Source organism: Tropicibacter naphthalenivorans (assembly GCF_900176475.1).
In the GTDB taxonomy this organism is placed as follows: domain Bacteria; phylum Pseudomonadota; class Alphaproteobacteria; order Rhodobacterales; family Rhodobacteraceae; genus Tropicibacter; species Tropicibacter naphthalenivorans.
Map to the genome: position 1 here is coordinate 391598 of NZ_FWXX01000001.1, position 110953 is coordinate 502550.

A 110953-nucleotide genomic window follows, 5' to 3' on the forward strand; every position below is an offset into this window, starting at 1 on the left:
GCACGGCGCAGGTCGGCGCGGGCATCGCGCACCTCAAGGGATTCATCAACGCGGCCAAGGCCTTTGACTGGGAAAAACCGCTGGGGGACCACGCGCCGGATACGATCATTCGCCATGAGGCGGTGGGCGTTTGCGCGCTGATCACGCCTTGGAACTGGCCGATGAACCAGATCACGCTCAAGGTCGGCGCGGCGCTTGTGGCGGGCAACACCATGGTGCTGAAACCGTCCGAAGAGTCGGCGCTGGACGGCATCGTCTTTGCCGAGATCATGGACGCGGCGGGCCTGCCCAAGGGTGTGTTCAACCTTGTGAACGGCGATGGCGCGGGCGTGGGTTCGCGTCTGTCGTCGCACCCGGATGTGGACATGGTGAGCTTTACCGGCTCGACCCGCGCCGGGATCGCCATTTCCAAGGCGGCGGCGGAGACTTTGAAGCGCGTGCACCTCGAGCTTGGCGGCAAGGGCGCGAACCTCGTGTTTGCCGATGCGGACGACAAGGCGATCAAGCGCGGCGTGCTGCACATGATGAACAACACCGGCCAATCGTGCAACGCGCCCAGCCGGATGATCGTCGAAGCCTCGCGCTATGACGCCGCCGTCGAAGAGGCCGCCGCGACCGCGAACAAGGTCACCGTCGGCCCCGCCGATGAGGAAGGCCGCCACATCGGCCCGGTGGTCAACGAATCCCAGTGGAACAAGATCCAGGACCTGATCCAGAAGGGCATCGACGAGGGCGCGCGCCTTGTTGCCGGTGGTCTGGGGCGGCCTGAGGGCTTGAACAAGGGCTTTTACGTGCGGCCCACGGTTTTTGCCGATGTGACCAACGATATGACCATCGCGCGCGAAGAGATTTTCGGCCCGGTGCTGTCGATCCTCAAGTTCGAGACAGAGGAAGAGGCGGTGCAGATCGCCAATGACACGCCCTACGGTCTGACGAACTATGTGCAGTCCACGGATGTGGAGCGCCGCCACCGTCTGGCGCGTCAGCTGCGCTCGGGCATGGTCGAAATGAACGGCAAGCCGCGCGGGCCCGGTGCGCCCTTTGGCGGGGTCAAGGCGTCGGGCAATGGCCGCGAGGCGGGCAGCTGGGGCATCCACGACTTTGTGGAAGTGAAGGCGATTTCCGGCTGGCTGGATGAGTGATTGATCGGGGGGGCGCACCAGAGGTGCGCATTTAGAGCAAAGTGGGGGCTCTGCCCCCCGGCCTGCGGCCTCCCCCCGGGATATTTGCAAAGAGAAGAAGATGCGCCGTGGGTTTGGGCCTGCGGCGCATCGCGTTTTAAAAGTCGGGTTTGGCGCGGAATTTCATGCCTTTGCCGCTTTCGGGGTGGTTCACGCGCAGCTCCTCGGCGTGGAGCATCATGCGCGGGTAGTTGGAGGCGGTTTCGGGCGCGTAAAATGGATCGCCAAGGATCGGGTGGCCGAGCGCCAGCATGTGCACGCGCAGTTGGTGGCTGCGGCCCGTGAGGGGGAAGAGGCGCACGCGGCTTTCGTCCGCGTCGGAGCGCAGGACTTTGTAGTCGGTGACAGAGGGTTTGCCGGTCTCGTGGCAGACCATCTGGCGCGGGCGGTTTGGCCAGTCGACGATCAGCGGCAGGTCGACCTGGCCTTCTTTCGGCTCAAGCTGGCCAGCGACGCGGGCGATGTAGGTTTTCTTGACCTTGCGGGTTTCGAACTGTTGCCCGAGGTGCTTTTGCGCGTGGGCCGTCATGGCAAAGACCATCACCCCCGAGGTGTCGCGGTCGAGCCTGTGGACGAGGCGGGCCGTTGGGAAGGCCGCTTCGATCCGGGTCAGCAGGCAATCGGCCAGGTGGTCGCCCTTGCCCGGCACGGACAAGAGCCCCGCCGGTTTGTTGACGATCAAGAGGTCGCTGTCTTCGTGCAGGACGGGGATGTCGCCGGTCGGGGGATTGTATGCGTCGCTCATGGCCCCCTATTGGCAAGCATCCTGAGCCAGCGCAAGCCTAAGCGCGTGTGCGCGCCCCGGTGGGATCGTATGCGGGGCGCAGGTGGGCGCGGGCCGCGATGCGCTGGCCTGCCACGTCGATGTGGTAATCGGCGGATGTCAGCTCTGCGGCAGAGCGCCCGTCGGTTGGCACATAGCCAAGGCCCACGGCGGCGCCCAAGCTGTGGCCGTAGGCGCCTGAGGTCAGGTGCCCGACGATCTGGCCGTCGCGCAGGATCGGCTCGTTGTGGTAGAGCATCGGGCCGGGATCGCTCAGGACGAATTGCAGCAGGCGGCGGGTGATCCCTGCGTCCTGCGCCCTCAGCACCGCGTCGCGGCCGATGAAGGCCGGTTTGCCCGTGTTGACCGCAAAGCCAAGACCCGCCTCGAGGACGTGGTCCTGGCAGGTGATGTCATGGCCGAAATGGCGAAAGGCTTTTTCGATGCGACAGCTGTCCATGGCGTGCATCCCGCACAGGCGCAGGCCGTGGTCCGCGCCCGCCTGAGCCAGCGTGTCGAACAGATGGGCGGCGAATTCGGTGGGGACGTACAGCTCCCACCCCAGCTCGCCCACGTAGGACACCCGGTGCGCGCGCGCATAAGCCATGCCGATCTCGATCCGGCGCGCGGTGCCAAAGGGAAACGCGGCGGAGGACAGATCGTCCGGCGAGACCGCTTGCAGCAGCGCGCGGGCGTTTGGCCCCATGACCGCAAGGACCGCCTCGGCGGAGGTGACATCGGTGACGACGACCCGGCGCTGCCCCAAGTGGCGGGTCAGCCACGTCTGATCGGCGCGGCGGGTGGCGGCGGGGGTGACCACCAGGTAGGCGGTTTCGGACAGGCGGGTGACGGTGACGTCGGCCTCTATCCCCGCAGTTTCATTCAGGAACTGCGTGTAGACGATGCGCCCCACCGGGACCGACAGATCGCCGCCGCAGACGTGGTTGAGAAAGCTTTCGGCGTCCGACCCCTCGACGCGCAGCTTGCCAAAGGACGACATGTCATATGCCCCGACGGCGGTGCGCAGGGCGGTGTGCTCGGCGGCGCTGTTCTTGAACCAGTTTTGGCGGCCCCAGCTGTAGCGGTAGGCGCGCGGCTGGCCGGGGGCGGCGAACCAGCCCGGTCTTTCCCATCCGGCCAGCTCGGAAAAGACCGCGCCCGCGCTGTCCATCTGCGCATGAAAGGGCGAGCGGCGCAGCCCGCGCGCGGTGGCCTTTTGCCGGTAGGGAAAGTGGTCGGCATAGAGCAGGCCCAGCGTTTCCGTCACCCGTGCGGCCAGATAGCCGCGGTTGGTCTGGAACGGCTCGGCGCGGGCGATGTCCACATCCCCAAGGTCAAAGGGCCGCGCGCCCGCGTCCATCCACTGCGCCAGCGCCATCCCGGCCCCGCCCGCCGACTGGATCCCGATCGAGTTGAACCCGGCGGCGACCCAGACGTTGTCCATCCCCGGACACAGGCCCAGATGATAGGCATTGTCGGGGGTAAAGCTTTCGGGGCCATTGAAGAACGTGTGGATGCCCGCCTGCCCCAGCATCGGCATACGCGCGATGGCCTGTTCCAGGAGCGGCTCAAAGTGGTCCACGTCCTCTGGCAGTTGGTCGAATTCAAAGCCCTCCGGGATGCCGTCCACGGCCCAAGGCTTGGCACGCGGCTCGAACGCGCCCAGCATCAGCTTGCCCGCGTCCTCTTTGTAGTAGGCGCATTCGTCCGGCACCCGCAGGACCGGCAGGCGGGACAGCCCTTCGATGGGTTCAGAGACGATGTAGAAATGCTCGCAGGCTTGCAGCGGCACATCGGTGTTCAGCATCCGGCCCACCTCGCGGCCCCACATGCCCGCGCAGTTGACCACGTGGTCGCAGGCGATCTGGCCTTGGGTGCCGTCCTCGGCCTGCCACGCCACATGGGTGATGCGGGCGCCGGTGCGGGTGACGCCGGTGGCCTTGGTGCGCTCGGCGATCCGTGCGCCGCGACCCCGCGCGCCCTTGGCCAGCGCCAGCGCAATATTGCCGGGATCGCCCTGCCCGTCCTTGGGCAGGTAGACGCCGCCCACCACGCCATCGGTGTTCAGATGCGGGTAAAGCCGGGTGATGTCCCCCAGCCCGATCTCGTCGACCTCGACACCAAAGGCGCGGGCCATGGCGGCGGTGCGGCGCAGTTCCTCGTGGCGCTCGGCGGTCAGGGCGACGGTGATCGACCCCGTCCGGCGAAAGCCCGTGGCCACGCCGGTTTCCTCCTCCAGCGCGCCGTACAGCTCTTGCGAGTATTTCGCGAGGCGGGTCATGTTGGCCGAGGACCGCAGCTGCGCGATCAGCCCCGCCGCGTGCCACGTGGTGCCAGAGGTCAGCGCCTTGCGTTCCAGCAGCACCACGTCGCGCCACCCCAGCCGCGTCAGGTGATAGGCCAGCGAGCAGCCGATAATGCCGCCTCCGATGATGACAACGCGGGCGGAGGTCGGCAGGTCGGTCATCGGCTGGCTCCTTAGGCGTTAGCTTTGCGGCACATCGTCGGTGATAGCGTAGTAGTCGCCCTTGTCCTTGGTAAAGATGTGTTTCTCAAGCGTGATGCCGGTCGGGTTGTCCAACGCGCCAAGGGCAAAGCTGATCGTGTCCTCGGCGTGGGCGTGCCAGAACAGAAAGCTGCCGCAGGTGGGGCAAAAGCCGCGCTGCGCCTGTTCAGAGCTGTCGTACCAACGGACGTCGCCAGTAATGCGCAGCGCCGCACGTGGCACATAGGCCGAGCCCCAAAGGTGCCCCGATTGGCGGCGGCATTGGGAACAGTGGCACAGGCTTGGCCCTTGGGGCTGTGCGCTGGTTTCGAACTGGATCGCGCCGCAGAGGCAGTGGCCCTTGGTCATGTCATGTCCTTTCGGGGAAAGAGGCCGCGCCAAGCGCCAGCCCATACAGGATAAAGCAACCCGCCAGCACCCGGCGGATGGTGGTGTTGGCCACGGCGGACAGCGCGCGGCGGCCAAGCCACGCGCCAAGCGCGGTGTAGCTGGCGTAGCTGGCGGCGGTGATGGTCAAAGCGGTGGGCACGATCACCCACATCTGCTGGGCGATGGGCACATCCGTTTGCACGAACTGCGAAAAGGCGGCGAGGTAGCCCGCCACGGATTTCGGGTTCAGCGTCGCGATGGCAAAGGCACGGCTGTAGATGTGGCTGGAGGCGGCGATCGGGGCGATGGGCTGATGCGCGCGCATCCAAGCCCGCAGGCCGAACCAGATCAGCAGCGTCGCGCCTGCGAATTTCGCCACGGTGAAGGCGGTGGGAGAGGTGGCGATCAGCGCCGTCACGCCCAGCGCCGAGAGGGTCAGGAACAGCAGCGCCTGGGTCAGGATGCCCGCCACGCCCCACAGCGCGCGGGCAAAGCCATAGGTCATGCCGTTCTGGATGCAGTTGGCCGCGTTCGGCCCCGGAGAGGTCACGAACACCACCCAAAAGCCTGCAAAGATCAGCCAGCCGTCCAGACTCATGCCGGGCAGTCGGCGAAGGCGTCGTCGAGCAGCGCTTGCAGCGCCTCAGCGTCCTCTTGCGTGAACGCCTCGGGCCAGTCGCTGTCGATGTCGAACACCCCCAGCAGGATGCCCGCGCCGTTGCGCACCGGCAAGACCAGCTCGGAGCGCGTGGTCGAGGAACAGGCGATGTGGCCCGGGAAGGCCTCGACATCGGCCACCAGCTGCACCTGTCCCGTGCGCGCGCAGGCCCCGCAGACCCCGCGCGAGAACGGGATCACAAGGCAGCCGTGGCCGCCTTGGTACGGGCCGATTTTCAAGAGTTCAGGCGCCACTACGCGGTAGAACCCCGTCCAGTGAAAGCGCTCGTCCGCGTGGTGCACCTCGCAGGCGATGGTCGCCATGAGGGCCACGCTGTCAGTCTCTCCCTCGGTCAGGGCGCGCAGCCCCTTGGAGAATTCGGTGTAGTCGATGCGCATGGCGGTCACAGCCGTTCGATGGCGATGGCGGTGCCTTCGCCGCCGCCGATGCAGATCGCCGCCACGCCGCGTTTGAGCCCGCGCGTCTCCAGAGCGTTCAGCAAGGTCACGATGATCCGCGTGCCCGACGCGCCGATGGGGTGACCCAGCGCGCAGGCCCCGCCGTTCACGTTCACGATGTCGCGCGGCAAGCCCATCTCGTGCATGAAGGCCATGGGGACCACGGCGAAGGCCTCGTTGACCTCCCACAGGTCCACGTCAGAGACGCTCCAGCCGATGCGCTCCAGCAGCTTTTGCGCGGCGGGGACCGGGGCCGTGGGGAACAAGGCCGGGGCCTGCGCGTGGCTGGCGTGACCAAGGATGCGGGCGCGCGGCACTTGGCCTGCCGCCACCGCCGCATCCAGCGTCGTCATCACGAGGGCCGCCGCCCCGTCCGAGATCGAAGAGGAATTCGCCGCCGTCACCGTGCCGTCCTTGCGAAAGGCCGGTTTGAGCATCGGGATCTTTTCGGGGCGCGCCTTGCCGGGTTGCTCGTCGCGGGTGATGACCTCTTCGCCGTGGCGGCTGTGCAGGGTCACCGGGGTGATTTCCCCGCCAAACGCGCCCGAGCGTTCGGCGTCCAAAGCGTTGGACAGCGACGCCAGCGCGTATTGGTCCTGCGCCTCGCGGGTGAACTGAAAGGCCTCGGCGCAATCCTCGGCAAAGGTGCCCATGAGGCGGCCCTTGTCATAGGCGTCTTCCAGCCCATCAAGGAACATGTGGTCGATCACCTGCTGGTGGCCAATCCGCGCCCCGCCGCGCATTTTCTCTAGCAAATAGGGCGCGTTGGTCATGCTTTCCATGCCGCCCGCGATCATCGTGGTCGCCCCGCCCAGCGCCAGCCGGTCAAAGGCCATCATGGCGGTTTTCATCCCCGAGCCACACATCTTGTTGAGCGTGGTGGCCGGGACCTCTTGGCCAAGACCCGCGGCAAAGCCCGCCTGCCGCGCCGGGGCCTGCCCCTGCCCCGCGGGCAGAACGCAGCCCATCAGCAGCTCATCGACCGCAGGATTGCCCGCAGCGCCCCAAGCGGCCTTGATCGCAGCGCCCCCCAGCTCGGCGGCGGTCACATCCGAGAAAATCCCCTGAAACCCGCCCATCGGCGTGCGCGCGGCACCCGTAATAACGACATCTTTCATCAACTTACTCCCTCTCCTGAGAACATTGATACCGAATGGTAAGGAATTGCGTCTAGGGTCTGGATCAAACGCAATAGCGAGGCAGGCATGAACTTTACGTCACGTTCTCTCGATGGGATCGAGGTTATCACCGTGGATGCAGACCGCATCGACGCGGCGGTCGCGATTCAATTCAAGGACCGGATGCGCGAGGAAATGGCCAGCGCGTCGGGCCGGATGGTGCTGGACTTGCAACATGTGGATTTCATTGATTCCAGTGGCTTGGGCGCCATCGTCGCGGTGATGAAACTGATGCCGCAGGGCGCGAAACTGGAACTGGCCGGGCTGACGCCGTCGGTCGACAAGGTGTTTCGCATGACCCGTATGGATTCGATCTTTAGCATCCATGACAGCGCCGAAAGCGCCTCGGCCCACCCCGCCTGACCCCCAGACAGGAACCCTGCAATGAAAGCGGAGCAGCATGGCGACGGCAGCATCACCATCCGTTGCGTCCTAAGCAGCACCGCCGAGGACGTGCGCGCTGCGCTGGCCGGGATCAATGATCTGCTGATCAAACATGGGCGCCCGCCGGGGCTGGGCGACATGTGGGAACTGGCCTTGGCCGAGGTTCTGAACAATGTCGTCGAACACGCCTACCGGGATCGCAGCGACGGTGAAATCCGGGTCGATCTGAAATTCGCCGACAGCTGCCTGCGGGCGCGGATCGTCGATTTTGGCGCGCCGATGCCGGGGGGCGTGCCCCCCTGCGGCAAGATGGCCGATCTGGATGTCCCGACCGAAGACCTGCCCGAAGGGGGCTTTGGCTGGTTCCTGATCCGCAGTCTGGCAAATCGGCTCACCTATCATCAATGCGACGGCGCAAACCACCTGACCCTCGAAATCCCCCTTCAGTGCGAGGACAATTCCGCCTAAGCGCGCCGTTCATCCACAGGCTTCGCAAAATGACCGCGCCGCCGCCACATTCCCGCCGCATAGGACCGTCATACCTGTTCTTGTAGCTGCATATGGCTTCCCTCGGTGCCGGGCGTTTTCAGCCCCCACCCAGTGTCCGGCACCGAGGTACTACCCAAGCAAACAGTCGCGCCCCTTGGCCGGCTGTTTTTTCGTTTTTAATCAAAGCCAAAGCACTCCGCCACGCGGCCACAAAACAATCAAACCAGCTCCACATTTTCGCCCTGTTTCGCGGGCATACTTGGTTCTGTAGCTGCATATGGCTTCCCTCGGTGTCGGGCGTTATCAGCCCCCACCCAGTGTCCGACACCGAGGCTCTAACCCGCTGATACTCCCCCAACAATTGACGCGCCCCGGATGACGGGTATGGTGCCCCCAAAGGGGAGGATCCAAATCCATGCGTGATTTCCAACATCCGGGCCGCTCGGCGGTCTTTGCCACCAACGGCATCTGCGCCACGTCGACCCCGTTGGCCAGCCAAGTCGCCATCGACGTTCTGCGCCGGGGCGGCAACGCGGTAGATGCGGCCATTGCGGGCGCGGTCCTGCTGGGGCTGGCAGAGCCGCAGATGACCGGGATCGGCGGCGATTGCTTTGCGCTGATTTCGCCCGCCGGGGGCGAAGATGTGATCGCGGTCAACGGCTCGGGCCGCGCGCCCGCCGCCGCCAGCGCCGCGGCTTTGCGCGACCAAGGCCTGAAGACCGTGCCCACCGACAGCGCCCATGCGGTGACGATCCCCGGCGCGATTGACGCCTTTTGCACCATGTCCGAAAACTGGGGCAAGCTGGGGCTGGCCGACAGTCTCGCCCCCGCGATCCACTACATGCGCGACGGCGTGCCCATCGCGCCGCGCACCGTGTTCGACTGGCGCATTGCCGAAAACGCCCTGCAAGGGGCTGCGCGCGATCACTACCTTCTGGGCGGTAAGACCCCGAATGTCGGCGACATTTTCCGCCTGCCGGGCCAAGCCGACGTGCTGGAACGCATCGCCAAAGACGGCCGCAAAGCCTTTTACGAAGGCGAAGTCGCAGAAGACATGGTCGCCGCGCTGACCGCCGCCGGGGGTGTCCACACGCTGGACGATTTCGCCGCCACAAAGTGCACCATCGGTGAGCCTTTGGCAGGCCACTACAAGGGCCGCGAGCTGCTCGAGCATCCGCCCAACGGCCAAGGCGTCACCGCGCATCTGATGCTGAACATCCTGTCGCAATTCGATCTGGCCAGCATGGACCCCTTTGGCGCCGAGCGCGCGCATATCGAGGCCGAGACCGCCAAGCTGGCCTACGACGCCCGCAATCGCTTTCTCGCCGATCCGGCGCATATGACCCGGCTGGACCATCTGACCAGCATGGAAACCGCGCAGAAACTGGCCGCGTTGATCGACCCGAACCGGGCCATGGCCTCGGCCACTTCGATCAGCGAATCGGTGCACAAAGAGACGATCTACATCACCGTGGTCGACAAGGACCGAATGTCCGTGTCGCTGATTTACTCGGTGTTTCATAGCTTTGGCTCGGGGATCGCCTCGGACAAGTTCGGCATCCTGTTCCAGAACCGCGGGGCGGGTTTCTCGCTGGAACAGGGCCACGCCAACGAGATGGCCGGGGGCAAGCGCCCGATGCACACGATCATCCCGGCGATGGTGCGCGACGCGGGCCGTGTGACCATGCCGTTCGGCGTGATGGGCGGGCAGTACCAGCCCAACGGCCACGCGCGGGTGATGACGAACCTCACCGACTATGGCCTTGATCCGCAGGCAGCCTTGGACGCGCCGCGCAGCTTCCCGCAGGATGGCAAGTTGCAGGTGGAACGCGGCTATTCCGACAAAGTGCGCGCCGAGCTGGCGGCCAAAGGCCACGACGTGGAAATCCCGGAAACGGCGATCGGCGGCGCGCAGGCGATCCTGATCCACGACAATGGCGTGCTCGAAGGGGCCTCGGACCCGCGCAAAGACGGCTGCGCGATCGGCTATTAAAGACAAAGGGCGGGGATCAGACCCCGCCCTTTTCTCATCGCGATACCAAAGCGTTAGTAGCTATAGGCCGCGTAGATTTTCGACAGATCGCCGCCCCAGTCGCCGCTATAATGCTCTAGCAGTTCGTCGGCCAGAACCTGCCCGCTTTCGACGCTTTCCTTGAGCGCGTTCAGGAAATGCGTCTCGTCGGGCACAAGGCCGCCCGCGCCGGGCATGGCGCGCGCCTTGAGGCCCGCGTCGCAGATGTCCAGCACCTCGCGCGCCAGATCGTGCATCGAAATCGAGCCGACCTTGGCCTGCAAGCCTTGCTCCGACGCGCCGACGCGCAGCGCTTCGCGGGTTTCCGCGTCCCAGCCCTTGACCAGATCCCAAGCGGCATCCAGCGCGGTCTGGTCGTAAGTCAGCCCCACCCAGAACGCGGGCAGCGCGCACAACCGCCGCCAAGGGCCGCCATCCGCGCCGCGCATCTCGATGAACTTCTTGGCGCGCGCCTCTGGGAAGAGCGTGGTCAGGTGGTCGGCCCAATCGGACAGCGTCGGCTTTTCGCCGGGCAGCGCGGGCAGCTCGCCTTTCAGGAAATCGCGGAAGGATTGCCCCAAGGCGTCGATATACTTGCCATCGCGGTAGACGAAATACATCGGCACATCGAGCGCGTACTCGGCATAGGCCTCGAAGCCGAACCCCTCGTCAAAGACAAAGGGCAGCATCCCGGTGCGCGCATCGTCCAAGTTGCGCCAGATCCAAGAGCGATAGGATTTCATCCCGTTGGGCTTGCCCTCAAAGAACGGCGAGTTGGCGAACAAGGCGGTGGCCAACGGTTGCAGCGCCAGCGCCACGCGCAGCTTTTGCACCATATCCGCCTCGGACCCGAAATCGAGGTTCACCTGAACCGTGGTCGTGCGGCGCATCATGGCGGTGCCAGCGGTGCCGACGGTGCCCATATAGCTGTCCATCAGCTTGTAGCGGCCTTTCGGCATCAAGGGCATCTCGTCGTGCGACCATTCGGGCGCGGCCCCCAGACCGATAAAGCCCACGCCGATCTCGTCCGAGATGCTTTTGACCTCGGCGAGGTGCTCGTTCACCTCATCGCAGGTCTGGTGGATCGTCTCTAGAGGCGCACCCGACAGTTCCAACGCGCCGCCCGGTTCCAAGGACACATTCGCGCCGTTGCGCTCCAGCCCGATCAGCTTGTCGCCTTCGCGCACTTCGGACCAGTTGTAGCGGTCGCGCAGGCCGGTCAAGACCGCGAGGATGGACCGCTCGCCCTCGTAGGGCAGCGGCTTGTGTGTATCCTTGCAGTAGCCGAACTTTTCATGCTCGGTGCCGATGCGCCAATCGGCCTTGGGTTTGCAGCCCGCGGCCATGTACTCGGCCAGTTGTTCGTGACGTTCGATGGGACCGCCACCGGATTGGGGGATGGACATGGGGACTCCGGGTCTGCTTACGCTTTGAAGGTCTAGGGATGCGGGGAATGCGCGCCCGTGTCAATGCAGCCGAGGGGCGGTATTGCGCACATCCTGCCTGCGCCAGATGACAACCGGGTGATCCGGGGTGCTTTGCATCTGCCGCAGCATGTGTTCGGTGCGGATGCCGGGCAGGCTGGCAAAGGCGTCGAACAGCGTGTCGGCCCCTTCGGCGGTCAGCGGGATCGCAAGCGGCAGTTGCCCCGGCTGGGCCAGCAGCCAGTGTGGCGGCTCGGACGTGGGGTCGAGCGTCAGGGTGGTGATGTCGTCAAGGTCGATGACCCCGCCGGACAGCGGCCCGAAATAGGTGATGCGCTTTTCGATGACGTTAACGACGCCGGGGCCGTCGCGCCCCATGCGAAAGCGCGCGCGTTGGATGCCTGCGAACCCCAGCAGAGCGCCCACCGCAATCAGCAAATAGCCGATGTAATGCAGGATACCGCCGCCGGTGAAGAACCCCCAATAGGCCCCAAGCGCGGCGATGCCAGCGCCGGTCAGCGTTTCTTTCCAACGGTTTATGGCTTCGGCGGCCTCGGGGCGGATCATGCCCAATCCCCCAAGGCCTTTTGCCACAGGGTCAGCGCCGCCACCGCTGCCGTGTCGGCGCGCAGGATACGCGGGCCAAGCGCCACCGGATGCGCGTGAGTAAGCCCATGCAGGCGGGCGCGTTCAGGCTCCGAAAAGCCCCCTTCGGGGCCGATGAAGATCGCCCAAGGGCCGCGCTCTGCCGCCCCGAGGTCAAAGGCCTCGCCCACCTTGGCCTCATCGCAGAACATGATGCGGCGCGTCGCGTCCCACCCGTCGAGCAGGGCAGACATCCGCTGCAAATCATCCACCTCGGGGACAAAGGTGCCGCCGCATTGCTCGGCGGCCTCGACCGCGTGCGCCTGCAAGCGATCCTGCCGGATGCGCTCGGCATTGGTAAACTCGGTTTGCATGGGGATGATGCGCCGCGCGCCCATCTCGGCGGCTTTTTCGACGATAAAATCGGTGCGCGCCTTCTTGATCGGGGCAAAGCACAGCCACAGGTCGGGCGGCACCATCAGGGGCGCGGTCTGCTCCAGACACAGCAACTCCCCGCCGCGTTTGCCCGCGCTGGTGATCTGCGCACGCCACTCGCCGTCGCGGCCATTGAACAGGGCCACCTCGCCGCCGACCGCCTGCCGCATCACCCCGAACAGGTAATGCGCCTGCGGTTTCGTCAGCTCGACCGGTTGCTCCTCGCCCAGAGGGTGCTCTACATACAGGCGTATCTTGGGTTTCATGAGGCACACCATATGACCGGCACCAACCATATGCCAGAGCCAGAAGGCCAGGTTTCCGACGCGGTCAAGGGCAACTGGGTCGACCACCTCGCGCCCGCCTTTACCCGGCCCTACCTGCGCCTCAGCCGCGCCGACCGGCCCATCGGGACGTGGCTGTTGCTGTTGCCGTGTTGGTGGGGGTTGCTGCTGGCCATGGTGCATGACGGGCAGGCGTCTTGGTTCGATCTGTGGATTTTCCTGTCCTGCGGCGTGGGCGCGGTGCTGATGCGCGGCGCGGGCTGTACGTGGAACGACATCACCGACCGGCACATCGACGGCAGCGTGGCGCGCACGGCTTCGCGGCCCATCCCCTCGGGTCAGGTTACGACGAAACAGGCGCTGGCCTGGGCGGTGGCGCAATGCCTTGTGGCCTTTGCGATCTTGCTGACCTACCCGCCCATGGCCATCGCTCTGGGGGTGCTGTCGCTGGGGCCGGTGGCGATCTATCCGTTTGCCAAGCGGTTCACCTGGTGGCCGCAGGTCTTTCTGGGGATCGCCTTTAACTGGGGCGCCTTGCTGGCGTGGACGGCCCATTCCGGAGAGCTGAAACTGCCCGCCGTGCTGCTGTATATCGCGGGCATGGCGTGGACGCTGTTCTATGACACGATCTACGCCCACCAAGACAAAGAGGACGACGCGCTGATCGGGGTGAAATCCACCGCGCGGCTGTTTGCCGAGGACACGCCGCAATGGCTGTCGCGGTTCCTTGTGGCGACGGTGGCCTTGATGGGGATGGCGGTGATTGCCGCTGCGCCCGATGGCAACATCCTGCAAATGGTGATTCTGCTGGTGGGGCCGTGGGCCATGGGCTGGCACCTGCTGTGGCAGATGCGACAGCTGAAACTGGATGATAACGACCGTCTGCTTATGCTGTTTCGCGCGAATCGCGACGCGGGGCTGATTCCCGTGCTGATTTTCGCCGGTGCGCTGTTCGTCTGATTGCTTAACCTTTCGCAACTCCGTATCAGGACGTGAACAATACAGGATTTTCAGCGCTGATGCGGCTTTCCTCGATATTTACCACGGCGGCGATTTTCGCAGGGGCCGGTGCGGTCAGCCTGATCGCCGCGAATTTCTCGGTTCAGGCCATCGAGGCCGCCTCCAAGACCGATGTGTTGACCGAACTGGACAACGACGGGCTGACATGGGCCGAGGTGGACACCAACGGCTTGCAAGTCTTCCTGATCGGCACCGCCCCCGATGAGGCGGCTCGCTTCCGCGCGCTGTCCACGGCGGGGCGCGTGGTGGACGCCGCCCGCGTCATCGACCAGATGCTGATCGAGGAACCCGAAGAGCTGAAACCGCCGCATTTCTCGGCGGAAATCCTGCGCAATGACGCCGGGATCTCGATCATCGGGCTGGTGCCCGCCACCACCGACCGCGCTTTGCTGATCGAAGAATTTCAGGCCATGGTGGGCGACGCAGAGGTCACCGACCTGCTCGAAAGCGCTGACTTCCCCGCCCCCGATGGCTGGGACGACGCGATGCTCTATGCCACCCGCGCGCTCAAGGATTTGCCCCGCTCCAAGATTTCGGTGACCGCCGACAGCGTGGCGATCAAGGCCATGACCGAAAGCGAACAGGTGCGCGTGCGGCTGGAAAGCGCGCTGATGCGCCGCAAGCCCGAGGACATGGACCTGACGCTGGACATTTCCGCCCCGCGCCCGGTGATCTCGCCCTTTACGCTGCGCTTTATCATCGACGAGACCGGCCCGCATTTCGACGCCTGCTCTGCCGACACCCCCGAGGGGCGCGAGCGTATCCTCAAGGCCGCCGCCGACGCTGGCATGACGGGCAAAGGGTCGTGCACGCTGGGCCTTGGGACACCATCGCGGCGCTGGCCCGACGCGGTGTCTCTGGCGATTTCCAAGCTGGCGGAACTGGGCGGTGGGTCCGTGACCTTTAGCAACGCCGACATCGCGCTGGTCGCCGCCGAGGGCACCAATCAGGCCGTGTTCGACCGTGTCGTGGGCGAGCTGGAAACCACGCTGCCCGATATTTTCGCCCTGAACGCGTCCTTGCCCAAGACTCAGGTAGAGACCGTCGAAGGCCCGCCCGAATTCGTCGCGACCCTGTCGCCCGAGGGCGCGGTGCAGCTGCGTGGCCGCCTGTCCTCCGAGGTGGCGCGCCAGACCGCCGACAGCTATGCCCGCGCGCGCTTTGGCTCTGAGGATGTGTTCACCGCTGCCCGCGTGGCCGAGAACCTGCCGATGGACTGGCCGGTGCGCACGCTGGCCGCGCTCGAGGTGCTCTCGCAGTTGGTTAACGGCGCGGTCACCGTCACCCCCGACAATATCGCCATCACCGGCAAGACCGGCAACGCCGACGCCAACGCGCAGATCGCCGCTTTGCTGGCCTCGAAACTGGGCGATGACGTGAATTTCGAGATCAAGGTCGAGTACGAAGAGCGCTTTGACCCCTCGCTGGGCATCCCCACCCCGGAAGAGTGCGAGGCCCGCATCACCGAGGTCATCGGCGCGCGTAAGATCACCTTTGAGCCCGGCTCCAGCCGGCTGGATGCCTCGGCCAAGGACATCATGGACGAGCTGGCCGAGATGCTCAAACAATGCGGCGACATCCCGATCGAGATCGGCGGCCACACCGACAGCCAAGGCCGCGAGACCATGAACGCCGAGCTTAGCCGCGAACGCGCGCAGGCGGTTCTGGATGCTTTGCGCGCCCGCCAGGTGCCGGTGCGTGATTATTCTGTCAAAGGCTATGGCGAAACCCAGCCGATTGCCGATAATGGCACCGAGGAAGGCCGCGAAGCCAACCGCCGCATCGAGTTCAAACTGCTGAAGGCCGAGGCAGAGGCCGCCGAGCAGGATGAACCCGAGCAAGAGCAGGCAGACCCGGACGCCGAGGCAGGCGAGCCGGTCGCAACCACCAACGACGGGGACGCAGCCCCCGCTGACAACTGACAGGGCGGTCAACGCTCGGGACAAAGGGACCTTGGATGAACAGATCCGAATTCATCATCGTCACGGCCATTATCTTGTTCGTGGCATTCGGCCTTGGGTGGTTTGCCCACTGGCTCATCCACCGCTTCAAGCGCGTCAGCCAAGCCGACATGGATCAGCTTGAACGCATGAGCCAAGAGCTGCACGAGGCCGAGGAAACCCGCGATCAGGCGATCACCTACCTGCAACAGCGCGAGGCCGAGCTGACCAACCAGTTGGCCCAGACAGAGGCCGAACTGCGCGCCGCCATGGACGGGTTGCGCGAAGCCCGCCAAGAGGCCGAGGAAATGCGCGTCTACGTCGAGCGGCTCAATCAGGGCTAGCCTTTCCCTTGGGCGCGCTATGTGGAACAAGGACGGTAACTTTTTCCACGCGCGAACAGGCCCATGACCCAGATTATCGAACAGCTCTCTGACATTTCCGCCAATTACGACGCGCTTTTCGTCGATCTGTGGGGCTGCGTGCACAACGGCGTCAAAGCCTTTCCGGAGGCGGTCGCCGCACTGCAAGCTTTTCGCGCCGGTGGCGGCACCGTGATCCTGGTGACCAACGCCCCGCGCTCGCGCCACGAGGTCGCCAAGCAGCTGGTCAAATTCGGCGTCCCCGAGGATGCCTATGACGACATCGCCACCTCTGGCGACAGCGCCCGCGCCGCCATGTTCCAAGGCGCGGTGGGCCAAAAGGTCTGGTTCATGGGGCACGACTTTGACCTGTCGTTCTTTGAGCCGCTGAACCTGATCGACAACCCGGTCGCCGTGGAGCGCGTCGACCTTGAGGACGCCGAAGGCATCGTCTGCTGCGGTCCCTTCGACCCCCACGCCGAACCAGAGGTCAACCGCCCCGAGTTCCTCTATGCCAAGCAAAAGGGGCTCAAGCTGCTCTGCGCCAACCCCGACATCGTCGTCGACCGGGGCGAGCGGCGCGAATATTGCGCCGGGGCGCTGGCCAAGCTCTATACCGAGATGGGCGGCGAGAGCCTCTATTTCGGCAAGCCCTACCCGCCGATCTATGACCTCGCGCGCCGCCGCCTGTTCGCGCATCGCCCGAACGTGTCCGACAGCGCCATTCTGGCCATCGGCGACGGCCCCGCGACGGATATCCAGGGCGCCATGGGCGAGGACATTGATTCCCTCTTTATCACCGGCGGCCTTGCCAAAGAGGAAACCAAAACCGACCGCCAGCCGGAAAAATCCGCGCTGGAAGACTACCTTGGCACGGCGCAGATCGCCCCGCGCTTTTCGATCGGTTACCTGCGTTAACCTCACTATTCCAACAGCTTACACCGCCCCGCCCGCCCATCCGGCGCGCGGGGCTTTTTGTGCCACATGCGACCATTTGTGGAGCCTGCCGCGCGAATTTCCCCTTGTTTTTGCTGCATCTGCAAAGTAATAAAATTTCACAGAGCGCCGAAGGAGTGCGCGTTTATTACCGAAGGCCTGATCTTGGAGGGTGAGATGTTGGACAATTTGCCACGCGGAACCATCTGCATCGAAGACATCGAAATGGGCATGTCCCGCTACCTGCGCAAGGTGGTCACCGATGAAGACATCGAGATGTTCGCTCAGGTCTCGACCGACCGGAACCCAGTGCACCTCGATGACGAATACGCGCAGGACACCATCTTTGAAGGGCGCATCGCCCACGGGATGCTGACCGCGGGCCTGATTTCGGCGGTGATCGGCGAACAGCTGCCCGGCCACGGCACGGTCTACATGGGCCAGACGCTGAAATTCCTCGGCCCCGTGCGCCCCGGCGACACTGTCTACGCCGAGGTCACCGTGACCGACATCGACCATGCCAAGCGCCGCGTGACGCTGGATTGCCAGTGCACCGTCGACGGCAAAAAGGTGCTGATCGGCGAGGCAAAGGTGCTCGCGCCCTCGCGCAAGTTCGACTAACCACCGCCATCTCGGCAACCATAAGGGCAGGCTCCCGACCTGCCCTTTTTTGTTTGCCGCAACGCAGGCTGCGGGACGGTGGGCGGGGCGATGTTCCGCAGGAACGAGCGCCGGACAGCGGCCTACAAACACGCCTCCACCCGGAACCCCTCGGGGATCGCATCGCGCCCCTCCAGCACCAGATCGGCCATCACCGCGCTGACCTTGGGCGCCATCCCAAAGCCGATCTTAAAGCCCCCGTTGGCGATGAAATGCCCCGCCCGGTCCGGGTATGCCCCCAGCATCGGCGCCCGGCTCCGCGCCCGTGGCCGCACCCCGGCCCAGCGCTCCAAAACCTCCGCGCCTTCCAGCACCGGCAAAGCCGCCCGCGCCCGCGCGATCAGATCCTCGCACTGCTCATCCACCCCAGTAGGGTCGTCAAACTCCCGCTCAGAGGTCGATCCAATGGCCAGCGTCCCATCCGCGTGCGGCACCAGATGCAAGCCCCCGACGAACAACTGCGGGGCCTCCGGCGCGGCATACTTCATCAGCACCGCCTGTCCCTTGATCCCATCGCCGACCTTGCGCGACCGCCCCTCGGACAGCGCCCTCAGCCCCTGCCAACCCGTCGCCCAGACCACCGCGCCTGCGTCCTCTGCCTCAGACACGACGGCAACCCCCGACGCCTGCAACGCCGCCACCAAGGCCGCACAGGCGCGCCGCGGGTGCATCCGCGCGGTCAACGTATCGCGGATCAAGAACCCCGAAGGAGAGACTGGCGCAAATTCCCCCGCCTCGCCCGCCTCGACGACCTCCCACACCGCATGATCCTGCCAAAGCGGCTTTGCAGAAATCGCACGCGCCTGCGCCAGCTCCAGCCCATGCGCATCGGCAATTGGCTGCAAGCGCCCGGTCCGGCCATAGCCCGCCGACACGCCGCCCACCGCCTCGACCCCGGCCCAGAACCCTGCTGCCATCAACAGGCTGTCCAACTGAAACGCCTTCTTTTCATTCCAGTTTTCCGGCACATGTGGGGCCAATGCCCCCACCAGACCGCCCGAAGACCCGGCCCCAGCGCCATATGGGTCCACCACCCGCACACGGGCGCCGCGCTGCACGCAGGCCCAGGCAATGCTCAGACCAAAGATCCCGCCCCCCCGCACGGTCACGTCCACTCTTGCCATTGCCCTCTCCTGCCTGCAAACCTGTGCCAAAGGGGGCCACGCCCCCGCCTCAAACCCTGCATATTCACCCGCTGCGCAAAGGGCCAGCCGATGACGACCTCCTCGCTTGATTGGCGCGGCGATATCCCCGTGTCGACCCGGTTCGACGACCCCTACTACTCGCTCGAACATGGCCTGAACGAGACGAAACACGTCTTTCTGACCGGCAACGCCCTGCCCGAGCGCTTTTCCGATGGCTTCCACATTGCCGAGCTGGGCTTTGGCACCGGCCTCAATCTGCTCGCTGCTTTACAGCTGTGGCGCACATCAGGCCAACAGGGTCGCCTGCATTTCACCACCTTCGAGGCCTTCCCCCTGCAAGGCCCGGAAATGATCCGCGCGCAGGCCGCCTTTGCGGAAATCACCGACATCGCCGCCGAGCTCGCCCCCTTCTGGCAGCAAGGCGCGCGGCAATTCACCCTGCCCGACCTGCACTTCGAAATGATCCAAGGCGACGCGCGCGAGACCCTGCCCGAATGGCAAGGCAAGGCCGACGCGTGGTTCCTCGACGGCTTCTCCCCCGCCAAGAACCCCGAACTGTGGTCGCCCGAGCTGCTGCACGCCGTCGGCCAGCACACCACACCGAACGGCACCGCCGCCACCTACACCGCCGCCGGCCACGTGCGCCGCGCGCTGGCGGACGCGGGCTTTGACGTCACGCGCATCCCCGGCTTTGGCCGCAAACGCCACATGACCACCGCAAGGAAAGCCTGACATGGCCCAGCAAAACACCGGCCTCGGCATCTGGCTCATGGTCCTCACCACCTTTGTCTTCGCCATGCAGGACGGGCTCAGCCGCCACCTCGCGGGGGAATACAACACCATGATGGTGGTGATGATCCGCTACTGGTTCTTCGCCGCCTTTGTCATGGCCATCGCCAAACGCAAAGCCGGCGGCCTGCGCGCCGCTGCCCAAAGCCACACCCCATGGCTTCAGGCGTTCCGAGGCGCGCTGCTGGTGGTCGAGATCAACACAATGGTCATCGGCTTTGTCTACCTCGGCCTCGTCGAAAGCCACGCGGTCTTTGCCGCCTACCCGCTGCTGATCGCGGCGCTCTCGGGCCCCGTCTTGGGCGAGCACGTCGGCTGGCGTCGCTGGGCCGCCATCGGCGTCGGCTTCGTCGGCGTCATCATCATCCTGCAACCCTCGGGCGGCGTCTTCTCGCCCTACGCGGCCATCCCGCTGGGCGCGGCCCTGATGTTCGCGCTTTACGGCCTGCTCACACGCTACGTCGCCAGACACGACACGGCGGCCACGTCGTTCTTCTACACCGGCACCGTCGGCGCGGTCACCGCGACGCTTATCGGCATGTGGTTCTGGCAACCCATGACCGCGCCCGATTGGGGCTGGATGGCGCTGCTCTGCGTCACAGGCGCGCTTGGCCATTACACCCTGATCCGCTGCTACGAAGTCGCCGAGGCCAGCGCCGTTCAACCCTTCGCCTACCTGCAACTGGTCTTCGCCAGCGCCCTCGGCATCGCAGTCTTCGGCGAATCCATTCGCGCAAACGTCGCCCTCGGCGCTGGCCTGATCGTCGCCGCAGGCCTCTTTACCCTCTGGCGCGCCCGCCAAACCGAATAAGCCCGCAGCTTCTTCTCTTTCAAAATATCCCGGGGGAGCCGCAGGCGGGGCAGCGCCCCCTCCACATAAAAATGCTCACCTCCGGTGAGACGGGGCAGCGCCCCCTCCCCGTCCTCAAAACTACTCCGTCACCACCGGGATCGCAGGCATCGTTGCCCCGATCAGCTCCTGCGAAAACGGCACCGGATGCGGCTCCAACCCCAACCGCGCGCGATACACCGGCAAGCTCTCAGTCACCCGCATCACGTAGTTGCGCGTCTCGTCAAAAGGGATCGTTTCGATCCAGTCGATCACATCAACCTCACCCTTGCGCGGATCGCCATAGGCCTCCATCCACCGAATGGGCCGCGACGGCCCGGCGTTATACCCCGCCGCCATCATCACCGCATTGGCGCCAAACCGCTCGGACAGCTCCGCCAGATAGGTGGACCCAAGCCGCGCATTATAAGACGGATCGCTCAGCAGACGCTCGCGGCTGTACTCCAGGCCGAGACCCCGCGCCACCTCCTGCGCCGTGCCCGGCATCAGCTGCATGTACCCGCGCGCGCCCGCGCCGGACACAACCACCGGATCGAACTCGGACTCGCGCCGCGCAATGGCCAGGACCAGCTCCTTTGGCACGGGAAACTCGGTCTGGGCAATGCGCCGGGGCACCGCGTAATATGGCCCCGGCAGCTCTATCCCGTATTGCGCCGCGCGCTTGCCCAGCATCACCTGCACATGCGGGCGCTGCATATCGGCCAGCATGGCCCCCATCAGCCCCATCCCCTGCCGGTCCAGCCCTTCGGCCAGATGGGTCAGGAACCGCTCACCCAGCGACGTCTCCCCCGCCGCCAGCAACAGGATCGCCGCCTGAAAAACCGAAGACTTGGTAAACGCCGCCTGCCGCCAGTCGCCGAAATCCTCAAGACCGTTCAAGCGCGGATCAGGCGCAATGCCGCCCCGCTCTGCCGCCAGCAACCCGTAGAACGAGGTCTGGAATTGCGCGCCCATCTTGTAAGCCTCTTGCGCCGCCTCGGCATTGCCCGCCGCCTCATGCGCGCGGCCCAGCCAATAGCCCGCCCGGCCCACGGAAATCGGCGTCCAGACCGCCTCTCGGAAGCGGTCAAAATGCGCCACCGCCCGCGCCGGATCGTTCAGATGCCGCAACGCGATAAAGCCCGCCAGCCACTCGAGATCGGCAAAATCGCTGCCGTCATACAGCCAATTCTGCGCGGCGATCTGGTAAGCCTCGGCATAGGCGCCGTCCCGCATCCGCTCGCGCGCCAGATCGCGCCGCTCTCGCGCCCAAGCCCAGGGCGCGCCCAAATCCTCGACGCTGCCGGAATGCGCCAAGAGCAGCTCGATCGCATCCGCCGAGCGCCCTTTGCGTGCCCGCCACAAGAACCGCTCGAACGCCAGTCCGGGATGATCCTGCAACGCCTCTGGCACCTTGGCGATCAGGGTATCCACCCCGCCCGCATTGTTGCGCAAGGCCATGCGCGCCTCGGCCAAAGCCTGCCAACCTTCGTCCACCAAGGGGACCATCGCACCGGCGTTCTGGCTCCAGCCCTTCCACAGGGCCATGTCCAACCGCGCGGTGTGATGCTCTTTCAGGACATCGCCCCATGCGTCCAGAAACGCCCGCCGCTCGCTGCTGGACAGCGCCAAGGTCCGCCACGCAAGGACCACCTCGGCCTGCGCGGCCCCGTCGTCGCCTGCCTCTGCATAGGCCCGCGCCAGCGCCAAAGCCCCGGTCCCGGTCTGCGGACGCACATCCGCGAAAAAGGCCCGGATCTCCTCGGCAGAAGCCTGCGACATGGCCGCCTCGGACTTCTCCCGCAAATAGGGCAGCCCCGGCCAATCTGGATTACGCGCCAGGAAATCCTGCACCTCGCGCGCATCCCCCAGCCCCGCCCGCAGGTTGTGCCACAAGATCACGTCCAGCGCCGCGCGCCCGTCGATGCGCGCCTCGATCTGCGCCCCGCCCCAGTCGCCGCGCCGCATATCCGCCATCGCGCGCCCCAGCGCCGCCCCCGCATCCTGCGCCACGGCAACCGTGGCGCTACACAGCAGGACCAACAGGGCAAAGACACGAGACATAAGCTTGCAATTTCCGTGGCGACGATGAATAGACACGACTCGGGAGGATACCGGCAGAGTCGTGATCATCAACTCACATCTGCGACAGAATAGATACCCCCTCCCGCAGTTAGAAAGAAAAGGAGCGCGTCATGTTCAAAGGGTCTATGCCTGCACTGGTCACGCCGTTTAAAAACGGTGCGGTGGATTTCGACGCGCTTAAACGTCTGGTGGATTGGCAGATCGACCAAGGCTCGCACGGGCTGGTCCCCGTCGGCACCACCGGCGAAAGCCCCACCCTGACCCACGAAGAACACGAAGCGGTCATCGACTGCGTCGTGCAGGCCACCAAGGGCCGCGTGCCGGTCATCGCGGGCGCGGGCAGCAACAACACCGCCGAGGCGGTGCGCTTTACCCAGTTCGCCGCCAAGGTCGGGGCGCAGGGCGCGCTTGTCGTGACACCCTACTACAACAAGCCGACCCAAGCGGGCCTGATCGCGCATTTCACCGCCGTCCATGACAGCGCGGATATTCCGATCGTGATCTACAACATTCCCGGCCGCTCGGCTGTGGACATGACCCCCGCCACCATGGGCGAACTGGCCAAACTGCCGCGCATCGTCGGGGTCAAGGACGCAACGGGCGATCTCGCACGGATCTGCGCCCAGCGGATCACCTGCGGGCCGGACTTCATTCAGGTCTCCGGCGAAGACGCCACCGCCCACGGCTTCAACGCCCAGGGCGGCACCGGCATGATCTCGGTCACCGCCAACGTGGCCCCGGCGCTTTGCGCGCAAATGCAGAACGCCTGCCTGGCAAACGACTACGCCAAGGCGCTGGAACTTCAGGATCGCCTGATGCCCCTGCACGCTGCGATCTTCACCGAACCGGGCGTCTCGGGCGCGAAATACGCCATGGCCAAGCTGGGCCTGTGCGACGGCGAAGTCCGCCTGCCCCTGCTGCCGGTGACCGATGCCACCGCCGCCAAGCTGGACGCAGCCCTCGCCCACGCCGGCTTGCTCTAAACGGGCCGCTCTAAACGAACACACCCAAAACAAAACGGGCGCAGCCATCCCAGCCGCGCCCGTTTTCTTTTACCCAGCCCCGCGGCAACCCACGCCTCTGTGACGCGCGCCGCCCCGGTCTTCTTCTCTTTATAAATATCCAAATCCCAGACAGCGGCAGGCGCAAACGCCGCTCACTGCACCGGCACCTCCAGCCCCTCGGGCCGACCGACCACAACGAAATGCAGCGCCTCGGGCCGAAGCAGTTCGCCCGCCACGCGCTTCACATCCTCCAGCGTCACCGCCTCGATCTGTGCGTTGCGCGTGGTCACGTACTCGGGCGTCAGATCATCCATCTGCATCCCCACCAGAATACGCGCAATCGGCCCGTTGCCATCAAACCGCAAGGGATAGGCGCCCGTCATATAGGTCTTGGCCTCGTCCAGCTCTTGCTGCGTCACGCCTTCGGCGGCCATCTTGGCCCATTCGGCGCGGATCACCTCGATCGCCTCGGCAATCCGGTCATTGGCCGAGGCCACGCGCCCCAGATACAGTTCGGCGTGGTCCTTGGGCACGAGGTAAGAGTACACCCCATAGGTCAGCCCGCGCTTTTCGCGCACTTCGTCCATCAGCCGCGCCTCAAAGCCGCCGCCCCCAAGGATCTGGTTCATCACATAGGCGACAAAGAAATCGGGATCGTCGCGCTTCATGCCGCGATGCCCGAACAAGGCCACCGACTGCGGCGTGTCAAACGGGACCACGGTCACGCCCGCTTCGGTCTGGACCTCCACGTCCGCAGGCAAGGGCAGCCCCTCTTCGGGCAGGTCCGACAGCAAGGCATCCATCAGCGCCGCCAGCTCCTCGGCGGTGATGTCCCCGGCCGCCGACACATAGACGCGATCCTTGGCCAAAGCGCCCCGGTGCGCCGCCAGCAGATCGTCGCGGGTCAGCGCCGTGACGCTGTCCACCGTGCCGCTGCTGGACGAGCCATAGGGGTGATCGCCAAAGACCTTGGCGTAGAAGGTGTCGCCGACAATCTCGTCCGGGTCTTTCGAATCCGACAGGATTCCCGACAGCACCTGCTGGCGCACCCGTTCAATCGCCACCTCGTCAAAGCGCGGCTCGATCAACGCCGCGCGCAACAGCGCCATCGCCTCACTTCGCGTTTCCGTCAGGAACTTGGCCGACACGCTGACGGTGTCATCGCCGCTATCGAACCGCAAAGACGCGGCAATCGCCTCTCGCGCGGCGGCAAAATCGCGCGCATCCATGTCGCCGGTGCCCTCTTCGAGCAAGCCCACCATCAGGTTCGTCGCCCCGCGCTTGCCGGGCAGATCAAGCGAGGCGCCGCCCTTGAACCGCAGTTCCAACGCCACAAACGGGATCGAGTGATCCTCGACCAGCCACGCGTTGAAGCCGCCGGGGCTGGTGACCTCTTGGATCTCGATCTCGGCCCGCGCGGTCGCGCCAAAGACGATCAGCACAAAGCCCAAAACAAAGCGCATCATTGCGTCACCTCCTGCGAAGCCTTGAGATAGCCGGTCACCGATTTCTTGCGGTCAAAGACCTCGCGGGCGGCGTTCATCACGTCCTCGGCGGTCACCGCCTGCAGCACTTCGGGCCACTCTTGCACGTCCTCAATCGTCAAGCCGGACGTCAGCGCATCACCGTACCGCCGCGCCAACCGGCCCACATCGTCCTGCGCATAAATCTGCGAGGCTTTCATCTGGAACTTGATCCGCTCCAGCTGCTCGGGGTCAACGCCCGTCTCCATGAACTCGGCCACGGTGGCGTCCATCGCGGCCTCTGCCTCTTCCAAGGTCACACCGGGCGCGGGCACGATCACAAGGCTGAACGTCCCGTCATCCAAGGTCGTCCCGTCATAAAACGCCGAGGCATAGACCGCTGTCTGCGCCTCAAACTGCAACTTTTGCGTAAAAACAGAGGTCTGCCCACCGCCCAAGACCTCGGCAAGGATCGACAGCGCGGCGGCCTTTTCCTGCGCGCCGGGGTCGCGTTCGGGGGCGAGATAGCTGCGCATCACATAGGGCTGCGCCACGCGCGGATCGGTAAAGACCATGCGCCGCTCGGCCATGTGGCGCGGCTCTGATGCGCGCACCCGCTCGCCCAGATCGGGGTTGGGCGCAAGCGGCTCGTAATACTGCTTGGCCAAGGCTTCGACCTCGGACGGGGTCACATCCCCCGCCACGATCAGGATCGCGTTGTTGGGCGCGTAATACTTGCGGTAGTACCCCAGCGCGTCGTCCAGATCGAGCTGCTCCATCTCGTGACGCCAGCCGATCACCGGCGTGCCGTAGGGGTGGTTCATATAAAGCGCCGCGCGCTGCTGTTCGCGAAACAGCGCACCGGGGTCACTTTCCGTGCGCTGGTTGCGTTCCTCGATGATCACGTCGCGCTCTGTCAGGATTTCCTCGGGGCCAAGCTGGATGTTGAGCATCCGGTCGCTTTCCATCTTCATCATCAGGTCCAGACGGTCCGCCGCGATGCGCTGGTGATAGGCGGTCTGGTCATAGCTGGTAAAGGCGTTGTCCGTCCCGCCGTTCGCCGCCACCGTGGCGCTGAATTCGCCGGGCTCCAGCGTCCGGGTCCCCTTGAACAGCAGATGTTCGAGGAAATGCGCGACACCGGACGCGCCGCGCGGCTCATCGGCAGAGCCCGCCTTGTACCAGACCATATGCACAACGACCGGGGCGCGGTGATCCTCGATCACCACGACATCCATGCCGTTATCCAGCGAAAAGGTGGTGACAGGCGCGCCATCCGTGGCCGCAAGGGCGGCGTTTGCCCCAAAGACAAAGGCAAACAAAGCCGTCAATTTGCGCATCGCGTACTCTCCTCCGAAAGTGGTTAAGGAAAACCTACGCGATGAAAAGTTAACTTCAAGCTACCGTGACGGGTTTGTGAACGCGGGTTTATTCCGGCGGGGCCGAAGGCGTGCCCGCGCCTGCCGCGCGGTAGCGTTCAAGCCACGTATAGCCGTCCAGCGTTTCGCGGCGGTAGGCGCGGGTGTATTCGTCGCGCGGCACGATCGACCACGTGAACAGCGACCGGCGCTTGCGGAATTCCAGATCGGTGGCGGCCAGTTCCTCGCGGATTTGCCCGTCGCGGCCAAAGCGGCTGGCCGAGCGCACCAGCGCCACATCGCCCGACGGCACGCCCTGCCCCGTCGCTTGCACCCGCGCGGGATTGCCGCCCAGCACCGCCACGGCATCGGCCAGCGGCGTTGCATCGGTGCGGTTCGCGCCCCCCGGCGTGGGGGTCGGCAGATCGGCATAGGTTTCGGGCTGCGTCAGCGGCTTGTGCGGCACGATCGCGAACTCTTCCGGCTGACCGGAGTTGGTGCGCAGATCATGCAGCGTGATGTCCCGCTCGTAGCCGCTACAGGCGGTCAGGGCGCCAAGCGCCAGAAATGCAACAAGGTGCGATGCCCGCATCGTCCCCCTCCGGTTCCGTTTCCCACAGCCTTAACGCATTAAAAACCCGGCGTCACGGGGCCTTTTTGCCCGATGGGAACAGAACAAGCCCGAATGCGCCGACAAAGATCGCGATATCCGCCACGTTAAAGGCAAAGGGATTGTTGATCCCGCAGCACGACATATTGAGAAAGTCCGCCACCGCGCCATAGACAATGCGGTCAATGACGTTGCCCAGCGCCCCGCCGATCAGCAAACCGGCCGAGATCAGCCCCCATTTCCCCGGCGGATCGCGGCGCATCCACACCGCGACAAACAGCACGATCCCCAGCGCCACGGCGATCAGGATCCAGCGTGTGCTGTCGCCTTCGCCGCCGAACAGGCCAAAGTTGATGCCATCGTTCCACGCCATGCGCAGGTTCAACAGCGGCGGCAGCACCGGGATGAACAGCTTGTTCCCAAGGCCCATGACATGGACCACCAGCACCTTGGTGATCTGGTCGATCACAAAGATCGCCAGCGCGGTTTTCCACACCAAAGCCATGGGGCGTGTGATCGGTTTCTGGGTCAACTCGGCCTCTTTTGGTCTTTTGTCCGCTTGGCGCGGGGTCATATAGCGTTAACAGAAGATACCGAAACACGGGCGCTGATCCATGCGGCATTTGCCCAAGATGTGACCCGTTTACCGCAACCATCCTTGCGTTTTTCCGCCGATGGTCGCCCATGGCGGGCGCAAAATCGCGCACCATCCGTCAAACATGTGTATCAGATACAACAACGGGGCCAAGGCGTCTGCCCGGCCCCGCTGCCTGTTCAAACGCCCTTAGTGTCGGAAGTGACGCATCCCGGTGAACACCATCGCCAGACCGGCCTCGTCGGCGGCGGCAATGACTTCGTCGTCACGCATCGAGCCACCCGGCTGGATCACGCAGGACGCGCCCGCAGCAGCGGCTTCAAGCAGACCATCGGCAAAGGGGAAGAACGCGTCGGACGCCACGGCAGAGCCCTTGGTCAGCGGCTCGGGCAGGCCCAGCGCCTCGGCCATACGCTCGGCCTTTTTGGCGGCGATAAGCGCGCTGTCCACGCGGCTCATCTGGCCCGCGCCGACACCCACGGTGGCCCCGTCACGCACGTAGACGATGGCGTTGGATTTGACGTGCTTGGCGACTTTCCACGCGAACAGCAGGTCAGCCATCTGTTCAGCGGTCGGCTGCACCTTGGTCACAACCTTGAGGTCTTCCAGCTCGCGGCGGCCAATGTCCTTGTCCTGCACCAGCATCCCGCCAGAGACCTGACGGTAGGTCAGACCCGGCTCAACCGCGTTGGCCAGACCGGGGGTGATCAGCAGACGCAGGTTCTTTTTCTTGGCAAAAATGTCGCGTGCGCCCTGATCGGCACCGGGGGCGATGACCACTTCGGTAAAAATCTCGGCGATCTTTTCGGCGGTGGCGGTGTCCAGCGTTTGGTTCAGCGCCACGATGCCGCCAAAGGCCGAGGTACGGTCGCAGTCGAACGCCTTTTGGTAGGCCTCAAGGATGGTCGACCCGGTCGCCACGCCGCAGGGGTTGGCGTGCTTGATGATCGCGCAGGCCGCGCCATCGCGGGGCAGGAATTCCGACACCAGCTCATAGGCGGCATCGGTGTCGTTGATGTTGTTGTAGGACAGCTCTTTGCCCTGAAGCTGCTCGGCGGTGGCGATCCCCGGACGCGCAGAGCCATCCACATAGAACGCCGCATCCTGATGCGGGTTCTCGCCGTAGCGCAGCGACTGTTTCAGTTCGCCAGCAAAGACGCGGCGGCGCGGGGTTTGCTCGCCAATCGCCGACGCCATCCAGGTCGACACGGCGGCGTCATAAGCGCCGGTGCGCGCATAGGCGATCTGGGCGTGGCGCTGGCGGAAGGCGTAAGAAGTCTGGCCGTCGTTGGCGTCCAGCTCGGCCAGCAGCGCGTCATAGTCCTGCACGTCCACCAGCGTGGTCACAAAGGCGTGGTTCTTGGCCGCGGCGCGGATCATCGCCGGACCGCCGATGTCGATGTTCTCGATCATCTCGTCATACTCGGCCCCGCGCGCCAGAGCGGCCTCGAACGGGTAGAGGTTCACCACCAGCAGGTCGATGGCACCGATGCCGTGCTCTTCCATCGAAGCCACGTGCGAATCGTTGTCGCGCAGCGCCAGCAGGCCGCCGTGGACCATCGGGTGCAGCGTCTTGACCCGGCCATCCATCATCTCGGGGAAATTCGTCACCTCGGACACATCGCGCACGGCAATGCCCGCCTCGCGGATCGCCTTGGCGGTGCCGCCGGTCGACAACAGCTCGATGCCGCGCGCGTCCAGCGCCTTGGCCAGGTCGATCAGACCGGTCTTGTCGGAAACAGAAAGAAGGGCGCGGCGGAGAGGCGCGAGATCGGGCATGTGGGTTCCCCCAAGGGCGGGCATGTCGCGGTCAGGGGCGGTGGCCCCAAGACATGCAAGGTTAGCGTCAGACGTTCACGTCCACCTCATCCCTTGCAAAGTCGCGCACGGCAATGGCCGTGTCCTGCGCCTTGGCCAAAGACCAGCGGACGCGCGTCGCATACTGCATTGCGCGCCCGGATAAAACGATTTGCTGTGTCGCACGTGGCCGCAAACGACCTTTTTCCAGATAAACCGACGGCATCAGGGCCATTTCGACCGCTCCGTCGAACCTCAGCACCCAGATTTCGCCCGATCGCAGCGCCAGAGAGGCCGCCGTGCCGCCCATATCCACCGCCACATCGACCTCTGGGTGCAGATGGAATCGAATCTCATAGGCGATTCCCCCCAGTTTGGCGCGGTCCATGGCCTTGTCGAACCGCTTTTTGCCCGCGTCGTCCAGCGCCACGAGGTAATCCTCGCCGGACAGGCTGCGGCCATCGAGGCTGAGTTCCAGCGACCGCGCGTGGGTCAGCCCTTGGTGGCGGGCATAGCCGTCCTGGCCGCCTTCGAACCGGTGCGCCTGCGCGCCCGCGTTCATCTGCACCGGCACGTGGGTCGGCGCGTCCTCGAGGTATTCGCGGTTGGCGGTGCCGTCCCAGCGGGGGTTGGCCAGCCGCGCGCTGGAATAGCCCTGAAGGCAGAGCGTCGAATGCGACAGCGTGGCCCGGCCCGCGCGCCGCCAATCCTCGCCAAAGCCGCTGCCAGAGCCACAGTTGACGATCACCTGCCGCCGGCCTGACGTCAGTTCGAACCCAAGGGTCGAGGCATGCGCATTGCTGGACGCGAGCCCCGAGGGCGGCTTTGCTGCATCGACAATCACCGAAGTGCGCCCCGCCGAGAGCCGCGCAAAGCCCATGGCCAGCCCGTCCGGCTGCCGTTTCTTGATGCCCGAGGCGGCCAGCGCCTGATCGAGCCGCCCGTCCAGCCCCTTGCCGCCGCCGTGAAAGCGCGCCAGCCCGCCGTCCGCGTGGCGCAGGGTGCGCAAGGTGGGCGCGATGCGGCGGATGGCGGACAGGTGATCCGGGTCGGGGTCGTGCCCCGCCTCTTCCAAGGCCGCTTGCGCCCATGTGAGCAGGGTGAAAACTTCCAGCAATTCCTCGGGGTTGCGGGTGGGAATGCCGCCCGCTTCGTCCACCTGCCGCGCGCATTCACGGCCAAGGGCTTGGCGCGCGGGGTCGATATGCGTCTCCATCCCTTCGAGCGAGAGACCAGCATAAAGCAGCCCCGTCATCGCCTCGATCCGCGCAAGGCCCGGCGCGGCGGACCCACCGCGCTTGGCCAAGAATTGCGTTTGCGCCGCAAGGGCTTGGTAGTATTTACGGGCTTTGTCCGCGTCCTGCCCGCGCAGCAGGAACAGCGCGTGATGCACCCAGCGGATCACCCGCCGCCCCGCCAGTTCCGGCGTCCAGCCGGGGCCGCGCCCGTGGCCGTAGGCGTCGATCCACCCCCACAGCCAGTCCTGCGCCAGCCCGCGGGCCTTTGCATCGCCAACAGCGGCCAGATCATCAAGCCACGCAAACCCTTGAAGTTCCTCGGCAAAGGCCGCATCAGGCGCGTCAATCTGCCACGGGATGCGCCCGTCCGCCTCGACCAAATGGCCCGCGAACATCAGGTTCCCCGCCATCATCTGCCGCCCGCGCGCGAAATACCCGATCGTGCGCGGTTCGGGCTGCGAGACAAAGCCGTTCGCAGGTTTGGCGCGCGCCGCAAGACGTGCGTGCACACGGTTCAAGAGCCGCGCATGCGCGGCCTGCCATTTGCGTGTGATGGCCATGGGTACTGCTGCCTCTTGCCGCCCCTTTGGGGGCTTGTTGCGCCGCAGTCTAGCCCGAGGGCCGCGCGAAGTCACCTTTCAAACGCGCCACATTTTAAGGAACCGTTAACTGTTGCTTTACAGCTTATGCAGCGCCGCCATGTAGAATCCGTCCATGCCGCCCCTGGCCGCCCAGTAGTCGGGGCGCAGACGCAGGCCGCCCTCTTCAGACCGCCAATTTTCCTCGATCCAATCGAAGCTTAGCGGAACGGTCTCGATGCCAGGATGGCGCGCGAGGATCTCGTCGATGTGGCATTCGCCCTCATCCGGGATCAGGCTACAGGTGGCAAAGACCAGCCGCCCGCCGGGGCGCAGCAGGTGCAAGGCGTGCTCCAGCATGGCCTCTTGCAGGCCGATCAGCTCAGAGATTTTCTCGCCCTCATGGGCGTGCGGCAGGTCGGGGTGACGGCGGATCGTGCCCGTCGCGGAACAGGGCGCGTCCAGCAGGATGGCGTCATACTCGCCTTGGTGTTCCAACGCGTCGCCCTCGACCAAAGTCGCCTTCAGCCCCGTGCGGTCAAGGTTTTCCTGCACCCGCGCCAGACGCGCGCCGGACAGGTCGAGCGCGGTCACATTGGCCCCCGCCGCCGCCAGTTGCAGGGTCTTGCCCCCGGGCGCGGCGCACATGTCCAGCACGTTCAACCCCTTGACGTCGCCCAAGAGTTTCGCGGGCAAGGCGGCGGCCACGTCCTGCACCCACCACTCGCCCGTGTCGAAACCCGCCAAGGCGCTGACCTGCCCCGCATCGCGCAGGCGCACGGACCCGGTGGGCAGCAGTTCTCCGCCCAGACGTTCAGCCAAAACCGCCCCGTCCCCCTTGGGGGTCAGGTCCAGCGGCGCGCCTTCGAAATGGACACGCTCCATATTGGCGACGGCCTGCGGGCCCCATGCCTCGACCAGCGGGTCACGCAGCCAGCGCGGCAGGCGGGGAAAGCGCTGTTTCGACCACGCCTCTGGCCCTTCATCGGCGATCTTGCGCAGCACGGCGTTGATCAGCCCCTTGGAGCTTTGGGTGTCCTTGCGGGCGCTGGCGATCTCGACGCAGTCGCTGACCACACCATGGGCCGCGCCCCCGGCGCAGAGCTCATACGTCCCAAGCCGCAGGATGTTCATCACCCGCGGCACCGCCTTTTTCCGCATGTGCTTGGACAGCAGGCGGTCGGCGCGCTCCATCCCGCGCAGGGTTTCCGTCGCCAAGCGCTGCGCCGCTGCGCGATCCGCCGGGGCCAGCGCCTCTAGGACGCGGCTTTCGGACAGGGGGCGGCCCATCTCGATCACTTGATCCAGCATGTCGACGGCGGCTTTGCGGGCGGGGCTTGGGGTGTTGGTCATGCGGTCTCTCCGGGGCGGGGACTTGCCCCGTTGCTGCGCGCCCGTATATCAACGGTGCAGATACGAGGAAACCCGCCATGTCCGACACGCCCGAATCCGAAAAGCGCGACCTGCCCCCCGCCGCCCAGCGCGCCCTTGCCGAAGCGGCCGAGCGCCGCGCCAAGGCCGACGCCGAGGCCGCCGCCCGCCCGACCGAGCTTGGCGGGCGCGATGGCCCCGATCCCGCGCGCTATGGCGACTGGGAGAAAAAGGGCATCGCCATCGATTTTTGACGGTGGGCGCGGCGGCCCTTGCGTCAAAAGACGAACAGCTCCGCCGTTACATCCGCCGCAACCGTCCCGCCCAGCTCGACGGTGAAATAGGCCGACGACACCACAGCATTGCCCCAAGCGTTGTCGGCGATGGTCAGGCTGGCAAAGCTGAGCCCGCCGATTTCGCTGAGGTCGACCACATCGTCCGCCGCGTCGAAATCTGTGATGAAATCGGCGCCGGGGTCGCCGTCGGTCTCATCCTGGAAAAAGAACACATCCGCGCCGCCAAAGCCCACCAGCAGGTCGTTGCCAAGGCCGCCATAGATCTCGTCGTCGCCGGTGGTGCCCAGCACGATGTCTTCGCCGCCCGCGTCGCCGCCGTTGTGCTGCGAGTAGATGAAGGCATCCCCCTTGAGCAGGCTCAGGTGATAGGACGGCGCGCCATCATAGGCCGCGATCCCGCCCGCTTTGCCAAAGGAGACAAGCTCGATCTCGGTCAACTGACCGGTAAACTGGCCTTGGATATAGACGCTGCCGCTGTCGCCGGGGTCCATGTCCGGGCCGGTATAGGTCAGGATCAGGTCGTCGCCCGCGCGCGCAAAGGTGACGTTGTGGATCGCCTCTTGGGTCGAGGCAAAGCCCAGCAGCTCGATCACGTCGCGGTCAAAGTTCGACCATTTCGGCGAGGTTGCGCCGCGCCCGTTGTCCAACACCCGGTCGTGGTCGGCGGTGGTCACGTCAACGCTGTAGATGTCCCGGCCCCGATTGCCATACAGCCGGTCGTTGCCCAAGCCCCCGGTCAGGCTGTCGACGCCCCAGACGCCGAACAGGATGTCATTGCCCGCGCCGCCGAACAGCGCGTCGTTGCCATCTTCGCCGCGCAGAATGTCCACCGCATCGCCGCCATACAGGGTGTCACCCCCCGTCCCGGCCCAGATCCGGTCGACGCCTGCTGCGCCGTGGATCAGGTCACCGTCCGCGCCGCCGTACAAGTAGTCGCCGCCGTCTTCGCCAAGGATCGTGTCGGCCCCATCCCCACCCCGGATCGTATCGCGCCCGGCCCCGCCAGAGACATAGTCATCGCCCGCCAGCCCGTTCAGCAAATCGGCAAAGCGCCAGCCGGTGATGATGTCCCGCCCGGCGGTGCCCGTATCCCCCGGCGCAAAGCTGTAGAGCGTGGTGCTGATGACCGCGTCGCTGACCTTGAGCTCTTCGATCCGGGCGTTGGGAAGCGCCGCGCTATACTGGTTGAGGATGCGGATCGTGCCGCCGATGAACCCGTCATCATAGACGGTGCGGCCTTTGTCCGGCGTGGTGATGACCAAGTGCTGCCCGTCCGCACCAACGCGCACAAAGCGCGTCAGGCCGGTTTGGAACGTGGATTGAAACGCCAGCGGGGGCAGCCCCTGAATGCGGTCGATGCTGTCATCCGCGGCGCTGGATTCGCTGATGTCATACTGTGGCACGGCCCCCAGCGCGGCGCTGAAATTCAGCGCGTAGGTATCGGCGCCCGCGCGCCCCAGCAGCCGCCAATGCCCGCCCGATACCCCCAGCAGATCATCCCCTGCGGAGCCAAGCCGCGTTCCCGTCAAAGCCATGGATATGCCCCATCCTGCCCCGACGGCGCGATATCGCGCCCCAGATTCGGTAGCATATTACCCCATTCAGGCCATTTCCCCAAATCCCTGTCAAACAGGGGGCTTAGAAGGGATCAGGGCGCAGATCAGTCCTTGAGGCCCAGCACGTCCAGCATGTCGTATTCGCCGGGGGCCTTGTCCTGCCCCCAGAGCGCTGCCTTCAAAGCGCCGCGCGCGAAGAGCGAGCGGTCCGAGGCCACGTGCTTCAAGGTGATCCGCTCCCCGGCGGTGGCGAACAGCACCTCGTGTTCGCCCACGATGTCGCCGCCGCGCACCGCGTGAAAGCCGATGTCGCCCTGCTTGCGTGCGCCGGTGATGCCGTCGCGGCCCCGGTCCGAGACCTCGTCCAGCTTGACCCCGCGCCCTTCGGCGGCGGCTTCACCCAGCATCAGGGCGGTGCCCGACGGCGCGTCGACCTTTTTATTGTGGTGGGATTCGATGATCTCGATGTCCCAGTCGATGTCCAGCGCGGCGGCGACCTTTTTCGTCACGGTGGTCAGCAGGTTCACCCCCAGCGACATGTTGCCCGCCCGCACGATCACCGCGTGATGCGCCGCCTTGTGGATGCGCGCCAGATCGTCCTCGGACAGGCCGGTGGTGCCGATCACATGCACCGCCCGCGCCTGCGCCGCCAGATCGGCGAATTCCACCGTCGCGGCGGGCGCGGTAAAGTCGATCACCGCTTGGGCGCGGGCAAAGGCTTCGAGCGGGTCATCGCTGACCACAACGCCCAAGGGCGCGCCGCCCATGGCCTCACCCAGATCGCGCCCGACCCAATCGTGGCCCGACCGTTCCAGCGCCCCGGCGAGTTTCAGCTTGTCCGAGGCCAGCACCTCGCGCACCAGCATCTGGCCCATCCGACCCGAAACACCCGTAATGACCACACCGGGACACTCTGTCATCGCTCTCTCCTGCGTCACGCGTAATTTGTGCCCTCTTACCCTGCGCAGACCCGCTTGGCAAAGCCCGTCAATGGGCCTACATCAGGGGCATGGCACATAAAAACTCTCCTGACGGTCCCGGACAAAGCCAACGCCAGCTGCGCGTGGGTGAAATGTTGCGCCGCCGTCTGTCCGAAGTCCTGCAACGCGGCGAGATTCACGATCCCGAATTGAACCGCATGGTCATCACCGTCGGCGAAGTGCGCGTGTCCCCGGACCTGCGCATCGCGACCTGCTACGTGGTGCCTTTGGGCGGTCAGGGGCAGGACGAAATGTTCGAGCTTTTGCACCGCAACCGGGGCGAATTGCGCCGCGCGGTGGCGAACGGACAAAAGCTGAAATTCGCGCCAGAGCTGAAGTTCCGTCTGGACGAGACCTTTGACCGGCTCGACGACACGCGCCGCATGTTCGCCGACGAAAAAGTCCGCCGCGACATCGAAAGCTGATGCGCGAAGCGGCGGCTTTCCTTGTTTGTCTGGCCCTGATGGCCATGGGCTCGGGCGCTTCGGCGGTCGAGTGTCGCAACGTGGAGTTCGACGGCAGCCGTTACGCGGTCTGCGAGGTGAATGCCGCGGACGAAGAGCTGCACCTGTTCCGCGCCGATCCTAGTGGGCAGCCCTACGGCCATTTCGCGCCCTTGGCCGAGGACCTGTCGCGCGGCGGCGAAGAGCTGGTCTTTGCCATGAACGCGGGCATGTACCACGAGGACCGCAGCGCCGTGGGCCATTACGTGGAAAACGGCGTCGAGCAGATGCGCGTCATCTCGAACCCCGGTCCCGGCAACTTTGGCCTGCTGCCCAACGGCATCTTTTGCATCCGCCCGCAGCGCGCCGACGTGATCGAAACCCGCGATTTCCTCGAACAAAAGCCCGACTGCCGCGACGCCACCCAATCGGGGCCGATGCTTGTGATCGACGGCGAGTTGCACCCGCGGTTCCTGCCGGACAGCACCTCGCGCTATATCCGCAACGGCGTGGGCACCTCTCAGGATGGCACCCGCGTGGTCTTTGCCATTTCGAACAACACCGTGACCTTTCACGAATTTGCCCGGCTGTTCCGCGACGCCCTTGGCCTGCCGAACGCGCTGTTTCTGGATGGCAATGTCTCGCGGCTGTTTGCCCGCGATCTGAACCGCGCCGATCTGGGGCGGCGCATGGGGCCGATCGTGGCGGTCACCGAAGGCCGTCCTTAGCCCCGTTTCCCTTGCACTTGGGCGCGTTGCGGCCTACCTCGGGGGGACCCCAACACCGAGGCTTGCATGCGACCTTCCCCCAGTGACCTGACCCTTGCCCTTCTTGATGCCGCCAAAAAGGCGGGCGCGGACACTGCCGACGCCATCGCCGTGACCGGCACCGCCCTGTCCATCGACGTGCGTGACGGCAAGCTGGAACAGGCCGAACGCGCCGAGGGCAGCGACATCGGCCTGCGGGTCTTTGTCGGGCAGCGCAGCGCGGTGGTCTCTGCCAGCGACACCCGGCCCGAGACGATGCAGGCCATGGCCGAGCGCGCGGTTGCCATGGCCAAAGAAGCCCCCGAGGACCCCTACGCCGGGATCGCCGATCCGTCGCTGCTGGCGACCGACTGGGACGTGGCCGCCTTGGAACTGATGGACCCGAGCGCCGAGCCCGCCCCCGCAGAGTTGCAAGACGACGCCCGCCGCGCCGAAGCCGCCGCGCAGGCCAATCCCGGCGTGACGCAGGTACAGTCCGCATCCGCCAGCTACTCGCTGCAAGACGTGGCTTTGGCGGCGTCCAACGGCTTTGCGGGCGGCTATCAGCGCAGCTCGCGCAGCCTGTCCTGCGTGGCGATTGCCGGCGAAGGTCTGGGAATGGAGCGGGACTACGACGGCGACAGCCGCACCTTTCAGGCCGACCTTCGCAGCGCCGAAGAGATCGGCCAAAGCGCCGCCGAACGCGCCGTCGCGCGTCTGAACCCCAAGCGCCCCAAGACCGGCAGCTATCCGGTGTTGTTCGATGAACGCATCTCGTCCTCGCTGGTGGGCCACCTGATGGCGGCGATCAACGGCGGGCAGATCGCGCGCGGAGCGTCTTGGCTGCGGGACGCCATGGGCGAGCAAGTCCTGCCGGACCACATGTCCCTGATCGAAGACCCCCACCGCCCGCGCGCCGGGGCCTCGCGCCCCTTTGACGCCGAAGGCTTGCCCACCCGCAAACGCCGCGTCATCGACAATGGCACCCTAACCGGTTGGACCCTTGACCTTGCGAACGCGCGCAAGCTGGGGCTGGACAGCTCTGGCAATGCCGCGCGCTCTGTCACCGGCGGGGTGTCGCCGGTGGCGTGGAACCTCGAGCTGACCCAAGGGGATGCCAGCCGCGACGAGCTGATCGCGCAGATGGGCACCGGCCTGCTGGTGACCTCGATGATCGGCTCGACCATCAACCCCAACACCGGCGATTACTCGCGCGGGGCGGCGGGTCTGTGGATCGAGAACGGCGAAATCGCCTACCCGGTGTCCGGCGTGACCATCGCGGGCAACCTGCGCGAGATGCTGCGCCGCATCATCCCCGCCAATGACGCCCGCCCCTACCTGTCGCGCGTGGTGCCGTCGCTGCTGGTCGAAGGGTTGACCCTTGCCGGCGAGTGACCTGACCCTCTTGATCGACGCGGCCCACAAGGCCGGAGCCGTCGCCCGCAGCTTTGTCGGCGGCGATCTGGGCGTGGAATATAAGGACCACGACAACTCCCCGGTGACCAAGGCCGACCTGACCGTGAACGAAACGCTGGCGCAGCACCTGCGCGCCGCCCGCCCGGGCTATGGCTGGCTGTCCGAGGAAAGCGCCGATGACGAGGCCCGCCAACAGGCGGGACGAGTATTCATCGTCGACCCCATCGACGGCACCCGCAGCTTTATCGAAGGCTCGCGCGCCTGGGCCCATGCCCTCGCCGTGGTCGAACAGGGCCGCGTCACCGCCGCCGTCGTCTACCTGCCGATGATGGACAAACTCTATACCGCCGCCGAAGGGGCAGGCGCGCGCCTGAACGGCAAGCCCATCCGCGTCGGCCAGCGTCAGGACGTGACCAACGCCGAAGTCCTCGCGGTCAAGCACAGCCTCGATCCACAGTTTTGGCCCGGCGGTGTGCCGGACCTGCGCCGCGCGCACCGGCCTTCGCTGGCCTATCGGCTGAGCCTCGTGGCCGAAGGGCGCTTTGACGCCATGTTCACCTTTCGCCCAAGCTGGGAATGGGACATCGCCGCCGGAGCCTTGATCCTCTCCGAGGCCGGCGCGCGGGTGACCAACAAACGCGGTGCGGCGCTGCGCTTCAACAACCCCATCCCGCAGAACGACGGCGTGCTGGCGGCGAACCCGGTGATCCACGCAGGCCTGCTGGACCGGCTGATCTAAACAACCACCGGGCAGGCAAACAAACAGAAATCCTTTATCTTTCGGGGCTATGCCTTTGGGGCGCGCCCACCTTGCAACTTTGTGGTTAACAGGTAGGGTCGCACTAACCGGACCATTGGGAGACCCCTCATGCAACGTCTTCACCTTGTCTTCGGCGGCGAGCTTGTCGATCCGTCGAAAACCAAGTTCCGCAATGTCGATGACATTCATATCGTTGGGATTTTCCCCGACTACCAGACCGCCTACGACGCCTGGAAAGCCGAAGCGCAAAAGACCGTGGACAACGCCCACATGCGCTATTTCATCGCGCATCTGCACCGCCTGCGCGACGAAGAACAAGAAGTCTCGACCACCGAAGAACTGGGATAAGCCTTGGCGCCGCGCACTCTGAGCCTGACGGCCTACATGGCCTTTGCGCGCGGCACGCCCGGATCGGGGAACGCGGCGCCCCTGCCGGACCGCCCCGGCGGGCCGCTGGTGTGGGCGCACGCGGCGGGCGTGGAACAGGGCCGGTCGCTCGCCAGCCTCTGCGCGCGCATGGGGCAGATGCGCCCCGAGCTGAATTTTGCCCTGTCCGGCGACACCCCGGCGCAGCCCGGCGCGCTCAGCGTGACCTTGCCACCCGAATCGCCCGCCGAGTGCGAGCGCTGGCTTGCGGCGCTGCGCCCGGATGTCCTGCTGTGGAACGCTCATGACCTGCGCCCGGCCCTGCTGGCGGCGGCGCATAAGGCGGGCGTGCGGCTGATCGCCATCGACGTCACCGACAGCGGCTGGACCAGCCCCGCGCCGCGCTGGCTGCCTGACCCGGCGGCGGCAACCTTGGCGCTGTTCGACAGCCTCTATGCCACCGGCACAACCGTGGTGGGGCGCTTGCGGCGCATGGGCCTTGACCCGGATCGTATCCACAAGGGCGCGCCGCTCTTGGACATCGCCCAGCCGCTGCCCTGCGACGACGCCACCCACGAAGAACTGGTGACGCTGCTGTCGGGCCGCCCCGTCTGGTTGGCCGCGCGTCTGCACGCCGCCGAGGTCGAGGACATCCTGCGCGCCCACCGCCGCGCCGTCCGCCTTGCGCATCGCCTGCTGCTGGTGATCGTCCCGCAGGACGAGGACGAGGCAGGCGCAATCATCGAGGCCGCCGGTGCCGCCCAGATGCGCGTGTGCAACTGGGACCAAGGCGATACGCCGGACGAGAACACCCAGATCGTGCTGGTCGAAGGCCCCGAAGAGCTGGGCCTGTGGTATCGCATCGCCCCGCTTGTCTTCATCGGCGGCTCGCTGGTCACAGGCACCGGCGGGCACGACCCGTATGAGGCCGCCGCGCTTGGCTCGGCGATCCTGTATGGGCCGAACGTGGGCCGCTATCTGGGAGCCTATTCCCGGCTGGTCGAGGCAGGCGCGGCCCGCATCGTGCGCGACGCCGATTCGCTGGCGGGGGCGGTGTCCAACCTCGTGGCCCCGGACCAAGCGGCCAGCATGGCGCACGCCGGATGGGATGTGATTTCCTCTGGCGCGAAAACGGTGGATAAGGTCATCACCGACGTGTTCGAGACCCTAGACGAGAAAGCCACCGCCTGATGCGCCCACCCCTGTTCTGGACTACCCCGCCAGAGACCCCCTCTTGGCAGGCGCGCCTTTTGGCCCCGTTGGGCGCATTGACGGCGCGGGCAACGGCGCGGCGGGTGGCGCGCGCGCCCAAGTTCACCGCCAAGGTGCCGGTGATCTGCGTCGGCAACATCAACGCCGGCGGCACGGGCAAGACCCCCACGACCATCGCGCTGGTCCAGCATCTGGCGGCGCGCGGCATCACCGCCCATGTGGTGACAAGGGGCTACGGCGGCAACCTGCCCGGCCCCGTCGAGGTCGATCCGCGCAGTCACAGCGCCGCTGAAACCGGGGATGAGCCGCTGCTGCTGGCCGCCTTTACCCGCACCTGGGTCGCCAAGGACCGCGCCGCCGGGGCGCGCGCCGCACAGGACGCAGGCGCGCAGGCCATCGTGCTGGATGACGGCTTTCAAAACCCCGACGTGGCCAAGGACCTGAACCTGATTTGCGTCGACGCCGTGGCGGGCTTTGGCAACGGGCGCTGCCTGCCTGCGGGGCCGTTGCGTGAACCTGTCGCCACCGGCATGGCCCGCGCCGATCTGCTGCTGTCCATCGGGGCGGACGCCGCGCAAAGCCGCTTTGCCGACCAATGGCGCTCGCACATTTCAGTGCCCCATATGACCGGCCACCTTGCACCGCTGCAAACCGGGATGGACTGGGACGGGCTGCCGACGCTGGCCTTTGCCGGGATCGGCCACCCGGAAAAGTTCTTTGCCACGCTGCGCGCGCTGGGGGCCGACGTCAAACGCGGCGAAGCGCTGGAGGATCACCAACCGCTGACCCCTGCGCTGATGAAGCGTCTCGAAACCGAAGCCGCGATGATCGGCGCGCAGATGGTCACCACCGAAAAGGACGCCGTGCGCCTGCCCAGCGATTTCCGCCTCAAGGTGTTGACCCTGCCGGTACGTCTGGAGATTGCCGACACCGCCCCGCTGGATGCGGCGCTGGACGCGCTATTCAGCCGCTAACCGCTGCTCGCCGTCCAGCCCCAGCCGCGCCACATCCGCCACGATCCCGCGCAGCAGTTTGCGCACCTCTGGGAAGTCGGCATTGGGCCGGATCGCGGCCTCATCCATGTAAATCGACCTGTCGATCTCGATCTGGATGGCGTGCTGCCCGCGCGAGGGGCGACCATAGTGCTGCGTCGTATAGGCCCCGGCAAAGGGCGCATTGCGCGCCACCCGCAGACCGGCCGAGGCGAACGCCTCTTCGACCTGCGCCACGTACTCTGGCGCCGCCGACGCGCCAAATCGGTCGCCGATCACGATCTCGGGGCGCGGGCCGCTGTTGCGCAGGGTGCTGTCCAGCGCCTCTCGGGGCATGGAATGGCAATCAATCAGAATCGCTTCGCCAAAAATCCCGTGGGTTTGAGTCAAAAGCTCTGAAAGTTTTTCGTGATAGGGCTTCCAGATTCGCGCGATTCGTCCATCTGCCTCGGATTTAGGCAGCTTACCACGATAAATCGCCCGCCCATTTGCAACCACACGGGGAATCACCCCCAGCCCCGACGCCACGCGCGGGTTATGGCCCACGCGCCGCACCCCCTCGATCAAGGCCGGGTCCAGCTCATCCGCCGAGCGATTCAGATCAAGGTAGGCGCGCGGGGCATTCGCCCGCAAAAACGGCGCACCAAACTGCGGCGCACAGTCATAAAGCCTGTCTACAAAGGCATCTTCGCTGCTTCGGATGGTGGTTTCGTCCAGAATCGTCTGGCTCAGAAAGCTCCACGGATAGTCCCGACCAGAGTGCGGAGAGGCAAAAACCACCCGTGAAAGCTGGTTTTCGGGCATTTCCAAATGGTACGAGACACGCGGCATTCAGGGCTCCTTTGGAAAAAAATCATAGACTGAAAACATTGCGCGTCAAAAGCCCTTGATCCCCCCAAAGAACCCTTTTATAGACCCCGTCACCGGCGCAGACATCTGAGCCACTTGGCAACAAGAGGCACGGACACAAGCGCAGGCCATAGGCGTGATTAGCTCAGCGGTAGAGCACTTCGTTGACATCGAAGGGGTCACTGGTTCAATCCCAGTATCGCGCACCATGAATTCACTGCCCTGCACGGTTTGGGTTAAACCTAAACCGATTGCAGGGTATTGGCCGCAACATTGGCGCTCGCGCGCCGCGAACGACAGGAGATGACCATGAAGGTTGCAAACTCGCTCCGCTCGCTCAAGAAGCGCCACCGCGACTGCCGCGTTGTGCGCCGCAAGGGCCGCGTCTACGTGATCAACAAGACGCAGCGTCGGTTCAAAGCTCGTCAGGGCTAAACCACGCATCCGAACGGATATGAAGAGACCGCGTGCCACATGGGCCGCGGTCTTTTTGTTTTGCCTGTAGCTTGGTTTGCCCAACGGCTGGGTGGCGCGGCGGGCCATCAGGCCCATGTTGCGCGGCGGGCCATCAGGCCCGACAAGCTACCGCCCGCCCAGCACACCATCGGCCAGCAACCGCACCACCGTCTGCTCGTCAAGGAACCCCGACACCCGCAGCCCGCGCGTTTCCTGGTACTTGCGAATCGCGCGCCGGGTGTCTTGGTCAAAGCTCCCGTCCACCTGCCCCGGCTCCAGCCCCAGCTGCCCCAGCCGCGCCTCGGCCAAGCGCCGCGCCACCACGTTCAGGTTCAGGCTCTGCTCTTCGGCGCGCGCCTGCACCGCCTCTCGGTCCTGCGCCTCTTCGCGGTCCAGCTGGTTGATGCGCATCCGCGCCTCGTTGGCAAACGCCCCCTGCGGCCAGGCCGACAGGTAGCTGCGATAGCCCGCCACGCTGTTCAGCGTGTCCGCCCGCGTCCAATCGCGTCGGTCCTGCGCGGCGGCGCGATCCGCGCGGCGCTCGTCGATGGCCCGCAAATAGCCCTTGGCCTCTTCGGCAAAGATCCCCTCGGGGTAGCGTTCCAGATAGGCGCGTAGCCCCGCCTCATCGCCCACCCCTTCGACCTCGGACCAAAAGACCCGCTCGGCCCGATCCGCTTCGGCCTGCTTGCGGCGCGCCTCTTCTTCGAGCTCGGCAGCACGGCGGGCGGCTTGGGCATCCAGACGGGTGATCTGCGCGCGGGTCAGGTAGCCGCTGGCCACCTCGCCCGATTTGGTCTGCCACTGGGTGACAGCGGCGCGGGTGCCCCGGCCAAATATCCCGTCGATCCCGCGCGTGTTGTACCCGAGGATCGACAGGTCGCGCTGGATTTCGCGGCGCGCATCGCGCGTCAGGTCCAACGCCTCTTCGGCGCGGCGCTCGGCGTAGAACGGCTCTGCCTCGATGGCCTTGACGCGCTGGCTGGCGGCAGAGGCATGCAGCCCCTCGGGGTAATTGCGCAGGTAGGCGCGGTAGCTGTCCGCCGTGTCGCTGCGCTGCGCCAGCACCCAAGCCGCCTCGTCGGCGCTGGTATCTACCGGCGCGGGTGGCGTCTCGGGGCGACCCCCAACGTCACCCGCGCGCAGCAGCACCAGCGCGGCGGGGGCAAAGCCCTGCACGTCCAGCTCATAGCGCTTGGCCGCAGGCACCAAGGGCGCATCCACCCGCATCAGATCGCGCGCGGCAAAGCGCGCCACATCCGCCGCCGGCCCCCGCACCACCGTCACACCTTGAGGGATGTCCAGCGGGCCGATCCCGGCGCTCAGATAGGGGCCAACCTGCGGCTCTGCCGGGGTTTCGCCCAGCACCAGCAGCGCCCGCCCCGGATAGCGCGCAAGGATCGCCATCACCGTATCCAGCGCAAAGCCCTGGGACAGCGCGGTCGCCTCGTCCACGTCTTGCGCCTGCGAGGTCGGCAGCAGATACGTCCCCCCCGGCGCGTGCACAAAGGCCCCCGCGAGGATCACCACCACCGGGCCGTCGTCCCCCTCGAGCGCGCGCACGAAATCGGCAAAGCCCGCGCGCATTGCCTGCCCGTCCGCGTCCTGCACCGATGCCACGTCAAAGCCGCGCTCGGTCATGGCCTCGGCGGCAACGCCCACGCGGGTCGCGCCCAAAAAGGTCTGCACGGCGTTGAATTGGCTGTTGCCGATCACCAGCGCGTCGCCCGCGGCCAACGCGGTGGACGCCCACAGGCCTAGGACAGGGCCAAGGACCGGACCCAGAACTGGACCAAGAACAAAGGGGGCAAGTTTACGCATGACGGTTCCTCCTGCCCCAAAAGGTACGCCACGCGCGCCTTGGAGCAAGGGGAATGTCAGTCGTAGCTGCGCATGTCCTCGATCACCAAGCCATCGCGCGGCAATCCGCCGATCGGGACCAGCTCGACCCGGCCCTTGAGCTTGAGCACGTCGACGATGGTGGCCTCATAGGCCGCAGGATCGCTGGCCTCGGTTTCGATTCGCACGGTCATCACGTCCATCTCGCCGTCGCGGTCGGCAATCACACGGGCGCGGGCGATCTCGGCGTGTTTGGCGACCAGCTGCGCCACCTGCTCGGGGCGCACGAACATGCCCTTGATCTTGGTGGTCTGGTCGGCGCGGCCCATCCAGCCCTTGATGCGGGTGTTCGTCCGCCCGCAGGGGCTTTCACCCGGCAGCACGGCGGACAGGTCGCCCGTGGCAAAGCGGATCAGCGGATAATCGGGGTTGAGCGTCGTCACCACGACCTCGCCCACCTCGCCGGGGGCCACAGGATCGCCGGTGCCGGGGGTGACAATCTCGACGATGACTCCCTCGTCAAGGATCATCCCCTCTTGCGCGGGGCTCTCATAGGCGATGTTGCCCAGATCGGCGGTGGCGTAACACTGCAAGCACGCGATCCCCCGGTCGGCATAGTACTGGCGCAAGGACGGGAACAAAGCCCCGCCGCCCACCGCCGCACGGGTGATTTTGAGCTCAAAGCCCATCTCGTCGGCCTTCTCAAGGATCACCTTGAGGTAATCGGGCGTGCCCGCATAGGCGGTGACCCCCACGTCGCGCGCCGCCCGCGCCTGTAGCTCGGTCTGGCCCGTCCCGGCAGGCAGCACGGCGGCGCCAACCGCCCGCGCACCACTCTCAAAGATCATACCCGCCGGCGTCAGGTGATAGCCAAAGCAGTTCTGCACAATATCGCCCTGCCCAATGCCGCAAGCGTGCAAAAAGCGCCCCATGCGCCACCAGTCGTGGCTGACCCCGCCCGGCTCATAGATCGGCCCCGGCGACTGGAACACATGCGCCAGGTTCGACACGGGCAAGCCCCCAAAGGGCGGGTTTTCCGCCTGCCGCGCCGACAGCTCGGCCTTGCGCAGCACCGGCAGCCCCGCCAGCGCCGCCAGACTGTCCGCCGCGTCCATGCCGTTCTTGGCCAGTTGCGCGTTCAGCGCCTGTAGCTGGGCGGCCTCGCGTTCGTCGCGCGAACGCGTTTCAAGCGAATCGAAATAGGTGCTCATGCCACCCTCCGTTTGTGAAGTCCGTTGTGCGCCGCCCGGCCCCCGGCACGCGGCGCAACGCGCGTTGATCTGGAGCAAGGCACGACGCGAGATACCCCTTTAGGTTGTCGCACCACAGGGAAGGAGGAGCCCACCACATGCCCCATGAATTCGACCCCCGCATTCGGTTCGACCCGGACAGGCAAATCATGGAGGCGGACTTTTCCGACTTTCATTTCGACAGCTCCGCCACGGTGAACCGCTTTTACGACCGGATCGAAGACCGCATCCGTGGCAGCGGCGAAGACCTGTGGTTCTTTCTGGTCAACCTGAACGGCACGCGCATCGACCCGCCCGCCTAGGTGACCTATTCGATCCGGGGGCGCGCCCTGAACAAGGCGCATTCCATGGGCTCGGTGCGCTTTGACGCCTCGCCCGAGACGGCGGCCCAGATTGAACGCGCGGCCCGCACCGACGCCTTTGACCCGAACCTCTTCACCAACCGCGACGACGCGGTGGCGCGGCTGGACCGGATGCCGACAAAGCGTACCCAAAAGGTGCTGCACGCGCCCAATTACACCACCGCCGAATTCACCCGCCGCCTGCGCTTTGACCCCGACGCGCAGGTGCTGAACTTTGATTTCTCGGGCTTCATCTTTCACCACTCGCGCGATGTGAACGACTTTTACGACCACATCGAAGAGCGCATCAAAGCCAGCGGACAGGACAAGTGGTTCTTTTTGATCGACAACACCGACTGCCAGATCATGCCCGGCGCGTGGGTGCAGTACGCCTTTCGCGGCAAGCGGTTGAACCTGCGTTACAGCCTTGGGTCGGTGCGCTACGCGCCGGGGTCCGAAACCGCCGCCGAAATCCGCAGACGGTCCGAGAGTCAGGACTTTAGCCCCAACATCCGCAACACCCGCGCCGAAGCGCTGGCCCGCATCGAAGAGATGCGCCGGGAAACCACAAGCTAAGGTCAGGGGCTGTGCGGTCATCATGGGCGGCCCCCGTCCTCCCTCAGGGACCGCCCACGGACGGCCTGCGCCGTCTTGCCCCTTGGGGCGTTCGTTGCGCGCGCGGCCCTCTGCCGGACCGCCCTTGCGCGATATGTCCCTGCGACGCCCATCGACTTATTCAGCCAATGTCTCGAACGGTTCTAGCGCATTCACGACATGGGTCGTCAAAATCACCATATCCGCGTCGCCGTGGTTGGTGACGCCGCCATGCACATCGCCCGCCGAAAAGAACAGCGCCATGTCAGACGAGAACTCTACCTCTTTTCCGTTGGGCATCAAGGCCGTTCCGCCCTGCACCACCACCGCGTGTTCATCACCCGGATGGGTGTGCAACGGGATGCGCCCGCCGGGCTTCAGCGTCAGTTTGGACACGATCACCACCATGTCCTGCGCATCGCTCAGCGGCTGGGCGCTGAGTTGCTCGCGCACGAACAGGTCTTCGGCCCACAGGGGCGCGGCCAGACAGGCCATCACGGCGGCGGTCAAAACGGCTTTCATGGTCACTCTTCTCCATCGTAAATAAACAAGGTCACATCCACGTCGAACCCCTGCGCCCAGGCCACGGCCTCGGCCAAGGTCAGGCCTTTGCGCTCTTCGCACAGCACGAGGCCCGGATGCCCTTCGGCCTGATCGGCATCCGCCGCGCCATTGTCCTGATAGGTCGCCTCCACAAGGCCGACGACGTTGCGCCAACGGTGGCGGCGCTTGCGGTGGTCGATGATGTTGCACAGCATCTTACGCGAGCCACCGCTTGCGGCGCCGATAAGACCGCACGTCGCGGAACGACTTGCGCCCCTCGTCCGACACCCCGAGGTAGAATTCCTTGACGTCCGGGTTCTCGCGCAGCTCTTGCGCCGTGCCTTCCATCACCACGCGCCCGTTCTCAAGGATATAGCCCTGATGCGCATACCGCAGCGCCACGTTGGTGTTCTGCTCGGCCAAAAGGAAAGACACCCCCTCGCCCTCGTTCACCGCCTTCACGATCTCGAAAATCTGCTCCACCAGCTGCGGGGCCAAGCCCATGCTCGGCTCGTCCAGCAAAATCGTCTCGGGGCGGGACATCAGCGCCCGTCCAATGGCAACCATCTGCTGCTCGCCGCCAGAGGTATACCCGGCCTGCGACTTCCGCCGCTCCTTCAAACGCGGGAAATAGTCATAAACCATCTCCAGATCCGCCGCGACCGCCGCCTTGCCATCGCGCCGCGTATAGGCCCCGGTCAAGAGGTTCTCCTCGACGGTCAAATGCTCAAAGCAATGCCGCCCCTCCATCACCTGGATGACGCCTTTCTTGACCAAGGCCGCCGGGTCCAGATCCTGCACCCGCTCGCCCTTGTAGACGATCGACCCCTTGGTCACCTCGCCGCGCTCGGAATGCAACAGGTTCGAAATCGCCTTGAGCGTGGTGGTCTTGCCCGCGCCATTGCCGCCGAGCAGCGCCGTAATCCCCCCCTGCCGCACGGTCAGGCTCACCCCCTTGAGCACAAGGATCACGTGATTATAGATCACCTCGATATTGTTGACCTCCAGCAAGGTCTCATCGCTCTTCACGCCATCCAGCATCTCGCGCTCCCATCGGTCAAAGGGCACCGCCCCCTGCTTCTTCTCTTTAAAAATATCCAAAATTCCGACGGCGACCCGCGCGCCGCCGCCGGACAGGTCAGCCCTTAGCCGCCGCAGTCCTCATTGACCGGCCACGGCGCGTTGGCCTCGGCGTATTCCGCCGCCTTGGCATTGGCCAGTTCGGCATAGCTGTCGACGTTCGGCATCAGGTGGTCAGAGACCTTGACGAACTTGGCGCCATCCCACTCCAGCATCCAGCCGCCCGAGTGCCCGGTGTGGTTGCCACAAGAGGTCGAGAACGGCGCGACCATGCCATTCAGGCCCAGCTCGTTGATCCGCTCTTCGGTCATGTTGATGTTCTCCAGCCCCCAGCGCAGCTGCTCTGCGTTGATCTCGCCGGTGCCGAAATGCGCCTGCGCCGAAGCGATGCCTTCGGCCAAGATCGCCGAGATGATGATCCCGCGGCCATAGAACACGCCCGACATCTCGGCGTCATTGGTCTGCGACTTGCCCGCGTCGATCACGTGCTTTTGGATGTCCGCCATGACCGGCGCATCAGCATTCGGGAAGGACCAAGAGATGGACTTGTAGCCCTTGCCCTTGTCACCCACGATCGCAAGGTCCGCATCGTGGCCGGACCACCACACGCCGATCATGTTCTCCATCGGGAACTTGGTCTTGACCGCTTCGGTGATCGCACCGGCGTTCATCGCGCCCCAGCCCCACATGACCACGTAATCAGGACGCTCGCGGCGGATTTGCAACCACTGCGCCGACTGGTTCTGCATCTCTTTCAGACCGACCGGGATCGGCACCAGCTCAAAGCCCTTGGCCTCGGCGGCGGCTTCCAGCACCGGCAGAGGCTCTTTGCCGAACGGGTGGTCAAGGTGCAAGAACGCCACCTTCTTGCCGTTCAGATCGCCCTGCCCTTCGATGAACTGGATGATCATGTCGGCGGCGTCCCAATAGCCCGCAGGCGCGTTGAAGGCCCACTGGAACGTCTTGCCGTCCATCATCGGGCTAAAGCCATAGCCCGGCGCAAGGATAGGGATCATGTCGATGTTGGTCTTGGGCAGCACCTGCAGCGTGATGCCGGTGGACCACGGCTGGGTCACGATGGACCGGTCCTTGGTCTTTTCATAGCACTCCACGCCTTTTTCGGTGGAATAGCCGGTCTCGCATTCCTCGGCGTTGACCGGCACGCCGCCCACACCGCCATCGCGCGCGTTCAGCATCGCGAGGTAGTCGGCCTGACCGTTCATCAGCGGAATGCCCGTCGCCGCAAACGGCCCGGTGCGATACGCAAGGTTCGGCGCGTACAGCTCTTGCGCGATGGCGCTGCCCGCGGTGATGCCCGCGACAACCGCCGCAATGGCCAGCTTGGTGAAGTGTTTCATGGTATCTCCTCCCTGAGAATAAGTGTCACTTCTGTTGAGCAAGGGCGCGTGCGCCCCGGCGGTCGGGTGGGTTTGACCCCACCTCTGGTAAATCAATGCGGGAACGGCCAGATGATCAGCTTTTCGCGGATCAGCCGCCAAAGCTGCGCCAGCCCGTGCGGCTCGACGATCAGGAAAAACACGATCAGGCTGCCGACGATCATGATGTTCAGATGCTCGACCGTGGCGCTGTCAATCGGAATGCCAAGCGCGTTCGGCAAGAGGTTCAGCACCACCGGCAGACCGACGATCAGGATCGCGCCCAGGTAGTTGCCCATGATCGAGCCGAGCCCGCCGATGATCGCGATGAACAGGATGCGAAAGCTCAGCGGAATGTCGAAGAGGTTCGGCTCTGCCGCCCCGCGCCACATGAACACGAACAGCGCGCCCGACACGCCGACGATATAGGACGACACGGCAAAGGCGGTCAGCTTGGATTTCATCAGGTTGATGCCGATCAGCTCTGCGGCGATGTCCATGTCACGCGTCGCCTTCCACGTCCGGCCCAGCGTGCCGCGCGTCAGGTTGATGCAGACCATGGTCAACAGGCAGACGATGAACAACACCACGTAGTATTGCACCACCGAAGACGCCTGCGGCCCCGCCACGTAAACCCCAAACATCTCGAGGTTCGGCACCTGGATCGCACCAGAGGCGTTGTAGTTGTACAGCCACGCCCATTTCTCGAACAGCCACACGAGGAAGAACTGCGCCGCCAGTGTCGCAATCGCCAGGTAAAACCCCTTGATCCGCAAGCTCGGGATGCCAAAGGCCACGCCCACCCCGGCGCTGAACACCCCCGACAGCAGGATCGCCACGATGGGGTTCATCCACGGCATGATGGTGATCATCTTGTAGCAGGCATAGGCGCCGACGCCCATGAACGCCGCCGTCCCCAGCGACAGCTGCCCGGCATAGCCCGTCAGGATGTTCAGCCCCATCGCCGTCAGCGAATAGATCAAGATCGGGATCAGCAGCGTCTGAAAGGTGAACTCGCTCGCGGTCAGCGGAAAGATCACCCAAGCAAAGACCAAGATCACCCCCAGCAGGAACGCATCCTGCTTGATCGGGAACAGGGCCTGATCCTTGGCGTAGCTCGTCTTGAATTGTCCGGCGGTTCTATACAGCATCCGTCATTCTTCCTTTTGGCAGGCGTGTGGCCCGCTCTCCTCCCCTGACTGGCTGGGTTCAGCCGGTCAGCCCATCGTCGTCTTCATAGCGCGCGCGGCTGGCGCTGGGTTTGGCATAGCCGGTCTGCTCGCTGTGCCGGACCACCCAGAGGTAAGCCCAGATGCCCACCGCCGCGCCCCCTGCCGCCAGCAGCAAGGCCACCGTCATGCGGCTGCCCTCCTCGGGCGGGGTGGTCAGCGCCAGATAGCCAAAGGCCCAAAAGCCGGCCCACGCCACAACGTTCAAAACTGCGATAATCTTTGCCATCTACCCAACCTCTGGCTTTCCTCGTTCCTTGAAACCTCTCGCCCGGCCTCGTCCTTTGACAGACCGGGCGAGAGTCTAGACCCGTTCGATAATGCGTTCCCCGAACAGCCCCTGGGGCCGGAACAGCAGCACGATCAGCGCCAGCACAAAGGCAAACCACGTCTCGGTGTTGCCCCCCAGCAAGGGCTGGCCCCAGTAAATCTCGAACAGCTTTTCAAGGATGCCGATCAGCAGCCCGCCAATGATCGCGCCGGTGATGGACTCAAGCCCCCCCAGCATCAGCACCGGCAGCGCCTTGTAGGCGATCACCTCCAGGGCAAAGCTGACGCCCGCCCGCGCGCCCCATGCGATCCCGGTCACCAAGGCGATGATCCCGGCAATGAACCACACCAGAACCCAGACGGTTTGCAGCGAAATCCCCACGGACAAGGCCGCCTGATGGTCATCGCCCAAGGCGCGGATCGCCCGCCCCATCTGGGTGTAGTTCAGGAAGGCCAGCAATCCGCCCACCAGCGCCACCGCCACCACAACCACCGTCATGTCGAGATGCTGCAAGATCAGCAGCCCGCCCCACGGCTCCAGCACCGTGTCGCCGGTGGGAATGCCCAGCTCTTCGCTGATCATCACCTTGTTTTCACCGCCGAAAATGATCTCGCCAAAGCCGATCAGGAACAGCGTGATGCCGATGGTCGCCATGAACAGGATAATGTCCGGCTGCCCCACCAGGGGGCGCAAAACCACCCGTTCAATGCTGACCGCCAAGACGAACATCACCCCCAGCGTCAAGACCACGCTGATCCACGCCGGGATGCCGAACGAGTGCAAACCCACGAGCGTCAGCGCCGCGAACACCACCATAATCCCTTGGGCAAAGTTGAAAATCCGGCTTGAGCGGAAAATCAACACGAACCCCAGCGCGATCAGCGCATAAAGCACCCCCGATACGAGCCCTTCCCACAGCACCTGCAACAAAAAGTCCGGCGCAGAAAACATGTCCGCGAAGGGCGTTACGAAAATATCCTTCAGCATCCCTGCTCCTCCTCAAAAGCCCTTTGCCCGGTCAATGTGCCACCCCCAGATAGGCGTCGATGACGTCTTGGTTGTTGCGCACCTCGTCGGGGGTGCCGTCGCCGATCTTGCGCCCGTAATCCATCACGACCACGCGGTCGGACAGGTCCATGACCACCCCCATGTCATGTTCGATCAAGGCAATGGTCGTCCCGAATTCATCGTTCACATCCAGGATAAAGCGGCTCATGTCCTCTTTTTCCTCAACGTTCATCCCCGCCATCGGCTCATCCAGCAGCAGCAGCGACGGCTCTGCGGCCAACGCCCGTGCCAGCTCGACCCGCTTTTTCAAACCATAGGGCAAGCGCCCAACCGGCGTTTTGCGGATGTTCTGAATCTCAAGGAAATCAATGACCTTCTCGACGATCTCGCGGTTTTCGATCTCTTCGCGCTGCGCCTTGCCCCACCACAGGGCCTGCGCGCCGATCCCCGCCTTCATATGGGTCAAGCGTCCCGTCATCACGTTGTCCAACACGGTCATCCCCTCGAACAAGGCAATGTTCTGGAACGTCCGGGCGACCCCCATCCGCGCCACCTCATAGGGCTTCATCGCAGGCCGCTGCGCCCCCTTGTACCAAACCTCGCCAATCGTCGGCGTATAAAACCCCGATATCACGTTCAGCATCGATGACTTGCCCGCGCCGTTCGGACCAATGATGGCCCGGATTTCCCCCTCGTGAATATCAAACGAGATATCCGAAATCGCCGTCACCCCACCGAACTTGAGGGTGATGTTCTTCATCTCCATCAGCACGCCGCCAATCTGGCGCCCGTCGGCGGTGACGTATCCTTCGCTCTGATCCAGCATCACGCCCCCTGCTTCTTCTCTTTACAAATATCCATTGCCCGCTCTCGCCGCGCGCCGCGCCTCCGGGCCGTCATTCCGCCGCCACCGCACGCGGGGACACAGGCGCCACCTTCGCGTCACACAGCGTCAAGGTCGCCTTGATCTTGCCCTTGCGGCCATCCTCGTAGGTGACCTCCGTCTCGGTGTAGACCGTGTCCGACCCGTCATAGAGCGCCGTCAAAAGATCGGCGTATTTCTCGGCAATCACCTTGCGCTTGACCTTACGGGTGCGGGTCATCTCGCCATCGTCAGCGTCCAGTTCCTTGTGCAAGATCAAGAACCTGTGGACCTGACAACCGGACAGCATCTCGTCCTCGGCCACCGAGGCGTTCACCTCTTCGACGTGGGCGCGCACGGTCTCGATCACCTGCGGGTGCTGCGCCAGTTCCTGATAGGACGCATAGGCGATGTTGTTGCGCTCGGCCCAGTTGCCCACCGCCGTCAGGTCGATATTGATAAACGCCGTGCAGCGATCCTTGCCATTCCCAAAGACCACGGCCTCGAGGATGTTGGGGAAAAACTTCAGCTTGTTCTCGACGTATTTCGGCGCAAACAGCGATCCGTCCGCCATCTGGCCCACATCCTTGGCGCGGTCGATGATCCGCAGATGCCCGCTGCTCTCCTCGATAAAGCCCGCATCCCCAGTCGCCACCCAGCCCTCGGCATCCTTGGTGCCCGCCGTGCTCTCGGGGTTATTGTAATACTCGACAAAAACACCGGGCGAGCGATAGAACACCTCGCCATTCTCGGCGATGCGCAGCTCGACCCCCGGCGCGGGCACGCCCACCGTGTCGCTGCGGACTTCGCCATCGGGCTGAACAGTGATGAACACCGACGCCTCGGTCTGGCCGTACAGCTGTTTCAGGTTGATCCCCAGCGAGCGGTAAAAGTCGAAAATCTCCGGGCCAATCGCCTCACCGGCCGTGTAACCGACGCGCACCTTGCTGAACCCCATGGCGTTCTTCAGCGGCCCATAGACAAGGAACTCGCCCAACGCGTATTTCATCCGGTCGCCAAAGCTGACCTCTTTGCCGTCCAAGATCGCCGGGCCAACTTTGCGCGCGTGGTCCATGAAATATTTGAACATGCGCTGCTTGGTGGGGCTGGCGTCCTCCATGCGGATCATGATCTGCGTCAGCTGTGTCTCGAAAATCCGCGGCGGCGCAAAGTAATAGCTCGGCGCGATCTCGCGCAGGTCGGTCAGCAGGGTCTCGGCGCTTTCGGGGCAGTTCACGCAGAACCCCGTCCAATACGCCTGCCCGATGGAAAAGATGAAATCCCCGACCCAAGCCATCGGCAGATAGGCCAAGACCTCATCCCCGCGTTTCAGGTTATCGAACTCCGCCGAAGCCTTGCCGCTCTCGATGATATTGCGGTTGGACAAGACCACGCCCTTGGGCTTGCCCGTCGTCCCCGAGGTGTACAGCATCACGCAAGTGCTGTCGTAATCAAGCGCCGCCTTGCGCCGCTCCAGCTCCTTGATGAACTCGTCATAGGCGGCGCGCCCCTGCGCCTGCACATGGCTGTATTCGTGCAAGCGCGTGTGGTCGTATTTGCGCATCCCGCGCGGGTCGACATAGATCATATGCTCGAACTGGTGCAGATCCTCTTGGATCTCGATCACCTTGTCGACCTGTTCCTGATCCGCCGCGATGACAAAGCGCGCGCCGCAGTGGCCCAGTACGTACTCCATCTCTTCGGCCACGGCGTCCTGGTACAAGGGCACCGGCACCGCCCCGCACATCTGCGCCGCCACCATCGACCAGTACAGCGTCGGACGATTACGGCCAATGATCGCCACGTGATCGCCGGGGTTCACACCAAGGTTGAGCAAGCCCAAGGCCAGCGCCTCGATCTCATCCTTCGCCTCGGCCCAGGTCCAGCTTTGCCAAATGCCGAATTCCTTTTCGCGATAGGCCGGCGCGTCGCCAAACTCTTTCGCGTTGCGATCCAATAGCGCAGGGACAGAGCGCAGCCCAGCCACGCCCTCAGCCAAATATGCCAAAATTCTTCCTCCCAATGCCAGACGGGCCGGCACTCTCCTTTGGGCCTCAGGGGGCCCGACCGCTTTTGCGATTCTGTTGCCCACCAAGGTTGAGACCCAGCGTTACGGTCAACTTTTTCCGGATGATTTCCCAAATCTAACGAATTGTAACAAAGCGCCGAAACGCGTGCCCTAGCCCACCGCTGGCATCCCCAGATAGCGCCGCGCATTGCCGTGAAAAAACGCCGGAGCGCGCGCCGCCAAAGCGGGCGAGCGGTCAAAAAAAGCAAGGAAAGCATCCAGATAGGCGCGCGTCTCGCCGATCATGTGCGGCATGGACCAATCGGTGCCAAACACCACCTTGTCGCTGAATTTATACGGGTGCTCCGCCGTTGTCTCGGTATCCAGAAGCAGCGCCTCGAGCCGCTCCAACATCCGGTCCCGCCGGATTTGCGCCGCCTCTGACTTGCCCAGAATATCGGTCAGATAGCCAAAATCGCAGTACACGTTGGGATAGCGGCGGCACATATCCACGACCTTATAGGCAAAGGTATTGGGCCAATCCGCCTCTTGCGCGGTCCAGCCGCCCCAATCCCACCGCGTGTGCCCGCCGCCATGGCCAAGGCACAACCACAGGTCCGTCGCCTCGTACTGGATCATCGCCATGTCCCAAAAGGCCGGGTCGGCGTTGACGCCAAGACCAGTCCTCGCCTCAAAGCCTTCGGGCGTGCAATGCGTGAACAGCCGCAACTGGTTGTCCGAGAAATAGCGCAGGATCTCTTCCATCACCTCGTTGATGCGGCTGAAGTTCTGAAAGGTCTGCGCGGTTTGGTAATAGTCGCTGTGCTGCGGGTCGATCGGCGTGATGTAATCGGGGCCATAGCGCCCCCCCGCGGGCAGCAGGGCGGGGTCGATGGCGCGAAAGCCACTGGGCGGATAGATCTTAAAGCCCGTGATCCCCATCTCGCGCCCGAATTCCACCTTTTCGCGCCAGTACGACCGATGCGCATCGCGCGAGAACGGCTCGACCGACCCAAAAGGCACGATCTGCCCGCCGCTTTCCCCCGCCAGCGCCACCGTGCGGCGCATCTGCTGGATGGCATCGACGCGCGGCGGCAACAGCTTGCCGTGTTGCTCTTCGTAGGCAGAGCCAAGATCGGGCAGCAGGCTGATCAGATGCTCGGGGTCGTAACCGTCCGCGGGCTTGCCCTTGGCATAGTCCGACCGGATCAGGCGCAGCCGCGTGCGTTCGGAACACAGCATGGAAATGACGAACAACAACAGCTGCTTGGTGCTGCCCAACTGCCCCACCGGCAGTCCCTTTTGGATCAGGGCAGAGCCTTCGGGCGATGGCGGGTAGTCGTCGTGGGGGGATCTGGCGGCGTGACTGGCGTGGTGGTCCATGAGGCTGCTATGCTCTGCGGCCTCGGCGATCTCTGGCAAGGCGTGGAACAAGACCTCGGCCAAATCCTGCGCCAGTTGGTCCCGGTCCATCTGGGCGCCGTGCAAGGATTTCCGAATGGTCGTCCCCGGCACGACACCATGACGATCCAGCTCGAAGTAGCGCGACATATCGCGGATCGCGTCGCTGATCTGCCGCAAATGGTCGAACACGCTGGGATCGTCCAAGCTGCCTTCGCTGAGATCCTCGATCACCTTCAACGCGCGCCGCACGGCGCTGTTCATCAACAGGTCGGGATCGCCGCTCTGGATGGCGTCGACCAGCTCCTGCTCGTCGGGGCGCAGGTCGCCCACCAAAGACGCCTCGCGAAAACGGCTCAGGAATACAAGCGATTGCAAAAGGCGGGCTGCGGGCTTGGCCAACAACGCTTTGACGTCCCAACTCAGCAAGATGCCATGCAGCGGTAGATACGCCCCGTTAAAGAAATGCGCGTGCATGTCGATGAATGGATATTGCTTGGTCATGAAAGAACTCCCGTAAAACGTGTTCAGGGTGAGCCTTGGTCACGCCTTCGGTCAAGCCCGAACTGGACCTCCCCCAATCCGCGGTCTACCCTGCCCATGGATGCGCAGCGCCCAAGGGACGGTGGGTGGGGCGTGGTCCGCAGGACGAGCGTCCGTCCGTCAGGACGGCCCACACACCGGACAGTATACCAAAAACCAATGACCGACGCGCTGACCCAAGCAGGCCTAAACCTCATCCCGCAGGCCATCACCATCTACGATGACCAGCTGCGCCTCGCGGTCTGCAACACCCGCTTTGGCGAGATGTTCGACCTGCCCGCGCATCTCACCCGGCCCGGCGCAAGCTTTACCGATACGCTCCGCCATCTGGTCGCCAGCGGCGAATACGGCCCCGTCCCCGACCCCGACGCCTTTGTCAAAGACCGCGAGGAAACCGCCCGCGCCTTTCAGCCCCACTACATGGAACGCACCCGCGCAAGCGGCCAGACGATCAGCGTCCAGGGCGCGCCCCTGCCGCAGGGCGGCTGGATCACCGTCTACACCGACATCACGCAGACCAAGACGCAAGAACAACTGCTGCGCACCCGCTCGGAGCTACTGTCCGAAGAAATCCTCACCCGCTCCGAAGAGCTCAGCGCCACCAACCGCCAACTCGCCGCCGCCAACGCCGCGCTGGAACAGGCCCGCCGCGAACTTGCCGAAACCGAAGCCCGCACCCGCACCACCGCCCAGATGATGCCCGCCCATATCGCCCGCGTCGACGCCGCCGGGCATTACACCTTTTCCAACAAACGCCTCGCCGACGTGATGCCCGGACGGCCCGCGCAGATCCTCGGCCTGCATATCTCGGACGCACTTGGGGAGGCCGCCTACACGCGTGTCCAACCCCACCTTGACGCTGCCTTTCAGGGCCGCCCCTCGACCTTTGAGTTCACCGACGAGGCCTCTTCGCGCCGCATCCGCGCCGCCTTTACCCCCGATCCAGTGGAACGTGGCGTCTATATCCTGTCTCAGGATGTGACCGAAGAAACCCAGATCCGCGCCGCCCTGCAACAGACCCGCCGCCGCGAGATCGCCGCCCAGCTGACCTCTGGCATGGCGCATGATTTCGGCAACCTCCTGACCATCATCCTCGGGATGCAATCGAAACTCGCGCGCATGGACCTGCCCCCCGAGGCCGAACCGCTGATCTCGGCCACCCTGCACGCGGCGCGGCGTGGCGGCACGCTTCTGCACCGCATCGCCGACATCACCAGCCAGCGCGCGTGGCAGCCCAAGGCGCTGCGGCTTGGCCCTTTCCTGCACGACCTCGAAACGCTGGCGACCCCCAGCCTGCCCGCCCGCATCACCCTGCGCACCGACGATCTGACCAACGGCCCGGTGCTGGCGGACCCCGGAATGCTGCAAGACGCGCTGCTCAACCTGATCCTCAACGCCCGCGACGCCTGCGCCGAGGCCAAGGGCGCCCATGAAATCCAGGTCGCCGCCCACGAGGTGCAAAAGACATGGCTGCAACTGACCGTCTCGGACACCGGCCCCGGCTTTTCCGAGCAATCGCTGACCCGCGCGCTGGACCCGTTCTACACCACCAAGGGGGCCAAGGGCTCTGGCCTCGGCCTGTCCATGGTCTACGACATGACAAAACTGGCGGGCGGCGCGGTGCGCCTGTCGAACACCGAATTCGGCGGGCAGGTGACGTTGCGCATCCCCCTGCGCCGCGCCAATCCGCTGCCTCTGGACGGCCTTGTCTTGCTGGTCGAGGACAACCCCGACCTGCGCAGCAGCATCCGCGAGATGCTGACCACGCTGGGGTATACGGTGGTCGAGGCGGCCTCGGTCCCCGAAGCCCGATCGCTGGCAGAAGGCCTCGACATCGCTCTGGTCCTCTCGGATATCTCTCTCGAGGGCGACGAGACCGGCCTTGCGCTGCTCGATCACCTGCCCAATCTGCCGGTCTGCCTGATGACATCCCTGCCCGCCGATGACCCCCGCCGCATCCAAGCGACGCAACGTAGCCGCCTGATACCCAAGCCCTTTAGCGCAAGCAGCCTTGCACAATTCCTAGGCCACGGTACACCAAGAGCATGAGCGCTTTGGTCACCATCCTCGACGACGAACCGGCCATCCGAGAGATGCTGTCGGACGCGTTGCAGGATGCCGGTTTCCAGACCATGACATTCTCTCGCGCCACCGAATTCGAAGCCGCCCTGCGCCGCACCACCCCCGATGTCTGCCTCGTGGACCTCGGCCTGCCCGACCGAGACGGGCTGTCGCTGGTGCACCGTCTGGCGCTGGAACAGGGGGCGATTGTCATCATCATTTCCGCCCGCGCGCAAACGCAGGACAAGATAACGGGGCTGGAACTTGGCGCAGACGATTACATCATCAAGCCTTTCGATCCCGCCGAAGTGGTCGCCCGCATCCGCGCCCGCCTGCGCACGCCCAAACGCGCCGCCAGCTCGAACACCGCGCGCTTTGCCGGTTGGACGGCGCATTTCGACCGGTTCGCGCTTGAGGCCCCAGACGGCATCGAAACCGCCTTTTCCCAAGCCGAGGGCGAAGTCCTGCGCCTCTTCCTTGATGCCCCCAAGCGGCTGATCTCGCGCGCGCAAATGCAAGAGAGCCTTGGCGGCAACGCGGGCGAAAGCTTTGACCGCGCCATGGATGTGCGCATCTCGCGCCTGCGCACCAAGTTGAACGAAGACCCGAAAAACCCGCGCCTGATCAAGACGATCTACGGCGCGGGCTACATCTTTGTCAGCGATGTGGAGTGGGTCTGACGGTCAAGCCATCTGCGACTGCCGCCGCCGCCACATCCGCGACAGCCGCCGCACGCCCAGGGCCAGCCCGGTGTAGACAAGGATCGCCGCAGCCAGGGACGCCAGGCCAGCAATCGTCTGGCCGATGATGCCGTAGTACTGCCCCGTATGGGCAAAGCGCGCCCACATGCGCAGCCGCGCCCCAAGGCTTGCGGCCGATCCGGTCCGCGCGGCCACCACGTCACCCGTCACCCGGTCCATGACCAGTTGCGTCTGGTAGGCGCTTTGCACGCCGTTGCCCGCGTCCATGGTGACTTGGACATAGGCCGCCTCTTCCGAAGGCAAGGCAATTGCCGCACGCCGCCAGTCCGGGCGCTGCTCGGTGGCCACGGCGACCAGCGCGGCGTAGGACATGGGCTGCCCTTCGATGAAGGTCGCCTGCATGTCAGCGGTCATGACGCTGGGCGCGCGGGGGCGGCCCTGGGGCGGCTCTTCGCCAGCGGCGGCATAGAGCAGCGCGTTGGCCCAGCTGTAGGACATAATGACCCCGGTGAGCACGATCACGAACAGCGGCACCAGCGCCCAGATGCCGAACACATGGTGCCAGTTATAATCGCGCGCCTGCGCGTTCGGCAGGTTGCGGCGGAACAGCAGGTTCAGCTTGACCTTGGCCCAGCGCCACGTTTTCGGCAGCCACAGGTACAAGCCCGAGGCCACGAGGAACAAAAAGATCAGGTTCGAGGTGTCCACCAGAAAGCTGCCCGTGTCCGACCGGCCAGAGGCCGACAGCCAGCGGTGCAGCCCTTCGACCGCGCCGAAAAAGCTGGCCACCCCCGGTGCGCCCGCCAAGGCCTCGCCCGTGTAGGGGTTCAAGGACGTGGCTTGGCGGCCCGCTTGCAGTTTCACCACGTCCCCGGCTTCGCGCGGGATCACCAGCGTCTGGCCCGCGCTGGCGTTTGCGGCGGTCAGGATGTCGTCCGCCGTCAGGGGCGCGGCCCCCTCGGGCACCATCACCGTCTGGGCGATGGCCATATCCTCGATCTGCGCCTCAAAGGTCAGCAAAGCGCCCGTCACCGCCATGATCAACACGAACACACCCGCGACAAACCCCGCCACCAGATGTGCCCAAAATACCGTTTTTCTCAACATGTCCCTAGGTCCGTTCATTGGTCACTCTAGGGGTCTAACGAGGCGGCGCGGGTTTTACGTCGCGGCTTTTCTGCATAGCAGCATTTTGCTGACCGAAGGGCTTAGCCCAGCGCGCGCGCCAGCACCTTTAGGCCAGTGACAAGGTCCGCCTCGGCGGTGTCCTCGGCGAAATCGTGGCTGATCCCACCGATGGAGGGCACGAACAGCATGGCGCTGGGCATCAGGCGGGCCATGTTGGACGCATCATGCAGCGCGCCCGAGGGCATCTCGCGCCACGCGCCGGGGGTCTCTGCCTCTGCCGCCACGCACAGCCGCCCGCGCAAGCCGGCGTCCATCGCCACCGGGGCCACGCCCAGCATTGAGCCAAACTCCGCGGCCATGCCCATATCATCCGCCACCTCGGCGGCGGTGTCGCGGATAATGACTTCCATCCGGGTCAGGCGGTCGGGGTCGATGTCGCGCCACTGCATGGAAAAACTGGCGCGACCCGGCACCACCGAATGCGCATTGGGGTGCAAGGCGACGTGGCCAATGGTCCAGACCGTCGCCGGGGTGACCACATTGGCAAAGCGGTCATTTACCTTCGTGTTAAAGGCCGACAGCGCCTGAAAGGCGTCGCGCCGCAGCGCCATGGGCGTGGTGCCCGCGTGGTTCTGCTGACCCTCAAAGCGGATGACCATATCGCGGATGCCGACGATGGCCTCGACCACGCCGATCTTGCCGCCGGTCTGGTCCAGCAGCGGGCCTTGTTCGATGTGCATCTCGACAAAGCCGGTAAAGCGCGCGGGGTCGATCCAATCGCCCAAGCGGTGCCCCATGGCGCTGCGCGCCTGCGCCAGCGTCACGCCGTCGCGGTCGGTCAGCCCGTCCACCGCCGTACGGTCCAGCGCACCCGACCACGCCGCCGAGCCGGTGGTCACGCCAAAGCGCCCCTCTTCGTCCTGAAAGGACACCACCGACACCGCTGGCCCGCCCGCCTCTTGCGCCGCGCGCGCGATTTCCAGCGCTGCGATCACGCCCAACGCCCCGTCGAGCCAGCCGCCCTCGGGCTGCGTGTCGCTGTGCGATCCCATCAACAGCGAGCGCCCCGGCGCAAGGCCGAACAAAGACCCCATCGGATCCCACGCCACCTCTAGCCCGGCCTCGGCAAAGCGCCCCGCCAGCCAGTCGCGGGCGGCGATGTCATCGGGAGTGTAGGCGGGGCGGATCACCCCTTTGCCCTGCCCCGCCGCGCCGATCTGGCGCAGGGCGTGCAGGTCAGACCGGAAACGGTCGGGATTGACGGGGATCATCGGGCGGCTCCTTTTGCGAGGCACTGTGGCAGGCCCGCAAAGGGATCACAAACGAGAAAGGCGCGCAAAGGGTGCCCCCCTCGCGCGCCTTCAGTTTCATGAGGCAAAACTTACTCTGCCGCGACCTGTTCGGGGTTTTCGACCCGCACCGCCGAGTATTTGAACTCGGGGATTTTGCCAAACGGGTCCAGCGCCGGGTTGGTCAGGATGTTCGCCGCCGCCTCGACATAGGCGAAGGGCAAGAAGACCATGTCCGGGGCCACCGCGCGGTCGGCGCGGGCCATGACCTCGACCGCGCCACGGCGCGTGGTCAGGCGCACCAGACCGCCCGGCTCGACGCCCAGCTTGCGCAGGGTCGACGGGTGGAGCGAGCAGTTCGCCTCTGGCTCGACCGCGTCCAGAACCGTGGCGCGGCGCGTCATCGACCCGGTGTGCCAATGTTCCAGCTGGCGACCCGTGGTGAGGATCATCGGGAAGCTCTCATCCGGCACCTCGGCGGGCGGCGTGACGCGGGCGGGCGTGAACTTGGCGCGGCCCGCACGGCGCGGGAAGCCATCGGCAAACACCACCGACTGACCCGGATCGTCGGGGCCAAAGGTCGGGTAGGTCACGGCGCTGTCACGCTCCAGCCGTTTCCACGTGATGTGGTGCAGGCTGCGCATGGACATCTTCATCTCGTCAAAGACTTCGCGCGGGTCGTCGTAATCCCAGTCCAAACCGATGCGGCGGGCCAGAGCCACGAGGATTTCCCAGTCTTCGCGCGCCTCGCCGGGGGCGTCCACAACCTTGCGCGCCACCTGCACCTGACGGTTGGTGTTGGTCACCGTGCCGGATTTCTCGGGCAGGGCCGAGGCGGGCAGGATCACATCGGCAAAGTTCGCCGTCTCGGTCAGGAAAATGTCCTGCACCACAAGGTGATCCAGCTGCGCCAGCGCGCGGCGGGCGTGTTCCACGTCGGGGTCGGACATGGCGGGGTTTTCGCCAAGGATGTACATCCCCTTGATTTCACCGCGATACACCCGGTCCATGATTTCCACCACGGTCAGGCCCGGCTGGTCCAGCAGATCGGTGCCTTTCCAGATGTGGCGGAACAGGGACCGGACCTCGGGGTCAGTGACGCTTTGGTAATCGGGCATGAACTGCGGGATAAGCCCTGCGTCAGACGCGCCTTGCACGTTGTTCTGACCACGCAGCGGGTGCAGGCCAGTGCCGGGGCGACCGACGTGCCCACACAGCAGCGCCAGCGAGATCAGGCAGCGCGCGTTGTCGGTGCCGTGGATGTGCTGCGACACGCCCATCCCCCAGAAAATCATCGCCCGCTGCGCCCCGGCAAAGGTCCGGGCGACCTCGCGGATCACCTCGGGAGCGATTCCGCACAGCTCGGACATGCGTTCGGGGGTAAAGGCGCGGATATGGTCGCGGAATTCAAAGAAGCCTTCGGTGAAGCCTTCGATGTACTGGCGGTCATACAGCTTTTCCTCGACGATCACGTTCATGATCGCGTTCAGCAGGGACACGTCCGTGCCGGGGCGGAATTGCAGCATGTGCTTGGCGTGCCGCTTCATCGCGGTGCCGCGCGGGTCCATGATGATCAGCTCGCCGCCCCTCTTGGTGAACTGCTTGAAGTAGGTCGCGGCGACGGGATGGTTTTCCGTCGGGTTCGAGCCGATCACGATCGCCACATCGGCGTTTTCGATCTCGTTGAAGGTGGCCGTTACTGCGCCGCTGCCGACGTTCTCCATCAACGCCGAAACAGAAGAAGCGTGGCACAGACGGGTGCAGTGGTCGACGTTGTTATGGCCAAAGCCCTGCCGGATGAACTTTTGGAAGAGATACGCCTCTTCGTTGGTGCATTTCGCCGAGCCGAAACCGGCCACGGACTGCCCGCCATAGTAGCTGCGCAGATCCTGAAGACCGTGGGCCGCCTTGTCCAGCGCCTCTTCCCAGGTGGCTTCGCGGAAGTGGGTCCAGGGGTTGGACGGGTCCACGTTCAGCCCCTTTTCCGGCGCGTCTTCGCGGCGGATCAGCGGCTTGGTCAGGCGGTGCGGGTGGTGGATGTAGTCAAAGCCAAAGCGGCCCTTGACGCACAGGCGGCCTTCGTTGGCGGGGCCGTTGATGCCCTCGACCGACTTGACCTTGCCGTCCTTGATCTTGACCGAGACCTGACAGCCAACGCCGCAGAACGGGCAGACGGATTGCTGTTCGGAATCGAAATCCTTGCTGTCGCCTTGCTGGTTGTCGTCCAGAACGGTGGCGGGCATCAGGGCACCCGTCGGGCAGGCCTGCACGCATTCACCGCAGGCCACGCAAGAGCTTTCGCCCATAGGGTCGGCAAGGTCGAACGTCGGATAGGCGTCATGGCCGCGGCCCGACATGCCGATCACGTCGTTGACCTGCACTTCGCGGCAGGCGCGCACGCACAGACCGCACTGGATGCAGGCATCAAGGTTCACGCGCATGGCGATGTGCGAATCGTCCAGCAGCGGGATGCGCTCAGGCTCGACCGTCGGAAAGCGCGATTCGGACACGCCGTTTTCCTCGGCCATGTCCCACAGGTGAGAGGACTTGTCGTGCGCCGCCTCGCGTTCGGGCTGGTCGGCCAGCAGCAGTTCCATCACCATCTTGCGGGCGGTTTCCGCACGGGCGCTGGCGGATTTGACGACCATGCCCTCTTGCGGTTCGCGGATGCAGGAGGCGGCCAAAGTGCGCTCGCCTTCGATTTCCACCATGCAGGCGCGGCAGTTGCCATCGGGGCGATAACCCGGCTGCGGCTTGTGGCACAGATGCGGGATTTTCAGGCCGCGGCCATTGGCCACTTCCCAGATGGTCATTCCCTTTTCGGCTTCGACCTGTTCACCATCAAGCGTAAAGCGGATCGTTTCGGACATGCGCGTTCCCTCCGTATCGGCGCCATGTAAACCACGAAGCGCGCCACGGGCGTCGACCAATCCCGACCTTGTGCGGTGTTTTTGCGGCCCCCGCGTTTCCGATCCGCGACGCATGATCACGTTATCGGGCGGCTGTCCCCTCGGTCTGGACGTTTCGCAATGACACGCCTAGCCTGCGCGTACGGCACAAAAGGAAAGTCACGATGGCGACCGGCACGAATATCCGCACCTATTTCAACGGCACTTGGCACGATGGCGATCTGGCGGTGATCCGCGCCGCCGATCATGGCGCTTGGCTGGGCTCGACCGTGTTTGACGGGGCGCGGTTCGTAGATGGGATGACGCCGGACCTGGACCTGCATTGCGCGCGGATCAACCGCTCGGCCCGCGCGCTTGGGCTGACGCCGACGCAAAGCGACGCGGCGATCATGGAGATCGCGCTGGAGGGGCTGAAAGCCTACCCCAAAGAGGCCGCGGTCTACATCCGGCCCATGTATTGGGGCATCCACGGCGATGCGACCGGGATCGTCCCGCAGCCCGAAGAAACCGGCTTTGCCATCTGCCTCGAAGAGATTCCAATGGCCCCAAGCGATGCCAGCACCACGCTGGGCTACACCCGCTTTCACCGTCCGATCCTCGAGGACAACGTGTGCAACGCCAAGGCAGGCTGCCTGTACCCGAACAACGCCCGAATGCTGACCGACGTGCGCTCGCGCGGGTTTGGCAACGCTCTGGTGGCGGATGCGCTGGGGAACGTCGCCGAAAGCGCCACCGCCAATGTGTTTATGATCCGCGATGGCGAGGCCTTTACCCCCATCGCCAACGGCACCTTTTTGTCGGGCATCACCCGCGCGCGGCACATCGCCAACATGCGCGCCAATGGCATGACGGTGCACGAAACCGTCCTGACCTTTGACGATTTCAAAACGGCGGACGAGGTGTTCCTGTCGGGCAATATGAACAAGGTCACGCCCGTCACCGCGATCGAAGACACGAACTATGGCTCTGGCCCCGTCACCCAGCGCATTCGCGAGATGTACTGGGATTGGGCGGCCTCGCTGTGACCGGTCCTTTGGTAACAGTTGCCAAAGCCCCCGCCTTCGCGCCATGATCCGCCACGATAGGGAGTGATCCATGCGCAAGTTTCTTGTTGTCCTCGATGACAGCCGCGAATGCCTGAACGCCATGCGCTTTGCCGCCATGCGCGCGTCGAAATCCGGGGGCGGGGTGGAAATCCTGTCGGTGATCCCCCCCGACGAGTTCAACCACTGGATCGGCGTCGGTGACATCATGCGCGAAGAGGCGCGCGAGCGTATTCACGCGCATTTCGAGGTGTTTGCCAAGTGGATGCGCGACAAGCAGGGCGTCGACCCCGAGCTGGTGATCCGCGAAGGCGACCCGGCGACGGAAATCCTCGCCCAGGTGCATGACGACCCGGAAATCGGCATCCTCGTGCTGGGCGCTGCCGTGTCGAAAAAAGGCCCCGGCCCGCTGGTGACGCAGATGACCAAGAACGCGGGCACCCTGCCGGTGCCGATGACCATCGTGCCGGGCGATATGTCCAAGGAACGTCTGGACGCGATTACCTAAGGATGCCATAGCAAGCGCGCAATCTACGTGAGGTGGTTTTCGATGCGTTTGTTTTTGCGTGCCCTTGCCGCGCTTGGCCTGTTGGGGCTGGGCTTGCTGGCCTTTGTCTTTTTCGCCTCGGCGCGGCCTTTTGATCCGCCCGCGCAGGTGCCGGGCTATCGCAGCCTGACGCTAGAGGTGGCGCACCGCGATGTGCCGCTGCCCGTGCATGTCTGGTATCCTGCCGAGACCGGAACGCCCGAGTTGATCGGCCAGAACGCGCTGTTCTACGGCCACCACGTGCGCCCGGATGCGCCCTTGCCCGACACCGCCCCGGTTGTTGTGTTCTCGCACGGCTCGGGGGGCAACGCGGTGCAGATGGGCTGGCTGCTGGCGGACCTCGCCAACGCGGGCTTTGTGGTTGTTGCGCCCAACCACCCCGGCACAACCTCCCGCGATAGCATTCCCGCCCGCACCGTCATGGTGTGGGAACGCACCGACGACATGACCGCCTTGCTCGACTGGCTCGATAACGGCGGGCTGGAGGGGTTTCGCGGCACTGGCACCACGCTGTCGGCGGGCTTTTCGCTGGGCGGATACACCGCGCTGGCCCTGGGCGGGCTGCGCGTGTCCAAGGCGCGCTTTATTGACTATTGCGACCGCAACCGAGGGCTGGTCGACTGCGGCTGGATGCAGGATGCGGGCGTCGATTTCAGCACCATCGACGCGGCGCGCTATGACGCCGACCGCTCCGACGCGCGCATCACCGGCGTGATGGCGCTGGACCCCGCGCTGCCCCAAGCCGCCACGCCGGACAGCATCGCCGCCTTTGACACGCCCGCCATGGTGTTGAACCTTGGCGTGCCGGGCGCGATCCCCGACGCCATGCGCGCCGATACGCTGGCGCAGGCTTTGCCGGGGGCCAGCTACACCGCAATCCCCGGCGCCGCGCACTTTAGCGCCCTGCCCGCCTGTAGTCTGATGGGCAAGGTTGTGATCGGCATCGCGGGCGACGATAACATCTGCTCGGACAGGGGGCTGCGCGACCGCCGCGTGATCCACTCAGAGATCCTGTCGACGCTGCGCCCCTTCACGAGCGCATTTTTAGAATAATTCCAAACCTTGACGCTGCGCGGCGCGAGGCGCATATATTGGACAAGCCAAGAAAGGTGCGACCCAGATGTTTATTCAGACCGAATCCACCCCGAACCCCGCAACGCTCAAATTCCTGCCCGGCCTGACCGTTCTGGACATGGGCACCGCTGATTTCCCCTCGGCCGAGGCGGCCAGCGCTTCCCCCCTCGCCCAGCGCCTTTTCGGGGTCGATGGCGTCTGCGGCGTGTTCTTTGGCAATGACTTCGTCACCGTGACGAAAACCGACGCCGTCGATTGGGACCACGTCAAACCGGCGATCCTCGGCGCGATCATGGAGCACTTCCAGTCCGGCGCGCCGGTGATGAACGATGGCGCGGCGCAGGCCGGCGGCCACGCCGATCACGACGCGGGCGAAGACAGCGAGATCGTCGGCCAGATCAAGGAACTGCTGGACAGCCGCGTGCGCCCGGCGGTGGCTCAGGACGGCGGCGACATCACCTTCCACGGGTTCGATCGCGGCGTGGTTTACCTGCACATGCAAGGGGCCTGCGCGGGTTGCCCCTCTTCGACGCTGACGCTCAAGATGGGGATCGAGAACCTGCTGCGCCACTACATCCCCGAGGTGACCGAGGTGCGGCCCGTTGCCGTCTGAACAGACCATTCTGGCCTTTGACACATCGGCGGCGCATTGCGCCGCCGCTTTGGTCTGTGGCGATACGGTTTTGGCGACGCGCGTCGAAGAGATGGGCCGCGGCCAGGCCGAACGCCTGATGCCGTTGCTGGCCGAGACGTTGGCCGAGGCGGGCAAGGACTGGGCCGACCTGACCCGCATCGCCGTGGGCATCGGCCCCGGCAACTTTACCGGCATCCGCATTTCTGTGTCGGCGGCGCGCGGGCTGGCCTTGGGGCTTGGGATTCCCGCCGTAGGCGTGTCGCTGTTCGAGACGACAGAGGCGCTGTCCGGCAGTGCCAAAACCGCCATCCCCGCCCCGCGCGACCAAGCCTATCTGAACGACGGCACCCCGCGCCTTGCGCCGATGACCGAGGCCGCGGGCTTTGCCCTGTCGACGGACTATGACGCCCGCGCGCATGTGACCGCCATGGCGCAGATCGCGGCGACAAAGGCGACGGGCCAACGCCCCGCCCCGCTGTATATCAAGCCCGCCGACGCAGCCCCCAGCCGCGATGCGCCCCCGGTCATCCTAGACGTGACACCATAGGTGCACGGAGATGACTCCTGAGCAATTGGCCGACATCAGCGCCCGCGCCTACGTCTATCTGCACCCGTGGAGCGCCGGTGATTTCGCCGACACCCTCGCGCGGCCCATCGCCCTGCTGACCACCACTACCCACGCCTTTGTCCTTGGACAAGTGATCGTCGACGAGGCGGAAATCCTTGCCCTTGCCACCGATCCAGACGCGCAAGGTCGGGGCGAAGGCCGCCGGGTGCTCACGCAATTCGAACGCGATGCCCAAAAAAGAGGCGCGGCATCGGTTTTTCTAGAGGTTGCGGCGCAAAACGCCCCGGCCCGCGCGCTGTATACAGCATGTGGGTATCGCCAAACGGGCCTGCGCAAAGACTATTACAATAGCCCCCTCGGCGGGCGCGATGACGCCATTTTAATGAGCAAAACCCTGCCCTGACGTTACGGCCACCCTTTGCCGACGTGGTTAAAAACCGGTTGACCCTTTGCCCGACCTGCGGCTTTGATTGAACAGTCAAAACCAAGAAGGCGATCCAACACGCCTTTCAACTGGGAGTTTACCATGACCTTCATGACCAAGATCCTCGGCTCTGCCGCCGCTCTCGCCGTGACCGCTGGCGCGGCTCTGGCCGATCCGGCGCTGATTTACGATCTCGGCGGCAAGTTCGACAAATCCTTTAACGAAGCGGCCTTCAACGGCGCGACCGCATGGGCCGAAGCCACCGGCGGCACCTTCAAGGACATCGAACTGCAATCCGAAGCCCAGCGCGAGCAGGCTCTGCGCCGCTTTGCCGAAGCGGGTTTCAACCCGGTTGTGACCACCGGCTTTTCCATGTCCTCGCCGATCGCGTCCGTCGCGGCGGACTATCCCGACACCAAGTTCGTGACCATCGACGGCTTTGTCGATCCGGGCGAGCACCCGAACGTCCTGTCGATCCTGTTCTCGGAACATGAAGGCAGCTATCTGGTGGGCATGATGGCGGCGATGGCCTCTGAGTCGGACACCGTGGGCTTTGTCGGCGGCATGGACATCCCGCTGATCCGCAAGTTCGCCTGCGGCTACGCGCAGGGCGCCAAGGCCGTGAACCCCGACACCACCGTCATCGCCAACATGACCGGCACCACTCCGGCGGCTTGGAACGACCCGGTGAAGGGCTCGGAACTGGCCAAGGCGCAGATTTCCCAAGGCGCGGACGTGATCTTTGCCGCAGCGGGTGGCACCGGTCTGGGCGTTCTGCAAACCGCCGCTGACGAAGGCAAAATGGGCATCGGCGTCGACAGCAACCAGAACTACCTGCACCCGGACAACATGCTGACCTCGATGCTCAAGCGCGTCGACGTGGCGGTGAACGAAGCCATGACCGCAGGCGCGGATCTGGAAACCGGCGTCAAGGTTCTGGGTCTGGCCGATGAAGGCGTCGGCTACGCGCTGGACGAGTACAACGAAAAGCTGGTCAGCGACGAGATGAAGGCCGCCGTGGACGAAGCCCGTCAGGCGATCATCGACGGCACCATCACCGTGCATGACTATTCCGCAGACGACACCTGCCCGGCGCTGACGTTCTAATTCAGGTTGAACAAGCGAAAGGCGGCCCCGCGATGTCAGGGCCGCCTTTTTCATGTCTTGCGGGGGGGCGTTTACTGCATCGAGCTGATGCCGAAAATATTGCCCTCGGTGTCCTGGCACAGGTTAACAAAGCCGAACTCTCCGATAGAGAACTTGGGCCGCAGCACCACGCCGCCCGCCGCCTCGACGCGTGCCTCTTCGACCGCGCAATCCTGCGCCTGAAAGTAGACCACCGTGCCCCCCGGCCCCGGCTGGGCGTGCTCGGATTTGGAAATCGCACCGCCCGCGCCATAGCCGGTCATCTCGGTCGGAAAGGCGCGCATTTGCGATTCGCCCGTGGGATCGCCGATGGCTTCGAGCGTGACGGCAAAGACCGTCTCATAAAACTTCACCGCGCGGTCCAGATCGTCCACGAAAATATCGAACCAACCCACTGCGTTCATCTGCGACATCGTTAAAACTCCTGTTCGCGTGTCTTGATGAAGGCAGATTAGCGCGAGCCCGTCACCCGATATAGTAGATTTCAGACATCGAACTTTCGCGCATACTGACCGGGGGTATAGCCCGTCGCCTGCCGAAAGGAGCGGATGAAATGCGACTGATCGGCATAGGACAGGGACGGCTCTCCGCCCAAGGATTGCTGCAATCTCAAGATCTTAAAGAAGTCATGCGGGCTGAACCCCGTGGTGCTTTTCAAAACCCGCTGCAATTGGCGCGGCGACAGGCCCGCGACCTCGGCCATATCCGCCACCGAGAAAATGTCATCAATGCGCGCGAAAATCCGTTCCGTCACCGGGTTGGCCACAACCAGACCCTGCGCCACCAGCGTATCGACAAACTCGGCCAGCACCGCCTGCTTGTCCTCGAACGACAGCCCCGCCATCCGCGCATTCACCGCCCGCAACGGCAGCGCCCCCTCATAGGCCGCGCCGACCTGCCCAAGGCCGTACGCGCCCTGCCAGACCCCTGGCAAAAACCGGATGTTGGTAAAGTGAAACGCCCGCCCAAGGTTCAATTCCTCGGACGAGGCGCGCAGCCGCGTCACGCCGCAGACCTCCGGCGCGATCTGGTCGAACACCACATAGGTGCAGGCGTCGGGCAGCGCGTGAAACCGATAGTCCTGCGCCAGCGCCCCGTCGGTCCGCAGGTCCAAAAACCGATGCACCACCGCGCGCAGATGCTCGGGCGGGGCGGCCTCGATGAATTGCACCTGCTCGACCGCGCGGTCTTTGCCATTTCCCTTGGGATCATACACACTCATGCCGCGAACCCTAGGCCAGTGCCGCCGATTTGCACAGCCACCAAAACCGCCCCCGCGTCACCTGAGGTTTGCTCTGTTCAAGCCCCGCCGCCTCTGCAAATATTAACCGAATGGAAAAAGGACGGGCCAGATGAGCGACACCCCCGCGATTGAGCTGAAAGGCATCTCCAAGGCGTTTGGCCCGGTGCAGGCCAACAAGGATATCTCGATCCGCGTGATGCCCGGCACCATCCACGGGATCATCGGCGAAAACGGCGCGGGCAAGTCGACGCTGATGTCGATCCTCTACGGGTTCTACAAGGCCGACGCGGGCGAGATCTGGATCAACGGCGCGCGCAAGGACATCACCGACAGTCAGGCGGCGATCGCGGCGGGCATCGGCATGGTCTTTCAGCACTTCAAGCTGGTGCAGAACTTTACCGTGCTGGAAAACGTGATCCTCGGCGCCGAGGATGGCCCGATGCTGCGTCCCTCGCTGTCCAAGGCGCGCGGCGTGCTGAAAAAGCTGGCGCAGGAATACGAGCTGAACGTCGACCCCGAGGCGCTGATCGAGAACCTCAGCGTCGGCCACCAGCAGCGGGTCGAGATCCTCAAGGCGCTCTACCGCGAGGCCGATATCCTGATCCTCGACGAGCCAACCGGCGTGCTGACCCCCGCCGAGGCCGACCACCTGTTCCGCATCCTCGAAGGGCTGAAGCGCGAAGGCAAGACCATCATCCTCATCACGCATAAACTGCGCGAAATCATGGAGATAACCGATACGGTCAGCGTCATGCGCCGGGGCGAGATGACCGCCACGGTAAAGACCTCGGAAACCTCCCCAGAGGAACTGGCCGAGCTGATGGTGGGCCGCAAGGTGCTGCTGCGCGTGGACAAGGCCCCGGCGCAGGTCGGCGCGCCCATCCTGGAAATCGAGAACCTGAAACATACCGACAGCCACGGCGTCCAGCGGCTCAAGGGCATCTCGCTGAACGTGCGCGCCGGGGAAATCCTCGGCATCGCGGGCGTCTCGGGCAACGGCCAGACAGAGCTGCTCCACGTGCTGGGCGGCTATGCCGACGCCACCGGCACCGTCCGCGTCAACGGCAGCGAAATCGACCTCACCGGCAAACACTCCGACGGGCAATCGCGCCGCGCCCGCGGCATCGCCCACGTCCCCGAAGATCGCCACCACGAAGGCCTGATCCTCCCCTACACCGCATGGGAAAACACTGTCTTCGGCTACCACCGCGACCCGGCCATCCAAAAAGGCCCCCTGATGGACAACGCCGCCATCCGCGCCGAAGCCCAGGCCAAGATGGACCGCTACGACGTGCGCCCGCCCAACCCCAACCTCGCGGCGCGCAACTTTTCGGGGGGCAACCAGCAGAAAATCGTCCTCGCCCGCGAAATCGAACGCGACCCCGACATTCTGCTGATCGGCCAGCCCACCCGCGGCGTCGACATCGGCGCCATCGAATTCATCCACCAGGAAATCGTCCGCCTGCGCGACAAGGGCAAAGCCATCCTCCTCGTTTCCGTCGAACTCGACGAAATCATGTCCCTGTCAGACCGCATCGCCGTCATGTTCGACGGCCACATCATGGGCGAACGCCTGCCTGCGGACACCAACCAAACCGAATTGGGCCTGCTGATGGCTGGCATCACCGACACCGCAAAGGCCGCCACCGCATGACACACGCACACCGGCCAACCCGCAAACCAGCGCGCCCTCTCGCTGCCCCTTCGCGCGCCCCCTGTTTCTTCTCTGCCCAAATATCCCCGCCGGAGGCATCTGCCCCCACCACCTGCGCCCTGCTACGAAAGTCTGCACAACATGGATAAAATGCCCGCCTGGGCCGATGCGGTCCTTGTTCCCCTGATCTCGATCCTGCTCGCGGCGCTGATTTCGGCCGGAGTTATCCTCGCCATCGGCGAAAACCCGATCACCGCCTTTATGGCCATGGTCGACGGCGCGCTGATGAAATCCACCGGCTGGGGCTACACCCTCTATTACGCCACCAATTTCATCTTTACCGGCCTCGCCGTGGCAGTCGCTTTTCACGCGCGGCTCTTCAACATCGGCGGCGAGGGGCAGGCCATGGTTGGCGGCTTGGGTGTTGCTCTCGTCTGCCTCTATATCCCCTTCCCGCATTGGTCGCTCTCGTTGATCTTTACCATCGCCGCCGCCGGGCTGTTTGGCGCGGCTTGGGCACTGATCCCAGCCTATCTACAGGCAAAACGCGGCAGCCATATCGTGATCACCACGATCATGTTCAACTTTATCGCCGCCGCCCTCCTGAACTATGTGCTGGTGAATATGCTCAAGCCCGCTGGCGCGATGGAGCCCGCCACCGCCGCCTTCCCCGCCACGACGCATCTGCCGACCTTCTTTGATATGTTCGCCTCAGACGGCAATCCGCTGTTTCGCGGCTCGCCTGCTAATGTCAGCTTTTTCATCGCCGTGGCCGCCTGCGTTCTGGTCTGGCTGCTGATCTGGCGCACCAAGCTGGGCTATGAAATTCGCGCCTTTGGCCAGTCCGAAACCGCCGCCGAATACGCGGGCATCTCGCCCGTCAAGATCACCGTGGTCGCCATGCTGATCTCTGGCGCACTGGCGGGGCTGATGGCGCTCAACACCACGCAGGGCGAGGCCGAACGGCTGGTGCTCAACGCCTCCGAAGGGGCGGGCTTTATCGGCATCGCCGTGGCGCTCATGGGCCGCTCGCACCCGGTCGGCGTCTTCCTCGCCGCGCTGCTGTTCGGCTTCCTCTACCAAGGCGGCGCAGAGCTGGCCTTTTGGGCGAACATCCCGCGCGAGCTGGTCGACGTGATCCAAGCGCTCGTGATCCTCTTCACCGGCGCGCTCGACAACATGGTCCGGATGCCGCTGGAAAAAGCCTTTCTCTATTTCCGCAAGGAGGCCCGCTGATGGAGTACCTCCCCGGCGTCCTTGCCGCCTATTCGATCCAGTTGGTCGCCGTTCTGTCGCCCGGCCCCGCCGTGGCTATGCTGCTGGGCGTGGCTTTGTCACGCGGGCGCGCCTCGGCGCTGTTCGCGTCGCTCGGCGTGTCCTTTGGCGCGCTGACCATCGCCGCACTGACCCTCGCCGGGGTCGGCCTGCTGATGCAACAGACTGCATGGGCCGTCTCTGCCCTGCGACTGATCGGGGCCGCCTATCTGCTGTGGCTCGCCTATGGGTCGTTCCGCAAGGCCGCGCATCCGCCGACCGTCGCCCCCGCCGAGATGCCGCCGCTGAGCGTGACCAAAGCCTTTACCGTCGGCTACCTCATGCAGGTCACCAACCCCAAGGCCATCGTCTTTTGGATCGCCATCGCCTCGGTCGGCGCAACGGACGGCGCGCCCGCGCCCATCGTCGCCCTGTTCCTGCTGGGCGCGTTCGCCATGTCGCTGATCGGCCACGCGGCCTACGCGCTTGCCCTCTCGGCCTCGCCGGTCCGCGCGCTCTACCACCGCGCCCGCCGAGGGATCGAGGCCACCCTGGGCACGCTCTTCACCCTTTTCGCTTTCAAGCTCGCCACGGCAAGGAGCTGACCCATGGATTTCAACACCGTCATCCAAGTGCTCGACAGCACGATCCGCCTGTCCACGCCGCTGCTGCTGGCCTGCCTTGCGGGGCTGTTTTCCGAACGCTCCGGCATTGTCGACATCGGGCTAGAGGGCAAGATGCTCATCGCCGCCTTCTTTAGCGCCGCGGTGGCCTATATGACCGGCTCGGTCTGGCTGGGGCTGCTGGCGGGGATCGCCGCGTCCATGGCACTGTCGGGCCTGCACGGGCTGGCCTCGATCGTCTTCCACGGCAACCAGCTGATCTCCGGCGTGGCGCTGAACTTCCTCGCCTCGGGGCTGACGGTGCTGATCGCGCAGGACTGGTTCAGCCAAGGGGGGCGCACCCCATCCTTGATCGGCAAAGGCCGCTTCGAAGAAATCACCCTGCCCTTTGCCGATGCGCTGCGTGACGTGCCGTTCCTCGGGCCGATCTACGCAGACCTGATCTCGGGCCACTCGATCCTTGTCTACGTCGCCTTTGCCATGGTACCGCTGACATGGTGGGTGCTGTATCGCACCCGCTTTGGCCTGCGCCTGCGCGCCGTCGGCGAGGCCCCCGAGGCGGTGGACACCGCGGGCGTTTCCGTCGCGGGGCTGCGTTTTGCCGCCATCGCCATCGCCGGTGTGCTCTGCGGTCTGGCGGGAGCTTACCTCGCCACGGGCCTCCAAGCCGGGTTCGTGCGTGAGATGACCGCAGGCCGAGGCTACATCGCGCTCGCCGCGCTGATCTTTGCCAAGTGGCGGCCATGGTACGCCATGGGGGCGTGCCTGCTGTTCGGCTTGCTTCAGGCGGTTGCCCTGCGGTTCCAGAACATCGACCTTGGGGCCTTTACCGTCCCGGTGCAGTTCATGGATGCCCTGCCCTACATCCTGACGGTGATCATCCTCGCGGGTTTCGTCGGCAAGGCCATCCCCCCGCGTGCGGGCGGCGAGCCCTACATCAAGGAACGCTAAGCGCCCCCCGCCCGGCACATTCCAAAGCCCGGGCGGGCCCGTCACCGCGCGTCTTGCCCCGAGGCGCAGCCGAGGCATCTGCGCGCCAAAGGCGCACAATTTGGTAACCTCTCCTTCGCGCTGCACTTGCAAAATCACGCGGCTTGAGAGTACGAATATCTATGCAAATCTACCTGCCCATCGCCGAAGTTTCGGTCAATGCCTTCCTGCTGTTGGGCCTTGGCGGCATCGTCGGCATTTTGTCCGGCATGTTCGGCGTGGGCGGCGGGTTCCTTTTGACGCCATTGCTGTTCTTCATCGGCATCCCGCCCGCCGTGGCCGTCGCCACCGGGGCGAACCAGATCGTCGCCTCCTCGGTCTCGGGCGTGCTGGCGCATCTCAAACGGCGGACGGTTGACTTACGGATGGGTACGGTGCTGCTGGTGGGCGGTATCCTTGGGGCGTTCCTTGGGGTCGGGTTGTTCAACCACCTCAAGCAGTTGGGGCAGGTCGACCTGCTGGTGAACCTGTTTTACGTGGTGTTCCTTGGCATCATCGGCAGCCTGATGATGGTCGAGAGCCTGCGCGCCCTGCGCAAATCCCGCCGAGGCGCGCCCCCCGCCCGCAAAAAGCACAACTGGGTGCATGGTTTGCCGCTGAAAATGCGGTTCCGCACCTCGGGGCTGTATATTTCCGTGATCCCGCCGCTGGTCGTCGGGTTCTCCGTTGGCGTTCTTGCGGCGATCATGGGTGTGGGGGGCGGCTTCATCATGGTGCCCGCCATGATCTATCTGCTTGGAATGCCGACCAAAGTTGTCGTGGGCACCTCGCTGTTCCAGATCATCTTTGTCGCCGCGTTCACCACCGTGATGCACGCCTCGACCAACCACACCGTGGACATTGCGCTGGCGCTGCTGTTGCTGATCGGCGGCGTGGTGGGCGCGCAGGTCGGCACCGTCGTCGCCACCAAGCTCAGGGCCGAACAGCTGCGCGTGCTGCTGGCTGCGCTGGTGCTGGCGGTCTGTCTCAAGATCGGGCTGGAGCTGTTGCTGGAGCCGTCCGAGCTTTACTCCATCGCGGAGACGCACTGATGTGGCGCGCGCTGGCCTTGCTTTGCGCCCTTGCGCTGCCCGCTTCGGCCGAAGAGGTTGTGCTGGGCCTGTCGCAGGACAGCGTGTCGATTTCCACCGATTTCGACGGCTCGGAGATCCTGATTTACGGCGCGATCAAGCGGGACGCGCCCATGCCCGAAGAGCCGATCCAGGTGGTCGTCACCGTGGCGGGGCCATCCTTGCCGGTGACCGTGCGGCGCAAGTCTCATGCTTATGGCATCTGGGTGAACACCGCCGCGGTGGAGATTGATCACGCCCCGTCCTTTTACGCCATCGCCACCTCGGCCCCGTGGGACGAGGCGATTTCCAACGTCGAAGACATGCGCCACCGGGTGTCGATCCCGCACGCCATCCGCTCGGTTGGGGCGCCCATGGACGTGTTGAATTCGCAGACCTTTACCGAAGCGTTGATCCGCATCCGCGAGGACAACGATCAGTATCAGTTGCTTGAAAACGCGGTCACGCTGCGCGAGCAGACCTTGTTCGACACGTCGATCAGCTTGCCCGCCAACCTGACCGAAGGCCGCTATCCCACCCGCATCTTCCTGACGCGGGGCGGTCAGGTGGTGTCCAAGCTGGAAACCGAAATCGAGGTGCGCAAGGTCGGGATTGAACGCTGGCTGTTCGTGCTCTCGCGTGAGCAGCCGCTGGTCTATGGCCTGTTGTCGCTGGCGATTGCGGCGGTGGCGGGCTGGGGCGCGTCGGCCCTGTTCCGCATGATCCGCCAGCAATGAGCCGCCCTGCCCCCAAGCTGCGTGCCGCGTATCAGGCGTTTTATACGATCCCGACGCGGTGGAAGGACAATGACGCCTACGGCCATATGAACAACGCCGAGTACCTGTCGGTGTTTGACACGGCGCTGAGTTACTGGATGCTGGAACAGGGTTGGGCCTTGACCGGGCCGGAGGCGTTGCGGTTCGTGGTGGTCGAGAGCGGCTGCCGGTATTTTGCCGAAAGTGGCTTTCCCGATGTGCTGCACGTTGGTCTGCGGGTGGGGCATCTGGGGCGGAGTTCGGTGCGGTTCGAGCTGGGGCTGTTTCGCAATGGCGAGGATGTGGCCAGTTCTGCGGCGTTTTTCGTGCATGTGCTCACCGGGCCTGAAGGGCGGCCCGTTTCGCTGCCTGAAGGGGTGCGGGATGCGTTGGCGGCATTGGGATAGGGGGCGCTGCCCCCTCGGCCTGCGGCCTCACCCCCGGGATATTTTCAAAGAGAAGAAGACCGGGGCTTAGCCCTTTTCGTGGAAGTAGGCGTAGATGCGTTCGGCGAGCGCTTCGGAGACGCCATCGACGGCCTTGAGGTCGGAGAGGTTGGCGCGGCTGACGGCTTTGGCCGAGCCGAAGTGGGCGAGCAGCGCGCGTTTGCGGGCGGCGCCGACGCCGGGGACTTCGTCGAGGGGGTTGGCGACGGCGGCCTTGGCGCGTTTGGCGCGGTGGGTGCCGATGGCCCAGCGGTGGGCCTCGTCGCGCAGGCGTTGGACAAAGTAGAGCACGGGATCGTTGTGGCGTAGGGCAAAGGGGCGCTGGCCGACGCGGTGGAATTCCTCTTTGCCGTGGTCGCGGTCGATGCCCTTGGCGACGCCCACCATGGCGATGTCGGTGACGTCGTATTCGCGCATGATTTCATCCACCGCCGAGACCTGCCCCGCGCCGCCGTCGATCAGCAAGAGGTCGGGCCAGAGGCCTTTGGAGCGGTCGGGGTCTTCTTTCAGCAGGCGGGTAAAGCGGCGGGTCAGCACCTCTTTCATCATACCAAAGTCATCGCCCGGCGTCAGGTCATCGCCGCGGATGTTGTACTTGCGGTACTGGTTTTTCATGAAGCCCTCGGGGCCGGCGACGATCATCCCGCCCACGGCGTTGGTGCCCTGAATATGCGAGTTGTCGTAGACCTCGATGCGCTGCGGCGGGGCGTCCAGATCGAAGGCGTCTGCCAGACCGCGCAGCAGTTTCGCCTGCGTCGCCGTTTCGGACATCTTGCGCGCGAGGCTTTCGCGGGCGTTGCGGGCGGCACCATCGACCAGTTCGGCCTTTTCACCGCGCTGGGGGACGGCGATGTCCACCTTGCGGCCGAGTTTGTCAGAGAGCGCCTGACACATGAGGTCTTCGTCGTCGATGCCGTGGGACAGCAGGATCAGGCGCGCCGGGTCTTTTTGGTCGTAGAACTGGCCGAGGAAGGCCTCCATCACCTCGGCGGGCGAGACGTCTTCGCCGACGCGCGGGTAGAAATCCTGGTTGCCCCAGTTCTGATTGGCGCGGATAAAAAAGACCTGCACGCAGGCCTGCCCGTTTTCCAAGTGCAAGGCGATCACGTCCGCCTCGGCCACCCCTTGCGGGTTGATGCCTTGGGACGTCTGCACCTGCGTCAGGGCGCGGATACGGTCGCGCAGCGCGGCGGCGCGTTCGAACTCCATCGCCTCGGAGGCCTCTTCCATCTGGGTCTTGAGCACCGCCTGCACCTGCGTGGATTTGCCCGACAGGAACCGCTGGGCGTCCGCCACGGCGGCGGCGTACTCCTGTTCCGAGATTTTGCCAACGCACGGACCTGAGCAGCGCTTGATCTGGTATTGCAAGCAGGGGCGCGTGCGGGTTTCGAACATGGAATCCGCGCAGTTGCGCAGCAGGAACGCCTTTTGCAGCTGGCTGAGCACGCGGTTCACCGCCCCCGCGCTGGCGAAGGGGCCGTAGTAGTCGCCCTTTTCCTTTTTCGCGCCGCGGTGCTTTTTGATCTGCGGAAAGGCGTGATCGGTCACGAGGATATTGGGAAAGGATTTATCGTCGCGCAGCAGCACGTTGAACTTGGGCTTGAGCTGCTTGATGAGGTTCTGTTCCAGCAGCAGCGCCTCGGTTTCGGTGCGCGTGGTCAGGAACATCATCGAGGTCGTCTCGGAGATCATCCGCTCGATCCGGCGCGAATGACCGGTGGGGCGGGCATAGCTCGACACCCGCGCGCGCAGGTTCCGCGCCTTGCCCACATACAGCACGCGGCTTTGCTCATCGAGCATCCGGTACACGCCGGGAGAGCTGTCCAGCAGCCGCAGATAAGACTGGATCACCTCATGTCCACGAGGGGTGTCTTGCGAAGTTTCCACGTCTGTCATCGCGGTATCCACTTACCTTACGTCAGGGTCCGATTCCCCCGGTTTTGCTGCAATGCCGGGGCGGTGGGTTCAAGGGCGATTACATCCACGCTTTCTGTGGATAAGTCTGTAGGTTAATTATGGGCATCCCGAATTTTTCCTTGTTTTTTGGTGACTTCGTAAAGATGCTTAATTTTTAGGCGATTTTGTAACGCATTGATTTTGCTTGTTAAAATTTTGATAACGGTACAAACCCTTGGAAAGCTTATAGTTTTTGTAACGGATTTGTTAACCGCCGTGAAGCGGTGCAAAACTTATGCTGCAACCGCATCATTCCATGTCTTTTACGTCCGGCGTCTGCCAATTCAGGTGCTGCCCGCCGTCCACGCACAGCAGTTGCCCGGTAATCGCAGGCGCGGTCAGAAAATAGCGCAGGGCGGCGCAGATATCGCCGGGGTTTGCGCCCCGTTCCAGCTGGGTCGCGGCGCGCTGATTGGCGAATTGATCCTCGGTTTGGCGGCCGCCGCGCAGGGTCGGGCCGGGGCCAATGGCGTTGACGCGCACCCGCGGCGCGAGGGCCATGGCGGTGGTTTGCGTCATCGCCCAGAGGCCCATTTTCGCGATGGTGTAGGTCATGAACTCGGGCGTCAGCTTGCGCACCCGTTGGTCGATCATATTGACCACCAGACCTTGGGCCACGGGTTCATCGTTCTCATCCCTCACGGGGTCCGGCACCTGCGCCGCCAAGGCCTGCGTCAGCACGAAAGGCGCGCGCAGGTTGCTTTCCATATGGCGGTCCCAGCTGTCGCGCGTGGCGCTGTCCAGCGTGTCGTATTCGAAAATAGAGGCGTTGTTGACCAGCACGTGGATCGGCCCGCCAAGCGCCATTGCCGCGGCGGGCAGAAGCGCCTGCGTGGCGTCCTCGGACAGCAGATCGGCCTGTACGGCCACAGCCCCCTGCCCCATTGCCTTGATCTGGGCGACGACCTCTTCGGCGGCCTCGGCTGAATGGCCGTAGTGCACCGCCACGTCATAGCCCTGCCCCGCCAAATCCAACGCCATGGCCCGGCCCAACCGTTTCGCCCCGCCGGTCACCAACGCTCGCTTTGTGTTGCGCATCCCGCGCCTCCTCTTACACCAGTACGAGGATCACATAGCCCACATACAGCGCAGACAAGACCGCGCCCCAGACCTTGCCCAGATCGCGCCCGAAAAACACGAAGGGCAGCAGGATCAGCGACGCGCCCAGCATGACCCACAGATCGAACCGCAAGAACGCCGGGTCCACCGGCATCGGCGCGATCAGGGACGCAATGCCGATGATGGCCAACAGGTTGAACATGTTCGAGCCGATGACGTTGCCAATGGCCACGTCCGCCTGCTTGCGCAATGCCGCCATGACGGTGGTCGCCAGTTCCGGCAAGGACGTGCCAATCGCCACCAGCGTCAGCCCGATCACCGTGTCCGGCACGCCAAACATCAAGGCAATCTCTCGTGCGCTGTCCACCAGCAGGTCCGCGCCCAGCGGCAGGCCGATCAGGCCCAGCACAAGGAACAGCGCGATTTTCCACCACGGCATGTCGGGGTCCGCGCCTTCGGGCTCTTCGAGCTCTGCGTCGGCCTTGCCCGCGCGGCGGTGGGCCAGCGCTTCCATCACTTGGGTGAACAGGATCCACGACAGCGCCGCCAGCAGCACGATCCCCGCGATCCAGTCGAACACGCCCCGGAAGGCCAGCACGATAAACAGCAGGGTCGAGACGATCATCTGCGCATAGCTCTTGCGCGTGTCACACACGCTGGTGTGCATCACCGTGATCAGCGCCGGAATCCCCAGCACCAGCAGCACGTTGGCGGTGTTGGACCCCACCACGTTGCCCAGCGCGATGCCCGGCACCCCTTCCAAGGCGGCCTTGATGGAAATCAACAGCTCGGGCGCCGAGGTGCCAAAGGCGACAATCGTCAGCGACACTATCAGCGCAGGGATTCCCACGCGCAGCGACAGGTTCACCGCCCCCTTGACCAAGGCGTCCCCCGCCAGCAGCAGGATCAGCAGGCCGATAACCGCATAGACAAAGACCATTTAGCGTTTCCCTTTGCGGCAGTCACACGGCCCCTGGCCGATCTGGTATCGCCCGCAGTCGGGGCATTTCTTGGCATCAAGCGTCTTGCGTTTCAGGCTGGCGAGCCTCGCCCCGCCCGGCACCTTGAGCCGCCCGAATATCCCAAGGACGGCGATGAACGCCAGAAACAAAAAGACAATCTTGGCCAGCATGTTACAGCCCGAACCTCGCGAATTCGGCGCGCTCTTCGACCTCGGCCAGCGCGCCTTGCATCGCCTGAACGCCCAGACGCGGCAGCAGCGGCTTTTTCGCCTCAAAGCGCTTAAAGCGGACCTTGTCGCCAAAGCGATCCTTCATGTAGGGCACCAGATGGCCGACGCCATCGGCAAGACCCACGTCCACCGCGCTTTGGCCGATCCAGACTTCGCCGGTGAACAGCTCGTCATTCTCGGCCAGCTTCGCGCCGCGCCGCGATTTGACGTGCCCAATAAAGGTCTCGTGCAGCTGCCCCAGCAGGCGGTGCAACCGCGCCACGTCCTCTTCGCTTTCGGGGCGGAAAGGGTCGAGCATACTCTTGGACTTGCCCGCCGTGTAAACGCGCCGCTCGATCCCCTGCCGTTGCAGGAACACATGCGCGCCAAAACCGGCGGAAATCACCCCGATGGACCCAAGGATCGACGACGGGTCGGCGATGATCTCATCCGCCGCAGAGGCGATCCAATAGCCGCCAGAGGCCGCCACATCCTCGGTAAAGGCCACCACGGGAATGTCTTTTTCCTCGGCCAGGCGGCGGATGCGCGCCCCGATCAAGGACGACTGCACCGGCGAGCCACCGGGCGAGTTGATCTCCAGCGCGACGGCATCCGGCTTGCCCCGAAAGGCCCGCTCCAGCATCGGCGCAACCGACCGATCGCTCATGGACGACCGCCCCGGCGCACCAATCGCGCCTTGCAGACGCACGACATTGACCTGCGGGTCATTTTTGAGAAAGGGGATCCAGCGTTTCATGCCTGTCGATGTAGAGGCGCGCCCCCCCACAAACAAGGCAAAGCGCCAAAGAAGGTTTCCTTGTGACCCATGCGCCGCGACCTTCGCGCGATGGTTGCGCGAAGACCCCCAAGACACGCGCCGGGGTTCCAAGGGGCCTGCCCCTTGGCGCACGCGCGGCGCACGCGCAAACCAAACTGCGCGCGATAGCGCTCCGGTGGATCAGGGCTGCGGATCAGGCGTCTAGAAAAAGCTCTGCGGGTCGATGTCGATGGCCAGCCGCAGGTCCCCGCTCAGACGTGCCGCCCCAACCCACTCGGACAGCGCCGCTTGCAAGGCCACGCCCCGCTCGGCCTTGACCAGCAGCCGCACCCGGTGCCGCCCGCGCACCCGCGCAATCGGCGCAGGCGCAGGCCCCAGCACCATCGCCCCGATCCGCCGCAGCGGCGCGTCGTTGCGCGCCAGCCAGTTGCCAAGGTCAAACACCTTTTGCACGTCCTCGCCCGACAGGATGATCCCCGCCAGCCGTCCATAAGGCGGCATCCCCGCCGCGCGGCGCTCATCCGCTTCGGCCTGCCAGAACGCCTCTTCATCCCCCGACAGGATCGCGCGGATCACCGGGTGCTCGGGCTGAAACGTCTGCAAAACCGCCTCGCCGGGTTTCTCGGCCCGCCCGGCGCGCCCCGCCACCTGCCGCATCAGCTGGAACGTGCGTTCCGCCGCCCGCAGGTCCGAGCCTTGCAGGCCGAGGTCCGCGTCGATCACCCCCACCAGCGTCAGCTTGGGAAAGTTGTGCCCCTTGGCCACCAGCTGCGTGCCGATGATGATGTCCGCCCCGCCCTGCGCGATGGCCTCGATCTGCGCCTTCAGCTCGCGCGCCGTGCCATAAAGGTCCGAAGACAGCACAGCGATGCGCGCCTCGGGGAACAGCGCCTGCGCCTCTTCGGCCAGCCGTTCGACCCCCGGCCCCACAGGCGCCAGCTTATCCTCGGCCTCGCAATGCGGACAGACGGTGGGGACCGGCTTGCTCTCGCCGCATTGGTGGCAGATCAGGCGTTTCAAAAAGCGGTGCTCGACCATCCGCGCGTCACAGTGATCGCAGCCGATCTGCTGCCCGCAGGCCCGGCACAGTGTCACCGGCGCATAGCCGCGACGGTTCATAAACAGCAAAGCCTGCTCGCCCCGCGCCATCCGCGCCGCCACCGCGTGCTGCAAGCTCGGGGAAATCCAGCGGTTGCTGGGCAGCTCTTCGCGGCGCATGTCGATGGCGCGCATCTCGGGCATCACCGCCACGCCAAAGCGGCTGGTCAGGGTCAGGCGTTTGTACTTGCCCGCATCGGCATTGGCCCAGCTTTCAAGGCTGGGCGTCGCCGTGGCCAAAACCACCTGCGCCCCAAGAATCGACGCGCGCAGCACCGCCATGTCGCGGGCGTTGTACATCACGCCCTCTTCTTGCTTGTAGCTGGTGTCGTGTTCCTCATCGACGACGATCAGGCCGAGCCTTTGGAACGGCAGGAAAAGGGCCGAGCGCGCGCCGACCACCACCTGCGCGTGCCCGTCGGCGACCATCTTCCAGACGCGGCGGCGCTCGGTCATGGTGACGCCGGAATGCCATTCGGCGGGCCGCGCGCCGAACCGCGCTTCGAGCCGCAAGAGAAACTCGCCCGACAGCGCGATTTCCGGCAAGAGGACCAAGGCTTGGCGGCCTTGGCGCAGGGCTTCGGCGACCGCTTCAAGGTAGACTTCGGTCTTGCCAGAGCCGGTCACGCCCTTGAGCAAGACCGTCTCATAGGCCCCGGCGCGCTGGCCTTGCCGCAGGCTTTCCGAGGCGGCGGCCTGATCTTCGGTCAGCTCCTTCGCGCCGTACTCCGGGTCGAGCAGGGGGAAGGCCGAGTCGCGGGGCGATTCTTCCTCGGTGATGGCACCGGACTTCACCAGCCCCTTGACCACCGACGTCGTGACCCCTGCCGCCTCGGCCAGTTCGTGCAAGGTCAGGGACAGCCCGCCCATCTCTTCGGACGCGTCAATCACACGGCGGCGCGCGTCAGTCATCCGGTCAGGCAGCCCGGTCCCCCGGCGATAGACCTTGCGCATGGACGGCGGATCGCCAAGCCCCGGCGCACGGGTCGCAAGGCGCAACATCGCGCTGAGCGGTGTGATCGTGTAGGCCGCTGATTTCTCAAGAAAAACCCGCATTTCATCGCGCATCGGCGCAACATCCAGCACCCGGATGACCGACCGGATTTTTGACCGGTCGTAGTCGCCCTTGCCCGGCCCCCAGACCACGCCCACCACCTTGCGCGGCCCCAAAGGCACCTCGACAAAGGCCCCCAAGTGGCAGCCGCCCTCTGGCGCCTTGTAGTCCAGAACGCGGTCGAGCGGCTGGGTCGTCAACACGCCGATCAGCTCTCCTTCCGCGAAAAATGACTGCATGGGACCCCATTATATTCGTATTGTGTTAGCGCTAAAGATTAAGGGCTTTCGAGCCGCTTAGGTCTGGGGTATGACACGCGCGACCGAATGCCAAGCATAGCCGGAGGCTGCCTAATGAAGTTCTTTGTCGACACCGCTGAAATCGACGCAATCCGCGAGCTTAACGATCTGGGCATGGTGGATGGTGTGACCACCAACCCGTCCCTGATCAAGAAGTCGGGCCGCGACATCCTGGAAGTCACGCGCGAGATCTGCTCGATCGTGTCCGGCCCGGTGTCCGCCGAAGTGACCGCCGTGGACGCCGACACCATGATCGCCGAAGGCCGCAAGCTGGCCGAGATCGCCGAGAACATCGCCGTCAAGGTGCCGCTGACCTGGGACGGTCTGAAGGCCTGTAAGGTGCTGTCCGACGAAGGCAAAATGGTCAACGTGACCCTGTGCTTCTCGGCCAACCAGGCGCTGCTGGCGGCAAAGGCCGGCGCGACCTTTATCTCGCCGTTCATTGGCCGTCTGGACGATTTGAACCTCGACGGGCTGGAGCTGATCGCCGACATCCGCGAGATCTATGACAACTACGGGTTCGAGACCAACATCCTGGCCGCGTCGATCCGCACCGCCAACCACATGTCCGAATGCGCCAAGATCGGTGCTGACGTGGCGACTGCGCCCCCCGCCGTCATCAAGGCCATGGCGAACCACGTGCTGACCGACAAGGGCCTCGACCAGTTCCTGAAGGACATCAAGGACGCGGGCATCAAGATCGTCTGATCCAGCGCGTTTTGAGGTTTGAGGCGGCTCGGGGCAACTCGGGCCGCTTTTTTGTTTTTAGGGTCTGGCTGGGGCTCTGCCCCGCTCCTTCGGAGCCCCCCGGGATATTTGGAAAGAGAAGAAGCGCAAGGTCGGGCGCTTGGGACGGCCCGGCTGCGCGCTATTTTTGGGGGATGTTGGGTTCGCCCTGAAGGCCGAGGAGCTTGCGGAAGCCGGTCCAGTAGCTGGGGAGTTGTGGCGGGGTTTGCAGGCCTGCGAGGGCTTCGGTTTGCCACGGCTGCATCTCGCGTTTGACAAAGTCGCGGCCCCAGTCGAGGTAGGCCGGCGCGTCGCTTGGGCGCAGGCGGCAGGCGCTGCCCACGAGGCCCACGAGGGTTTCCGCCGGGTCGTACCATTCGTCTTGGATGCCGGTGACCTTCTTTTGCAGGAAGGGGCCGACCATGCGCATCAGGCGTTTGTCCGAGAAGGTCAGCAGCATCTTGCCCATCTCGTCGCGGCTGTAGTGGATCAGCGGCGGGAAGGTGTCGAAGAAGCGCGCGGTGCCGTCGACATAGGCAAAGTTTCGGATCGAGGGGTGAAAGCCGATGCGGCGCGGGTCGTTCTGCGCCCAGAGCCAGAAGCGGGCGATGACCTGGCCTGCGGCTTCCATCATTTCGAGCGTCTCGTTTAGCGGCTGGCTTTGCATCAGCGGGCGCATGAGGCGGTCGGTGGGCAGCGCGTCCTGCACGATGACGGGAATGCGCCCCCCGGCCATGTCGAGCAGGTGGAATTCGGTGTCTGGCAGGCCGACGTCGGCAGCGTTCAGGGCGTCGACGTAGTCGTCGTGGCATTGTTTGAGCCGGTCGAGCGCGGCGGCATCGCGCATCCCGCGATAGACCTTGATGACTTTGTCCGAGAATGGCCCCTGACGCGGCTGGAAGGGCGCGCAAAAGTACCCCAGTTTGGAAATGGTCTGGCCACGCTGCGAGGCATCGGCGCGGATCAGGTCAGCGAGGGCGGTCAGGTCGGTCATGGATGGCTCCTTTGGGCCTGCCATAAAGCCCCTGCCCGCCTATGGCAAACCCTAGAAGCGGGCGGCGACCTCGGCGGTGAGGGCTGTGACCTCATCGCGGCCGGGGCCTTTGGGGCCTTCGGTGATGCCGCGGCCCTTGCCCATGGCTTCGGCATAGCCCACGCGGTTGGCAAGGCTTGCTTCGGCGACCTCGGCGTCCAGTTTGCCGGCGGCCTCAAAGACCTCTTGGCCAAGGCGGGTGTTCGGGCGGGTGCGGTTCATCACCACAAGCGCCGGTTTGCCTTCGCGGTTGGCAAGGTCCAGCACGCCCTCGGTGGCCCAGAGATCGACATGAGAGGTGGCCACGGGCACCACCACCAGATGCGCCACCCGCAGCGCCGGGCGCAGGTCGCTGTCGGCCTTAGGCGGGGTGTCGATGATGACGATGTCATTGGCGTCGGCCAGCTTGCGGCATTCGTAAGAAATCCCCCAAGCCGAGGAGGTCGAGAAATCGAGGCCCTCGCAGAGCGCCGGGTCACTTTCCACGCGGGTCATGAACCAGCGGCCCAGCGAGCCTTGGGGGTCGAGGTCGACCAGGGCCACCGTTTTGCCCTGCGCGCGGAACCCCAGCGCGAGGTGCGCGGCCAGCGTTGTCTTGCCGCTGCCGCCTTTTTGTTGCGCTACCGTGATCACGTGACCGGCCATGAGTCGTCCTTCCGAATATCGCAGTGATTGTGCACATGCGGCATGGAACAATCCAGCCCCCACGGGCGCGGCGCTTGGGCACGTCTTAACGGGGCCTTAACCAAGTTGAACGCATGATAAAGCGGCTATGTGGGTGCGCGTCGTCGTCTTGATTTTCTGCCTGTTGACCGCCGTTCAGGCGCAGGCCGGCGCTTGGCCACGGACCAAGGGGACCGGGTTCGGGTCGGCGGCGGTGCGGCTGTCCTGGCCGCAGAACATCCAGCATTGGACCTCTGCCATGCCGACGCAGCAGTACTACACGCTGTACCTGGAGTATGGGCTGACCGACCGCGTGACCTTGGGCCTTGATCTGGGGCGGTCGGTGTCGGGCGCGGCCAAGACGGTCGCCTTTGTCCAGATGCCCATCCGAAACAAGGACAGCGGGCCCAAGATTTCCGGGCAGCTGGCCTTTGGACGGGTGGCGGGGGATATGGTGATCCGCCCCGGCCTGTCGCTGGGCTGGGGGCTGCAAAAGGGCTGGTTTTCCGTCGATAGCGTCGCTGAAATCCACCTGCCGGACAAAAAGACCGACTACAAGCTGGATATCACCTGGGGGCGGAACCTGCCACGCGACCGCAAGCTGATCTTGCAGCTTCAGACCGGGGACACCGCCGAAGACCCGCCTTTTGCGCGGTTTGCGCCGTCTTATGTCCGGCCCCTCAAGGGCAAGTACCAACTGGAAACCGGGGTGACGGTGGGGCTGATCGGCGATAGCTCCATGGGGATCAAGTTTGGCCTTTGGGCGGATTTCTGACAGCCAAAACGCCAAAAAGGCCGGCCCCGCGCAATGGGGACCGGCCGCACCGACCACGGGCCAGTGCCTTTGAACGCCGCTAGTTGTCCATGCGGACCTTGACCGTCACGTCGCCGATCAGGTCTTCGCCCCAGATCAGATGGACCTTGTCCTTTTGCCCGCCCTGCTCGGTCAGCGCATAGGGGTTGTAGTACTTGCTGACGTTGGCGGTGTTGCGCGGGCGAGAGCGCTGGGTGACCGCCTCGACATCCAGAGCATAGCCTTCGAAGGGCAGCTTGTTCTCGGTGTCGATTTCCCAGGTGGACGAATGGGTGTTCTGCGAATGCGTCACGCGCAGCGGGTTGGACGCGCCGGTTTCCACGTTGTGGTAGGTGTTGCCGTCAAAGATGACCGACCGCATCCGGCTTTTGTCGAGCTGCGCAAAAGAGGTGTCCACGCGCTCGGCCCGGAAGATCGACCCACCCACGCAGCGGAAGGTATTGCCCTGCACGTTCAGACCGTTGATGAAATGGCCGGTGCCGTAGGGTTTGACCACGATATGGCTGAACCACGGGGCAACATGCGACGACAGCATGACGTTGTTGGTGACCGACAGACCGGCAAAGCCAAAGCCGCCAGAGTAGTCCGGTTCCGGCTCACGCTCGTTCGTCCATTCGATAAAGCAGTTGTCCAGATAGTTGCCCGTCACCTGCGCGTTGCAGGCCCGCAGACAGATCACCAGACCGGCGGATCGGGTGCCCGTGCTGCTGTCGTCCCCCTGGAAGAAGTGGTTGCCAGAGATGATCGTATGCGCACCGCTGACCACCGCAAAGTGCCGGAACTGAGAGGCGCGGCAGTTGCGGATTTTCACATCGTTGGCGTTGGTGTTGATCGCAACCGACACGCGGTCTTGGGTCAGCAGCCCGCCTTCGTGCGAGATGAACTGACAGTGGTCGATCAGCATCCCCTGACAGCCATCGCCAATCGAGGTGATGCCGCGATGGCCGGGGCGGTTGAACACGCAGTTGCGCACCACGTTGACCGTCCCCACCGCCGGCAGGATCATGCCAGAGGCGACGGTCCCGCATTGAAGCTCCACCCCTTCCAGCTCGAACACGTTGAGCTTTTCGAAGCCGGTGAAATCCAGCATGTATTTGAAGCGGGTAAAGGTATAGGTCTGGCGCCCCACCGCATCGGACAGCGGCTGGGACAGTTTGACCTCGCCCGCGCTGACGTTGACGCTGCGGACATAGATCTCGCGACCGACGCCCGGCGCTTCGACCAGGCTGCCCACCTGAATGTTGGCGATATTGGTCACATCGGTCAGGTGCCAAGGGTCGCTGGCCGAATAGGTCGCCATGCTGGTGGTCGTTTCCGGCTCCCACGCGGTGGTGCCTTCGGCGCGCAGCTGGCCGTTGCGGATGACACGGCGCTGCGCATAGCTGGTGCGGTTCGGCACCGCTGCCTGCACGTCGATGGGCGCGTTGACCGACACGCGGCGCCCGCCCAGATCGAGGCTCTCGTGATCCGAGCCGTTCATCAGCGACTGCACCGCCTTTTTGAACGCGAGCTCTTCGTCACCGCCGAACGCGTCGATGTAGTTGGGCAGGCTGAAATCCTTGGTCAGGTCCAGCACCGCGTCCGTGGGCATGGTCAGCGTGCCTTCGAACTGCACGCGGCTGGTCAGGTTGAGCGAGCGCGCCAGGTGGTACGTCCCCGCCGAGACCATGACCCGCCGCCCGTTGGCTGCCGCATCCGCCGCCTCGAACGCGTCGGTGTCGTCGGTCACTCCGTCACCCACCGCGCCAAAGTCGCGCACGTCCACCCAAGCCATCATGTCGCGCAGGAAAGCGCTGGTGATGTCTTCGATGATGATATCGTCAATGCGCACCACGCCCCCGTTCGCCCCGGTCAGGTCCAGACCAAAGTGGCCATAGATCGGATCGGTGCCCCAAGGCATGTCCACGCCGCCGCGCTGGCCAGAGCCAACGATCGCCGACACTTCGACAATCTCGCCATAGGCATCAATGCTCTTGGACGTCGCGGTTAGCGGAATGCCCGTCACCGCGTTGCCACCCGCATCGCCTGCCCAGCCCGCGATACGCACCTGAGGCAGCGCGCCTGCCGTGGCTTTGACACGCGCGGTGATGCGCAGATAGGTGCCCACCGGCAGCGGCGTCTGCCCCATATAGCGCAAAGTCTGCGTGCTGGTGGTCTTTTGGATCTCAAGGCAGCCGCCAAAGTCCTGATCCGCAGGCACAAAGGCCGCCGTCGCCAGATTGGCATAGGTGTCCGAACCGGGGGTGCCATCGCCACGGGACCATTGCCCCAGAGTGTCCGCCGAAAACGCCGGGGGCATGAAAACTATGCCGTCGGTAATCGCCTTGTTCATCCTGTTCCCTTTCCTCGCATGGGGCGCGTCTGCCCCGTCAGGAAAAGGGAAGTATCAACGGGGTCTTAACGCGAAGGAACCGCACCGCACGCTGCCCCGCCCCCGTGCGCAACGCACCCCTAGCGTCCTTTGGGCGTCCCTTGGGCGCAGAAAAAACTGCGATTTGTAGCTATTGAGATTCTCGAAAGGTTTGCCGTGCTAATGCGGTGAGGTCCAAATTTAAAGACAGATCACAGAAACTGGCAGGGATTTCGCGTATGCCCAGAGCCTACCCAAGCTACCCTTATGTCGAACCCGAAAGCCCGGGGCTAACGGATGAAGACATCGAAAACGTTATCAAGGATTTCTTGTCTCAGAACCCAACGCTTTCGCCCATCTATGGCGGGCCTTTGGATGGTGTGTGTCGGGCCCTGAACGTCGATGTGGAATACTCCGACAAACCCAATGAAATCCTGCTGGAGGTGCCCTTGGACCGCAAAGCGGTGATCTGGCTGCCCAAGAATGGCAAGCCTCGGCATGATCGGCTGGCAACCGGGATCGGCATCGGACATTGGCTGCTGCATGTGCTTTACACACGGGATTTGCACCCCGACCACGGTGTTCAGGCGCTGTATCAGCCTTCGAACCCCGCCGTTCAGCAAGAGGCGCGGCGCTTTGCCTTTGCCCTGCTGATGCCCAAGGACAAGTTCACCCAGCTTTGGTACGAGGGACGCGCCCAGCTGTGCGCCGAAACCCTGAATGTTCCAACACAAGCCGTCTATGACCGTGCCAAATGGCTTGATCTTTCGGCGCCGCCCCCACCAGAGGACGACATGCCGCCCCCGCCAGAGGTGGAACAGCCAACGACAGGCACCCGCCCACGCGTTGGCCGCCAGATTTAAGCGCGCGCCAGATCGCCCGACAGGCCTTTTTCGATCAAGGCCACGGTCTCATCGACACCGTAAAGCGCGATGAAGCCGCCAAAACGCGGCCCTTGGCTTTGGCCCAGAAGGACTTCGTACAGAGCCTTGAACCAATCGCGCAGGTTCTCGAACGCGTGCGCTTTGCCGACAGCGAAAACCATGGATTGCAGCGTCTCGTCGTCCGCCGTCCCGTCAAAGGCGCGCAGCTGCGCGGCAAGGTCTTCCATGGCGGCGCGCTCCTTGGCGTCCGGCGCGCGGAAGGTCTTAGTCGGTTTGACGAAATCCTCGTAGTACTTGACGGCAAAGCCCGCCGCCGCATCCAGATCCGGGTGGCTTTCCGGCGTCGCCTCGGGGGCGTAGCGCTTGATAAAGCCCCACATGGCGTCCTTGCTCTCGGCCCCGGCCGCGCTGGCGAGGTTGAGCAGCATCGAGAACGGCACCACCATCTTGGACTCGGGCACGTCACCGTTGTGGATGTGCCAAACCGGGTTGTTCAGCTGCGCCTTGAGGTCCTGCCCATGATAGGCCCGCAGCTGCTGGTGGTATTCGTCCATCGCCTTGGGGATCACGTCGAAATACAAACGCTTCGCCGTCTTGGGCTTTTGGAACATGAAGTACGACAGCGACTCGGTCGAGGCATAGGTCAGCCATTCGTCGATCGAAATGCCATTGCCGGACGATTTCGAGATCTTCTGCCCCTGATCGTCAAGGAACAACTCGTAGGTGAAATGCTCCGGTGCACGCGCCCCCAGCACCCGGCAAATGCCGTCATAGATCGGCGTGTTGGTGCTGTGATCCTTGCCGTACATCTCGAAGTCGACACCCAAGGCGGCCCAACGCGCGCCAAAGTCCGGCTTCCACTGCAACTTCACATTGCCGCCGGTCAGGGGCAGCGTCCATTCCTTGCCATCTTCGTCGTCAAAGGTGATCTCGCCCTTGACCGCGTCGACGTTTTTCATCGGCACATACAGCACCCGCCCGGTTTCCGGGTGGATCGGCAGGAAAATCGAATAAGTCTGGCGGCGCTCTTCGCGCAGCGATTTCAACATGATGGCCATCACGTCATCATACCGCTCGGCGGCGCGCAGCAGCACCTCGTCGAACTGACCGCTCTTGTAGAACTCGGTCGCCGAGTAGAACTCGTAGTCGAAGCCAAAGGTGTCGAGGAACCGGCGCAGCATCGCGTTGTTGTGATCGCCAAAGCTATCATGCGTACCAAAGGGATCGGGCACGGCGGTCAGCGGCTTTTGCAGGTGCTCGTGCAGCATCTCCTGGTTCGGGACGTTCCCCGGCACCTTGCGCATCCCGTCCATGTCGTCGGAAAAACAGATCATCCGCGTGGGAATATCGCTGATCGCCTCGAAGGCGCGGCGGATCATCGTGGTGCGCAGCACCTCGCCAAAGGTGCCGATATGCGGCAGGCCCGACGGCCCGTAACCGGTCTCGAACAGGACATAGCCCTTCTCCGGCGCGCCCTGCTGAAAGCGTTTCAGGATCCGGCGCGCCTCTTCAAAGGGCCAAGCCTTCGCACTCATCGCGGCGTCACGCAGTTCGGACATCTGAAAACACTCCATTTTGGGATTCAGCGCGCTTCCTATTGAAGGACCGCCCCGGCGTCAATAAATTGCGCTGCAATGCCGCGTAGGAAAGGCCACAAGATGCAAGACACCGCCCACCCGCTTAGCCCGCAAGACTGTCTCGTGGCGCTGATGATCGCCGTGTCCGCCTCGGATGAGAACGTCCGCACCGCGGAATTGGTCAAAATCGATTCGGCGGTGAACATGCTGCCAATCTTTGCCAGCTATGACGCCGACCGCGTGCGCACGGTGTCGGCGCTGGTCATGGACCTTTTCGAACAAGAAGATGGCCTTGATGCCCTGTTCGGCCTGCTGCGCGAAAACCTGCCCGAGCGCCTGTTCGAGACCGCCTACGCGCTGGCCTGTGATGTGGCTGCGGCGGATGGCACGCTGCAAGAGACAGAGCTGCGCCTGCTCGAAGAGATTCGCTATGAGCTGAATATTGACCGCCTGCACGCCGCCGCGATCGAGCGCGGCGCGCGCGCGCGCCACCTGTCGTTGTAAAAGCCTGTTCAATTGTAGGCAAATCGCCCCGCGTTAACCTCGCGGAACCGCTAAACATGCCTAATCATTGCAAAAGTGACACAATTCTTGCGCGACGTGGTAAGGTTTCCCGGACTCAAAGATTAAGTTGACGTTAATATAGATTCATTAAAGTCGCGTCCGCTGCCCTTTGGACGCAAACCTACCTGGAGGGACATAATGAATCGCATTTTAACGCGCGCATTGGGCGTGGCGATGCTGTGCCTGCTGCCGATGGCTTCGGTCGCAGCGCCGCTGGTCGCCAAAGTCGACATTTCCGCACAGACCATGACCGTGATTTACAACGGCAAGGTCGCCTACAGCTGGCCGGTGTCCACCGCGCGCTCTGGCAAATACACGCCGCGCGGCACCTGGACCGCCAAGTGGCTGTCGAAGAACCATCGCTCGAGCCTCTATAACAACGCGCCGATGCCCTATTCGATTTTTTTCAACGGCAATTACGCCATTCACGGCACCAACCAGATCAGCCGTCTGGGCCGCCCTGCCTCTGCGGGTTGCGTCCGGCTGCACCCGGAACACGCCGCCGTGCTGTTCAAGCTGACGCAAAGCGTTGGCAAACAGAACATGAAGGTCGTCATTCAGAACTAAGACATGCGCAGGCCGGGGCCGCTTCGGCCTGCGTCAACTGGCGTGCACGACGCCCCAGCGTTCGATCAGGGCTTGTTGCAGCGTCTTGGCCCGCACGTTCCACGCCGCCCCCCCATCGGGGCGTTCGCGTTGCGCTTTGGTCAGCTTGGCGCGGCGCTCCAGATCGGCGGCAAAGATCGCAAACACCAGTTCGGTCCCATCCGGCAGGTCGACAAATCCCGCCAAGCCACTGACAAAGTTCAGGGTTCCGGTTTTGGCGTGCACATCCAGAGGATGATCTTCGATCACGCGGCGCTGGTCATCGCGCATCGCAAAACTCTTGAGCAGCGGTTTGATCCCCAAGCGAAGCCGCAATTGCCGCAGCCCAGACATCATGTCCTGCGGGCTGATCCGGCTCGCCTCGCCCAACCCGGAGTGATCCACAAAGGCCATCGACGTCAGACCAAGCGTTTCGCGGCCCCACGCATTCATCTGCTCGGCCGACTCGGCAAGCGACTTTGGCGGGGTTTGCGTGCGCGCCAATGTCGCCGTCAGCCCGACCATTTCCGCCGTCAGGTTTGTCGACCATTTAAGCATATCGCGCAAAATGATCCGCAAAGGGGCGCTTTGCAGCGTGGCGACAATCTCGCCTTCGGGCCGCGCGTCAATGAGTTCGGGCGGGCCGAGCCGCACGCCATGTGCCAGCGCAAACGTCTGGAACACCTCCCCGGCGTACAACCCTGGCTTGCGCACGGGCAGCCAGCGCGATCCGCCCTGCCCCAAAGCGCCCCGCGCCACGGTCCAGTCGTCGCGCCCGCCCACGTCGGCGTAGGTGTACACCGGCGCGCTGCGCGACACGACGCCCATGCGCGCCATGGTCACCTTTGGGCGGTGCGTCCCGGTCCGGGCGTCCATCGAAATCGCGTAGTCCGCGCCCGCTTTGCGCCATTCGAAATGCACGCGGTTAAAGTTGAGGTTCAGCCCCGACACCGCCGGATTATAGCCCACATGATCGGGCTGACCGGGATCGATACCACGCAGATAGGGATACGGCCCGCGCCAGATCTTGAACCCGCCCTGCACCCCAGTGATCCCCGCCGCCGCCATGTCTGCGGCCAAAAGGGCAAGCCCATCGCTGTCCAGCGTCGGGTCGCCGCCGCCGATCAGGATCAAGTCGCCCTGCACGGTCCCGTCGATGACGCCACCTGTGGCCATCACTTGCGTCTCGAATTGAAAGCCCGGCCCCAAGGCTTGCAGCGCGTAACACGCCGTCAAGGACTTGGCGACACTTGCCGGCGGCAAGCCGACCGCGCCGTTGTGAGATTCGAGCAGATCGCCCGTCGACATGTCAGCGACCGAAAAGCCGACCGCGCCGTTCAAATTGGCCTTTGCGATCAGTTCCGCCGCATCTGGCTGAATTTTCTTGATAAAATCGGCACTGCGCGCGGTGGGTCGCAGGGATTCCATAGGCGCTTCGGCCCAGAGCGGCGTGGCGGACATCGCGGCAAATGCGCTGGTCGCCGTTAAAAATTGGCGTCTAGAAATACGGTTCGTCATAGCGCGATGTAAACGCTTCGCGGTTTTTTATTCAACAAGACTCTCTTGTGCCGCCGATCACGTTTTTCTGCGGTCTTTTTCAGCTTGGCCAAGCGCCCTCGCGGCGCAGCTCGGTGGAGCTGACATCACGCATCGGCATATTGACAAAGCACCAAGCCGGCGGTCGCGCCATTCCCAAATGCCGCGAGACATGACTTGGCAGGCGCGCGGGCGTGTAAATTTTCGCGGCTGGCGCGTGGAGCGCCGACATCCGCGTGCCCGGTCGGGCCAGAATACCCACTGGGACCCGCTGCATGATGCTTTGCCACGCGTTCCACCGATGAAATTGCGCAAGATTGTCCGCGCCCATGAGCCAGGTGAATCGCACCGCCGGATACAGCCGCACCAAAGCCTCTAATGTTTGCGCGGTGTAGCGGGTCTTCAAGCGCGCCTCGACATCCGAAACCCAGATGCGCGGATGGTCAATCAAGGCTTGCGCCGCAGCCATGCGCTGGCCTATCGAAGCGGGTGCCTTGGCCTTGAGGGGATTGCCGGGGCTCACGAGCCAAACCACACAATCGAGCCCAAACCGCTTGAGCGCCTCTTTCGAAAGATGCAGATGGCCCTCGTGCGGTGGATCAAAGGACCCGCCAAGCAGCCCCACACGCATCCCCGGCACCAGCACAATGCCCTGTCCAAGCTTGATCACGTCATCCTGCCCTGTCGGTTCTTACACCGGTTTGACGTAATCGCATTACTCAGGCGGATCAAGAAACCGCGCGGCCACCTCTTGGGTCAGAAGTCATTCCAGACAGAAGCGCTGGCGTTGCTTGGGCTGTGCGCGCGAGCTGTAGACGACACCCTCGGGCGGGAAGCATCGCTGCGCCAATCCGCTTGCGCAGGGCTTTGGTTGGCCGCCGCGCTGTGGGGCCGCCTCTTTGCTTCGTCTCCTGCCATCTTGAAGCGCGCCACCAGCCCTCGCAAATCCGCAGCTTTTTGCTGCAGCGCGCGACCCGAGGAAACGCTTTCCGAAACCATGGCCGCGTTCTGCTGCGTCACCTGATCCAGCATCGTGATGCCATTGTTGATTTCCGTCAGGCCCGTCGCCTGCTCCGAGGCACCGGAGGCAATGTCCTGCACCCTTTCGGTGACGGATGACACCTCGCGCAGGATTTCCTCGATCGAGCCGCCCATTTCGGACACAAGCTGCACACCGTTCGACACGTTCTCGCTGGAATTCACGATCAAATTTCGGATTTCGGCGGCGCTGTCAGAGGATCGCTGCGCCAAGGACCGCACTTCGGACGCCACCACGGCAAAGCCGCGCCCGACCTCGCCTGCACGCGCGGCTTCGACGCCGGCATTAAGCGAAAGCAGGTTGGTCTGAAACGCAATATCCTCAATGACTTGAATGATCTGACCGATCTCTTTGGACGACATCTCGATCGCGCCCATCGCGGCGACGGCACGGGTGCGCACCTCTTCGCCGCGTTGCGCCTGATCGCGCGCGGCGCTGATCGCGGTCACGATCTGCTGGGCGCCTTCTGCGGTCGAATTCACGCTGACGGTGATCTGATCCATCGCGGCGGCTGTTTGCTCGAGCGTGGCGGCTTGATTTTCCGTCCTGTGCGACAGAGAATCTGCCCCAGCGCTCATTTTTTGCGCGTCCGCATCGATCATTTCGGCGCTGCCGCGCAACTCTCCGATTATGGCCGCCAAGGCATCGACGGTCTCGTTGAAATAACGGCGAAGCTCTTCGTAATCCGCGCCAAGATCCTCGCGAATCTGGCAATCGAGATTGCCCTCGGACAGTTGCGCCAAGGCGCGCCGCAGACGCTCGACGACCTGCTCTTGATGGCGCGCGCGCTCTTGACGTTCCCGCTCTGCCACAGCGCTTTCCGCAAGGCTCAGCTTGAAGCTGTCCAAGGCCCGCGCAATATCGCCCAGCTCGTCGCCCGCGGTCACCTGACTGACCTGCGCGTCGTAATTTCCCTGCGCGATCTCACTAACGCTATCGGACAAGCCGCCAATCCGGCGCGTCAAAACACGGGCCACGAAAAACGCGATCATGGCCACGATCACCAAAACCACCGCGGACTGGACGATCATATCCCACAGCATACTCGTCTCGATCGCCATGGCCTCGGCCACCGGTTGCTCGAGAACCAGATGCCAGTTGCTGCCGCTCAGCTGGATGGTTTGCATACGAACGATGGACGACTCGCCACGCAGGCCGGGCACATTATCATAGCGCTCTTCGCGCCCGGACCGAACCACCCTCAGATATTCCAGATCAGGCAGATCGTCGAAAACCTCGTGCCCGCCGGGAAACCGCGACGGCGACAAGGCTTTGCCGTCATCGTTGAGCGCATAGATCTGCCCCGTCTCGCCCAGCACGTTCACTTTTGACAAAAGCTGGCCAATGGTGTCGAGCTTCATCTGGAGGGCGACAACGCCAGTCACGTTGCCCGCATTGTCAAAGACGGGCGCTGCCACGAACTTGGCCGGGGCGCCGTAGCTTGGCGCGTAGGCTTCGAAATCGGAAAAGACACTTTCGCCCGGTTGCAACGCCATCGCTTGGCGAAACGCCTTGCCAAGCCCGCTAGACGCGTAGGGGCCATTCCTGAAATTGGTCGCGAAATCCTCTTCCTTGAACACCGAGTAGACGATGTTTCCATCGGGATCGAAAAGGAACAGGTCGTAGTAGTCGCGCTGCGCCTGAAAGGTGCGAAACCCGGTGTGATATTTGCCGTGCACTTGCGTCCAGACCGAAGGGTCATCGGCTTTGATCAGGGCGTCTTTCTCGCCAATCGGGTTGGGGTTGCCCGAGATATACAGCTGTCGCAGTGTCACGCCCGGCGTATCGCTGACCCGGTCAAACGCGCGGTCAAACAACGACAACGCCTCACGCGTGCTTTGGCTAGAGGCCAGCATCGTCACGTCGGTGGTCACCTGCTCGAGCCAGAATTCCAACGCCCCGGCGCGTTCGTACAGCACGTAGTCAAACGTGGTTTCCCGGCGCTGCTCCAGCGCATCATGCGCCTGCCAATAGGAAAACAGCGACGCCAGCATGGCGACGATGATCGTCGGCACCGCGATCTCGATCGGCACCTTCCACTTCAGCTTTAGCTTGGACCAGGGGCCCCTGGCCGTGTGGGTAACAGGATCGCTCATACTCTTCTCCGGTGAGACGGGCCGACATTGCGCGGTGCTGCCCTTTGTCTTTGAGTGATGAGGCCCACAGGTTGAAATCTGCTTAACAAAAGCGCGTCAAAATCGGCCGCGCCGCCGCAAACCCCGACAATTTGCCCGGACTGCTTAACTTCTGGGTAAGGAACAAACCGCCGCAGGCCGCACATGATTGCACCGCGCCGCGCTTCGCTGTACTTGCTCGTAGTCGATCACCCAGAAGCGGAGCGAAATGATGGCCTCTTATCAGTATGTTTACCACATGGAAGGCGTCTCCAAGACCTATCCCGGCGGCAAAAAGTGCTTTGAGAACATTCACCTATCGTTCCTGCCCGGCGTCAAGATCGGTGTGGTCGGCGTCAACGGCGCGGGTAAATCGACCCTGCTGCGCATCATGGCGGGAATCGACAAGGACTTCTCCGGCGAGGCATGGGCCGCCCAAGGCGCCAAGGTTGGCTATCTCCCGCAGGAGCCGAAGCTCGACGAAACCTTAAACGTTCGTGAAAACGTCATGCTGGGCGTGGCCGAGAAAAAGGCCAAGCTCGACCGCTTTAACGAACTCGCCATGAACTACTCTGACGAGACCGCCGACGAGATGGCGCAGCTTCAGGACGAGATCGACGCCAACAACCTGTGGGATCTCGACAGCCAGATCGACGTCGCGATGGAGGCTCTGCGCTGCCCCCCCGACGACGCTGACGTGAAATCCCTCTCCGGTGGTGAAGCCCGCCGCGTCGCGCTGTGCAAACTACTGCTCGAAGCGCCCGACATGCTGCTGCTGGACGAACCGACCAACCACCTCGACGCGGAAACCATCGCCTGGCTGCAAAACCACCTGATCGAGTACAAAGGCACGATCCTCTGCGTTACGCACGACCGTTATTTCCTTGACGATATCACCGGTTGGATCCTCGAACTCGACCGTGGCCGCGGCATCCCCTACGAGGGCAACTACTCGTCCTGGCTGGAACAAAAAGCCAAGCGTCTGGAACAAGAAGCGCGCGAGGACAAGGCCAAGCAAAAGACGCTGGAGCGCGAACTCGAATGGATGCGTCAGGGCGCCAAGGCCCGTCAGGCGAAATCCAAAGCGCGTATCGCCTCTTACAACGAGTTGGCCAACCAGTCCGAGCGCGAAAAGCTGTCGCGCGCCCAGATCATCATCCCCAACGGCCCGCGTCTGGGCAACAAGGTGATCGAGGTCTCTGGCCTGAAAAAAGCCATGGGCGACAAGCTGTTGATCGAAGACCTCGACTTTTCGCTGCCCCCCGGTGGCATCGTTGGCGTGATCGGTCCGAACGGCGCGGGTAAGTCGACGCTCTTCAAGATGCTCACGGGCCACGAACAGCCCGACGAGGGCGCGGTGGAATACGGCGACACGGTCAAACTGGCCTATGTCGACCAGTCCCGCGACGACCTGTCCGACAATGACACCGTGTGGGAGGCGATCTCTGGCGGGGCCGAACAGATCAAGCTGGGCGACGCCGAGATGAACTCGCGCGCCTATTGCTCGGCCTTCAACTTCAAGGGCGGCGACCAGCAGAAAAAGGTCGGCCTGCTGTCCGGCGGTGAGCGCAACCGCGTGCATATGGCGCGTCTTTTGAAGGAAGGCGGCAACGTCATCCTGCTCGACGAACCGACCAACGACCTCGACGTGGAAACCCTGCGCGCGCTGGAAGACGCTTTGGTCGATTTCGCCGGCTGCGCGGTTGTGATCTCGCACGACCGTTTCTTCCTCGACCGGATTTGTACGCACATTCTGGCGTTCGAAGGCGAAGCCCACGTGGAATGGTTCGAAGGCAACTTCGAGGACTACGAAGAGGATAAAAAGCGCCGTCTTGGGGCGGATGCTCTGGAGCCGACGCGGGTCAAGTTCAAGAAATTTGTGCGTTAAGAACAATGAGGCCGGGATCGCTCCCGGCCTTTTCTTTAGGCCAAGGTCGCCGCGATCACGCGAAAAGGGCAGCGCCCGACCTGGAGGGCGCTCTGACACCCATTCGGAGCACGCATCGCCCTCAAAGCTCCCAAGATTTCTGGGGATCAAGAACGGCGCAAAAGCGCCCTCCGGGGGGAGGTCGGGCGCTGCCCGGCGCGAGGCCGGGCGGGACATATTTCCAAGGGAATCGCCAGCTTCAAAGGCCCAAAGCCATCCCCCATATCCCCAACCCAAACACCGTATGGGCCACCAAGCCCATCATGCGCGCTTTCCACGGGCGCTCGACTCCGGACAAGGCCCAGCCCAGCCCCATCCCCGGGTGCAGCAGGAACCACCCGCCAGAGATCGTCACGATCCCCCACAGCCACGCTTGCCAGAACGTCGGCGTGTCGAACCAGCCCGGCCCCACGAGCAAGGCGAACACCGCGCCATAGACCACCCCCACAAAGTAGTGGAACGCCCAGCCAAGCGCGACTTCGCCCCGCACCGGCGCGGCCAAGCCGATGTCGTCGTGGAACACCCGCCCCCGCGGCAGCCAGCCGACCCAGCGCCCGACGTTGCCCCAGTTCGGCATCCCCTGCCCCGCCAAACGGTGCAGCAGCAGCGCCCAGATATCCATCGCCACCGTCCCGCCGATCCCGATCAAAACGCCTGCCCAGATCAATCCCATATCCAAACCCTTAACGCCCCCGCCTCTTGTAACACCCTTGTTAACACAACGTTAACGCAATCGTCCTTGCTCAGAATCACCCAATCTGCGATAGGTGGGGCCGCTACGTTACCACTATCGCCTACCTGTCTCCCTTACCGGCTACAGCGCTTTCGATCTTGCTGACTACGCCGAGCCGCTGCATGTCCGTGAGCGGCATAACTTAGGAGACTACGGAATGGCCACTGGCACCGTAAAATGGTTCAACACCACCAAAGGCTTCGGCTTTATCGCACCCGACACTGGCGGCAAGGACGTGTTCGTGCACATCTCTGCTGTTGAGCGTTCCGGCCTGACCGGCCTCGCCGACAACCAGAAAGTTCAGTACGAGCTGCAAGCTGGCCGTGACGGCCGCGAGAGCGCGTCGAACCTCGAACTGCTGTAATCAAGCACGTCGCGAAAGGGCCACGCGCCCGACCAAAGCGCCCCCGCAGGGGCGCTTTTTTGTTGGGTTATCCGCCGAGCCGGACCAAGTGATTGTCCCAGGCGCGCGGGGCCGAGACCAGCGGCGACAGCCCCTCATCCAATGCCAAGACACCACCTAAGCCGTCTGTCACCACGAACCCGGCCCCCGCGCTGGCCACGCCGCAGACGTCGCGCCTTGGCACCGCTTGCAAGAATTCCCCAGCGGTATCAAACAGATGCACCCGCCCGCCGCGCGGAGAGGTGATCGCCACCCGTCCGCCCGCCATGGCAATGCTCCCGGCGTAACCGTCCATCGCCATCTGCTCGGCCAGATCGGCACTGCACAGCACGGGATGTCCGCCTTTACGGTGCAGGCCCAACAACGGCGCGGGGTCCGGCAGATCGCCCTGCCACTGCATGGCAAACCCCACCTGCCCGTCCGCATAGGCCAGATGGCGGATCGACGCATGGTGCAACTCCGCATCCAGCTCGACCACCTCTTCGATGCCGTTCGCCACGGTCACATAGCTCAAGTTCGGGCGCATGGTATCAAGGTTCAGCTTGTCGCGCCCCCGGTCCGGGTGGGTCAAAATCCCGCCGTTCGCCACCGCGATCACATCGCCGGGCAGTCGCAGCAACTCATGCGGGCCGATCCCGCCAGAGGCAATCTCTCCGATCCGCCGATAGCCCGCATCGCGCGCCCACAGGCCAAGCACGCCCTGCCCGCTGTCGATGTCATTCTCGGTGGTGACCAAGAGGTTACCGCCCTCCAGAAACGCGCCATGCCCGTAGAAATGCCGCCCCTCGGGCGCATCCAGCCGGTGCAGCACCCCTCCGGAGACGCAGTCGATCACCAGCGCAAAGGTGCCGGGACGGCGGGCAAAGGCCACAGCCTCGGGGGCTGTTGGGTGCGCCGCCGCAGCGTGTCCGCGCCCCGGCAAGGGGATGCGAAACAGGTCCGCGCCGCCGTTATCAAGGCCGAACAGCGCATAGCCGCCGTTCTCTTCGCGCGCCGCCGCCAGAAACGCTGGGTTGCCCGCATCGGCCCAGCTGAGCGCGGGCAAGGAGGCAGACGCCAGCAACGCCGACAGGAAATGCCGCCTGCGCATCAATCCCCATCCGCCGAGTTAAAGCCCGCCGCCAGCCCCAAGGGCGTGCCGATTTCGCCCGCCACCGCGTCGCGCACCAGATCGACGCGCTGTTGCAGGATCTCGACCCGCAGGCGCCCCATTGGGTCCGCAACACCCGCAAAGATCGGGTCATCCAGATCGGCGGCGACGCTCAGCGCATCGGCAAAGGCCGCTTCGGTCACCGGAATTTCGCCCCCCGCCAAGGCGCGGGCCAGATCGCGCAGCGCCTGCAAAGACAAGGTCACATTGCGCAAGGACCGCCCTGACCGCCACGCCTCGGCGCGTTTGGGGCGGGGGCGGTCGAACGTGCCCAAGGGCCGCCCGATGCGCGTGTCCGAAGTGAACTCGAGCCCCGTCATCAGGGCCGTATAAATCGCCGTGGCCGCTTCTTTTTCAGACAGATAGGTGGCGTTGCCTTCGGCCCCGGCGTCTAACAACAGCGCGCCATAGGCCTGCCAATCGGCCTGCACCTCGCGCGCAACCCGCGCCAGATCATCCGCCACGGCGGCGGCATAAGTGCAGGTGTAACTGCCCTGCGCATAGGGCTCTTGCAGCACCGTTTCCAAGGCGTACAGCCCCCGCCCCGCCACCGACACTTCGGCAAAGGCGGCAGGGTCCAACGCCGCCGCGTCCTCATCCGCGATCAGCTTTGCGACGGTTTTCGGCACCATTCCGCGCGTGTCCGGCCAAAAGGAAACCGCCAGGTTCCGCCCGCCCTGCTCCAACGGGCCAAAGGCCAGATGCGACACGCCCATCCACGCGTCAAAGGCGCTTTGATACGGCGCCTCAATGGCGGTGCAGTCGGCCCCAGCGGCCTCGGCCAGCGCCTGCGTCGCTTGCGCAAACTGCGCAAACCCGGGCTGGATATGGTCTGAGACGACCTCTGGCACCCCGGCAAAGGCGGGCGCGGCAAGGACGGTGAACAAAAGCGGCAAACGCATCAAAGGCTCTCCAGGTAGCGGATCAGGGCGGCGCGGTCGGGCGGCGTCATCTCGGTCACGGCGGTCTTGGCGGCTTCGGCTTCGCCGCCGTGCCAGAGGACAGCCTCGAGCAAGGACCGCGCGCGCCCATCGTGCAGGAAATAACTGTGACCGTTGACCTGCTCGGTCAAGCCAATCCCCCACAAAGGCGGGGTGCGCCATTCCGTGCCAGTGGCGCGGCCTTCGGGACGGTTGTCCGCCAGCCCCGCGCCCATGTCGTGCAGCAGAAAGTCGGAATAGGGCCAAATCAGCTGAAAGCTTTGGGGGTCGCGGTCATTCAGCCGATGCGTCACGAATTTCGGCGTGTGGCAAGAGGTGCAGCCGGTTGTGTAGAACAGCTCTTTGCCGCGCAGCACCTCTGGGTCGTCCACGTCGCGGCGCGCGGGCACGGCCAGGTTGCGGCTGTAAAAGGTCACAAGATCAAGGCCTTCGGCGTCGATCTCCCACAGGCGGTCGTCGTTGTCGCCGTGCGGGCCAGCCAGACAGCTGTCCTGCGCCTCGGTGCATTCGCCCGCGCCCGCCGGGAACAGCGGGTTGGAAATGCCGATGTCGCCCGCAAAGGCTGCAGCGGATTGTTCCAGCACCGTGGGGTTGCCCGCTTTCCAGCCGAAACGGCCTAGCATGGGCGCGGTGTGTTCCAGCGACCAGACCACCTGCGCGCGGCCCGAAATGCCGTCGCCGTCGGCGTCATCGGGGTCGGCCAGCGCAAGGATATCCGCCGCCGGGATCGCCTCGATCAGGCCAAGGCCGATCATCGGCGGGGCGACGCGCGGCGACAGCATCACGTCCGGGTGCATCGGGCCATAGCCCAGGTCCGAAACGCTATACGAAGGCCTACGCAGCGAGGCGACCTCGCCCCCCGCCAGCGGCACGTCGAATTCCTCGTAGGTGACGTCCATCTGCCCTTCGGCGGCATGGCCCATCACGGCCACGTCTTGGAGCTGGCCGCCATAGGTGGGGTCGGGCCGGGTGCGCGGGCCTTCGCCGCCCAAGGCCGCCAGATAGGTTTCGATCTCGGACGGCGCGACTTCGTCCGCCGGGACAGATAGGCGCAGGAACATGGACACGCGGTTGTCTTGGGCATTTTCCGGCGGGTGGCCGCGCCCGTCCTTTAGGTGGCAGCGCTGGCAGGACCGGGCGTTGTACAGCGGCCCGAGGCCATCGGACGCAAGGGTCGAAGACGGCGACGACACCCAGAGTTTCTTGAACAAGCCGTTGCCCAGCTTGAACTCCAACTCTCCGTCAAAGCCGATGTTGGCCGAGGGTTGGGAAAAGGCGTCGGCGTCGTCCCGCGCCCGCACCGTCGCCCCACCGCCGGGGTTGGTTTCGAACCGCTCAGGCGCGCTGAAATCCATCGTCGGCGCGGTCACACTGGCGATGCGCGCGGCCTCTGCCTTGGTCCGTGGCACCACGTCCAAGTGCACGTCTTTCAACGCAAAATCCCCGGCCAAAACCGGGGTCGCAAGCAGGCCAAGGCCCAGCGCAAGTCGTTTCATCGTCGTCCCTTTCATCAAGGCGGCAGGCCCATCGCCCGCCGCCCCGGTTCATCCCTTACTGGAACACAGCGTTCGGATCGTCCAGACTGTCCGAGCCTTCAAAGCCGATCTGCTCCAGCCCGAGCGCAGCCACCGCGCGCTCGATCCCCTTGGTCTGTTGGATCAGCGCATCGACCGCGCCCATGATCAGCGCCTCGCCGCCTTCGTTGCCGCGTTCGAGCATCTGGTCATAGGAAAAGCCCGCTTCGGCGGCGGTCTTGATCCGGCCCAGCGCGATCATCGTCTTGTTCAGGTCCGCGGTCAGCGCGGCGTCCACCGCGGGATCGGCTTCGGCCACCAGATCGGATAGGCTTGGGCCCGACACGATGCGCCCGTCGACGCGCACGTATTCGCCGGTGTACACGTTGCGGATGCCCAGACCGTCGTAATAGTGGCTGTTGTGCGTGTTGTCGGAAAAGCAGTCGTGCTCTTCCTCGGGGTCGTTCAGCATGACGCCCAGCTTCATGCGCTCACCCGCCTGCTCGCCGTAGGACAGGCTGCCCATGCCGGTCAGCATCGCCACGATCCCGGCGTCCTCGTCGGCCATGACCGCCGCGCGCGCTTCGCCGCCCTCGGCCCATTGCCCGGCCATGTAGCCAAGGTCAGAGATCAGCAGCTCGGTCGCCGCTTGCAGGTACTGGCCCCGGCGGTCGCAATTGCCACCCGTGCAGGCCTCGCCCGCCGCAAAGTCGGTAAAGGGACGGTCGCCCGCGCCGTGATCGGTGCCGTTCAGGTCTTGCCCCCACAGCAGGAACTCGATGGCGTGATAGCCGGTGGCCACGTTCGCCTCGACCGCGTCGGCCTCTTGCAAGGTGTCCGCCAGCAGCGCCGGGGTGATCTGCGTCGCGTCGATCTCTTGCCCCGACAGGGTGAAGGTCGGCGTCGCGATCACGTTCAGCGCCGCGTATTCGTTTTCGTCCGTCGCCCCGCCGTAGGAGGCATCCACGTAGTCGATCAGGCCTTCGTCCAGCGGCCAGGCGTTCACCTTGCCTTCCCAGTCGTCGACAATCGGGTTACCAAAGCGGAACGCCTCGGTCTGCTGATAGGGCACGCGGGCCTTGATCCAAGCGCTGCGCGCCGCGGTCAACGTCTGCGCCGACGGGTCCGCCAGCAGGGCATCCACCGCCGCTTGCAGATCCTGTGCGCGGGTCAGGCTGTCTTCATAAGCCGCTTGCGCAATATCGGCGTAATTGTCCAACACGGCGGCCTTGTCGGCCCATGCCTGCGTTGCTGTCAGGGCCAAGGCCATGGCCGTCACTGTCTGTTTCATCTCTCGCGTTTCCTTTTTATCTATTCAATGCAGCGTCGGGGTCGGGCTTAGCGGCACCTGCGACATCTGCCGCAGCGCCACCCCCAGCGTCTGCGCCAGCGACGCCAGCGCCGGGGCGTAATCGGCCCGCACCATCAGCGTCGCCATGAGCATCGCGTCTTCCATCGCGCCATCGCAGGCGCTGCCGATCAGGTTGGCAAAGCACGCCTCATCCGCGCCCAGACATTTGCACCCGACAGAGTGCCGCATCAGCGGGCGGCGGCCATAGGTCGCCATCAGCCCGGCAATCTGCGACAAGGCATCGGCGGCGCGCGCGCCATCCTCGGCCCCCAGCGCGTGGACAAATTCGATCTGCATCAGGTCGCGCATCCCGGCGTCCTCGGTCCACAGGCGCATGTAAACGACAGAGGCCGCCTCGACCGGGCCAAGCTCGGTGATGTGGCCGACGGGGGTGCCGCCGCGTGGCGGGTTGTGGATGCTCATCGCTGCGATCCTTCGGTTTCGAACTGATCCGCGATGCGGTCCCAAAAGGTCACACCGCCCGAGGGGCCTGCCCATACTTCGCGCAGGCCAAAGGCCAGATCGGCCAAAGGGTCGCGCGCCTTTGCGTCTTTGCGTTGCATGTCCATGTCCTGTTCGTTCGCTACAGGTCATTAGCTGACTGTTTTTGTCAGATTGGTCAATCCCGATTTTTTTAGTCGGAAAAGAATTTTTGCGCCACCTTGCGGCCTATCGTTTATTTTTCAAAAGGTTAGCGCACCGTAAAAACCCGCCCCGGCGCAGGTGGCCAAGGCGGGTGTGCTGAAATTTTACGTTTGGAAAGGCGTTACAACCCGGCCATTTCCACGATTTGGCGGGCGACGTCGTCCGCACCTTGGGAATGGCGCAACGCCGTAAAGGTGAACGGACGCCCCGCACGGACCCGAGTCGCGTCGCGTTCCATCACCTCGAGCGAGGCCCCCACATGCGGCGCGAGGTCCACCTTGTTGATCACCAGCAGGTCAGATTTGGTGATGGCGGGGCCGCCCTTGCGCGGGATTTCCTCGCCTGCGGCCACGTCGATCACGTAGACGGTGAAATCCGCCAGCTCGGGACTGAAGGTCGCCGACAGGTTGTCGCCGCCGCTTTCGATCAGCACGATCTGCACGTCCGGGTGGCGCTTTTCCATCTCGGCCACGGCGGCAAGATTGATCGAGGCATCCTCGCGGATCGCCGTATGCGGGCAACCGCCGGTCTCCACCCCGATCACCCGGTCCGACGGCAGGATCTGCATCCGCATCAGCGCCTCGGCGTCCTCTTGGGTGTAAATGTCGTTGGTGATCACCCCGATCGAGAAGTCGTTTTTCAGCCGTTCAGCCAGCCGCGCGGTCAGGGTTGTCTTGCCCGCGCCGACGGGGCCGCCAATGCCCACACGCAGCGGGCCATTCATCTTGGTCATGATTGGAAAAGCCTTGGTTCCAGGGTTTCATGTTGCATCGCCGCGATGTCCGACAGGAAGGCGTTCGAGAAGGGCTCGGCGCCCTGTGCGGCCTCGGCGGTCTGGGTGCAGATCGGGGTCAGCGCCGCCAAAACCGCCTGCCCGCGCGTCTGCCCAAGCGGCATCAGGCGCTGTGCGGCGGACACCAGATTCGACGAAAAGCTGTGCAAATACAGGGCGGTCACGGCGCTGGGGTCCATCCCTTTCAGCCGCGCCGCCCGGCCCAAAGCCACCGGCAACAGCAGGTCGGGCAGGTCCAAGCCCCAGACGTCGCGGGTGGTGCGGGCAAAGGCCATCCCCTGCCGCTCTGCCTCTCGCAGACGCTCGGCGGATGGTTGATAGGCGCGGGCCAAGGCGTCAACCTCGGCCACATCCTCGGCCTCAAACGCGCGCCAGATCCAGACGGCATCGGTGTGGCCCGAGCCTTGGGTCACGATGTCCGTCAGCCACGCCTGCAAGCTGGCCTCATCCGACACCCAAGCCTGCGCCACAGCCGCCTCTAGTCCGTGCGAATAGGCAAAGGCCCCCACCGGATAAGCCGGGGACAGCCATTGCGTCAGGGTCAGCAGGTTGGCGTCAATGGGCATGGTCGTGCGTATGCCCGTGGTCGTGATCATGGTCGTGTGAATGCGCATGCGCGCTGTGCCCATGTTCGTGGCTGTGCGTCCGCCCGTGCCCATAGGCCCCACCTTCGGGGGTAAAGGGCATCTCGGCCTCGCTCACCTCGGCGTCCAGATGCTCCAGCATATGCCGGATCACCGGATCGCGCTGGATCAGCACGTGATCGCTTTCGATCTGGCAGGGCGTGTGCCGGTTGCCGATGTGCCACGCCAGCCGCGCAAGGTTGCCCCCGCGCACCACCAAGACCGCCTCGGGGGCGGCGCGCACCTCGACCAAGCGGCCATCGCCCAGCTCCAAAGCATCGCCCGCATCCAAGGACGTGGTCTTTTCCAGATCAACGACAAAGGCCGCGCCCCCGTCGGTCACCAGCCGCTTGCGCCGCAGGAACCGGTCGTCATAATCCAGCGTCACCACGTCCGCCGCGCCGGACCAATGGCCCTTGCGGTGCAGGGTCTGCGCAACAGGCAGCGTCGTCATTGCCCACCTTCCAGCAGCTTGTATTCCATCACGTCAGTGGTGCCATCCCACGTGGTTTCGACCCACAAGGTCACCCCCAGACCCGGCAGGTAATCCATCGTGTCCTTGTTCGGCTTGTCCGAACCGTCCACGTAAGTCACCGAGTAAGGGATCACCTCGTAGGTGCAGTTGCCATAGGTGCGCTGCACCGGGGCTTGCACTTCGAACAGGTGGTTTTCCTTCATCAGGCCGTCCTGATTGCGCATCATCACGTCCCACTGAAAGCTGTCCCCCGGCTGCAAGACCGGCAGATCACCGGGCGCATAGGGAAAGGCATAGGTCGTGCGCCACTCCGGCTTGATCTCGCCACCTTCGCGCGAGACGAACTGCAACAGGTAGCCGGTGCGCGAATACTGCGAGACAGAGCCTTCCATCGGCTCGCCGCCCGCCCAAAAGTCAGACTGCACCACGTCTTCGGTCAGATTGGTGAAAATCTCGATGTCGTTTTCATCCACCTGAAAGCGGATGCCGGTTTCCAGATCGGCGGCGGTGGGGCACTGGGCAAGCGCTGCACCCGGCAGCAGGGCCAAAAGGGCAAGGGTACGGATCATCGGTGGACCTTTCATATTGGTACGGCCCGCGCGGATGGGGCGCGAGGGTTTCCCCCAACGAACCCCAAT

108 protein-coding genes and 1 tRNA gene (1 of these 109 only partly in view) are annotated in these 110953 nt (G+C 64.4%); 47 read left to right on the plus strand and 62 right to left on the minus strand.

Annotation, left to right across the window (positions count from 1 at the left end; genetic code table 11):
- Positions 1-1142 carry the 3' portion of an aldehyde dehydrogenase family protein gene (locus tag B9A11_RS01905; RefSeq protein WP_058246039.1) on the plus strand. Its footprint begins 298 nt before the window's first position, so only the last 1142 of its 1440 coding nucleotides appear in the window; its start codon lies off the left edge, out of view; it ends in the stop codon at positions 1140-1142.
- Positions 1143-1278: 136 nt separating this feature from the next.
- Here B9A11_RS01905 and B9A11_RS01910 read toward each other — a convergent pair whose 3' ends face one another.
- From B9A11_RS01910 to B9A11_RS01935, 6 genes are read right to left on the minus strand one after another with little or no spacing between them, the layout of a single operon-like run.
- On the minus strand, positions 1279-1926 hold the full coding sequence (locus B9A11_RS01910; RefSeq protein ID WP_058246038.1) for an RluA family pseudouridine synthase: 648 nt from the start codon (positions 1924-1926) through the stop codon (positions 1279-1281).
- A gap of 37 nt (positions 1927-1963) precedes the next feature.
- The gene (locus B9A11_RS01915; protein WP_058246037.1) at positions 1964-4411 is read right to left on the minus strand and encodes a GcvT family protein; all 2448 of its coding nucleotides are present in this window, start codon (positions 4409-4411) and stop codon (positions 1964-1966) included.
- A gap of 18 nt (positions 4412-4429) precedes the next feature.
- Positions 4430-4798: a GFA family protein gene (locus B9A11_RS01920; RefSeq protein ID WP_058246036.1), complete on the minus strand. Its 369-nt coding sequence runs from the start codon at positions 4796-4798 to the stop codon at positions 4430-4432.
- A gap of 1 nt (position 4799) precedes the next feature.
- Positions 4800-5417 carry a LysE family translocator gene (locus B9A11_RS01925; RefSeq protein ID WP_058246035.1) on the minus strand — a complete coding sequence of 206 codons (618 nt, stop codon included), beginning with the start codon at positions 5415-5417 and terminating at the stop codon, positions 4800-4802.
- Positions 5414-5875, minus strand: a complete 462-nt coding sequence (locus tag B9A11_RS01930) for a GAF domain-containing protein (RefSeq protein WP_058246416.1) — start codon at positions 5873-5875, stop codon at positions 5414-5416. Before B9A11_RS01930 ends, B9A11_RS01925 begins: the two co-directional genes overlap by 4 nt.
- Positions 5876-5880: 5 nt before the next feature.
- Positions 5881-7053 (minus strand): acetyl-CoA C-acyltransferase, encoded by a 1173-nt coding sequence (locus B9A11_RS01935; RefSeq protein WP_058246034.1) that lies wholly within the window; start codon positions 7051-7053, stop codon positions 5881-5883.
- An 87-nt stretch (positions 7054-7140) separates the two neighbouring features.
- Between B9A11_RS01935 and B9A11_RS01940 the strand changes: the two genes are divergently transcribed.
- From B9A11_RS01940 to B9A11_RS01950, 3 genes are all read left to right on the plus strand, one after another.
- Entirely contained in the window at positions 7141-7476 is a 336-nt protein-coding gene (locus B9A11_RS01940; RefSeq protein WP_058246033.1) for an STAS domain-containing protein, read from the plus strand.
- Positions 7477-7497: 21 nt separating this feature from the next.
- Positions 7498-7965: an ATP-binding protein gene (locus B9A11_RS01945; RefSeq protein ID WP_058246032.1), complete on the plus strand. Its 468-nt coding sequence runs from the start codon at positions 7498-7500 to the stop codon at positions 7963-7965.
- A gap of 436 nt (positions 7966-8401) precedes the next feature.
- Positions 8402-9979: a gamma-glutamyltransferase family protein gene (locus tag B9A11_RS01950; RefSeq protein WP_058246031.1), complete on the plus strand. Its 1578-nt coding sequence runs from the start codon at positions 8402-8404 to the stop codon at positions 9977-9979.
- Positions 9980-10032: 53 nt separating this feature from the next.
- On the opposite strand, the gene B9A11_RS01955 is transcribed toward B9A11_RS01950, so the two are convergent.
- From B9A11_RS01955 to B9A11_RS01965, 3 genes are read right to left on the minus strand one after another with little or no spacing between them, the layout of a single operon-like run.
- Entirely contained in the window at positions 10033-11403 is a 1371-nt protein-coding gene (locus B9A11_RS01955) for a glutamate--cysteine ligase (RefSeq protein WP_058246030.1), read from the minus strand.
- A gap of 60 nt (positions 11404-11463) precedes the next feature.
- On the minus strand, positions 11464-11988 hold the full coding sequence (locus tag B9A11_RS01960; protein WP_058246029.1) for a hypothetical protein: 525 nt from the start codon (positions 11986-11988) through the stop codon (positions 11464-11466).
- The gene (locus tag B9A11_RS01965) at positions 11985-12707 is read right to left on the minus strand and encodes a 16S rRNA (uracil(1498)-N(3))-methyltransferase (RefSeq protein ID WP_058246028.1); all 723 of its coding nucleotides are present in this window, start codon (positions 12705-12707) and stop codon (positions 11985-11987) included. The genes B9A11_RS01960 and B9A11_RS01965 overlap by 4 nt, the downstream gene beginning before the upstream one ends.
- Before the next feature lie 12 nt (positions 12708-12719).
- On the opposite strand from B9A11_RS01965, the gene ubiA reads away from it, so the two are divergent.
- The 5 genes from ubiA (at position 12720) to B9A11_RS01990 (ending at position 17604) form a co-directional block, all read left to right on the plus strand.
- Complete coding sequence (gene ubiA / locus B9A11_RS01970; protein WP_058246027.1) at positions 12720-13685, plus strand: 4-hydroxybenzoate octaprenyltransferase; 966 nt, start codon at positions 12720-12722, stop codon at positions 13683-13685.
- Between the two features lie 59 nt (positions 13686-13744).
- Positions 13745-15667 (plus strand): OmpA family protein, encoded by a 1923-nt coding sequence (locus tag B9A11_RS01975; RefSeq protein ID WP_058246026.1) that lies wholly within the window; start codon positions 13745-13747, stop codon positions 15665-15667.
- A 35-nt stretch (positions 15668-15702) separates the two neighbouring features.
- Positions 15703-16029, plus strand: coding sequence for a hypothetical protein (locus B9A11_RS01980; RefSeq protein ID WP_058246025.1), 327 nt, complete (start codon positions 15703-15705; stop codon positions 16027-16029).
- Positions 16030-16092: 63 nt separating this feature from the next.
- The gene (locus tag B9A11_RS01985) at positions 16093-16965 is read left to right on the plus strand and encodes a TIGR01459 family HAD-type hydrolase (protein ID WP_058246024.1); all 873 of its coding nucleotides are present in this window, start codon (positions 16093-16095) and stop codon (positions 16963-16965) included.
- Between the two features lie 195 nt (positions 16966-17160).
- Positions 17161-17604, plus strand: coding sequence for a MaoC family dehydratase (locus tag B9A11_RS01990; RefSeq protein WP_058246415.1), 444 nt, complete (start codon positions 17161-17163; stop codon positions 17602-17604).
- A 122-nt stretch (positions 17605-17726) separates the two neighbouring features.
- Here B9A11_RS01990 and B9A11_RS01995 read toward each other — a convergent pair whose 3' ends face one another.
- The gene (locus B9A11_RS01995; protein ID WP_058246023.1) at positions 17727-18767 is read right to left on the minus strand and encodes an NAD(P)/FAD-dependent oxidoreductase; all 1041 of its coding nucleotides are present in this window, start codon (positions 18765-18767) and stop codon (positions 17727-17729) included.
- Positions 18768-18857: 90 nt separating this feature from the next.
- On the opposite strand from B9A11_RS01995, the gene mnmD reads away from it, so the two are divergent.
- Positions 18858-19520 (plus strand): tRNA (5-methylaminomethyl-2-thiouridine)(34)-methyltransferase MnmC2, encoded by a 663-nt coding sequence (gene mnmD / locus B9A11_RS02000; RefSeq protein ID WP_058246022.1) that lies wholly within the window; start codon positions 18858-18860, stop codon positions 19518-19520.
- A 1-nt stretch (position 19521) separates the two neighbouring features.
- Positions 19522-20388 carry a DMT family transporter gene (locus B9A11_RS02005; protein ID WP_058246021.1) on the plus strand — a complete coding sequence of 289 codons (867 nt, stop codon included), beginning with the start codon at positions 19522-19524 and terminating at the stop codon, positions 20386-20388.
- Between the two features lie 120 nt (positions 20389-20508).
- On the opposite strand, the gene B9A11_RS02010 is transcribed toward B9A11_RS02005, so the two are convergent.
- Entirely contained in the window at positions 20509-22470 is a 1962-nt protein-coding gene (locus B9A11_RS02010; RefSeq protein WP_058246020.1) for a lytic transglycosylase domain-containing protein, read from the minus strand.
- A 131-nt stretch (positions 22471-22601) separates the two neighbouring features.
- Between B9A11_RS02010 and dapA the strand changes: the two genes are divergently transcribed.
- Positions 22602-23474, plus strand: coding sequence for a 4-hydroxy-tetrahydrodipicolinate synthase (gene dapA / locus B9A11_RS02015; protein WP_058246019.1), 873 nt, complete (start codon positions 22602-22604; stop codon positions 23472-23474).
- A 173-nt stretch (positions 23475-23647) separates the two neighbouring features.
- Here the strand turns inward: dapA and B9A11_RS02020 are convergent, their stop codons facing one another.
- The 7 genes from B9A11_RS02020 to B9A11_RS02050 all read right to left on the minus strand — a co-directional run bounded on the left by B9A11_RS02020 (position 23648) and on the right by B9A11_RS02050 (position 32487).
- On the minus strand, positions 23648-24961 hold the full coding sequence (locus B9A11_RS02020; protein ID WP_058246018.1) for a M16 family metallopeptidase: 1314 nt from the start codon (positions 24959-24961) through the stop codon (positions 23648-23650).
- On the minus strand, positions 24958-26298 hold the full coding sequence (locus tag B9A11_RS02025; protein ID WP_058246017.1) for a M16 family metallopeptidase: 1341 nt from the start codon (positions 26296-26298) through the stop codon (positions 24958-24960). Before B9A11_RS02025 ends, B9A11_RS02020 begins: the two co-directional genes overlap by 4 nt.
- A gap of 88 nt (positions 26299-26386) precedes the next feature.
- Complete coding sequence (locus tag B9A11_RS02030) at positions 26387-26908, minus strand: DUF3035 domain-containing protein (protein ID WP_058246016.1); 522 nt, start codon at positions 26906-26908, stop codon at positions 26387-26389.
- Positions 26909-26960: 52 nt separating this feature from the next.
- Positions 26961-27431 (minus strand): signal peptidase II, encoded by a 471-nt coding sequence (gene lspA / locus B9A11_RS02035; RefSeq protein ID WP_058246015.1) that lies wholly within the window; start codon positions 27429-27431, stop codon positions 26961-26963.
- A 279-nt stretch (positions 27432-27710) separates the two neighbouring features.
- Complete coding sequence (purH, locus tag B9A11_RS02040; RefSeq protein WP_058246014.1) at positions 27711-29300, minus strand: bifunctional phosphoribosylaminoimidazolecarboxamide formyltransferase/IMP cyclohydrolase; 1590 nt, start codon at positions 29298-29300, stop codon at positions 27711-27713.
- Between the two features lie 67 nt (positions 29301-29367).
- Complete coding sequence (locus B9A11_RS02045) at positions 29368-31116, minus strand: heparinase II/III family protein (protein WP_058246013.1); 1749 nt, start codon at positions 31114-31116, stop codon at positions 29368-29370.
- Between the two features lie 117 nt (positions 31117-31233).
- Positions 31234-32487 (minus strand): RsmB/NOP family class I SAM-dependent RNA methyltransferase, encoded by a 1254-nt coding sequence (locus B9A11_RS02050; protein WP_058246012.1) that lies wholly within the window; start codon positions 32485-32487, stop codon positions 31234-31236.
- A gap of 77 nt (positions 32488-32564) precedes the next feature.
- Between B9A11_RS02050 and B9A11_RS02055 the strand changes: the two genes are divergently transcribed.
- On the plus strand, positions 32565-32759 hold the full coding sequence (locus B9A11_RS02055) for a DUF1674 domain-containing protein (protein ID WP_058246011.1): 195 nt from the start codon (positions 32565-32567) through the stop codon (positions 32757-32759).
- Between the two features lie 23 nt (positions 32760-32782).
- On the opposite strand, the gene B9A11_RS02060 is transcribed toward B9A11_RS02055, so the two are convergent.
- Together B9A11_RS02060 and dapB are read right to left on the minus strand one after the other, a co-directional pair.
- Entirely contained in the window at positions 32783-34336 is a 1554-nt protein-coding gene (locus B9A11_RS02060) for a calcium-binding protein (protein WP_058246010.1), read from the minus strand.
- 125 nt (positions 34337-34461) lie between these two features.
- Positions 34462-35277 (minus strand): 4-hydroxy-tetrahydrodipicolinate reductase, encoded by an 816-nt coding sequence (gene dapB, locus B9A11_RS02065; RefSeq protein ID WP_058246009.1) that lies wholly within the window; start codon positions 35275-35277, stop codon positions 34462-34464.
- Between the two features lie 89 nt (positions 35278-35366).
- On the opposite strand from dapB, the gene rbfA reads away from it, so the two are divergent.
- From rbfA to lpxK, 7 genes are all read left to right on the plus strand, one after another.
- Positions 35367-35762, plus strand: a complete 396-nt coding sequence (gene rbfA / locus B9A11_RS02070; RefSeq protein ID WP_058246008.1) for a 30S ribosome-binding factor RbfA — start codon at positions 35367-35369, stop codon at positions 35760-35762.
- Entirely contained in the window at positions 35762-36508 is a 747-nt protein-coding gene (locus B9A11_RS02075; RefSeq protein ID WP_058246007.1) for a phosphodiester glycosidase family protein, read from the plus strand. The genes rbfA and B9A11_RS02075 overlap by 1 nt, the downstream gene beginning before the upstream one ends.
- A gap of 66 nt (positions 36509-36574) precedes the next feature.
- Complete coding sequence (locus B9A11_RS02080; RefSeq protein ID WP_058246006.1) at positions 36575-37921, plus strand: TldD/PmbA family protein; 1347 nt, start codon at positions 36575-36577, stop codon at positions 37919-37921.
- Positions 37908-38681 carry a 3'(2'),5'-bisphosphate nucleotidase CysQ gene (locus B9A11_RS02085; RefSeq protein ID WP_058246005.1) on the plus strand — a complete coding sequence of 258 codons (774 nt, stop codon included), beginning with the start codon at positions 37908-37910 and terminating at the stop codon, positions 38679-38681. Before B9A11_RS02080 ends, B9A11_RS02085 begins: the two co-directional genes overlap by 14 nt.
- Positions 38682-38810: 129 nt before the next feature.
- A complete protein-coding gene (locus B9A11_RS02090) occupies positions 38811-39050 on the plus strand; it encodes a DUF4170 domain-containing protein (protein WP_058246004.1) in 240 nt (79 codons plus the stop codon).
- 3 nt (positions 39051-39053) lie between these two features.
- Positions 39054-40259, plus strand: coding sequence for a 3-deoxy-D-manno-octulosonic acid transferase (locus B9A11_RS02095; protein ID WP_234988706.1), 1206 nt, complete (start codon positions 39054-39056; stop codon positions 40257-40259).
- The gene (gene lpxK, locus B9A11_RS02100) at positions 40259-41254 is read left to right on the plus strand and encodes a tetraacyldisaccharide 4'-kinase (protein ID WP_058246003.1); all 996 of its coding nucleotides are present in this window, start codon (positions 40259-40261) and stop codon (positions 41252-41254) included. The genes B9A11_RS02095 and lpxK overlap by 1 nt, the downstream gene beginning before the upstream one ends.
- On the opposite strand, the gene B9A11_RS02105 is transcribed toward lpxK, so the two are convergent.
- Positions 41240-42103, minus strand: coding sequence for an N-formylglutamate amidohydrolase (locus B9A11_RS02105; protein ID WP_058246002.1), 864 nt, complete (start codon positions 42101-42103; stop codon positions 41240-41242). The two genes, lpxK and B9A11_RS02105, sit on opposite strands and share 15 nt — an antisense overlap.
- Positions 42104-42255: 152 nt before the next feature.
- On the opposite strand from B9A11_RS02105, the gene B9A11_RS02110 reads away from it, so the two are divergent.
- Both B9A11_RS02110 and ykgO read left to right on the plus strand, forming a co-directional pair.
- A tRNA-Val gene (locus B9A11_RS02110) sits at positions 42256-42330 on the plus strand.
- A gap of 100 nt (positions 42331-42430) precedes the next feature.
- The gene (gene ykgO, locus B9A11_RS02115) at positions 42431-42556 is read left to right on the plus strand and encodes a type B 50S ribosomal protein L36 (protein WP_007792261.1); all 126 of its coding nucleotides are present in this window, start codon (positions 42431-42433) and stop codon (positions 42554-42556) included.
- Positions 42557-42703: 147 nt separating this feature from the next.
- Here ykgO and B9A11_RS02120 read toward each other — a convergent pair whose 3' ends face one another.
- Positions 42704-44398, minus strand: coding sequence for a peptidoglycan-binding domain-containing protein (locus B9A11_RS02120; RefSeq protein ID WP_058246001.1), 1695 nt, complete (start codon positions 44396-44398; stop codon positions 42704-42706).
- A gap of 56 nt (positions 44399-44454) precedes the next feature.
- Positions 44455-45627, minus strand: a complete 1173-nt coding sequence (locus tag B9A11_RS02125) for a phenylacetate--CoA ligase family protein (RefSeq protein WP_058246000.1) — start codon at positions 45625-45627, stop codon at positions 44455-44457.
- A gap of 137 nt (positions 45628-45764) precedes the next feature.
- On the opposite strand from B9A11_RS02125, the gene B9A11_RS02130 reads away from it, so the two are divergent.
- Positions 45765-45968: a hypothetical protein gene (locus B9A11_RS02130; protein ID WP_058245999.1), complete on the plus strand. Its 204-nt coding sequence runs from the start codon at positions 45765-45767 to the stop codon at positions 45966-45968.
- On the plus strand, positions 45969-46583 hold the full coding sequence (locus B9A11_RS02135) for a hypothetical protein (protein WP_058245998.1): 615 nt from the start codon (positions 45969-45971) through the stop codon (positions 46581-46583). It abuts the gene before it with no gap.
- Between the two features lie 156 nt (positions 46584-46739).
- Here B9A11_RS02135 and B9A11_RS02140 read toward each other — a convergent pair whose 3' ends face one another.
- The 10 genes from B9A11_RS02140 to B9A11_RS02185 all read right to left on the minus strand — a co-directional run bounded on the left by B9A11_RS02140 (position 46740) and on the right by B9A11_RS02185 (position 56883).
- Entirely contained in the window at positions 46740-47123 is a 384-nt protein-coding gene (locus tag B9A11_RS02140; RefSeq protein ID WP_058245997.1) for a cupin domain-containing protein, read from the minus strand.
- A gap of 2 nt (positions 47124-47125) precedes the next feature.
- Entirely contained in the window at positions 47126-47359 is a 234-nt protein-coding gene (locus tag B9A11_RS02145; RefSeq protein WP_058245996.1) for a hypothetical protein, read from the minus strand.
- 1 nt (position 47360) lies between these two features.
- The gene (locus B9A11_RS02150; protein ID WP_058246413.1) at positions 47361-48185 is read right to left on the minus strand and encodes an ABC transporter ATP-binding protein; all 825 of its coding nucleotides are present in this window, start codon (positions 48183-48185) and stop codon (positions 47361-47363) included.
- A 104-nt stretch (positions 48186-48289) separates the two neighbouring features.
- Entirely contained in the window at positions 48290-49582 is a 1293-nt protein-coding gene (locus B9A11_RS02155) for an ABC transporter substrate-binding protein (RefSeq protein WP_058245995.1), read from the minus strand.
- Between the two features lie 92 nt (positions 49583-49674).
- Positions 49675-50751 carry a branched-chain amino acid ABC transporter permease gene (locus B9A11_RS02160; protein ID WP_058245994.1) on the minus strand — a complete coding sequence of 359 codons (1077 nt, stop codon included), beginning with the start codon at positions 50749-50751 and terminating at the stop codon, positions 49675-49677.
- A 58-nt stretch (positions 50752-50809) separates the two neighbouring features.
- Positions 50810-51058, minus strand: coding sequence for a hypothetical protein (locus B9A11_RS02165; RefSeq protein WP_058245993.1), 249 nt, complete (start codon positions 51056-51058; stop codon positions 50810-50812).
- A gap of 75 nt (positions 51059-51133) precedes the next feature.
- Complete coding sequence (locus B9A11_RS02170; RefSeq protein ID WP_058245992.1) at positions 51134-52087, minus strand: branched-chain amino acid ABC transporter permease; 954 nt, start codon at positions 52085-52087, stop codon at positions 51134-51136.
- A gap of 31 nt (positions 52088-52118) precedes the next feature.
- Positions 52119-52934, minus strand: coding sequence for an ABC transporter ATP-binding protein (locus B9A11_RS02175; RefSeq protein ID WP_058245991.1), 816 nt, complete (start codon positions 52932-52934; stop codon positions 52119-52121).
- Between the two features lie 70 nt (positions 52935-53004).
- Positions 53005-54969: an AMP-binding protein gene (locus B9A11_RS02180; RefSeq protein ID WP_058246412.1), complete on the minus strand. Its 1965-nt coding sequence runs from the start codon at positions 54967-54969 to the stop codon at positions 53005-53007.
- 180 nt (positions 54970-55149) lie between these two features.
- A complete protein-coding gene (locus tag B9A11_RS02185; protein WP_058245990.1) occupies positions 55150-56883 on the minus strand; it encodes an amidohydrolase family protein in 1734 nt (577 codons plus the stop codon).
- Positions 56884-57081: 198 nt separating this feature from the next.
- Here B9A11_RS02185 and B9A11_RS02190 point away from each other — a divergent pair, with 198 nt between their 5' ends.
- A complete protein-coding gene (locus B9A11_RS02190) occupies positions 57082-58971 on the plus strand; it encodes a hybrid sensor histidine kinase/response regulator (protein WP_058245989.1) in 1890 nt (629 codons plus the stop codon).
- Positions 58968-59663, plus strand: a complete 696-nt coding sequence (locus B9A11_RS02195) for a response regulator transcription factor (RefSeq protein WP_058245988.1) — start codon at positions 58968-58970, stop codon at positions 59661-59663. Before B9A11_RS02190 ends, B9A11_RS02195 begins: the two co-directional genes overlap by 4 nt.
- A 3-nt stretch (positions 59664-59666) precedes the next feature.
- On the opposite strand, the gene B9A11_RS02200 is transcribed toward B9A11_RS02195, so the two are convergent.
- The 3 genes from B9A11_RS02200 to fdhF all read right to left on the minus strand — a co-directional run bounded on the left by B9A11_RS02200 (position 59667) and on the right by fdhF (position 64971).
- Positions 59667-60791, minus strand: coding sequence for a PepSY-associated TM helix domain-containing protein (locus B9A11_RS02200; RefSeq protein ID WP_058245987.1), 1125 nt, complete (start codon positions 60789-60791; stop codon positions 59667-59669).
- A gap of 101 nt (positions 60792-60892) precedes the next feature.
- Complete coding sequence (locus B9A11_RS02205) at positions 60893-62083, minus strand: hydantoinase/carbamoylase family amidase (protein ID WP_058245986.1); 1191 nt, start codon at positions 62081-62083, stop codon at positions 60893-60895.
- Positions 62084-62193: 110 nt separating this feature from the next.
- Positions 62194-64971: a formate dehydrogenase subunit alpha gene (gene fdhF, locus B9A11_RS02210; RefSeq protein ID WP_058245985.1), complete on the minus strand. Its 2778-nt coding sequence runs from the start codon at positions 64969-64971 to the stop codon at positions 62194-62196.
- A 203-nt stretch (positions 64972-65174) separates the two neighbouring features.
- Here fdhF and B9A11_RS02215 point away from each other — a divergent pair, with 203 nt between their 5' ends.
- From B9A11_RS02215 to B9A11_RS02245, 7 genes are all read left to right on the plus strand, one after another.
- Complete coding sequence (locus B9A11_RS02215; RefSeq protein WP_058245984.1) at positions 65175-66035, plus strand: branched-chain amino acid aminotransferase; 861 nt, start codon at positions 65175-65177, stop codon at positions 66033-66035.
- A 70-nt stretch (positions 66036-66105) separates the two neighbouring features.
- Positions 66106-66561 carry a universal stress protein gene (locus B9A11_RS02220; RefSeq protein WP_058245983.1) on the plus strand — a complete coding sequence of 152 codons (456 nt, stop codon included), beginning with the start codon at positions 66106-66108 and terminating at the stop codon, positions 66559-66561.
- A gap of 42 nt (positions 66562-66603) precedes the next feature.
- Entirely contained in the window at positions 66604-67653 is a 1050-nt protein-coding gene (locus tag B9A11_RS02225; RefSeq protein ID WP_058245982.1) for an alpha/beta hydrolase family protein, read from the plus strand.
- A gap of 67 nt (positions 67654-67720) precedes the next feature.
- Complete coding sequence (locus B9A11_RS02230) at positions 67721-68287, plus strand: NifU family protein (RefSeq protein WP_058245981.1); 567 nt, start codon at positions 67721-67723, stop codon at positions 68285-68287.
- Complete coding sequence (gene tsaB, locus B9A11_RS02235) at positions 68277-68855, plus strand: tRNA (adenosine(37)-N6)-threonylcarbamoyltransferase complex dimerization subunit type 1 TsaB (protein WP_058245980.1); 579 nt, start codon at positions 68277-68279, stop codon at positions 68853-68855. Before B9A11_RS02230 ends, tsaB begins: the two co-directional genes overlap by 11 nt.
- Positions 68856-68865: 10 nt before the next feature.
- A complete protein-coding gene (rimI, locus tag B9A11_RS02240; RefSeq protein ID WP_058245979.1) occupies positions 68866-69279 on the plus strand; it encodes a ribosomal protein S18-alanine N-acetyltransferase in 414 nt (137 codons plus the stop codon).
- Between the two features lie 123 nt (positions 69280-69402).
- Complete coding sequence (locus B9A11_RS02245) at positions 69403-70407, plus strand: BMP family lipoprotein (RefSeq protein WP_058245978.1); 1005 nt, start codon at positions 69403-69405, stop codon at positions 70405-70407.
- Positions 70408-70478: 71 nt separating this feature from the next.
- Here B9A11_RS02245 and B9A11_RS02250 read toward each other — a convergent pair whose 3' ends face one another.
- Together B9A11_RS02250 and B9A11_RS02255 are read right to left on the minus strand one after the other, a co-directional pair.
- On the minus strand, positions 70479-70859 hold the full coding sequence (locus B9A11_RS02250; RefSeq protein ID WP_058245977.1) for a VOC family protein: 381 nt from the start codon (positions 70857-70859) through the stop codon (positions 70479-70481).
- 71 nt (positions 70860-70930) lie between these two features.
- Entirely contained in the window at positions 70931-71668 is a 738-nt protein-coding gene (locus tag B9A11_RS02255) for a helix-turn-helix domain-containing protein (RefSeq protein ID WP_234988708.1), read from the minus strand.
- Between the two features lie 130 nt (positions 71669-71798).
- On the opposite strand from B9A11_RS02255, the gene B9A11_RS02260 reads away from it, so the two are divergent.
- The 7 genes from B9A11_RS02260 to B9A11_RS02290 all read left to right on the plus strand — a co-directional run bounded on the left by B9A11_RS02260 (position 71799) and on the right by B9A11_RS02290 (position 78421).
- Positions 71799-73343 (plus strand): ABC transporter ATP-binding protein, encoded by a 1545-nt coding sequence (locus B9A11_RS02260; protein WP_058245976.1) that lies wholly within the window; start codon positions 71799-71801, stop codon positions 73341-73343.
- Positions 73344-73484: 141 nt separating this feature from the next.
- Positions 73485-74579, plus strand: a complete 1095-nt coding sequence (locus B9A11_RS02265) for an ABC transporter permease (protein ID WP_058245975.1) — start codon at positions 73485-73487, stop codon at positions 74577-74579.
- Complete coding sequence (locus B9A11_RS02270) at positions 74579-75202, plus strand: LysE family translocator (protein ID WP_058245974.1); 624 nt, start codon at positions 74579-74581, stop codon at positions 75200-75202. The genes B9A11_RS02265 and B9A11_RS02270 overlap by 1 nt, the downstream gene beginning before the upstream one ends.
- A gap of 3 nt (positions 75203-75205) precedes the next feature.
- The gene (locus B9A11_RS02275) at positions 75206-76171 is read left to right on the plus strand and encodes an ABC transporter permease (protein WP_058245973.1); all 966 of its coding nucleotides are present in this window, start codon (positions 75206-75208) and stop codon (positions 76169-76171) included.
- A 161-nt stretch (positions 76172-76332) separates the two neighbouring features.
- Positions 76333-77241, plus strand: coding sequence for a sulfite exporter TauE/SafE family protein (locus tag B9A11_RS02280; protein ID WP_058245972.1), 909 nt, complete (start codon positions 76333-76335; stop codon positions 77239-77241).
- The gene (locus B9A11_RS02285) at positions 77241-77996 is read left to right on the plus strand and encodes a TIGR02186 family protein (RefSeq protein ID WP_058245971.1); all 756 of its coding nucleotides are present in this window, start codon (positions 77241-77243) and stop codon (positions 77994-77996) included. The genes B9A11_RS02280 and B9A11_RS02285 overlap by 1 nt, the downstream gene beginning before the upstream one ends.
- On the plus strand, positions 77993-78421 hold the full coding sequence (locus B9A11_RS02290; protein ID WP_058245970.1) for an acyl-CoA thioesterase: 429 nt from the start codon (positions 77993-77995) through the stop codon (positions 78419-78421). The genes B9A11_RS02285 and B9A11_RS02290 overlap by 4 nt, the downstream gene beginning before the upstream one ends.
- A gap of 66 nt (positions 78422-78487) precedes the next feature.
- Here B9A11_RS02290 and uvrC read toward each other — a convergent pair whose 3' ends face one another.
- From uvrC to B9A11_RS02320, 6 genes are all read right to left on the minus strand, one after another.
- Positions 78488-80356: an excinuclease ABC subunit UvrC gene (gene uvrC / locus B9A11_RS02295; RefSeq protein ID WP_058245969.1), complete on the minus strand. Its 1869-nt coding sequence runs from the start codon at positions 80354-80356 to the stop codon at positions 78488-78490.
- Between the two features lie 309 nt (positions 80357-80665).
- Entirely contained in the window at positions 80666-81454 is a 789-nt protein-coding gene (locus B9A11_RS02300; protein ID WP_058245968.1) for an SDR family oxidoreductase, read from the minus strand.
- A gap of 13 nt (positions 81455-81467) precedes the next feature.
- Positions 81468-82415 carry a calcium/sodium antiporter gene (locus B9A11_RS02305; protein ID WP_058245967.1) on the minus strand — a complete coding sequence of 316 codons (948 nt, stop codon included), beginning with the start codon at positions 82413-82415 and terminating at the stop codon, positions 81468-81470.
- Positions 82416-82607 (minus strand): hypothetical protein, encoded by a 192-nt coding sequence (locus B9A11_RS02310; RefSeq protein WP_058245966.1) that lies wholly within the window; start codon positions 82605-82607, stop codon positions 82416-82418.
- Position 82608: 1 nt separating this feature from the next.
- Entirely contained in the window at positions 82609-83403 is a 795-nt protein-coding gene (locus B9A11_RS02315; RefSeq protein ID WP_058245965.1) for a S49 family peptidase, read from the minus strand.
- 222 nt (positions 83404-83625) lie between these two features.
- Entirely contained in the window at positions 83626-85815 is a 2190-nt protein-coding gene (locus B9A11_RS02320; RefSeq protein ID WP_058245964.1) for a primosomal protein N', read from the minus strand.
- Between the two features lie 114 nt (positions 85816-85929).
- On the opposite strand from B9A11_RS02320, the gene fsa reads away from it, so the two are divergent.
- Complete coding sequence (gene fsa / locus B9A11_RS02325; RefSeq protein WP_058245963.1) at positions 85930-86583, plus strand: fructose-6-phosphate aldolase; 654 nt, start codon at positions 85930-85932, stop codon at positions 86581-86583.
- Positions 86584-86743: 160 nt separating this feature from the next.
- Here the strand turns inward: fsa and B9A11_RS02330 are convergent, their stop codons facing one another.
- Together B9A11_RS02330 and parA are read right to left on the minus strand one after the other, a co-directional pair.
- Positions 86744-87595 carry a DUF6206 family protein gene (locus B9A11_RS02330; protein WP_058245962.1) on the minus strand — a complete coding sequence of 284 codons (852 nt, stop codon included), beginning with the start codon at positions 87593-87595 and terminating at the stop codon, positions 86744-86746.
- Between the two features lie 51 nt (positions 87596-87646).
- Positions 87647-88279: a ParA family partition ATPase gene (gene parA / locus B9A11_RS02335; protein WP_058245961.1), complete on the minus strand. Its 633-nt coding sequence runs from the start codon at positions 88277-88279 to the stop codon at positions 87647-87649.
- Positions 88280-88406: 127 nt separating this feature from the next.
- Here parA and B9A11_RS02340 point away from each other — a divergent pair, with 127 nt between their 5' ends.
- A complete protein-coding gene (locus B9A11_RS02340; RefSeq protein WP_058245960.1) occupies positions 88407-89072 on the plus strand; it encodes a hypothetical protein in 666 nt (221 codons plus the stop codon).
- 79 nt (positions 89073-89151) lie between these two features.
- Here the strand turns inward: B9A11_RS02340 and B9A11_RS02345 are convergent, their stop codons facing one another.
- The gene (locus B9A11_RS02345) at positions 89152-91443 is read right to left on the minus strand and encodes a glycosyl hydrolase family 28-related protein (protein WP_058245959.1); all 2292 of its coding nucleotides are present in this window, start codon (positions 91441-91443) and stop codon (positions 89152-89154) included.
- A 257-nt stretch (positions 91444-91700) separates the two neighbouring features.
- Here B9A11_RS02345 and B9A11_RS02350 point away from each other — a divergent pair, with 257 nt between their 5' ends.
- The gene (locus B9A11_RS02350) at positions 91701-92324 is read left to right on the plus strand and encodes an ImmA/IrrE family metallo-endopeptidase (protein WP_058245958.1); all 624 of its coding nucleotides are present in this window, start codon (positions 91701-91703) and stop codon (positions 92322-92324) included.
- Here the strand turns inward: B9A11_RS02350 and B9A11_RS02355 are convergent.
- Complete coding sequence (locus B9A11_RS02355; protein WP_058246410.1) at positions 92321-93904, minus strand: lysine--tRNA ligase; 1584 nt, start codon at positions 93902-93904, stop codon at positions 92321-92323. The genes B9A11_RS02350 and B9A11_RS02355 overlap by 4 nt on opposite strands.
- 99 nt (positions 93905-94003) lie before the next feature.
- On the opposite strand from B9A11_RS02355, the gene B9A11_RS02360 reads away from it, so the two are divergent.
- Positions 94004-94426 (plus strand): tellurite resistance TerB family protein, encoded by a 423-nt coding sequence (locus B9A11_RS02360; RefSeq protein ID WP_058245957.1) that lies wholly within the window; start codon positions 94004-94006, stop codon positions 94424-94426.
- Between the two features lie 198 nt (positions 94427-94624).
- The gene (locus tag B9A11_RS02365; RefSeq protein WP_058245956.1) at positions 94625-95053 is read left to right on the plus strand and encodes a L,D-transpeptidase; all 429 of its coding nucleotides are present in this window, start codon (positions 94625-94627) and stop codon (positions 95051-95053) included.
- 33 nt (positions 95054-95086) lie between these two features.
- Here B9A11_RS02365 and dacB read toward each other — a convergent pair whose 3' ends face one another.
- The 3 genes from dacB to B9A11_RS02380 form a co-directional block, all read right to left on the minus strand.
- A complete protein-coding gene (gene dacB / locus B9A11_RS02370) occupies positions 95087-96589 on the minus strand; it encodes a D-alanyl-D-alanine carboxypeptidase/D-alanyl-D-alanine endopeptidase (RefSeq protein WP_058245955.1) in 1503 nt (500 codons plus the stop codon).
- 79 nt (positions 96590-96668) lie between these two features.
- On the minus strand, positions 96669-97238 hold the full coding sequence (locus B9A11_RS02375; protein WP_058246409.1) for a nicotinate-nucleotide adenylyltransferase: 570 nt from the start codon (positions 97236-97238) through the stop codon (positions 96669-96671).
- Between the two features lie 125 nt (positions 97239-97363).
- Positions 97364-99742, minus strand: a complete 2379-nt coding sequence (locus B9A11_RS02380; RefSeq protein WP_058245954.1) for a methyl-accepting chemotaxis protein — start codon at positions 99740-99742, stop codon at positions 97364-97366.
- A 250-nt stretch (positions 99743-99992) separates the two neighbouring features.
- On the opposite strand from B9A11_RS02380, the gene ettA reads away from it, so the two are divergent.
- Complete coding sequence (gene ettA, locus B9A11_RS02385; protein ID WP_058246408.1) at positions 99993-101648, plus strand: energy-dependent translational throttle protein EttA; 1656 nt, start codon at positions 99993-99995, stop codon at positions 101646-101648.
- Between the two features lie 238 nt (positions 101649-101886).
- Here the strand turns inward: ettA and B9A11_RS02390 are convergent, their stop codons facing one another.
- A complete protein-coding gene (locus B9A11_RS02390; protein ID WP_058245953.1) occupies positions 101887-102360 on the minus strand; it encodes a DUF2938 domain-containing protein in 474 nt (157 codons plus the stop codon).
- Positions 102361-102577: 217 nt separating this feature from the next.
- Here B9A11_RS02390 and B9A11_RS02395 point away from each other — a divergent pair, with 217 nt between their 5' ends.
- Positions 102578-102784 (plus strand): cold-shock protein, encoded by a 207-nt coding sequence (locus B9A11_RS02395; RefSeq protein ID WP_058245952.1) that lies wholly within the window; start codon positions 102578-102580, stop codon positions 102782-102784.
- A gap of 67 nt (positions 102785-102851) precedes the next feature.
- Here B9A11_RS02395 and B9A11_RS02400 read toward each other — a convergent pair whose 3' ends face one another.
- The 10 genes from B9A11_RS02400 to B9A11_RS02440 all read right to left on the minus strand — a co-directional run bounded on the left by B9A11_RS02400 (position 102852) and on the right by B9A11_RS02440 (position 110884).
- A complete protein-coding gene (locus B9A11_RS02400) occupies positions 102852-103916 on the minus strand; it encodes a DUF1513 domain-containing protein (RefSeq protein WP_143595776.1) in 1065 nt (354 codons plus the stop codon).
- Positions 103913-104875 carry an imelysin family protein gene (locus B9A11_RS02405; protein ID WP_058245950.1) on the minus strand — a complete coding sequence of 321 codons (963 nt, stop codon included), beginning with the start codon at positions 104873-104875 and terminating at the stop codon, positions 103913-103915. The genes B9A11_RS02400 and B9A11_RS02405 overlap by 4 nt, the downstream gene beginning before the upstream one ends.
- Positions 104875-106410: a di-heme oxidoreductase family protein gene (locus tag B9A11_RS02410; protein ID WP_143595777.1), complete on the minus strand. Its 1536-nt coding sequence runs from the start codon at positions 106408-106410 to the stop codon at positions 104875-104877. Before B9A11_RS02410 ends, B9A11_RS02405 begins: the two co-directional genes overlap by 1 nt.
- Before the next feature lie 55 nt (positions 106411-106465).
- Positions 106466-107719, minus strand: coding sequence for an imelysin family protein (locus B9A11_RS02415; protein ID WP_058245948.1), 1254 nt, complete (start codon positions 107717-107719; stop codon positions 106466-106468).
- A 24-nt stretch (positions 107720-107743) separates the two neighbouring features.
- Positions 107744-108202, minus strand: coding sequence for a hypothetical protein (locus tag B9A11_RS02420; RefSeq protein ID WP_058245947.1), 459 nt, complete (start codon positions 108200-108202; stop codon positions 107744-107746).
- Positions 108199-108342 carry a hypothetical protein gene (locus tag B9A11_RS21330; protein ID WP_159452466.1) on the minus strand — a complete coding sequence of 48 codons (144 nt, stop codon included), beginning with the start codon at positions 108340-108342 and terminating at the stop codon, positions 108199-108201. Before B9A11_RS21330 ends, B9A11_RS02420 begins: the two co-directional genes overlap by 4 nt.
- 203 nt (positions 108343-108545) lie before the next feature.
- Positions 108546-109157, minus strand: a complete 612-nt coding sequence (gene ureG, locus B9A11_RS02425; RefSeq protein WP_058245946.1) for an urease accessory protein UreG — start codon at positions 109155-109157, stop codon at positions 108546-108548.
- Positions 109154-109831 carry an urease accessory protein UreF gene (locus B9A11_RS02430; protein ID WP_306345500.1) on the minus strand — a complete coding sequence of 226 codons (678 nt, stop codon included), beginning with the start codon at positions 109829-109831 and terminating at the stop codon, positions 109154-109156. The genes ureG and B9A11_RS02430 overlap by 4 nt, the downstream gene beginning before the upstream one ends.
- Positions 109773-110294: an urease accessory protein UreE gene (gene ureE / locus B9A11_RS02435; RefSeq protein ID WP_058245944.1), complete on the minus strand. Its 522-nt coding sequence runs from the start codon at positions 110292-110294 to the stop codon at positions 109773-109775. The genes B9A11_RS02430 and ureE overlap by 59 nt, the downstream gene beginning before the upstream one ends.
- Entirely contained in the window at positions 110291-110884 is a 594-nt protein-coding gene (locus tag B9A11_RS02440; protein WP_058245943.1) for a hypothetical protein, read from the minus strand. Before B9A11_RS02440 ends, ureE begins: the two co-directional genes overlap by 4 nt.
- Positions 110885-110953: the final 69 nt, after the last annotated feature.

What these genes read in the sequence shown, in the direction of transcription:
- B9A11_RS01910 (WP_058246038.1), bottom strand. Translation starts at nt 1,926, where the DNA reads ATGAGCGACGCATACAATCCCCCGACCGGCGACATCCCCGTCCTGCAC.
- B9A11_RS01915 (WP_058246037.1), bottom strand. Translation starts at nt 4,411, where the DNA reads ATGACCGACCTGCCGACCTCCGCCCGCGTTGTCATCATCGGAGGCGGC.
- B9A11_RS01920 (WP_058246036.1), bottom strand. Translation starts at nt 4,798, where the DNA reads ATGACCAAGGGCCACTGCCTCTGCGGCGCGATCCAGTTCGAAACCAGC.
- B9A11_RS01925 (WP_058246035.1), bottom strand. Translation starts at nt 5,417, where the DNA reads ATGAGTCTGGACGGCTGGCTGATCTTTGCAGGCTTTTGGGTGGTGTTC.
- B9A11_RS01930 (WP_058246416.1), bottom strand. Translation starts at nt 5,875, where the DNA reads ATGCGCATCGACTACACCGAATTCTCCAAGGGGCTGCGCGCCCTGACC.
- B9A11_RS01935 (WP_058246034.1), bottom strand. Translation starts at nt 7,053, where the DNA reads ATGAAAGATGTCGTTATTACGGGTGCCGCGCGCACGCCGATGGGCGGG.
- B9A11_RS01940 (WP_058246033.1), top strand. Translation starts at nt 7,141, where the DNA reads ATGAACTTTACGTCACGTTCTCTCGATGGGATCGAGGTTATCACCGTG.
- B9A11_RS01945 (WP_058246032.1), top strand. Translation starts at nt 7,498, where the DNA reads ATGAAAGCGGAGCAGCATGGCGACGGCAGCATCACCATCCGTTGCGTC.
- B9A11_RS01950 (WP_058246031.1), top strand. Translation starts at nt 8,402, where the DNA reads ATGCGTGATTTCCAACATCCGGGCCGCTCGGCGGTCTTTGCCACCAAC.
- B9A11_RS01955 (WP_058246030.1), bottom strand. Translation starts at nt 11,403, where the DNA reads ATGTCCATCCCCCAATCCGGTGGCGGTCCCATCGAACGTCACGAACAA.
- B9A11_RS01960 (WP_058246029.1), bottom strand. Translation starts at nt 11,988, where the DNA reads ATGATCCGCCCCGAGGCCGCCGAAGCCATAAACCGTTGGAAAGAAACG.
- B9A11_RS01965 (WP_058246028.1), bottom strand. Translation starts at nt 12,707, where the DNA reads ATGAAACCCAAGATACGCCTGTATGTAGAGCACCCTCTGGGCGAGGAG.
- ubiA (WP_058246027.1), top strand. Translation starts at nt 12,720, where the DNA reads ATGACCGGCACCAACCATATGCCAGAGCCAGAAGGCCAGGTTTCCGAC.
- B9A11_RS01975 (WP_058246026.1), top strand. Translation starts at nt 13,745, where the DNA reads ATGCGGCTTTCCTCGATATTTACCACGGCGGCGATTTTCGCAGGGGCC.
- B9A11_RS01980 (WP_058246025.1), top strand. Translation starts at nt 15,703, where the DNA reads ATGAACAGATCCGAATTCATCATCGTCACGGCCATTATCTTGTTCGTG.
- B9A11_RS01985 (WP_058246024.1), top strand. Translation starts at nt 16,093, where the DNA reads ATGACCCAGATTATCGAACAGCTCTCTGACATTTCCGCCAATTACGAC.
- B9A11_RS01990 (WP_058246415.1), top strand. Translation starts at nt 17,161, where the DNA reads ATGTTGGACAATTTGCCACGCGGAACCATCTGCATCGAAGACATCGAA.
- B9A11_RS01995 (WP_058246023.1), bottom strand. Translation starts at nt 18,767, where the DNA reads ATGGCAAGAGTGGACGTGACCGTGCGGGGGGGCGGGATCTTTGGTCTG.
- mnmD (WP_058246022.1), top strand. Translation starts at nt 18,858, where the DNA reads ATGACGACCTCCTCGCTTGATTGGCGCGGCGATATCCCCGTGTCGACC.
- B9A11_RS02005 (WP_058246021.1), top strand. Translation starts at nt 19,522, where the DNA reads ATGGCCCAGCAAAACACCGGCCTCGGCATCTGGCTCATGGTCCTCACC.
- B9A11_RS02010 (WP_058246020.1), bottom strand. Translation starts at nt 22,470, where the DNA reads ATGTCTCGTGTCTTTGCCCTGTTGGTCCTGCTGTGTAGCGCCACGGTT.
- dapA (WP_058246019.1), top strand. Translation starts at nt 22,602, where the DNA reads ATGTTCAAAGGGTCTATGCCTGCACTGGTCACGCCGTTTAAAAACGGT.
- B9A11_RS02020 (WP_058246018.1), bottom strand. Translation starts at nt 24,961, where the DNA reads ATGATGCGCTTTGTTTTGGGCTTTGTGCTGATCGTCTTTGGCGCGACC.
- B9A11_RS02025 (WP_058246017.1), bottom strand. Translation starts at nt 26,298, where the DNA reads ATGCGCAAATTGACGGCTTTGTTTGCCTTTGTCTTTGGGGCAAACGCC.
- B9A11_RS02030 (WP_058246016.1), bottom strand. Translation starts at nt 26,908, where the DNA reads ATGCGGGCATCGCACCTTGTTGCATTTCTGGCGCTTGGCGCCCTGACC.
- lspA (WP_058246015.1), bottom strand. Translation starts at nt 27,431, where the DNA reads ATGGCTTTGGTGTGGAAAACCGCGCTGGCGATCTTTGTGATCGACCAG.
- purH (WP_058246014.1), bottom strand. Translation starts at nt 29,300, where the DNA reads ATGCCCGATCTCGCGCCTCTCCGCCGCGCCCTTCTTTCTGTTTCCGAC.
- B9A11_RS02045 (WP_058246013.1), bottom strand. Translation starts at nt 31,116, where the DNA reads ATGGCCATCACACGCAAATGGCAGGCCGCGCATGCGCGGCTCTTGAAC.
- B9A11_RS02050 (WP_058246012.1), bottom strand. Translation starts at nt 32,487, where the DNA reads ATGACCAACACCCCAAGCCCCGCCCGCAAAGCCGCCGTCGACATGCTG.
- B9A11_RS02055 (WP_058246011.1), top strand. Translation starts at nt 32,565, where the DNA reads ATGTCCGACACGCCCGAATCCGAAAAGCGCGACCTGCCCCCCGCCGCC.
- B9A11_RS02060 (WP_058246010.1), bottom strand. Translation starts at nt 34,336, where the DNA reads ATGGCTTTGACGGGAACGCGGCTTGGCTCCGCAGGGGATGATCTGCTG.
- dapB (WP_058246009.1), bottom strand. Translation starts at nt 35,277, where the DNA reads ATGACAGAGTGTCCCGGTGTGGTCATTACGGGTGTTTCGGGTCGGATG.
- rbfA (WP_058246008.1), top strand. Translation starts at nt 35,367, where the DNA reads ATGGCACATAAAAACTCTCCTGACGGTCCCGGACAAAGCCAACGCCAG.
- B9A11_RS02075 (WP_058246007.1), top strand. Translation starts at nt 35,762, where the DNA reads ATGCGCGAAGCGGCGGCTTTCCTTGTTTGTCTGGCCCTGATGGCCATG.
- B9A11_RS02080 (WP_058246006.1), top strand. Translation starts at nt 36,575, where the DNA reads ATGCGACCTTCCCCCAGTGACCTGACCCTTGCCCTTCTTGATGCCGCC.
- B9A11_RS02090 (WP_058246004.1), top strand. Translation starts at nt 38,811, where the DNA reads ATGCAACGTCTTCACCTTGTCTTCGGCGGCGAGCTTGTCGATCCGTCG.
- lpxK (WP_058246003.1), top strand. Translation starts at nt 40,259, where the DNA reads ATGCGCCCACCCCTGTTCTGGACTACCCCGCCAGAGACCCCCTCTTGG.
- B9A11_RS02105 (WP_058246002.1), bottom strand. Translation starts at nt 42,103, where the DNA reads ATGCCGCGTGTCTCGTACCATTTGGAAATGCCCGAAAACCAGCTTTCA.
- ykgO (WP_007792261.1), top strand. Translation starts at nt 42,431, where the DNA reads ATGAAGGTTGCAAACTCGCTCCGCTCGCTCAAGAAGCGCCACCGCGAC.
- B9A11_RS02120 (WP_058246001.1), bottom strand. Translation starts at nt 44,398, where the DNA reads ATGCGTAAACTTGCCCCCTTTGTTCTTGGTCCAGTTCTGGGTCCGGTC.
- B9A11_RS02125 (WP_058246000.1), bottom strand. Translation starts at nt 45,627, where the DNA reads ATGAGCACCTATTTCGATTCGCTTGAAACGCGTTCGCGCGACGAACGC.
- B9A11_RS02130 (WP_058245999.1), top strand. Translation starts at nt 45,765, where the DNA reads ATGCCCCATGAATTCGACCCCCGCATTCGGTTCGACCCGGACAGGCAA.
- B9A11_RS02140 (WP_058245997.1), bottom strand. Translation starts at nt 47,123, where the DNA reads ATGAAAGCCGTTTTGACCGCCGCCGTGATGGCCTGTCTGGCCGCGCCC.
- B9A11_RS02145 (WP_058245996.1), bottom strand. Translation starts at nt 47,359, where the DNA reads ATGCTGTGCAACATCATCGACCACCGCAAGCGCCGCCACCGTTGGCGC.
- B9A11_RS02150 (WP_058246413.1), bottom strand. Translation starts at nt 48,185, where the DNA reads ATGCTGGATGGCGTGAAGAGCGATGAGACCTTGCTGGAGGTCAACAAT.
- B9A11_RS02155 (WP_058245995.1), bottom strand. Translation starts at nt 49,582, where the DNA reads ATGAAACACTTCACCAAGCTGGCCATTGCGGCGGTTGTCGCGGGCATC.
- B9A11_RS02160 (WP_058245994.1), bottom strand. Translation starts at nt 50,751, where the DNA reads ATGCTGTATAGAACCGCCGGACAATTCAAGACGAGCTACGCCAAGGAT.
- B9A11_RS02165 (WP_058245993.1), bottom strand. Translation starts at nt 51,058, where the DNA reads ATGGCAAAGATTATCGCAGTTTTGAACGTTGTGGCGTGGGCCGGCTTT.
- B9A11_RS02170 (WP_058245992.1), bottom strand. Translation starts at nt 52,087, where the DNA reads ATGCTGAAGGATATTTTCGTAACGCCCTTCGCGGACATGTTTTCTGCG.
- B9A11_RS02175 (WP_058245991.1), bottom strand. Translation starts at nt 52,934, where the DNA reads ATGCTGGATCAGAGCGAAGGATACGTCACCGCCGACGGGCGCCAGATT.
- B9A11_RS02185 (WP_058245990.1), bottom strand. Translation starts at nt 56,883, where the DNA reads ATGACCAAGCAATATCCATTCATCGACATGCACGCGCATTTCTTTAAC.
- B9A11_RS02190 (WP_058245989.1), top strand. Translation starts at nt 57,082, where the DNA reads ATGACCGACGCGCTGACCCAAGCAGGCCTAAACCTCATCCCGCAGGCC.
- B9A11_RS02195 (WP_058245988.1), top strand. Translation starts at nt 58,968, where the DNA reads ATGAGCGCTTTGGTCACCATCCTCGACGACGAACCGGCCATCCGAGAG.
- B9A11_RS02200 (WP_058245987.1), bottom strand. Translation starts at nt 60,791, where the DNA reads ATGTTGAGAAAAACGGTATTTTGGGCACATCTGGTGGCGGGGTTTGTC.
- B9A11_RS02205 (WP_058245986.1), bottom strand. Translation starts at nt 62,083, where the DNA reads ATGATCCCCGTCAATCCCGACCGTTTCCGGTCTGACCTGCACGCCCTG.
- fdhF (WP_058245985.1), bottom strand. Translation starts at nt 64,971, where the DNA reads ATGTCCGAAACGATCCGCTTTACGCTTGATGGTGAACAGGTCGAAGCC.
- B9A11_RS02215 (WP_058245984.1), top strand. Translation starts at nt 65,175, where the DNA reads ATGGCGACCGGCACGAATATCCGCACCTATTTCAACGGCACTTGGCAC.
- B9A11_RS02220 (WP_058245983.1), top strand. Translation starts at nt 66,106, where the DNA reads ATGCGCAAGTTTCTTGTTGTCCTCGATGACAGCCGCGAATGCCTGAAC.
- B9A11_RS02225 (WP_058245982.1), top strand. Translation starts at nt 66,604, where the DNA reads ATGCGTTTGTTTTTGCGTGCCCTTGCCGCGCTTGGCCTGTTGGGGCTG.
- B9A11_RS02230 (WP_058245981.1), top strand. Translation starts at nt 67,721, where the DNA reads ATGTTTATTCAGACCGAATCCACCCCGAACCCCGCAACGCTCAAATTC.
- rimI (WP_058245979.1), top strand. Translation starts at nt 68,866, where the DNA reads ATGACTCCTGAGCAATTGGCCGACATCAGCGCCCGCGCCTACGTCTAT.
- B9A11_RS02245 (WP_058245978.1), top strand. Translation starts at nt 69,403, where the DNA reads ATGACCTTCATGACCAAGATCCTCGGCTCTGCCGCCGCTCTCGCCGTG.
- B9A11_RS02250 (WP_058245977.1), bottom strand. Translation starts at nt 70,859, where the DNA reads ATGTCGCAGATGAACGCAGTGGGTTGGTTCGATATTTTCGTGGACGAT.
- B9A11_RS02255 (WP_234988708.1), bottom strand. Translation starts at nt 71,668, where the DNA reads ATGAGTGTGTATGATCCCAAGGGAAATGGCAAAGACCGCGCGGTCGAG.
- B9A11_RS02260 (WP_058245976.1), top strand. Translation starts at nt 71,799, where the DNA reads ATGAGCGACACCCCCGCGATTGAGCTGAAAGGCATCTCCAAGGCGTTT.
- B9A11_RS02265 (WP_058245975.1), top strand. Translation starts at nt 73,485, where the DNA reads ATGGATAAAATGCCCGCCTGGGCCGATGCGGTCCTTGTTCCCCTGATC.
- B9A11_RS02270 (WP_058245974.1), top strand. Translation starts at nt 74,579, where the DNA reads ATGGAGTACCTCCCCGGCGTCCTTGCCGCCTATTCGATCCAGTTGGTC.
- B9A11_RS02275 (WP_058245973.1), top strand. Translation starts at nt 75,206, where the DNA reads ATGGATTTCAACACCGTCATCCAAGTGCTCGACAGCACGATCCGCCTG.
- B9A11_RS02280 (WP_058245972.1), top strand. Translation starts at nt 76,333, where the DNA reads ATGCAAATCTACCTGCCCATCGCCGAAGTTTCGGTCAATGCCTTCCTG.
- B9A11_RS02285 (WP_058245971.1), top strand. Translation starts at nt 77,241, where the DNA reads ATGTGGCGCGCGCTGGCCTTGCTTTGCGCCCTTGCGCTGCCCGCTTCG.
- B9A11_RS02290 (WP_058245970.1), top strand. Translation starts at nt 77,993, where the DNA reads ATGAGCCGCCCTGCCCCCAAGCTGCGTGCCGCGTATCAGGCGTTTTAT.
- uvrC (WP_058245969.1), bottom strand. Translation starts at nt 80,356, where the DNA reads ATGACAGACGTGGAAACTTCGCAAGACACCCCTCGTGGACATGAGGTG.
- B9A11_RS02300 (WP_058245968.1), bottom strand. Translation starts at nt 81,454, where the DNA reads ATGCGCAACACAAAGCGAGCGTTGGTGACCGGCGGGGCGAAACGGTTG.
- B9A11_RS02305 (WP_058245967.1), bottom strand. Translation starts at nt 82,415, where the DNA reads ATGGTCTTTGTCTATGCGGTTATCGGCCTGCTGATCCTGCTGCTGGCG.
- B9A11_RS02310 (WP_058245966.1), bottom strand. Translation starts at nt 82,607, where the DNA reads ATGCTGGCCAAGATTGTCTTTTTGTTTCTGGCGTTCATCGCCGTCCTT.
- B9A11_RS02315 (WP_058245965.1), bottom strand. Translation starts at nt 83,403, where the DNA reads ATGAAACGCTGGATCCCCTTTCTCAAAAATGACCCGCAGGTCAATGTC.
- B9A11_RS02320 (WP_058245964.1), bottom strand. Translation starts at nt 85,815, where the DNA reads ATGCAGTCATTTTTCGCGGAAGGAGAGCTGATCGGCGTGTTGACGACC.
- fsa (WP_058245963.1), top strand. Translation starts at nt 85,930, where the DNA reads ATGAAGTTCTTTGTCGACACCGCTGAAATCGACGCAATCCGCGAGCTT.
- B9A11_RS02330 (WP_058245962.1), bottom strand. Translation starts at nt 87,595, where the DNA reads ATGACCGACCTGACCGCCCTCGCTGACCTGATCCGCGCCGATGCCTCG.
- parA (WP_058245961.1), bottom strand. Translation starts at nt 88,279, where the DNA reads ATGGCCGGTCACGTGATCACGGTAGCGCAACAAAAAGGCGGCAGCGGC.
- B9A11_RS02340 (WP_058245960.1), top strand. Translation starts at nt 88,407, where the DNA reads ATGTGGGTGCGCGTCGTCGTCTTGATTTTCTGCCTGTTGACCGCCGTT.
- B9A11_RS02345 (WP_058245959.1), bottom strand. Translation starts at nt 91,443, where the DNA reads ATGAACAAGGCGATTACCGACGGCATAGTTTTCATGCCCCCGGCGTTT.
- B9A11_RS02350 (WP_058245958.1), top strand. Translation starts at nt 91,701, where the DNA reads ATGCCCAGAGCCTACCCAAGCTACCCTTATGTCGAACCCGAAAGCCCG.
- B9A11_RS02355 (WP_058246410.1), bottom strand. Translation starts at nt 93,904, where the DNA reads ATGTCCGAACTGCGTGACGCCGCGATGAGTGCGAAGGCTTGGCCCTTT.
- B9A11_RS02360 (WP_058245957.1), top strand. Translation starts at nt 94,004, where the DNA reads ATGCAAGACACCGCCCACCCGCTTAGCCCGCAAGACTGTCTCGTGGCG.
- B9A11_RS02365 (WP_058245956.1), top strand. Translation starts at nt 94,625, where the DNA reads ATGAATCGCATTTTAACGCGCGCATTGGGCGTGGCGATGCTGTGCCTG.
- dacB (WP_058245955.1), bottom strand. Translation starts at nt 96,589, where the DNA reads ATGACGAACCGTATTTCTAGACGCCAATTTTTAACGGCGACCAGCGCA.
- B9A11_RS02375 (WP_058246409.1), bottom strand. Translation starts at nt 97,238, where the DNA reads ATGCGTGTGGGGCTGCTTGGCGGGTCCTTTGATCCACCGCACGAGGGC.
- B9A11_RS02380 (WP_058245954.1), bottom strand. Translation starts at nt 99,742, where the DNA reads ATGAGCGATCCTGTTACCCACACGGCCAGGGGCCCCTGGTCCAAGCTA.
- ettA (WP_058246408.1), top strand. Translation starts at nt 99,993, where the DNA reads ATGGCCTCTTATCAGTATGTTTACCACATGGAAGGCGTCTCCAAGACC.
- B9A11_RS02390 (WP_058245953.1), bottom strand. Translation starts at nt 102,360, where the DNA reads ATGGGATTGATCTGGGCAGGCGTTTTGATCGGGATCGGCGGGACGGTG.
- B9A11_RS02395 (WP_058245952.1), top strand. Translation starts at nt 102,578, where the DNA reads ATGGCCACTGGCACCGTAAAATGGTTCAACACCACCAAAGGCTTCGGC.
- B9A11_RS02405 (WP_058245950.1), bottom strand. Translation starts at nt 104,875, where the DNA reads ATGCGTTTGCCGCTTTTGTTCACCGTCCTTGCCGCGCCCGCCTTTGCC.
- B9A11_RS02410 (WP_143595777.1), bottom strand. Translation starts at nt 106,410, where the DNA reads ATGAAACGACTTGCGCTGGGCCTTGGCCTGCTTGCGACCCCGGTTTTG.
- B9A11_RS02415 (WP_058245948.1), bottom strand. Translation starts at nt 107,719, where the DNA reads ATGAAACAGACAGTGACGGCCATGGCCTTGGCCCTGACAGCAACGCAG.
- B9A11_RS02420 (WP_058245947.1), bottom strand. Translation starts at nt 108,202, where the DNA reads ATGAGCATCCACAACCCGCCACGCGGCGGCACCCCCGTCGGCCACATC.
- B9A11_RS21330 (WP_159452466.1), bottom strand. Translation starts at nt 108,342, where the DNA reads ATGCAACGCAAAGACGCAAAGGCGCGCGACCCTTTGGCCGATCTGGCC.
- ureG (WP_058245946.1), bottom strand. Translation starts at nt 109,157, where the DNA reads ATGACCAAGATGAATGGCCCGCTGCGTGTGGGCATTGGCGGCCCCGTC.
- B9A11_RS02430 (WP_306345500.1), bottom strand. Translation starts at nt 109,831, where the DNA reads ATGCGCATTCACACGACCATGATCACGACCACGGGCATACGCACGACC.
- ureE (WP_058245944.1), bottom strand. Translation starts at nt 110,294, where the DNA reads ATGACGACGCTGCCTGTTGCGCAGACCCTGCACCGCAAGGGCCATTGG.
- B9A11_RS02440 (WP_058245943.1), bottom strand. Translation starts at nt 110,884, where the DNA reads ATGATCCGTACCCTTGCCCTTTTGGCCCTGCTGCCGGGTGCAGCGCTT.